The sequence below is a fragment of the Bacillus sp. NMCC4 genome (assembly GCF_002998555.1).
Lineage (GTDB): Bacteria > Bacillota > Bacilli > Bacillales > Bacillaceae > Bacillus.
Map to the genome: position 1 here is coordinate 1 of NZ_PVRA01000005.1, position 115343 is coordinate 115343.

At 41.2% G+C, this 115343-nt stretch carries 115 protein-coding genes, 1 rRNA gene, 2 pseudogenes and 2 other annotated features (1 of these 120 running past the window's edge); of the genes and pseudogenes, 43 read left to right on the forward strand and 75 right to left on the reverse strand.

The annotated features are described in order from the left end of the window. Both C6Y02_RS11675 and C6Y02_RS11680 read right to left on the reverse strand, forming a co-directional pair. Positions 1-196, reverse strand: a 16S ribosomal RNA gene (locus C6Y02_RS11675); the annotation flags it as partial. A gap of 315 nt (positions 197-511) precedes the next feature. Next, entirely contained in the window at positions 512-1390 is an 879-nt protein-coding gene (locus C6Y02_RS11680) for a nucleotidyltransferase-like protein (RefSeq protein ID WP_034664951.1), read from the reverse strand. Positions 1391-1579: 189 nt separating this feature from the next. Here C6Y02_RS11680 and C6Y02_RS11685 point away from each other — a divergent pair, with 189 nt between their 5' ends. After that, positions 1580-1927 (forward strand): YgzB family protein, encoded by a 348-nt coding sequence (locus C6Y02_RS11685; protein ID WP_024425201.1) that lies wholly within the window; start codon positions 1580-1582, stop codon positions 1925-1927. 34 nt (positions 1928-1961) lie between these two features. Here C6Y02_RS11685 and perR read toward each other — a convergent pair whose 3' ends face one another. Together perR and bcp are read right to left on the reverse strand one after the other, a co-directional pair. Beyond that, a complete protein-coding gene (perR, locus tag C6Y02_RS11690; protein WP_012009347.1) occupies positions 1962-2399 on the reverse strand; it encodes a peroxide-responsive transcriptional repressor PerR in 438 nt (145 codons plus the stop codon). Positions 2400-2556: 157 nt separating this feature from the next. Continuing rightward, positions 2557-3024, reverse strand: a complete 468-nt coding sequence (bcp, locus tag C6Y02_RS11695) for a thioredoxin-dependent thiol peroxidase (RefSeq protein ID WP_034664955.1) — start codon at positions 3022-3024, stop codon at positions 2557-2559. A 129-nt stretch (positions 3025-3153) separates the two neighbouring features. On the opposite strand from bcp, the gene C6Y02_RS11700 reads away from it, so the two are divergent. Next, positions 3154-4449: a glutamate-1-semialdehyde 2,1-aminomutase gene (locus tag C6Y02_RS11700; protein ID WP_066031127.1), complete on the forward strand. Its 1296-nt coding sequence runs from the start codon at positions 3154-3156 to the stop codon at positions 4447-4449. A 246-nt stretch (positions 4450-4695) separates the two neighbouring features. Further along, positions 4696-5769 (forward strand): FUSC family protein, encoded by a 1074-nt coding sequence (locus C6Y02_RS11705; protein ID WP_066031775.1) that lies wholly within the window; start codon positions 4696-4698, stop codon positions 5767-5769. A gap of 229 nt (positions 5770-5998) precedes the next feature. On the opposite strand, the gene C6Y02_RS11710 is transcribed toward C6Y02_RS11705, so the two are convergent. From C6Y02_RS11710 to fabL, 10 genes and pseudogenes are all read right to left on the reverse strand, one after another. Then, on the reverse strand, positions 5999-6895 hold the full coding sequence (locus tag C6Y02_RS11710; RefSeq protein WP_106031305.1) for an ABC transporter permease: 897 nt from the start codon (positions 6893-6895) through the stop codon (positions 5999-6001). Positions 6896-6912: 17 nt separating this feature from the next. Beyond that, complete coding sequence (locus tag C6Y02_RS11715) at positions 6913-7914, reverse strand: ABC transporter permease (RefSeq protein ID WP_106031306.1); 1002 nt, start codon at positions 7912-7914, stop codon at positions 6913-6915. 184 nt (positions 7915-8098) lie between these two features. After that, positions 8099-9685: an ABC transporter substrate-binding protein gene (locus C6Y02_RS11720; protein ID WP_106031307.1), complete on the reverse strand. Its 1587-nt coding sequence runs from the start codon at positions 9683-9685 to the stop codon at positions 8099-8101. Then, the gene (locus C6Y02_RS11725) at positions 9660-10637 is read right to left on the reverse strand and encodes an ABC transporter ATP-binding protein (protein ID WP_106031308.1); all 978 of its coding nucleotides are present in this window, start codon (positions 10635-10637) and stop codon (positions 9660-9662) included. The genes C6Y02_RS11720 and C6Y02_RS11725 overlap by 26 nt, the downstream gene beginning before the upstream one ends. Then, positions 10606-11628, reverse strand: a complete 1023-nt coding sequence (locus C6Y02_RS11730; RefSeq protein ID WP_106031309.1) for an ABC transporter ATP-binding protein — start codon at positions 11626-11628, stop codon at positions 10606-10608. Before C6Y02_RS11730 ends, C6Y02_RS11725 begins: the two co-directional genes overlap by 32 nt. A 112-nt stretch (positions 11629-11740) precedes the next feature. Then, positions 11741-13483 (reverse strand): ABC transporter ATP-binding protein, encoded by a 1743-nt coding sequence (locus C6Y02_RS11735; RefSeq protein ID WP_060595817.1) that lies wholly within the window; start codon positions 13481-13483, stop codon positions 11741-11743. Positions 13484-13577: 94 nt separating this feature from the next. After that, positions 13578-14108, reverse strand: a complete 531-nt coding sequence (gene ntdP, locus C6Y02_RS11740) for a nucleoside tri-diphosphate phosphatase (protein ID WP_012009337.1) — start codon at positions 14106-14108, stop codon at positions 13578-13580. 147 nt (positions 14109-14255) lie between these two features. After that, positions 14256-14516 (reverse strand): YgaB family protein, encoded by a 261-nt coding sequence (locus tag C6Y02_RS11745; protein ID WP_106031310.1) that lies wholly within the window; start codon positions 14514-14516, stop codon positions 14256-14258. 174 nt (positions 14517-14690) lie between these two features. After that, positions 14691-14840, reverse strand: a pseudogene (locus C6Y02_RS11750) (gamma-type small acid-soluble spore protein); the annotation flags it as partial. A 75-nt stretch (positions 14841-14915) separates the two neighbouring features. Further along, a complete protein-coding gene (fabL, locus tag C6Y02_RS11755; protein WP_024425211.1) occupies positions 14916-15668 on the reverse strand; it encodes an enoyl-[acyl-carrier-protein] reductase FabL in 753 nt (250 codons plus the stop codon). Between the two features lie 81 nt (positions 15669-15749). Here fabL and C6Y02_RS11760 point away from each other — a divergent pair, with 81 nt between their 5' ends. Further along, positions 15750-15974 carry a hypothetical protein gene (locus C6Y02_RS11760; RefSeq protein ID WP_060595815.1) on the forward strand — a complete coding sequence of 75 codons (225 nt, stop codon included), beginning with the start codon at positions 15750-15752 and terminating at the stop codon, positions 15972-15974. On the opposite strand, the gene mutY is transcribed toward C6Y02_RS11760, so the two are convergent. Further along, the gene (mutY, locus tag C6Y02_RS11765) at positions 15961-17061 is read right to left on the reverse strand and encodes an A/G-specific adenine glycosylase (protein ID WP_106031311.1); all 1101 of its coding nucleotides are present in this window, start codon (positions 17059-17061) and stop codon (positions 15961-15963) included. The two genes, C6Y02_RS11760 and mutY, sit on opposite strands and share 14 nt — an antisense overlap. Positions 17062-17252: 191 nt before the next feature. Between mutY and C6Y02_RS11770 the strand changes: the two genes are divergently transcribed. After that, positions 17253-18233 (forward strand): metal-dependent hydrolase, encoded by a 981-nt coding sequence (locus C6Y02_RS11770; protein WP_060595813.1) that lies wholly within the window; start codon positions 17253-17255, stop codon positions 18231-18233. 27 nt (positions 18234-18260) lie between these two features. Here the strand turns inward: C6Y02_RS11770 and rsoA are convergent, their stop codons facing one another. Together rsoA and C6Y02_RS11780 are read right to left on the reverse strand one after the other, a co-directional pair. Continuing rightward, on the reverse strand, positions 18261-18482 hold the full coding sequence (gene rsoA / locus C6Y02_RS11775; protein ID WP_148666398.1) for a sigma-O factor regulator RsoA: 222 nt from the start codon (positions 18480-18482) through the stop codon (positions 18261-18263). Continuing rightward, entirely contained in the window at positions 18430-19032 is a 603-nt protein-coding gene (locus C6Y02_RS11780) for a sigma-70 family RNA polymerase sigma factor (protein ID WP_106031313.1), read from the reverse strand. The genes rsoA and C6Y02_RS11780 overlap by 53 nt, the downstream gene beginning before the upstream one ends. Positions 19033-19198: 166 nt before the next feature. Here C6Y02_RS11780 and C6Y02_RS11785 point away from each other — a divergent pair, with 166 nt between their 5' ends. From C6Y02_RS11785 to C6Y02_RS11795, 3 genes are all read left to right on the forward strand, one after another. Then, on the forward strand, positions 19199-19363 hold the full coding sequence (locus C6Y02_RS11785) for a YvrJ family protein (protein ID WP_073204399.1): 165 nt from the start codon (positions 19199-19201) through the stop codon (positions 19361-19363). A gap of 94 nt (positions 19364-19457) precedes the next feature. Beyond that, on the forward strand, positions 19458-20621 hold the full coding sequence (locus tag C6Y02_RS11790) for an oxalate decarboxylase family bicupin (protein ID WP_106030251.1): 1164 nt from the start codon (positions 19458-19460) through the stop codon (positions 20619-20621). Positions 20622-20688: 67 nt separating this feature from the next. Then, on the forward strand, positions 20689-21111 hold the full coding sequence (locus C6Y02_RS11795) for a regulatory YrvL family protein (RefSeq protein WP_106031314.1): 423 nt from the start codon (positions 20689-20691) through the stop codon (positions 21109-21111). A 4-nt stretch (positions 21112-21115) separates the two neighbouring features. Here C6Y02_RS11795 and C6Y02_RS11800 read toward each other — a convergent pair whose 3' ends face one another. From C6Y02_RS11800 to C6Y02_RS11815, 4 genes are all read right to left on the reverse strand, one after another. Then, positions 21116-21610, reverse strand: a complete 495-nt coding sequence (locus tag C6Y02_RS11800; protein ID WP_106031315.1) for a DinB family protein — start codon at positions 21608-21610, stop codon at positions 21116-21118. A 48-nt stretch (positions 21611-21658) separates the two neighbouring features. Continuing rightward, positions 21659-24250: a YfhO family protein gene (locus C6Y02_RS11805; RefSeq protein ID WP_106031316.1), complete on the reverse strand. Its 2592-nt coding sequence runs from the start codon at positions 24248-24250 to the stop codon at positions 21659-21661. Between the two features lie 87 nt (positions 24251-24337). Then, a complete protein-coding gene (locus C6Y02_RS11810) occupies positions 24338-25321 on the reverse strand; it encodes a glycosyltransferase family 2 protein (RefSeq protein WP_034665005.1) in 984 nt (327 codons plus the stop codon). A 290-nt stretch (positions 25322-25611) separates the two neighbouring features. Continuing rightward, positions 25612-25884 (reverse strand): YfhJ family protein, encoded by a 273-nt coding sequence (locus C6Y02_RS11815; protein ID WP_034665009.1) that lies wholly within the window; start codon positions 25882-25884, stop codon positions 25612-25614. Positions 25885-26000: 116 nt separating this feature from the next. Here C6Y02_RS11815 and C6Y02_RS11820 point away from each other — a divergent pair, with 116 nt between their 5' ends. Beyond that, positions 26001-26150 (forward strand): small, acid-soluble spore protein K, encoded by a 150-nt coding sequence (locus C6Y02_RS11820; protein ID WP_003217849.1) that lies wholly within the window; start codon positions 26001-26003, stop codon positions 26148-26150. Between the two features lie 25 nt (positions 26151-26175). Next, entirely contained in the window at positions 26176-26349 is a 174-nt protein-coding gene (locus tag C6Y02_RS11825) for a YpzG family protein (RefSeq protein ID WP_003217811.1), read from the forward strand. A gap of 208 nt (positions 26350-26557) precedes the next feature. On the opposite strand, the gene C6Y02_RS11830 is transcribed toward C6Y02_RS11825, so the two are convergent. Both C6Y02_RS11830 and recX read right to left on the reverse strand, forming a co-directional pair. After that, the gene (locus C6Y02_RS11830) at positions 26558-26872 is read right to left on the reverse strand and encodes a YfhH family protein (protein WP_106031317.1); all 315 of its coding nucleotides are present in this window, start codon (positions 26870-26872) and stop codon (positions 26558-26560) included. A gap of 3 nt (positions 26873-26875) precedes the next feature. Beyond that, a complete protein-coding gene (gene recX / locus C6Y02_RS11835; RefSeq protein WP_060595806.1) occupies positions 26876-27667 on the reverse strand; it encodes a recombination regulator RecX in 792 nt (263 codons plus the stop codon). Positions 27668-27761: 94 nt separating this feature from the next. On the opposite strand from recX, the gene C6Y02_RS11840 reads away from it, so the two are divergent. The 3 genes from C6Y02_RS11840 (at position 27762) to C6Y02_RS11850 (ending at position 29041) form a co-directional block, all read left to right on the forward strand. Beyond that, the gene (locus tag C6Y02_RS11840) at positions 27762-28658 is read left to right on the forward strand and encodes a TIGR01777 family oxidoreductase (protein ID WP_106031318.1); all 897 of its coding nucleotides are present in this window, start codon (positions 27762-27764) and stop codon (positions 28656-28658) included. Between the two features lie 52 nt (positions 28659-28710). After that, positions 28711-28824 (forward strand): YfhE family protein, encoded by a 114-nt coding sequence (locus C6Y02_RS11845; protein WP_080869592.1) that lies wholly within the window; start codon positions 28711-28713, stop codon positions 28822-28824. 61 nt (positions 28825-28885) lie between these two features. Next, positions 28886-29041 (forward strand): YfhD family protein, encoded by a 156-nt coding sequence (locus C6Y02_RS11850; RefSeq protein WP_034665021.1) that lies wholly within the window; start codon positions 28886-28888, stop codon positions 29039-29041. Between the two features lie 36 nt (positions 29042-29077). Here C6Y02_RS11850 and C6Y02_RS11855 read toward each other — a convergent pair whose 3' ends face one another. Then, positions 29078-29665 carry a nitroreductase family protein gene (locus C6Y02_RS11855; RefSeq protein ID WP_223256567.1) on the reverse strand — a complete coding sequence of 196 codons (588 nt, stop codon included), beginning with the start codon at positions 29663-29665 and terminating at the stop codon, positions 29078-29080. Between the two features lie 273 nt (positions 29666-29938). Here C6Y02_RS11855 and C6Y02_RS11860 point away from each other — a divergent pair, with 273 nt between their 5' ends. Further along, on the forward strand, positions 29939-31195 hold the full coding sequence (locus C6Y02_RS11860) for a transcriptional regulator (protein ID WP_034665024.1): 1257 nt from the start codon (positions 29939-29941) through the stop codon (positions 31193-31195). A gap of 36 nt (positions 31196-31231) precedes the next feature. Here C6Y02_RS11860 and C6Y02_RS11865 read toward each other — a convergent pair whose 3' ends face one another. The 3 genes from C6Y02_RS11865 to mprF form a co-directional block, all read right to left on the reverse strand. Continuing rightward, on the reverse strand, positions 31232-31699 hold the full coding sequence (locus C6Y02_RS11865) for a thiol-disulfide oxidoreductase DCC family protein (protein WP_066031146.1): 468 nt from the start codon (positions 31697-31699) through the stop codon (positions 31232-31234). 336 nt (positions 31700-32035) lie between these two features. Then, a complete protein-coding gene (locus C6Y02_RS11870) occupies positions 32036-32584 on the reverse strand; it encodes a thioredoxin family protein (RefSeq protein ID WP_034665029.1) in 549 nt (182 codons plus the stop codon). 91 nt (positions 32585-32675) lie between these two features. Next, positions 32676-35246 carry a bifunctional lysylphosphatidylglycerol flippase/synthetase MprF gene (gene mprF, locus C6Y02_RS11875; RefSeq protein WP_034665032.1) on the reverse strand — a complete coding sequence of 857 codons (2571 nt, stop codon included), beginning with the start codon at positions 35244-35246 and terminating at the stop codon, positions 32676-32678. A 168-nt stretch (positions 35247-35414) separates the two neighbouring features. Here mprF and C6Y02_RS11880 point away from each other — a divergent pair, with 168 nt between their 5' ends. Together C6Y02_RS11880 and C6Y02_RS11885 are read left to right on the forward strand one after the other, a co-directional pair. Further along, complete coding sequence (locus C6Y02_RS11880) at positions 35415-35894, forward strand: MarR family transcriptional regulator (RefSeq protein WP_003217817.1); 480 nt, start codon at positions 35415-35417, stop codon at positions 35892-35894. A gap of 313 nt (positions 35895-36207) precedes the next feature. Continuing rightward, positions 36208-36510 (forward strand): hypothetical protein, encoded by a 303-nt coding sequence (locus C6Y02_RS11885; protein ID WP_095286102.1) that lies wholly within the window; start codon positions 36208-36210, stop codon positions 36508-36510. A 391-nt stretch (positions 36511-36901) separates the two neighbouring features. Here C6Y02_RS11885 and C6Y02_RS11890 read toward each other — a convergent pair whose 3' ends face one another. After that, positions 36902-37180, reverse strand: a complete 279-nt coding sequence (locus tag C6Y02_RS11890; protein WP_075611049.1) for a DUF1648 domain-containing protein — start codon at positions 37178-37180, stop codon at positions 36902-36904. Between the two features lie 454 nt (positions 37181-37634). Next, the gene (locus tag C6Y02_RS11895; protein ID WP_075611048.1) at positions 37635-38645 is read right to left on the reverse strand and encodes a ketoacyl-ACP synthase III; all 1011 of its coding nucleotides are present in this window, start codon (positions 38643-38645) and stop codon (positions 37635-37637) included. Positions 38646-38786: 141 nt separating this feature from the next. Between C6Y02_RS11895 and fabZ the strand changes: the two are divergent. Then, positions 38787-39077 (forward strand): annotated as a pseudogene (fabZ, locus tag C6Y02_RS11900) (3-hydroxyacyl-ACP dehydratase FabZ); the annotation flags it as partial. Between the two features lie 76 nt (positions 39078-39153). Here the strand turns inward: fabZ and C6Y02_RS11905 are convergent. Continuing rightward, positions 39154-39681, reverse strand: a complete 528-nt coding sequence (locus C6Y02_RS11905) for a YfiT family bacillithiol transferase (RefSeq protein ID WP_075611047.1) — start codon at positions 39679-39681, stop codon at positions 39154-39156. After that, positions 39678-40703, reverse strand: coding sequence for a zinc-binding alcohol dehydrogenase family protein (locus C6Y02_RS11910; protein WP_075611046.1), 1026 nt, complete (start codon positions 40701-40703; stop codon positions 39678-39680). Before C6Y02_RS11910 ends, C6Y02_RS11905 begins: the two co-directional genes overlap by 4 nt. A gap of 200 nt (positions 40704-40903) precedes the next feature. On the opposite strand from C6Y02_RS11910, the gene C6Y02_RS11915 reads away from it, so the two are divergent. Continuing rightward, entirely contained in the window at positions 40904-41233 is a 330-nt protein-coding gene (locus C6Y02_RS11915) for a YnfA family protein (protein ID WP_106031320.1), read from the forward strand. Between the two features lie 59 nt (positions 41234-41292). Here the strand turns inward: C6Y02_RS11915 and C6Y02_RS11920 are convergent, their stop codons facing one another. The 4 genes from C6Y02_RS11920 to C6Y02_RS11935 form a co-directional block, all read right to left on the reverse strand. Continuing rightward, positions 41293-42333, reverse strand: a complete 1041-nt coding sequence (locus C6Y02_RS11920) for an NAD(P)/FAD-dependent oxidoreductase (RefSeq protein WP_106031321.1) — start codon at positions 42331-42333, stop codon at positions 41293-41295. A 152-nt stretch (positions 42334-42485) separates the two neighbouring features. Beyond that, entirely contained in the window at positions 42486-43115 is a 630-nt protein-coding gene (locus C6Y02_RS11925) for a rhamnogalacturonan acetylesterase (protein ID WP_106031322.1), read from the reverse strand. A 151-nt stretch (positions 43116-43266) separates the two neighbouring features. Continuing rightward, positions 43267-43731 (reverse strand): DUF6884 domain-containing protein, encoded by a 465-nt coding sequence (locus tag C6Y02_RS11930; RefSeq protein ID WP_095286097.1) that lies wholly within the window; start codon positions 43729-43731, stop codon positions 43267-43269. Beyond that, the gene (locus C6Y02_RS11935) at positions 43728-44276 is read right to left on the reverse strand and encodes a VanZ family protein (RefSeq protein WP_106031323.1); all 549 of its coding nucleotides are present in this window, start codon (positions 44274-44276) and stop codon (positions 43728-43730) included. The genes C6Y02_RS11930 and C6Y02_RS11935 overlap by 4 nt, the downstream gene beginning before the upstream one ends. A gap of 173 nt (positions 44277-44449) precedes the next feature. Here C6Y02_RS11935 and C6Y02_RS11940 point away from each other — a divergent pair, with 173 nt between their 5' ends. The 3 genes from C6Y02_RS11940 (at position 44450) to C6Y02_RS11950 (ending at position 45768) form a co-directional block, all read left to right on the forward strand. Beyond that, the gene (locus tag C6Y02_RS11940) at positions 44450-45028 is read left to right on the forward strand and encodes a TetR/AcrR family transcriptional regulator (protein ID WP_106031434.1); all 579 of its coding nucleotides are present in this window, start codon (positions 44450-44452) and stop codon (positions 45026-45028) included. 80 nt (positions 45029-45108) lie between these two features. Beyond that, positions 45109-45453 (forward strand): DMT family transporter, encoded by a 345-nt coding sequence (locus tag C6Y02_RS11945; RefSeq protein WP_017358819.1) that lies wholly within the window; start codon positions 45109-45111, stop codon positions 45451-45453. Next, entirely contained in the window at positions 45454-45768 is a 315-nt protein-coding gene (locus C6Y02_RS11950) for a DMT family transporter (RefSeq protein ID WP_034665057.1), read from the forward strand. Positions 45769-45821: 53 nt separating this feature from the next. On the opposite strand, the gene C6Y02_RS11955 is transcribed toward C6Y02_RS11950, so the two are convergent. Genes C6Y02_RS11955 through C6Y02_RS11965 form a run of 3 tightly spaced genes read right to left on the reverse strand, consistent with a single transcriptional unit; the run spans position 45822 to position 52908 of the window. Next, the gene (locus C6Y02_RS11955) at positions 45822-46148 is read right to left on the reverse strand and encodes a hypothetical protein (protein ID WP_034665060.1); all 327 of its coding nucleotides are present in this window, start codon (positions 46146-46148) and stop codon (positions 45822-45824) included. Continuing rightward, the gene (locus C6Y02_RS11960) at positions 46141-46743 is read right to left on the reverse strand and encodes a class D sortase (RefSeq protein WP_106031435.1); all 603 of its coding nucleotides are present in this window, start codon (positions 46741-46743) and stop codon (positions 46141-46143) included. The genes C6Y02_RS11955 and C6Y02_RS11960 overlap by 8 nt, the downstream gene beginning before the upstream one ends. 21 nt (positions 46744-46764) lie before the next feature. Further along, positions 46765-52908 (reverse strand): SpaA isopeptide-forming pilin-related protein, encoded by a 6144-nt coding sequence (locus C6Y02_RS11965; RefSeq protein WP_106031324.1) that lies wholly within the window; start codon positions 52906-52908, stop codon positions 46765-46767. 717 nt (positions 52909-53625) lie between these two features. Here C6Y02_RS11965 and C6Y02_RS11970 point away from each other — a divergent pair. Continuing rightward, positions 53626-55134: an AcpB/EbpR/MafR family transcriptional regulator gene (locus C6Y02_RS11970; protein WP_106031325.1), complete on the forward strand. Its 1509-nt coding sequence runs from the start codon at positions 53626-53628 to the stop codon at positions 55132-55134. Positions 55135-55188: 54 nt separating this feature from the next. On the opposite strand, the gene C6Y02_RS11975 is transcribed toward C6Y02_RS11970, so the two are convergent. The 11 genes from C6Y02_RS11975 to C6Y02_RS12025 all read right to left on the reverse strand — a co-directional run bounded on the left by C6Y02_RS11975 (position 55189) and on the right by C6Y02_RS12025 (position 68003). Then, positions 55189-55470: a hypothetical protein gene (locus C6Y02_RS11975; RefSeq protein WP_003217864.1), complete on the reverse strand. Its 282-nt coding sequence runs from the start codon at positions 55468-55470 to the stop codon at positions 55189-55191. Positions 55471-55801: 331 nt separating this feature from the next. Beyond that, the gene (locus C6Y02_RS11980) at positions 55802-57085 is read right to left on the reverse strand and encodes a hypothetical protein (protein ID WP_106031326.1); all 1284 of its coding nucleotides are present in this window, start codon (positions 57083-57085) and stop codon (positions 55802-55804) included. A gap of 26 nt (positions 57086-57111) precedes the next feature. Next, positions 57112-57678: a hypothetical protein gene (locus tag C6Y02_RS11985; RefSeq protein ID WP_106031327.1), complete on the reverse strand. Its 567-nt coding sequence runs from the start codon at positions 57676-57678 to the stop codon at positions 57112-57114. Between the two features lie 173 nt (positions 57679-57851). Beyond that, positions 57852-59774 (reverse strand): threonine--tRNA ligase, encoded by a 1923-nt coding sequence (gene thrS, locus C6Y02_RS11990; protein WP_106031436.1) that lies wholly within the window; start codon positions 59772-59774, stop codon positions 57852-57854. A gap of 50 nt (positions 59775-59824) precedes the next feature. Continuing rightward, positions 59825-60049 (reverse strand) — a binding site (T-box leader). Positions 60050-60085: 36 nt separating this feature from the next. Next, positions 60086-60309, reverse strand: a binding site (T-box leader). A gap of 74 nt (positions 60310-60383) precedes the next feature. Continuing rightward, positions 60384-61568 (reverse strand): DUF1835 domain-containing protein, encoded by a 1185-nt coding sequence (locus C6Y02_RS11995; RefSeq protein WP_106031328.1) that lies wholly within the window; start codon positions 61566-61568, stop codon positions 60384-60386. A gap of 234 nt (positions 61569-61802) precedes the next feature. Beyond that, on the reverse strand, positions 61803-62651 hold the full coding sequence (locus C6Y02_RS12000; protein WP_106031329.1) for a DNA alkylation repair protein: 849 nt from the start codon (positions 62649-62651) through the stop codon (positions 61803-61805). Between the two features lie 191 nt (positions 62652-62842). After that, entirely contained in the window at positions 62843-64030 is a 1188-nt protein-coding gene (locus C6Y02_RS12005; RefSeq protein ID WP_066031157.1) for an MFS transporter, read from the reverse strand. Between the two features lie 26 nt (positions 64031-64056). Beyond that, positions 64057-64884, reverse strand: coding sequence for a MerR family transcriptional regulator (locus C6Y02_RS12010; RefSeq protein WP_060595790.1), 828 nt, complete (start codon positions 64882-64884; stop codon positions 64057-64059). A gap of 216 nt (positions 64885-65100) precedes the next feature. Further along, positions 65101-65511, reverse strand: coding sequence for a DUF6508 domain-containing protein (locus tag C6Y02_RS12015; RefSeq protein ID WP_106031330.1), 411 nt, complete (start codon positions 65509-65511; stop codon positions 65101-65103). Positions 65512-65645: 134 nt separating this feature from the next. Then, a complete protein-coding gene (rlmD, locus tag C6Y02_RS12020) occupies positions 65646-67031 on the reverse strand; it encodes a 23S rRNA (uracil(1939)-C(5))-methyltransferase RlmD (protein WP_060595788.1) in 1386 nt (461 codons plus the stop codon). A gap of 102 nt (positions 67032-67133) precedes the next feature. After that, positions 67134-68003, reverse strand: coding sequence for a DNA-3-methyladenine glycosylase family protein (locus tag C6Y02_RS12025; RefSeq protein ID WP_106031331.1), 870 nt, complete (start codon positions 68001-68003; stop codon positions 67134-67136). 432 nt (positions 68004-68435) lie between these two features. On the opposite strand from C6Y02_RS12025, the gene C6Y02_RS12030 reads away from it, so the two are divergent. The 3 genes from C6Y02_RS12030 to C6Y02_RS12040 all read left to right on the forward strand — a co-directional run bounded on the left by C6Y02_RS12030 (position 68436) and on the right by C6Y02_RS12040 (position 70558). After that, positions 68436-68942, forward strand: coding sequence for a hypothetical protein (locus C6Y02_RS12030; RefSeq protein WP_060595786.1), 507 nt, complete (start codon positions 68436-68438; stop codon positions 68940-68942). Positions 68943-69074: 132 nt separating this feature from the next. Then, entirely contained in the window at positions 69075-70034 is a 960-nt protein-coding gene (gene corA, locus C6Y02_RS12035; RefSeq protein WP_060595785.1) for a magnesium/cobalt transporter CorA, read from the forward strand. A gap of 32 nt (positions 70035-70066) precedes the next feature. Further along, positions 70067-70558: a DUF2716 domain-containing protein gene (locus C6Y02_RS12040; RefSeq protein WP_106031332.1), complete on the forward strand. Its 492-nt coding sequence runs from the start codon at positions 70067-70069 to the stop codon at positions 70556-70558. 34 nt (positions 70559-70592) lie between these two features. Here C6Y02_RS12040 and pdaA read toward each other — a convergent pair whose 3' ends face one another. Both pdaA and C6Y02_RS12050 read right to left on the reverse strand, forming a co-directional pair. Next, complete coding sequence (gene pdaA / locus C6Y02_RS12045; RefSeq protein ID WP_106031333.1) at positions 70593-71384, reverse strand: delta-lactam-biosynthetic de-N-acetylase; 792 nt, start codon at positions 71382-71384, stop codon at positions 70593-70595. Between the two features lie 100 nt (positions 71385-71484). Next, on the reverse strand, positions 71485-71676 hold the full coding sequence (locus C6Y02_RS12050; protein WP_044139757.1) for an SE1561 family protein: 192 nt from the start codon (positions 71674-71676) through the stop codon (positions 71485-71487). Positions 71677-71822: 146 nt separating this feature from the next. Here C6Y02_RS12050 and yfkAB point away from each other — a divergent pair, with 146 nt between their 5' ends. The 4 genes from yfkAB (at position 71823) to C6Y02_RS12070 (ending at position 75142) form a co-directional block, all read left to right on the forward strand. Beyond that, complete coding sequence (gene yfkAB, locus C6Y02_RS12055) at positions 71823-72944, forward strand: radical SAM/CxCxxxxC motif protein YfkAB (protein ID WP_106031334.1); 1122 nt, start codon at positions 71823-71825, stop codon at positions 72942-72944. Between the two features lie 7 nt (positions 72945-72951). Further along, a complete protein-coding gene (locus C6Y02_RS12060) occupies positions 72952-73788 on the forward strand; it encodes a mechanosensitive ion channel family protein (protein WP_060595782.1) in 837 nt (278 codons plus the stop codon). Between the two features lie 101 nt (positions 73789-73889). Beyond that, a complete protein-coding gene (locus C6Y02_RS12065; protein ID WP_106031335.1) occupies positions 73890-74291 on the forward strand; it encodes a nuclear transport factor 2 family protein in 402 nt (133 codons plus the stop codon). Positions 74292-74422: 131 nt separating this feature from the next. Further along, positions 74423-75142, forward strand: coding sequence for a YebC/PmpR family DNA-binding transcriptional regulator (locus tag C6Y02_RS12070; protein WP_034665120.1), 720 nt, complete (start codon positions 74423-74425; stop codon positions 75140-75142). Between the two features lie 357 nt (positions 75143-75499). Here the strand turns inward: C6Y02_RS12070 and C6Y02_RS12075 are convergent, their stop codons facing one another. The 3 genes from C6Y02_RS12075 to C6Y02_RS12085 form a co-directional block, all read right to left on the reverse strand. Then, a complete protein-coding gene (locus tag C6Y02_RS12075; RefSeq protein ID WP_050944786.1) occupies positions 75500-76282 on the reverse strand; it encodes a YfkD famly protein in 783 nt (260 codons plus the stop codon). A 67-nt stretch (positions 76283-76349) separates the two neighbouring features. Continuing rightward, positions 76350-77417 (reverse strand): calcium/proton exchanger, encoded by a 1068-nt coding sequence (cax, locus tag C6Y02_RS12080; protein ID WP_060595776.1) that lies wholly within the window; start codon positions 77415-77417, stop codon positions 76350-76352. Positions 77418-77481: 64 nt separating this feature from the next. Continuing rightward, positions 77482-77859 carry an OsmC family protein gene (locus C6Y02_RS12085; protein ID WP_106031336.1) on the reverse strand — a complete coding sequence of 126 codons (378 nt, stop codon included), beginning with the start codon at positions 77857-77859 and terminating at the stop codon, positions 77482-77484. A gap of 75 nt (positions 77860-77934) precedes the next feature. On the opposite strand from C6Y02_RS12085, the gene C6Y02_RS12090 reads away from it, so the two are divergent. Further along, positions 77935-79098 carry an MFS transporter gene (locus tag C6Y02_RS12090; RefSeq protein WP_003218010.1) on the forward strand — a complete coding sequence of 388 codons (1164 nt, stop codon included), beginning with the start codon at positions 77935-77937 and terminating at the stop codon, positions 79096-79098. 16 nt (positions 79099-79114) lie between these two features. Further along, positions 79115-79615: a GNAT family N-acetyltransferase gene (locus C6Y02_RS12095; RefSeq protein ID WP_060595774.1), complete on the forward strand. Its 501-nt coding sequence runs from the start codon at positions 79115-79117 to the stop codon at positions 79613-79615. A gap of 212 nt (positions 79616-79827) precedes the next feature. Here the strand turns inward: C6Y02_RS12095 and C6Y02_RS12100 are convergent, their stop codons facing one another. From C6Y02_RS12100 to C6Y02_RS12110, 3 genes are read right to left on the reverse strand one after another with little or no spacing between them, the layout of a single operon-like run. Next, the gene (locus C6Y02_RS12100) at positions 79828-80646 is read right to left on the reverse strand and encodes a YihY/virulence factor BrkB family protein (protein ID WP_034665141.1); all 819 of its coding nucleotides are present in this window, start codon (positions 80644-80646) and stop codon (positions 79828-79830) included. Between the two features lie 18 nt (positions 80647-80664). Beyond that, a complete protein-coding gene (locus tag C6Y02_RS12105; RefSeq protein WP_106031337.1) occupies positions 80665-80997 on the reverse strand; it encodes a YtxH domain-containing protein in 333 nt (110 codons plus the stop codon). A 20-nt stretch (positions 80998-81017) separates the two neighbouring features. Then, positions 81018-81488, reverse strand: coding sequence for a low molecular weight protein-tyrosine-phosphatase (locus C6Y02_RS12110; protein ID WP_034665148.1), 471 nt, complete (start codon positions 81486-81488; stop codon positions 81018-81020). A gap of 174 nt (positions 81489-81662) precedes the next feature. Here C6Y02_RS12110 and C6Y02_RS12120 point away from each other — a divergent pair, with 174 nt between their 5' ends. Beyond that, the gene (locus tag C6Y02_RS12120) at positions 81663-83018 is read left to right on the forward strand and encodes an alanine/glycine:cation symporter family protein (protein ID WP_060595772.1); all 1356 of its coding nucleotides are present in this window, start codon (positions 81663-81665) and stop codon (positions 83016-83018) included. A gap of 77 nt (positions 83019-83095) precedes the next feature. Next, on the forward strand, positions 83096-83311 hold the full coding sequence (locus tag C6Y02_RS12125; protein ID WP_003214000.1) for a DUF1128 domain-containing protein: 216 nt from the start codon (positions 83096-83098) through the stop codon (positions 83309-83311). Positions 83312-83423: 112 nt separating this feature from the next. Here the strand turns inward: C6Y02_RS12125 and C6Y02_RS12130 are convergent, their stop codons facing one another. Continuing rightward, a complete protein-coding gene (locus tag C6Y02_RS12130; protein WP_106031338.1) occupies positions 83424-83942 on the reverse strand; it encodes a type 1 glutamine amidotransferase domain-containing protein in 519 nt (172 codons plus the stop codon). Positions 83943-84196: 254 nt separating this feature from the next. Between C6Y02_RS12130 and C6Y02_RS12135 the strand changes: the two genes are divergently transcribed. Continuing rightward, a complete protein-coding gene (locus C6Y02_RS12135) occupies positions 84197-88486 on the forward strand; it encodes a multifunctional 2',3'-cyclic-nucleotide 2'-phosphodiesterase/3'-nucleotidase/5'-nucleotidase (protein ID WP_106031339.1) in 4290 nt (1429 codons plus the stop codon). 49 nt (positions 88487-88535) lie between these two features. Here C6Y02_RS12135 and C6Y02_RS12140 read toward each other — a convergent pair whose 3' ends face one another. The 7 genes from C6Y02_RS12140 to C6Y02_RS12170 form a co-directional block, all read right to left on the reverse strand. Beyond that, complete coding sequence (locus C6Y02_RS12140; protein WP_106031340.1) at positions 88536-88970, reverse strand: terpene synthase; 435 nt, start codon at positions 88968-88970, stop codon at positions 88536-88538. 73 nt (positions 88971-89043) lie between these two features. Continuing rightward, a complete protein-coding gene (gene treR / locus C6Y02_RS12145) occupies positions 89044-89772 on the reverse strand; it encodes a trehalose operon repressor (protein ID WP_060595768.1) in 729 nt (242 codons plus the stop codon). Between the two features lie 19 nt (positions 89773-89791). Beyond that, positions 89792-91492 carry an alpha,alpha-phosphotrehalase gene (gene treC / locus C6Y02_RS12150; protein ID WP_106031341.1) on the reverse strand — a complete coding sequence of 567 codons (1701 nt, stop codon included), beginning with the start codon at positions 91490-91492 and terminating at the stop codon, positions 89792-89794. A 15-nt stretch (positions 91493-91507) separates the two neighbouring features. Then, positions 91508-92944: a PTS system trehalose-specific EIIBC component gene (gene treP / locus C6Y02_RS12155; protein ID WP_034665169.1), complete on the reverse strand. Its 1437-nt coding sequence runs from the start codon at positions 92942-92944 to the stop codon at positions 91508-91510. Positions 92945-93108: 164 nt separating this feature from the next. Continuing rightward, the gene (locus C6Y02_RS12160; protein WP_106031342.1) at positions 93109-93495 is read right to left on the reverse strand and encodes a DnaJ family domain-containing protein; all 387 of its coding nucleotides are present in this window, start codon (positions 93493-93495) and stop codon (positions 93109-93111) included. 79 nt (positions 93496-93574) lie between these two features. Further along, positions 93575-95299 (reverse strand): methyl-accepting chemotaxis protein, encoded by a 1725-nt coding sequence (locus tag C6Y02_RS12165; RefSeq protein WP_034665174.1) that lies wholly within the window; start codon positions 95297-95299, stop codon positions 93575-93577. Positions 95300-95330: 31 nt separating this feature from the next. Beyond that, positions 95331-96989, reverse strand: a complete 1659-nt coding sequence (locus C6Y02_RS12170; protein ID WP_060595765.1) for a pyridoxal phosphate-dependent decarboxylase family protein — start codon at positions 96987-96989, stop codon at positions 95331-95333. Positions 96990-97567: 578 nt separating this feature from the next. On the opposite strand from C6Y02_RS12170, the gene ltaS reads away from it, so the two are divergent. Continuing rightward, on the forward strand, positions 97568-99550 hold the full coding sequence (gene ltaS / locus C6Y02_RS12180; RefSeq protein ID WP_106031344.1) for a lipoteichoic acid synthase: 1983 nt from the start codon (positions 97568-97570) through the stop codon (positions 99548-99550). 99 nt (positions 99551-99649) lie between these two features. Then, positions 99650-100237 carry a YjgB family protein gene (locus C6Y02_RS12185; protein WP_106031345.1) on the forward strand — a complete coding sequence of 196 codons (588 nt, stop codon included), beginning with the start codon at positions 99650-99652 and terminating at the stop codon, positions 100235-100237. 44 nt (positions 100238-100281) lie between these two features. Here the strand turns inward: C6Y02_RS12185 and C6Y02_RS12190 are convergent, their stop codons facing one another. Further along, on the reverse strand, positions 100282-100785 hold the full coding sequence (locus tag C6Y02_RS12190; RefSeq protein ID WP_060595762.1) for a DoxX family protein: 504 nt from the start codon (positions 100783-100785) through the stop codon (positions 100282-100284). 195 nt (positions 100786-100980) lie between these two features. Between C6Y02_RS12190 and C6Y02_RS12195 the strand changes: the two genes are divergently transcribed. Further along, a complete protein-coding gene (locus C6Y02_RS12195) occupies positions 100981-101739 on the forward strand; it encodes a DUF817 domain-containing protein (RefSeq protein WP_095286073.1) in 759 nt (252 codons plus the stop codon). Between the two features lie 18 nt (positions 101740-101757). Here C6Y02_RS12195 and nagE read toward each other — a convergent pair whose 3' ends face one another. Continuing rightward, entirely contained in the window at positions 101758-103119 is a 1362-nt protein-coding gene (nagE, locus tag C6Y02_RS12200) for an N-acetylglucosamine-specific PTS transporter subunit IIBC (RefSeq protein WP_223250510.1), read from the reverse strand. A 191-nt stretch (positions 103120-103310) separates the two neighbouring features. On the opposite strand from nagE, the gene map reads away from it, so the two are divergent. From map to C6Y02_RS12210, 3 genes are all read left to right on the forward strand, one after another. Further along, complete coding sequence (map, locus tag C6Y02_RS12205; protein WP_044139748.1) at positions 103311-104060, forward strand: type I methionyl aminopeptidase; 750 nt, start codon at positions 103311-103313, stop codon at positions 104058-104060. Between the two features lie 123 nt (positions 104061-104183). After that, positions 104184-104345, forward strand: coding sequence for a hypothetical protein (locus tag C6Y02_RS19500; RefSeq protein ID WP_003214360.1), 162 nt, complete (start codon positions 104184-104186; stop codon positions 104343-104345). Between the two features lie 134 nt (positions 104346-104479). Continuing rightward, positions 104480-104617 carry a YflJ family protein gene (locus C6Y02_RS12210; protein WP_003214303.1) on the forward strand — a complete coding sequence of 46 codons (138 nt, stop codon included), beginning with the start codon at positions 104480-104482 and terminating at the stop codon, positions 104615-104617. Between the two features lie 41 nt (positions 104618-104658). Here C6Y02_RS12210 and C6Y02_RS12215 read toward each other — a convergent pair whose 3' ends face one another. Beyond that, positions 104659-104790, reverse strand: a complete 132-nt coding sequence (locus C6Y02_RS12215) for a 3-alpha domain-containing protein (RefSeq protein WP_262982271.1) — start codon at positions 104788-104790, stop codon at positions 104659-104661. Positions 104791-105334: 544 nt separating this feature from the next. On the opposite strand from C6Y02_RS12215, the gene C6Y02_RS12220 reads away from it, so the two are divergent. Both C6Y02_RS12220 and C6Y02_RS12225 read left to right on the forward strand, forming a co-directional pair. Next, complete coding sequence (locus C6Y02_RS12220) at positions 105335-106027, forward strand: hypothetical protein (RefSeq protein ID WP_034665205.1); 693 nt, start codon at positions 105335-105337, stop codon at positions 106025-106027. A gap of 356 nt (positions 106028-106383) precedes the next feature. Next, positions 106384-106653 (forward strand): acylphosphatase, encoded by a 270-nt coding sequence (locus tag C6Y02_RS12225; RefSeq protein ID WP_034665208.1) that lies wholly within the window; start codon positions 106384-106386, stop codon positions 106651-106653. Positions 106654-106672: 19 nt separating this feature from the next. Here C6Y02_RS12225 and C6Y02_RS12230 read toward each other — a convergent pair whose 3' ends face one another. Both C6Y02_RS12230 and C6Y02_RS12235 read right to left on the reverse strand, forming a co-directional pair. After that, positions 106673-107779, reverse strand: coding sequence for a nitric oxide synthase oxygenase (locus C6Y02_RS12230; RefSeq protein ID WP_066031173.1), 1107 nt, complete (start codon positions 107777-107779; stop codon positions 106673-106675). Between the two features lie 104 nt (positions 107780-107883). Next, entirely contained in the window at positions 107884-108441 is a 558-nt protein-coding gene (locus C6Y02_RS12235) for a PadR family transcriptional regulator (RefSeq protein WP_034665213.1), read from the reverse strand. A gap of 112 nt (positions 108442-108553) precedes the next feature. Between C6Y02_RS12235 and C6Y02_RS12240 the strand changes: the two genes are divergently transcribed. Continuing rightward, positions 108554-109039 carry a phenolic acid decarboxylase gene (locus C6Y02_RS12240; protein WP_106031346.1) on the forward strand — a complete coding sequence of 162 codons (486 nt, stop codon included), beginning with the start codon at positions 108554-108556 and terminating at the stop codon, positions 109037-109039. 72 nt (positions 109040-109111) lie between these two features. Here the strand turns inward: C6Y02_RS12240 and C6Y02_RS12245 are convergent, their stop codons facing one another. From C6Y02_RS12245 to C6Y02_RS12265, 5 genes are all read right to left on the reverse strand, one after another. Beyond that, a complete protein-coding gene (locus C6Y02_RS12245) occupies positions 109112-110743 on the reverse strand; it encodes a M14 family metallopeptidase (RefSeq protein ID WP_106031347.1) in 1632 nt (543 codons plus the stop codon). A gap of 179 nt (positions 110744-110922) precedes the next feature. Further along, complete coding sequence (citM, locus tag C6Y02_RS12250) at positions 110923-112221, reverse strand: Mg(2+)/citrate complex secondary transporter CitM (RefSeq protein WP_106031348.1); 1299 nt, start codon at positions 112219-112221, stop codon at positions 110923-110925. 191 nt (positions 112222-112412) lie between these two features. Beyond that, entirely contained in the window at positions 112413-113390 is a 978-nt protein-coding gene (locus C6Y02_RS12255; protein ID WP_106031349.1) for a tripartite tricarboxylate transporter substrate-binding protein, read from the reverse strand. A gap of 3 nt (positions 113391-113393) precedes the next feature. Then, positions 113394-114092: a response regulator gene (locus C6Y02_RS12260; protein WP_034665245.1), complete on the reverse strand. Its 699-nt coding sequence runs from the start codon at positions 114090-114092 to the stop codon at positions 113394-113396. A 3-nt stretch (positions 114093-114095) separates the two neighbouring features. Further along, on the reverse strand, positions 114096-115343 hold the 3' portion of the coding sequence (locus tag C6Y02_RS12265; RefSeq protein ID WP_106031350.1) for a sensor histidine kinase. The gene runs 351 nt beyond the window's last position; the window shows 1248 of its 1599 coding nt (coding positions 352-1599); its start codon lies beyond the right edge, outside the window; it ends in the stop codon at positions 114096-114098.

The following is a 115343-nucleotide window of genomic DNA, read 5'->3' on the forward strand; positions in this document are numbered from 1 at the left end:
CCATGCGGTTCAAGGAACTATCCGGTATTAGCTCCGGTTTCCCGGAGTTATCCCAGTCTTACAGGCAGGTTACCCACGTGTTACTCACCCGTCCGCCGCTAACATCCGGGAGCAAGCTCCCTTCTGTCCGCTCGACTTGCATGTATTAGGCACGCCGCCAGCGTTCGTCCTGAGCCAGGATCAAACTCTCCGAGGTATGCAGGATGCATATCACACATGCGTTGCTACACGAAGTAGCGAACTTAGCATGTGATCATTTCCTGCCTCGCCAGTTTGACTGACTACCTATGATGTATCATAGGATTTTTTATAAAAACTCGAATTAACAGGTACGTTTTGTCTTGTTTAGTTTTCAAAGATCATCTTCATTGTCGCTCAGAGGCGACTTTCTCAATATAACATTTCGGCGCTGTGTGCGTCAAGTGTTTTTTACAATTTCTTTTTGTCAGCTTTTCTTTCGAAGCAACTTGGTTGCTCGTTAGCGACGTATAATAATATACCATCATAATATTCATGCGTCAATATCTTTTTTCACAAAATATCCTCGATGATAGATTTTTTGTCCCTTTGTCTCAATCGGCTCCACCTGAACAATTCCTTTTTCCACAAAGAAATCAATCATGACGCTAAGGTCAGGCGTGAAATACTTGAGATCAGGATGCGCGAGAAGCTCGCCAAAAAGCCATATATCTTGCTGTTCCATGACATGACGCAAATGAGCGGCACCAATTTCTGCTTTTGAATGGATCAAAAAATCATTTGCTAAAAATAAAAGTTCCAAACGCTTATGCAGACTTTCGTGGCTTTCAATGAGTTCTGAATAAAGTTTATATACTTCCGGTTCCATATGACGCACCTGATTCCAAACCGTCACTTCTGGGTGGAAGCCTTTATCGATCACTTCAATACGTGCCAAATGATGCAGAGCATGCACAATTGAATTATATGCATCAAGGAATTGATTTGACTCAAAAAATGCTTTTCCTTCTATATATCTGCGAATGAGCTTGCCGTATTCTAAACCGATTTTAAGTTTGCGGTTTGAAAACGGGAATGTACTCAGTTCATCAATCAAGTTGAAAATATATTCATTTCGATCAAATAGGACTTTCCCATTTAAAATCCAATCAATGATTCGGCGGTTAGTGCCGAGGGTAATCCATTCCTTCAGCTGATCATCTGTGACAACATTTAAAGAAGCTGTTTGGTGATCGGATTCATAGTGCTTGATAAATAACGGCTCTTCCGCTTCTTTTACGATGACTAAAAGTGCTGCATCAAAGTTATCCGTCTCAGAAGATACTTTATGTCTTCTTTCTACTATAATCACAGCTAATGTGTCTGGATGGCTTGCTCTCTCTTGATAAATAGGACGGAGAAGATTTTCCATAGTGATTCCTCCAATACTCGGGTGTAAAGTTCTTCTCTAATGCTATGTATTTCTCCTCATAGAATCAAAATTCCTTCAATACAAGAAAAAAGATCATTGAATCATTATAAGCAATTTATTCACAAAACTCTATAACTAATTCAAACGGAAAGGTAAAATGTGCTATATTGGAGACAAGGGGGACTAGGGATGGCGAAATACTCCAGTAAAATTAATAAAATCAGAACATTTGCACTTAGTTTGGTTTTTGTTGGCTTTCTGATCATGTATATCGGTGTGTTCTTCAAGGAATCGATCTGGCTGTCGACTTTCTTTATGCTGCTCGGCGTCTTATCGATCGGATTAAGTACAGCCGTTTACTTTTGGATTGGTATGCTTTCTACGAAGGCAGTACGTGTCGTTTGTCCAGGCTGTGAGAAAGAAACAAAAGTGCTTGGGCGGGTGGATATGTGCATGCATTGCAGAGAGCCGCTTACACTCGATCCAGCATTAGAAGGCAAAGAGTTTGATGAATCCTACAATCGAAAAAAGTCATAAAAAAAGCTGACCATTTAACCGGTCAGCTTTTTCATTAATGATTTTCTTTTTTCGCACATTCTTGACAAGTTCCATAGATCTCCAAGCGATGATGACTGACCTTAAAGCCCGTCACATGGGATGCAAGCTGTTCAACTTCATCAAGGCCAGGATAATGAAAGTCCACTATTTTTCCGCAGTTTTCACAAATCGCATGGTAATGGTCAGATGTCGCAAAATCAAATCGGCTTGAGGAATCACCGTACGTTAATTCCTTTACTAATCCAGATTCCCGGAAGACTCGTAAATTGTTGTAAACCGTTGCGACACTCATGTTTGGAAATTTTCCTTCAAGTGCTTTATATATATCGTCCGCGGTTGGGTGAGTCATAGAATTTACGAGAAACTCCAAGATGGCATGGCGCTGCGGAGTAATTCGAACACCGGTTTCTTTTAAAGCATCTAAAGCGTCTTTTAGTTCGTGAGCAGCCATTTCATCATGCACCTCTCTTCAAAAATATTCTTATATTATAATCTTTATAAATAGTGTACCCCCAGAGCCGAATCTTTGTCAATTACAATCCTCTTTTTTACCTATTCTTCTTCACAAAAAAGACCGGCATGTCTGCCGATCTCATCCTGTGATGATATTAAGCGTGAGCTTTCAGTTCCTCAAGCGCTTCTTCTACGTGGTCTTTCACCTTGACTTTTCGCCATTCTTTCACAAGCGTTCCTTCTTTATTAATAAGAAACGTTGAACGTTCAATGCCCATGTATTCTTTGCCAAAGTTCTTTTTCAGCTTCCATACCCCAAAGGCTTCAGATAATTTCTGTTCATCGTCTACAAGAAGCAGGAACGGTAAATCATGTTTTTCTTTAAACTTTTGGTGCTTGTCCTGACTGTCTGGGCTTACGCCGATAATGACAGCATCTAATTCTGCAAAGCTTTGATGGCGGTCGCGGAAATCACATGCTTCTGTTGTACAGCCTGGTGTCATATCTTTTGGATAGAAATAAAGGACAATATGTTTTCCTTTAAAGTCAGAAAGCTTTACTTTCTCCCCATTGTCACCGGTTAATTCGATTTCAGGTACTTGCTGGCCTATTTCGATTGTCATGACACAATCCCTCCAACCTATTTTTTAATTAGCCTATCCAATTTTGAGAGGATATTCAACTAAGGACGCTTGCATCGGCATGTTAAAATAATGATAGACGACGTGATACGTTGAGATAGGAGGCTATTTATGAAATTCACAGAATCAGAAAAATTACATCAAGAGGCGCTGGAGCATATTGTTGGAGGTGTCAACAGTCCGTCTCGTTCATATAAGGCAGTAGGCGGCGGTTCACCCGTGGCTATGGAAAGAGGAGAAGGCGCTTATTTTTGGGATGTTGATGGAAACCGCTATATCGATTATCTAGCAGCATACGGTCCAATTATTACAGGACATGCTCACCCGCATATTACAAAAGCTATTACAAAAGCGGCTGAAACAGGTGTCCTTTACGGAACGCCAACGAAGCATGAAGTCACTTTTGCTAAAATGCTGAAGGAAGCCATGCCTGCTTTGGACAAAGTTCGTTTTGTCAATTCAGGAACAGAAGCGGTGATGACAACGATTCGTGTCGCGCGCGCATATACAGGCAGAACAAAGATCATTAAGTTTGCCGGATGCTATCATGGCCACTCTGATCTTGTGCTTGTGGCAGCTGGCTCTGGTCCTTCCACTTTAGGAACCCCTGATTCAGCAGGCGTACCAAAGAGCATCGCCAATGAAGTCATTACCGTTCCATTTAATGATATTGACAGCTACAAAGAAGCATTGGATCGATGGGGTGATGAAGTCGCAGCTGTCCTTGTCGAGCCAATTGTCGGGAACTTCGGCATCGTGGAGCCTAAGGACGGCTTCTTGCAGCAGGTCAATGACCTCACTCATGAAAAGGGCGCACTTGTGATCTATGATGAAGTGATTACAGCTTTCCGCTTTATGTACGGAGGAGCACAGGACTTGCTTCAAGTAAAACCTGACCTCACTGCATTAGGAAAAATCATTGGCGGCGGACTTCCGATCGGTGCTTACGGCGGTAAAAAAGAAATTATGGAGCAAGTCGCTCCTCTTGGACCAGCCTATCAAGCTGGCACGATGGCAGGAAATCCTGCATCCATTCTTTCTGGTATTGCATGCTTGGAAGTGTTAAAACAAGATGGTGTTTACGAGCGCCTTGATCAGCTTGGCGCTATGCTAGAAAAAGGCATTTTAGCCCATGCAAAAAAACATCAAGTAGATATTACGGTGAACCGCTTAAAAGGGGCTCTCACGATTTATTTCACAACAGAAATCATTGTAAACTATGAACAGGCGGAAAATACGGATGGCGAAATGTTCGCCCGCTTCTTCAAATTAATGCTTTCTCAAGGGATTAACCTCGCTCCTTCTAAATATGAAGCTTGGTTCTTAACGATCGCACATACTGAAAAAGATATTTCTGAGACGCTGCAAGCAGTAGATCATGCGTTTGAACAGTTAAAACAATCATAATAGGGTCAAAAACAGGCGAAAAAAAATGCGCCTGTTTTTTTATTTATCAGCTCTTGTTTGTCAAAAGCGTGCGAATCTGTTACATTTCTTCTCAATACCTTCTTTTGATGTTTTCATGAACTTTCAAAAATCACTTGAATATTTCGGAAGACCGCTGTATATTACTTAGTTGTTCATCAAAATATTGATGATAAATGACGAGTGATCATCTATTATCAAAAAGAAAGGAATGCAGGGACAAAACCAATGAAACTTGGAGCCCGTATTTTAAAAACTGGTATTGCCATTGTACTCGCGCTTTACCTGGCAACATGGCTTGGGTTGCCAACGCCCGTCTTCGCGGGAATTGCAGCTGTATTTGCTATCCAGCCATCTATTTATCGATCTTTTTTAACGATTGTTGATCAAGTGCAAGCCAATATTATTGGAGCAGCACTTGCCATTACGTTCGGCCTGCTTTTTGGCACTGGGCCAGTCATTATCGGTTTAACCGCCGTCATGGTCATCGCCATTAATTTAAAGCTGAAGATTGAACACACGATTCCAATTGCACTTGTAACCGTCATTGCGATTTTAGAAAGTGCTGGGGATCATTTCCTTTCCTTTGCCTTAATTCGAACAGCTACTGTGGTGTTAGGAGTTCTTTCTTCATTTTTAGTGAATTTAATCTTCCTGCCGCCAAAGTATGAAACAAAGCTTGTTCATCACATTATGGAAAATACGGAGGAGATTTTAAAATGGATCCGTCTGAGCTCCAGACAGTCTACTGATCATTCCACTTTAAAGGATGACATCGATCAAATAAAAGAACGCATGATCAAATTAGATCACATTTACTTGTTATACAAAGAGGAACGAAGCTATTTAAAGAAAACAACCTATGTAAAATCAAGAAAGCTCGTTTTGTTTAGACAGGCCATTATGGCATCGAATCGCGCTCTTTACTTGCTGAAAAAGCTTCATAAATTAGAAAATGAAATTCATTTGATGCCAGAGCATTTCAGGGAAAGCTTAACAGATGAAATTGATTACTTACTGTATTGGCATGAGCGTACCTTGATGAAATTCGTCGGTAAAATGAAACCGCAGGACGATGAATTTCAAAATGAATGCTCTCTTCGTCTTGAAACGTTAACGAAATCATTTATCCAGCATCAGCAAAACCAAGAAAACGACTTGCTCGATTACAATATGCTGAATGTCATGTCCAGCATCATCGAATACCGTGATGAACTAGAGCATTTAGATACATTGATTACAAGCTTCCAGACGTATCACCCAAAAGACAGTGAAATTGAGACAGATGAAAAAGAAGCATAAAATGAGAAAAGACCGATTCCTAGAATCGGTCTTAGATTGTTGACAAAGGGCTAAAATGATCTTGATTTTAGCCCTTTGTCTTCTTTTCAGCGTGATAGAAAACCTTTGCAGTCTAGGAAGGACGAGTACCGGAGTGGAGCGAATTGAACATTCGTGAGCACCGGCACGCAGGACTGACACCGAATGCGAGGGTTTGTCTGCGCGCTGAGACCGATTCCTAGAATCGGTCTTATTTTATTTTCTTCATTTTAGGATCCAGTGTGTCTCTTAATCCATCTCCCATCAAGTTAAAGCCCAAAACTGTCAGCATGATCGCTACACCTGGGAAAATTAATGTCCAGGGGGCTTGCACGAGATAAGGTCTCGCATCGGCGAGCATTTTCCCCCACTCTGGGCTTGGTGCCTGTGCACCCAATCCTAAGAAGCCTAAAGCGGCTGCCTCGATAATCGCCGTTCCGATCGCAAGCGTCGCCTGTACGATGACCGGCACCATACTATTTGGCAGTATGTGACGCAGCACGATGCGGCGGTGTGACATCCCAACCGCCTTTGCTGCCAGCACGTATTCTTCTTGTTTAATACTCAGCACTTTTGAACGAACGAGCCGTCCAAAGGTTGGGACATTAATGATCGCAATGGCAATAAGGGCATTTTGTAAGGAGGGGCCTAAAATGGAGACGATCGCAATCGCTAGTAGAATACTAGGAAAAGCGAGTAAAATATCAAACAATCTCGAGATCACAGCATCTAGCACTCTTCTGCCATAGCCTGCTATCAATCCAAGCAGTGTGCCTAAAATGACAGACCCGAGAACCGAGAAGAAACCAACCCATAAGGAAATCCGCGCGCCATGCACAACTCTTGAAAATATATCTCTGCCGAAATCATCTGTACCAAACCAGTGCGCAGCTGATGGCGCACTAAATCGCTCACCGAGAGATTGTTCATTGATTCCAAAAGGAGCAATGAGCGGTGCGAATATTGCTAAGATAAGAAATAAAAAGACAATCACACTGCCAATGACCGCCAGCTTGTGCTGAAAGAACAGTTTCATCGATTCAAGAACCAATGATTGAGAGCGTTCTTCTTTTGGTTGAGGTGGTTCAAGCTCTTTTTGCGCTTCCATGTTATCACTCTCCCTCCCTAATATTTAATCCTTGGATCAATGACCGCATACAAGATGTCCACAATGAAATTGATCAGGACAAATATGAGCGCAACGATGAGAATGCCAGTTTGAATGACTGGGTAATCCCGATAGCTGATGGCATCATATATATATCGCCCAATGCCCGGCCATGCAAAAATGGTCTCTGTTAAAATGGCTCCGCCTAGCAAGAGGCCTGTTTGAAGACCAATAATCGTTAAGATCGGAATAAGCGCATTTTTCAGGCCATGCTGATAAATGATGAAAAATGAACGTACCCCTTTTGCTTTTGCGGTTCGAATAAAGTCTGAATGAAGTACTTCTAGCATACTTGCCCTTGTAATCCTTGCAATAATCGCAGCAGGAATTGTCGCAAGAGCTGTACTTGGTAATATCAAATGCTTGATGCTGTCAGTGAATTGATCAAACCGGCCTTGCAAAAGCGTGTCCAGCGTATGAATATACGTGATCGACTCCACTGGATTCCTTACGTTTTCTCGGCCCGTCGTCGGCAAAATACCTAATTCGATCGAGAACAGCCACTGCCCCATTAAGCCTAACCAGAAAATCGGCATAGACACTCCAATGAGTGCAATAAACATTGCGACATAATCAAAGATGGAATGCTTAAACCAAGCACTAATGATTCCGGCATTCACTCCCACAACAATCGCCAGCACCATGGCAAAAAAGGTCAATTCTAACGTTGCAAATAAGTAAGGCTTCATTTCCTGGGCAATAGCCGCTCCTGTTCGTATCGAAGTCCCTAAGTCCCCTTTTAAAAGCCCCAGCATGTAATGTCCGTATTGAACATACCAAGGCTGGTTTAAACCGAGCTGGATGGTTAATTGTTCTACTGCCTCTTTCGTTGCCCGCTGTCCTAAGATGACCTGTGCTGGATTCCCTGGAATAAACCGAATAATTGAAAACACGACCAATGTCATTCCAATCAGTACTGGGATGAGCATTCCTGCCCGCTTCATACAATAAGCAAACAAACAGCTTTCACCGCCTTTTTCTTTGTCTTCTTTTCAGCGTGATAGAAAACCTTTGCAGTCTAGGAAGGACGAGTACTGGCGCGAAGCGAATTTGACATTCGTGAGCACCGGAACGCAGGACTGACACCGAATGCGAGGGTTTGTCTACACGCTGTAAGGGAGAGACAAGATCTCCCTTATTTGCTTATTCGAAATACACGTCAGTTAAAGCTTCTGAACCAGTTGGATGCGGTTGATAGCTTTTTAAATCACTAGATGCTGCAAGCATTGGGATCGAATGCACCAATGGAATCCAAGGTGCTTCATCATGAATGATTTCTTGCGCTTTTTTATACAGGTCATTTCGTTTCTTTTGATCTGTATTTGTTTGCGCTTCAATGAGGATGTCGTGCATTTTATCGTTTTCGAAGAATGTATAGTTGTTGCCGCCAATGCTGTCTTTGTCCAGCAGTGTGTAGATGAAATTATCAGGATCACCATTGTCCCCTGTCCAGCCTAATAAGAACACATCTGCTTCCCCTTTACTTGCCTTATCTAAATAGGTCGCCCAGTCATATGTCACAATTTCTGCTTTGACGCCGACCTTTTCAAAGTTTGATTGAATGACTTCTGCTACCTTCATCCCATCTGGCATATATGGACGCGGTACAGGCATCGCCCAAAGCTTGATGCGAAAGCCGTCAGGAAAACCCGCTTCTTTCAAAAGTTCCTTCGCTTTTTCTGGATCATACGGATATGGATCAATGTCGTCATTGTAGCCTTCTAAAGCTGGGGGAAGAGGATTTTTTGCTGGCTCGGCAAGTCCGCCATAAAATGACTCAATGATGGATTCTTTATCGACCGCGTAATTGAGTGCCTGACGAACGAGCTTGTTATCAAGCGGCTTTCTTGTGACGGTCAGTCCGATATAGCCTACGTTCATTGATGGTCTTTCAATAAGCTGGAGTGCTTTATCAGTTTTAATGCCATCTAAATCTGACGGATTCACGCCATCCATCAAATCGATCTCACCTGTTTTCAGGGCATTTAAACGAGCCGAGTTTTCTGGAATAGAGCGGAAGATGATTTGATTCAGTTTTGGTTTATCCTTCTGCCAGTAATCTTCGTTCTTTTCTAACACAATACGGTCGTTTTGCTTCCACTCTTTAAACTTGAATGGTCCTGTTCCCACTGGATTCTCACGAAAAGAATCACCGCTTTTTTCAACAGCCGCAGGACTTGCGATGCCAAACGGTGACATAGCAATGTTTTTAAGGAATGTCGCCTGCGGGCGCTTTAGCTGAAATTCAACTTCATGCTCTCCTTTGACGATGATGTCTTTAATCACATGTCCTTTATCTTTTTTATAGCCGCCAAACATGCCATAGTAAGGAAATTTTTCTGCATCACCATTCATCCAGCGGTCAAAGTTGAATTTCACTGCTTCTGCGTTAAAGTCTGTGCCATCGTGAAATTTCACACCTTCTCTCAAGTAGAACGTGTACGATTTTCCGTCCTTTGCAACATCCCAGTCTGTTGCGAGACCAGGATGGATGGTCGTGTCTTTCTCACCATAATTCAGTAGCTTTTCAAACATATTCTCTGTGACCTTGAAGGTTTCGCCTTCTGTCGTTGTGATCGGATCTAGTGAAGTGGAGTCTCCTCCTCTGCCAAATACGAGGGTGTCTTTTGTTGCTTTTTCTTCTGATGACGGTGCGGACGAGCATCCCCCCAAAAACAGTGCAAGTGCCAGCACAAAAATGAAACTACTGAACAACCATGTCTTCTTCATTGTGTTCCTCCTTTTGATATAAGTAACACGCCGCTGCGTGCCCCGGTTCCTCCTCATACAAAGCAGGGACTGCTTTTAGGCATTTCTCCCAGCTTTTTGGACACCTTTTGTAGAAAGGACAGCCGCCTTCTATCGTCATTGTGGACTCTTCTGCTGACACATCTTGCGTCTCCAGCACGTGGTCCATATGTGGAATGGATTTCAGAAGCAGCGACGTATAAGGATGAAGCGGGCTGTGAAACACGTCTTCGGCAGGCCCCATCTCAACAATGCGGCCAGCATACATGACGGCGATTCGGTCGCTCATATACCTGACAACGCCAAGATCGTGAGAAATAAACAGATACGTCAGAGAAAGCGTCTTTTGCAATTCAAGCATCAAATTCAAAATTTGGGCTTGAACGGATACATCTAAAGCCGAAACGGGTTCATCCGCAATGACAAGACTTGGATGGGTAATGAGTGCTCTAGCGATACCAATGCGCTGCCTTTGTCCGCCGCTGAATTGGTGCGCATAACGCTCCCCGTAGGAAGGGTCAAATCCGACAATATGCAGCATCTCTTTGACCCGCTTCCATCTTTCTTCTTTCGTCCCATGCCAGTGAACAATGAGCGGTTCCTCTAAAATATCTTTGATTTTCATTCGTGGATTTAATGAAGCGTATGGATCTTGGAAAATCATTTGAATATCTTTTCTTAAAGAACGCATATCTCGTTCTTTCAGAAGGGTGACCTCTTGCCCTTTCAGTTGAATAGAGCCTGACGTCGGTTCAGTCAATCTCATTAAGCTTTTGCCAAGTGTTGATTTCCCGCAGCCCGATTCACCAACAATGCCAAGCGTTTCCCCCTCCTTCACGTGAAAGGACACTTGATTTAAAGCCAAAGTCGAATGTTTATGTTTAGAAAAAAAAGCGGCTGTGTCATACCGTTTTGTCAGCTGATTCACTTGCAAGAGTGGGCGACTCAGTGTCTTCTCCTCCTTCCATTAGAAAACATGCGACGCGGTGATCCTGTTCAATGGATTGCAAAACTGGATCTTCTTCAAGACATTGCGCCATTTGATAAGGACAGCGCGCGGCAAATTGACAGCCGGATCGAATGGTTCCCGGCTTAGGTACATGACCTGTAATAGAGATGAGCTTTTCTTTTTTCTCTTTAAACGATGGAACTGAGGCGAAAAGACCTTTTGTGTAGGGATGCAGAGGTTTTTGAAAAATACGGTCAACGGTTCCTTCTTCTACAATTCGACCGGCATACATAATCATGACTCGCTGGCATATTTGCCGCACGACGCCTAGATCATGGGTTATAAATAAAATAGCGGTGTCCATCTCTTCGTTTAGCTTTTTGAGCAGGCGAAGGATTTGCGCTTGGATGGTCACATCAAGTGCAGTTGTCGGTTCATCTGCGATCATGAGCTTTGGGTGACAAAGCATCGCCATCGCAATCATGACACGCTGGCGCATGCCGCCTGATAATTCATGCGGGTATTTTTTAAGCAACGATTCGGCTTGCTTCAATCCAACTGTCTGAAGCAGATCAACCGCCTTTGCTTTTGCTTCTTTTTGACCGATTGCTTGATGTGTGAAAAGGGCTTCCGTCATTTGTTTGCCGATGGTCATTAATGGGTTCAGAGAGGTCATTGGCTCTTGAAAAATCATCGAAATGTCATTCCCTCTTATCTCTCGCCACTGTTTTTCTGAAAGCGACAGCAGGTTTTGCCCTTCGAATTGAACCTCACCCGTTGTGTCTGTTTGCTGGTTCAGGCCCATTAATGACATAGATGTGATACTTTTCCCGCAGCCAGATTCGCCAACAATCCCTAAGGTTTCCCCTTTTTGAATCGAGAACGATATGTGATGGACGATGGGTACTTTTTGCTTTTTTTGCTGAAACGCAATGGACAGCTGTTTGACATCTAGCAGCACGTCTTGTTCTTTCACATATTCACCACCCCGTCATACTTTTTAAAATTGTATTGAGACAAGCTGGGAAATATGTCATGTTTTTGACAAGCATAAAAAAGCCTATCCGCTAGAATCGGATAGGCTTCTACTAATTTAATGTTTGAATGGTAAATAGATGGCGATAGTGGCTGTCTCTGTTCATTAATTCTTCGTGTGTTCCTTTTTCCACAATCTCGCCTTGTTCCATGACGACAATGAGGTCAGCATGAGTAATCGTCGATAAGCGGTGCGCGACAATAAAGGTTGTACGGTCCTTCGCTAGCTTTTGCATCGCTTCTTGAATGTAATGTTCACTTTCTAAATCAAGTGCAGACGTCGCTTCATCTAAAATCAAAAGCGGTGGATTTTTAAGAAAGACCCTTGCAATTGAAATACGCTGTTTTTGACCGCCTGACAGCTTCACGCCCCGTTCTCCTACCTTCGTGTCATATCCTTCAGGAAGAGACATAATAAAATCATGGGCATTTGCCGCTTTTGCAGCCGAAACGATTTTTTCAAAAGATGCTTCTGGGTCTCCCACCGCAATATTTTCTTTAATCGTGTCACTGAATAAGAATGTATCCTGCAGCACCATTCCGACTTGATTTCGAAGGCTTCTTGCTTTGTACTCTTTGATATCGATGCCGTCAATTTCAAGTGACCCGTTTGTGACATCATAAAACCTTGGAATTAAGCTGACGAGTGTCGACTTCCCTCCACCGCTCATTCCTACAAGCGCAACCGTTTGTCCTTTTTCTACTTTCAAGGAGATATTGTGCAGAATCTCTTCCTGTGTGTGTTCATAACGAAACGACACATTTTTAAATTCGACCTCACCTTTTAAATGATCAGCTTCTTTTGCATTCGGCCGATCTGTTACCTCATATGGCTCATCAATAAATTCAAAAATACGATCCATTGACGCCACTGACTGGGTTAAAGTCGTGGATGAGTTAATGAGACGGCGAATCGGGTTGTACATCCGGTCAATATAGCCGACAAAGGCAATCATGGTCCCGATCGAAAGTGATCCATTAATTACGGTGTAGCCAGCAAATGCAATGATTAATAGCGGTGCAATGTCAGTGATGGTATTGACGACGGCAAATGTTTTGGCGTTCCAATTCGTATGGTTGATCGCTTTGTTTAAGAAATTTTTGTTTTCATCATGAAAATGTTCTTGTTCATATTCTTCAATGGCAAAGCTCCGAATGACTGGCATACCTTGTACCCGCTCATGCAGATGCCCTTGCACTTCAGCCAGCGCCTGCGACCGCTCTTTTGTCAGCTTGCGAAGCCTGCCGTAAAAATACTTCACTGCAAACGCATATAGCGGAAAAATAATGACAGACACGATGGTGAGCTTGATGTCCAGTGTACACATAATGGCGATCACGATCAGCACGGTCATCAAATCAAGCCAAATGTTCATAAGACCTGTGATGACAAACTCCTTTGTCTGCTCCACATCGTTGATGACTCTTGAAATGATTTCTCCTGTTCTCGTGTTGGCATAATAACGAAGGCTGAGCTTTTGAATATGCGAAAACAGCTTTTCCCGAATATCAAATAATACCTTACTGCCTGTCCACTGCGCATAGTATTGTCTATAGTATTCAACAGGCGGCCTCATCACTAAAAATAAGACGAGCATGATTCCCATAATGATCAATAGAGATGATGTCTTTTCTTCAGCCGACCCCGAGCCTTGAATGACATCATCAATGACATACTTTAAAAGCAGAGGCAATGTTAAGGGAATCGAGAACTTGATCATCCCGATGACCATTGTCAATGCAATCTGTTTTTTATACGGTGTAACAAAAGCCATGTAGCGTTTAATGACCCCCATGTAAATCTCCTTCCCAATCTATCAGTGCCTCTTATCCGTACGCAGTCAAAAACCTGTTAGCCTAAAAAGCCAAACAGGTTTTTGCTGCTCTTGCTTATTTTGTATAATGTAAAAAACGTTCATACCACATATCCACAAATTCAGGAGCAAACGGACCTTTCCGCTGGTGAATCCAATGCAATAATGTATTCAGATGCTCTCTTAAGATACTATCGATTTCCTTTGGATAATTCATCTGCCTCTTATGATCTGCATATTCATCCTCATCCAAAATATTGTACGTCATGTCTGGAAAGACTTTGACATCTAAATCGTAATCAATATACTTAATTGCTTCTTCATCTGTCGCAAAAGGAGAGCTGATGTTGCAGTAATAATATACCCCATCATCTCTAAGCATCCCAATCACATTAAACCATTGTTTTGCATGGAAATAGCAAATAGCCGGTTCTCTCGTCATCCAAGTACGGCCGTCGGATTCAGTCACCATTGTACGGTCGTTTGCACCAATGATACACAATTCCGTTGCTTTCAGAATGGTGGTTTCATTCCAAATCCTGTGGATCAAGCCATTGTGTTTATAGCTTTGAATTTGGATGGTTTCTCCTTCCTTGGGATAGCCCATATTTTCTCCCCTACTTTCTATAACAAACAAACCTAACAGTCCAAAGACCTAATTTCCCAACTAAACATGTCTCTATTATATTATACCGTTACATCATTAAAAAATGAAATGAAAAAGCCATTCAACCCAATTGAACGGCACACTGTCTTACATCACGGTTGAACTCTTTTCCATCTGCTTGTATGAATTGATGACCTCTTCTGTCTGTTTTGTAAATAAGGTTTGGACTTTTTGCAGTTCCTCCCGTTTCTGTTTGATTTGATCACAAAGCCTATGCCACTCTTCTTTTTTTTCATCCTGCAGCAATTGTTTTTCTGTTTCTAAGCATAGATCGAGTTCCCCCTGTACATCGAGCAGCTGATCCATGAGCTGCATTTGTTCTTTGACAAGCTGATCGAAATCAGACATCTAACTCCTCCCTTTTATTCGAATCCATTTTTTGTCTGTATACCATTTCTTGAAAGAACGAGGAAATCCTTTGACTGTTTATGTAGAGGTTTTACAGGTTTTGTCGGATGGTGGTGAGAGGCAAAAAGAAAAGCACTTCATTCGTATATGAAGTGCTTTCCTCTGTTTCAGTGATTAGCTGTTTTGTTGTTTGTTTTGCTCAGCTTTTTGGTTGTATTTTTTTACTTGCTGTACGTCAGTCTCGCTAGCAAATTCAGTACCAAATTGACCGCCTTGTGCAGAAGCTTGGTTTTGTTTCTTCACTTGTTGTGCGTTTGTTTTGTTTTGTTGTTGATCCATCATTATCACCTCCACGCACATTAATTTGTGCAGAAGGTGTACATCCTATTCATGATTTTTTTAAACTAGCAAAGAACGTCCGCCATCCACAATAATGGTCTGTCCTCTAATCATGTCTGCCTTGCCTGATACAAGGAACTCCACGCTGTCGACCATGTCTTTAATTTCTACCATTCGGCCAGCAGGTGTATTTTTCTTCGCATCTTCTAAAAGTTCTTCCCGGTTCGGGAAATGTTTTAGTGCATCTGTATCGATCGCGCCGCCTGATACGGCGTTCACGACAATATTTTTTTGTGACAGCTCAACGGATAGGTAACGCGTTAAAGCTTCTAGTGCCGCTTTTGATACGCCGACCACTGTGTAATTTTCAAGGTAGCGGATGGAGCCTAGTGAGCTAATGCTGACGATATGTCCGCCGCCATTTTTCTCCATTAATTTCGCCGCTTCTTGTCCGCAGAATAACAAAGCCTTCGCATTGATATTCATCGTCCAGTCCCAATGATTTTCTTCAAGGTCCATGATTGGACGCTGAACACCTGATGCCGCATTGTTCACAAATACATCTAAACGGCCAAAGGTTTCATCGATTTGCTGAAACATGTCTTTGATTTTCTCAGGCTGGCCTACATTGGCTTTCACGACCAATGTTTTCACGCCCATCGCTTCAATTTCTTCCGCTGTTTCAAGTGCGGCTTTTTTGCTTCTCGCATAGTTAATGACAATGTCATATCCTTTTTCAGCCAGGCGAAGGGCTACTTCTTTCCCTACTCCTCTGCTGCTGCCTGTAATTAATGCACATTTACGTTGACTCATTATGGTTCATCTCCTGATTTGAATAGTTTTCGTTCATTCGCTTCACACTAATAGGAAAATTCCTATTAGGAGGTTACATTCATGTATGTCGGACGCGATTTAAGCCAGCTTGGCATGATGTCCAAGGATCAATGGAAAGATACTGAGCTTGCTTTCTTTCATCATGCTTTCCAACAAATTTTACCTTATTTGAACGAAGAAGGGCAATCTAAGTATCGAGAAATCATTTCTGAAATTGAAGACCGCGGGGGTCTGCACAGAAATGAAGCCGATTATACTCATGGTACAACGGTTAAATACGACTAGGCTCTTCAAGTGCCATCTTCCAGATTTTTTGGTGTGAGACTGGCAAAGCATATGCCTCAAATTCCTCTGTTGTGACTTTTTTCAGCATCGTGTCATCAGATACAGAGGTAACTCGTCCAAAGAAAACAGAAATATTCCAGATGAGGTGGGTAAATACGTGCTGAATGGTGCCTTCTAAATCACCAAGCTCCGCTTGTACACCCGCCTCCTCTTTTAAGAAATCAACCAGCTGCTCTTTTTCCGTTTTTCTTCCCTTCATGGTTTCCATGTTAGGGAATTCCCATAAATTCGCAAGAAGACCTGTACTTTGCCTCTTATGAATATATAGGTTGCCTGCATCATCAAATAACACCGCTGCTGCCATTGATTTTGCAGTCGGCTTTTTCTTTTTGCTTTTCACTGGGAGCTCATGCTGAACGCCCTCCTCGAGTGCCGAGCAATGCATGTTCACAGGGCAAATGAGGCATGCAGGGGATGTTGGGGTGCAAATGAGCGCACCTAGCTCCATCAGCCCTTGATTGAATTCTGACGGCTTTTCCCGGGAAATGAGCTGATCGACCGCAAACTCGAAAATATTTCTCGTTTTTGGTTTTGCTATATCATCCCATACAGACAAAATACGGGAAATGACCCTCATGACGTTGCCGTCTACCGCAGGGTACGGCTTGTTATAGGCGATACTCAGCACTGCACCGCTCGTATACGGACCTACACCTTTAAGCTTTGAAAACTGCTCTTTCGAATCAGGGACAACGCCCCCGTAGGATTCATATACTTCTTTCACAGCTGCCTGTAAATTACGCACTCTTGAGTAGTAGCCAAGACCTTCCCATGCTTTCATGACCTTTTCTTCATCAGCTAAAGCAAGATCTTTCACCGTAGGGAATTGCTCCATAAACCGGTTGAAGTACGGAATGACCGTATCCACCCTCGTTTGCTGGAGCATTACTTCTGATACCCATACGCGGTATGGATCTTGATTTTCACGCCACGGTAGTGTTCGTTGTTCTTTTTCATACCAATCAATTAAATCATGCTGAAATCCCGCAATATCTTTGCGGTCCAGCTTTTCTTGAATGTCTTTCATATCTATACTCCTTCTCATTGAACCGAGGGCTAACGTTCTGAAAAGAACCTTATTTGTTGTATACTGTTTGTAGATACGTTAACATGTTACATTAAATCAAGACAAAGCAAAAGTGCTTTTGCACATAGTCTTGAAAGAAGGCGTATACTTTGTATGATTGTTCCTAAGCATGACAACTAGGAGGTAATCAATTGGATACTGGTACTCATGTAGTAATGGGCATTTCTCTTGGGGGACTTGCACTTTTAGATCCAGCCGTCAGCGCAGATCCACACATGGCACACGCCGTGATGATCGCGACCATCGCCGGCTCCCAAGCACCAGACATTGATACTGTGCTAAAACTAAAAAATAATGCGGTTTATATAAGAAATCACCGAGGATTTACACATTCCATTCCTGCTGTACTGTTTTGGTCATTGCTGATTCCGGCTGTGATTTTCCCATTTGTGCCGGGGGCAGATTTACTTCACCTTTGGTTATGGACACTATTAGCCGTTGTGCTCCATGTGTTTGTGGATATATTCAATGCATACGGCACGCAGGCCATTCGTCCATTTTCAAAGAAATGGGTAGCGCTTGGGATCATTAACACGTTTGATCCTTTCATCTTTTTTACACACCTTGTCGCCATTGTCGTTTGGGCCATTGGCGGACATCCCGGCTATACGTTCATTACGCTGTACGCCGTGATTTTCTGTTACTATATCGTCAGGGTGATCATGCAGCTTCAGATTAAACATCAGCTGCGTGCACAATTCGATGAAATTGAAGAGATTATTATTTCGCCTACAATGAAGTTCAGACAATGGCGCATTGCCGTGAAATGTAAATCTTCTTTCCATGTTGGGCGCAGCATGAATGGGGAAATCGTCATTTTAGACACCTTTAACCGTGTGCCGGTCCCTGATACAGAGATTATGAAAATTGCCAAACAAGACGAAAACATCTCAGCCTTTCTCTCCTTCTCCCCTGTCTACCGGTGGGAAGTGGATAAATACAAGGATCATTACGAGGTACGGTTCATTGATTTGCGCTACCGCAGCAAAGGTCACTACCCTTTTGTCGCGATCTGCCATATCGACATGGACCACCAAATCAAAAATTCCTATACCGGCTGGATTTTCAGTGAAGAAAAACTGCAAAAAAAATTAAGACTCGGCTCTGTGTGAGCGAGTCTTTTTTTGTGTTTAACTATCTTACAACTTCGTCATATATACCACAATAAACTCCCAAAAGCCAGGTCCCTCTTGGTAAATCAGCCGGTCTACTTTTTCGATGAGTTTGATATAGAGTTCTTGTTCGAGGTCTTCTCTTTCTTGATATGCCGTGTTTTGTAGTTTCTTTTTGATCATGGGTGTGAAAGTTTCAATGAGTTCTTCCATTTCTCCATTGGTCATTTTTTCTTCGTTCACGGACATCTCCCCCTGTTTCTTCTTTTAGTTTGTTGAGCGCTTTTTTGTGGATGTTTGAGATGTTTTGTCTTGATTCACCCAGCCGATCGGCTATTTCTTTCATTGTTTGACCTTCAACATAAATATGGGTTAAGACCATTTTTTGTTTGTCTGTGAGCTGCTGGTAGGCCTTGTACAATGTTTGGTCTTGCAGGTGCTCCCCCAAGTCTTGCTGGTTGAAGAGCACAGCTTCATACGTATCTGTTTGAACAGGGTCTTTCACTTCTTGATGATCAGGATGGTCGAGTATGAGCGGAAAACGCTGCTGCTTTTTTTTGACTCGTTTATCAAAGTCGACTGAAAAGATGCGGATCATTGTGGAAATATACTTGATGATGCGGATTTTTTGATAAAATTGCTTGAACTCAGAATCTAGTTTTTTCGCATTTTCTTCGTTTGGCTCTTCCATGACTTGCCGGAGCAGCTGCTGGTTTTTAGGGTTGCTTAAAAATTGCTGAATGAGCGGGTGATCAACGATTTCATTCCATTTTTCTTTCAATAACAGCCGATAATCCATGTGCATCCTCCCCTTTGTTCTCTCTACTTGCATTAAGTGGACAAAAGTTAAAAAAAGTAAACTTTGTGAGACGGGTCTAATGGTTCATTTTCTCCCCCTTTGATTTCCTATTTCTTCTTTCATACCACTTATAGAGAAGACGAGCATCCGCTGGGAGGTGAGACAAATGGAGACCTTTTTTTCGGAGGAATGGCTGAAGCAGCTCGGCCAGGCTGGCTTTCCTGCCATTTTGACGGTTTATTTGCTGACACGCTTTGAACGAAAGTTTGATGAATTAAGCAAGCTCATCCAACGATTAGTCGCTGCTCAAAAAAATGATGAATCAGATTGACATCTGCTTGATTGGTTTCACCTTATGAAAACGAGGGCGAAATGAAAGGCCTTTTGTCACCTCACACAATACGATGTTGAAAGGGGATTTTATCATGAGTGAAAAGCAAAATGGGGTACCACAGCCGATTCGAGGAGAAAAAGGAGCAACGGTCAAAATTCCACGTAATCTCGAGCGAGACAGACAAAACCCAGATATGCTCACGCCACCAGAAACCGATCATGGAACGGTTCCCAACATGAAATATTCTTTTTCTGATACGCACAACCGTTTAGAAAAAGGCGGCTATGCCCGCGAGGTAACGGTGCGTGAACTGCCAATTTCTAAAAGTCTTGCCTCTGTAAACATGCGGCTAAAACCTGGTGCGATTCGCGAGCTGCACTGGCATAAGGAAGCGGAATGGGCGTACATGATTTATGGGGAAGCCCGAATTACATCGGTTGATGCAGAGGGGCGCAATTTTACAGAGGATGTGACCGAGGGTGATTTGTGGTACTTCCCTTCAGGCTTGCCTCATTCTATTCAAGCACTTGAACCGGGAGCTGAATTCTTGCTTGTGTTTGATGATGGTTCCTTCTCTGAAAATAGTACGTTCCAAGTGACTGATTGGCTTGCCCATACGCCGGAGGAAGTTGTGCTCCAAAACTTTGGAATGACAAAGGAGCAATTTAACAAACTGCCAGAGAAAGAGAAGTATATTTTCCAAAAAGGAATTCCTGGTTCCCTTGAGTGTGACAAGGTGAAAACAGAGCAAGGAGAGGTCCCGAATTCCTTTAAATATGAGCTGTTAAAACAAGAGCCGATTACGTCAAGCGGTGGACAAGTGTGGATTGCGGATTCTACCAATTTTAAAGCATCTAAAACAATTGCCTCTGCTCTTGTGAAAGTCGATCCAGGCGCCATTCGTGAGCTGCACTGGCATCCAAATACGGATGAATGGCAATATTTCATTTCTGGAAAGGCACGAATGACCGTATTTGCTTCTGATGGACATGCGAGAACCTTCAACTATCAGGCGGGAGACGTTGGATATGTGCCATTTGCAATGGGGCATTATGTAGAGAATACAGGCGACGAACCGCTTTATTTCTTAGAAATCTTTAAAAGCGATCATTATGCAGACATTTCACTCAATCAGTGGCTTGCGGTCACACCGAAACAGCTTGTTCTTGATCATTTAGATCAAGGTGAAGATTTCTTAAAACTGCTTGATACAGAAAAACATCCTGTCATCGCTGCACCTAAAAAAGAGGATTAATTCCACCTTCCTGCAAAAAGGCTGTCCTTTTTGCAGGTATCTTCATGTAAAGGAGTGTTGTTTATCCATGCAGCAATCTGTTCACGCTTTTTGGCAAGGGCTGAAATGGCTCATGGCGGCGTCGGCTGTCTGTTACATATTTTTGTTGTTTTGTGTGCTGTTCTTTCATTTGACGGGTGCTTTTTATCAATCAATTTTATCGCTGCTACTGTTTATGGGCATCTATGTTGTACTCGGGATCTCTTTTGAACATCTGGAGCACGTGCTCATGCAGTTTGTTCGAAAGTGCCGGTCTAAAAAACGATCCATCGTTTTCTATGCCATTTTATTTCACCTTTTGTTTATTTGGGGTGCTGTTTATTTATCAGACGAATTGGTTGACGGCATTTGGCTGTCTACTTCTGAGGAAATTCTTTTTGCCCTTAGTCTTTGGTTGTTTCATTTTTTGTTTGATTATGCGACGTTTCCGTTTGAGAAAGAAGCTTCATGACTCTCTATCGTCTTTCTGGAGAGAGCGCTTCTTTGATCTGCTTCATATGATGGATGTCGTGATCAATCAGTCCTTGAACATAACTTGATAACGTCAGCTCGGATTGACCGATCAAAAAGGATGTATTCCAGCGAGATGCTTCGATTTTCTTCATTTCTTGAAGCAATTCTGTTCTGACAGCAATAAATCGTCCAATCGTCTCGCTTCTCTCTTCGTGTCTCGCCCTTTCGGCTGACTGTCGATTCATTTCATGCACATCAGGTGCCTGCGGTAACGCTTGATTGTTCCAAAATTCCTTTAGACGATCGTGTAAAATAAATTCATCCCATAGAACGAAATGTGCGATGATCTCAGCAATGCTCCACTTTCCATCAGCAATGGCTCTGCGCCATTCTTCGTCTGTTATTTCCGCTAGTGACTGTACCCATTCAAGGGTGTGTTCATAATGATCAGTAATGGATTCTTTGTTTAACGTCAAATGGTTTTCCCCCATTCTCATGCTTTTATGTTGATTGTATCAATTTTGAGAAAGATAAAAAAACACCACTTATGATGAAAAGTGGTGTTTCTTGTGTTTTCTCCGTGCATATAGGATCGCACCAATCAAACTGAACAATGAAATCAACGCAAGAATTCTAATATAAGGCGGATAGTAGGTTAGCACAATCTCGTTTTTGCCTTTTTCTATTGGAAAACCAATAAAAGTGTAATTGGCTTTTTCAATATCGGTTTGATGTCCATTCACCGTGAGCTCCCAGCCTTTTTCATATGGAACAGGCAGAACCATGTAATCATCGCCGCGCTTGTTATCATATGAAATCGTAAAGCGGTTATTTTTAAGCTTTACCTGCTGGCTGCCATCATCCTGTTTTTCTTTTTCATATGCTTTCTCTAGGACGCGGTAAGGCTCTTGATACAGCTTCAGTTGATTGAGCTCATATGTCCCTTTTGGTACTCGAATGGAGAGGATCTTTTCCGCAGGGACTCGAATCGTCACTTCATTTACGCCTGTTTTGTAGATGGATGTATTGCTTTTTCGTGAGGTGACGTAGTCGTCAACGGATAACTGAAACCCTGCGTTACGGTCGGTCCGCTTCACATAAAAGCTCACATACACATCCCCTGAACGGGCCATATCATCTGGCAGTGTGATATTCAGGCCGCCTGTTTCTCCGTATACATCAAGCACGCCATGTTCGTATACAGCTTGTTCCGTATGAATATTCGTATCTTTGACTCGATCTGCTGCACGCTCGATTTCAGCGTTTCCTTTTTTGTCTAAAATGACGCCTTGCAACATCGCATGTTCTTTATCAAGTGCTGAGGCATCCTTTAAGGATTGTTCTGAATAAATGGTGCTCGTTGTTCTTGCAAATGGCAGCGGCCGAGTATTTTCATATACCTCATAATGCTCACTTTTCAAAATTGGCTTAAAATAAGCTGGCGGTGAGTAAGGCATCATGTTGTTTCTCATATAATACTTTCCGTAGGTCAGGCTGTATAAATTCGCCCTGTCCCCCATTGTTGCATAACGGCTGACACTTTCCCTTCCCATATCGATTTGCAGGTCATTCCAGTAGAAATTGAGCAAATGCTGATTCAATATACTTGAATACACGCTCATGCCTTGGAAGCCTTCAAATAATGGGGTATTGTTTCGCACGCCATTCATCCAATCAATCCGGGCGAGCGGATCTTTTGAGCGGCTTTGAATCTGCTGAATGAGCTTCATTTGCTCATGTCCAGCATATGCCTCACTATTCAGATACGTATCTGATACGCTCTTTATATTGCTTCTTTCAGATAAGTATTCCTGCTGATACACGCCTGCTGTCAGTAGGCTAATGGCAAGAAGCACAGCTGAAAAGAGACGAAGGTGCTGACGTTTTTCCGCATGCATCCATAGGAAGAACAAGCTGATCACAAGCAGTCCTATGCCTGTAAACACAACGACATCCATGTTTCCCTTTGCTCGTTCTGAAAGAGCGACTGCGAGAAGGAACACGATCCAAGCGCCTAAGACCGCACGCTTTTTCCACTTCCACTCGATTTGTGAGAAATGCTTGATCATGATGGCAACAACCGCTCCAACTGTAAAGGCAAGAATGTATTCAAATCTGTACTGCGGTGCCGAAAAACCATTAAACACGCTCGCCATCTTTGGGCTAAAGTGAAAAATAATGAGCAGGATACTGATGGATGTGAACATGAAAAACCATCTGTTCCGGTAAAGCGGAACGAGGAACAGACAAATCAGAAAAATCACGGGTAATAAATATACCCTGCTCATAAACAGCAGATGATCATGCAGATCAAACCAAGGTATAGATTGATCATATGGTGGTCTTACATTATTGAGAAAGCCATAAACAGACGGGATAAAAAAAGCGGCACTGATCCCAAAGGATAACAGCGTAGAGATCGCAAGCGTCCAGAACACCTTCCACCCGCGCTCCTCACTTCGCAGCTTGATCATATATCTGAAAACAAGATAGATCGCTAAAAAGATAAAATGAATATAAGCAAAGTAAAAGTTGTTGATGAGCATCAGGCTGCACGCCAAAATAAACCAAGCCGGCTTACCCGTTTTGAATATCCGTTCAACCCCAAGCACAAGCAACGGAAGCCACATCATGCTGTCGGTAAAAAACTCCCAAAATGTTTGATGCCGAAAATACACAATAGACAGTCCGTAAATTGCGGCACCTGTCAATGCACTTAGTCTATTTTGAACCATTGAAAGAAGCACACGGTAAGCGATGATTAGAATGAGCGTCAGCTTGATCACGCTCACCCAAATCACAGCATGTGCCCAGAAATGAATGTCCGTTGACTGTATGAAATGAAGCGTATTCATCAGCCAGACGACAGCGACTGTCACCATAAAGACCGTCGACGTTGTGAAATAATACCCTAATTGCGTGTATGTACCGCCGCCTAGACCGAATTGATAGGAATAAAAGAAATTCCCTTTGACATATTCGTCGTAAAGCAGCTTTTTAAATGGGAGCATTTGCGAGATGCCGTCCCCATCTCCTGTCATGTACCGGTCTTGCGTATATTCATATAAGAAAAAGGAGTGTCCTAATAAAGCAAGAATGAGGCACATTCCAATGATTATCCATCTACGTTTCATCATCTAAATCCTTTCCACAAAAGATCCACTGTTCTTTGAAACAAAACAACCCAGCAAGCGATTCGTGCTTGCCGGTTATTTGACTCCACGTTATTTAAATAACTGTGTTAACACTCGGTCTTGTTCCTTTGAGCTTGTCTCTTGCTGCATGACATTTGATTCTTGGATCAAATAATGCGGCCTCTTTTTCGTTTCATAATAAATACGGCCAATATATTCTCCAATCACACCTAGACTCAAAAGCTGGACACCTCCGAGGAAAAGCACAGCCGATATTAAAGTGAAATAACCCGGTACCATCACGCCCGTTCTAACAATTTGAATAAAGGTGGCCACGATGTAAATCAAAGAGAGGAATAAGATCAGTATGCCAGTATAAAAACAAATACGCAGCGGGCGGTTGTTAAAAGAAATGACGCCATCTATGCCATAGTTAAATAACTTCTTCAGTGACCATTTTGTATCACCATGCTGTCTTTCTACATTTTCATAATAGATGACCTTTTCTTCAAACCCAATCCAGCAAAAAAGCCCTTTTGAAAAACGATTTCCCTCTTTCAGCTGAAGCAATGCATCGATTGCTTGGCGTGAAATTAAACGGAAATCCCCGACGCCATCACGCAAGTCCACTTCTACTACCTTGTTCATCACTTTATAGTACATGGATGCTAAGTAAGAGCGAAGCTTGCTGTCTCCTTTACGGTTCCGTTTGGCAATGACTTGATGATAGCCTTCTTCATACCCTCTGACAAAATCCTGAATCAAATACGTTGGGTGCTGCAGGTCGGCGTCCATGATGATCGCAGCTACTCCCTTCGCATATTCAAGTCCTGCCAGAATAGCGGCTTCCTTCCCAAAGTTACGCGAGAAGGAAATGTATTTGACCTTTGCACTTTTGCGAGAGAGCTCTCTCATGTATTGAAGTGTGTTGTCCTTGCTTCCATCATTCACAAAGATGATTTCAAAGTTATAATGAAAATCGCGAAACTCTTCCTCGAGTGCCTCAAAGATTCGTCTGATGTTTTCACCTTCATTGTAAGAAGGAATTATAACAGAGAGCAATTCTCGTTCCATATCGCACCTTCTCTTCACTTTTTTCACATAGTCTGTTATGTTCATTATTCCTTTTTTGTCAGAAAACGAAACCCTTTTTTATTATCCATAAATTACATGTCTCTTTAATCGTTCCATTATATCAAAGTTTTATTTCCAGTGATTTTCAGTAAGATGAATTTAATGTAATTTTAAGTTTAACCATTGTAAAAAGCCTGTAATTTCGATCACAGACTGGGTATTGTATCATAAAATTGTTTGCTTATTTATATATTTTCCTATTTATTGAAAAAGATGAGCGGGCACTTCTTTTAATGAAGCAGCCCTTTGTTCTGCCCTTGCAGATGCTCGTTTGCCTTTGATTGTTTATTTTGAAATAAATGCAGCTGTGCACCGTAGCTCTCAATCCATTCTTGGACAATCCGTTCTGTTGTTTCCTGTCCTTTATACTTGCGGCCAGCCTTTGCATAGGTCGTTTCAAAATCACTCCAAAGCAGCTCTACCCATGTACGTGCTTCTTCATATGTCAGCATATTGTTTTTTTCCATGAGTTGTTCTGTTAGTCGCTCAAAGTATTGTTCCATGTCGGTTCCTCCTTCATCTAGCAGAAAGTGCCTTTTTAAAAAAACCTCTTTTTTCATATACTACCCTTACGTCTTCAAAAGACGCAAATGATTTGTATTGTTTGGAGGGAATCGATATGCGTAATAAAGCAAAAGGCTTTCCAAATCAAGTGAATCACAAATTTGAAGGCGAACCAGGCGCCACAGATGCTTATGCGTCTAAAAGGCCGAATGGTGAGACGAATACACGTCCACAGGAACGTATGAGGGCATCAGGGAAACGCTAATTTTTCCAAAGGGAGTGCTTGAGATATGAGTTCAAATGGGAAATCGTATATGGAAGACTTTGTTCAATTAAGGACAACCGCTTACCCTCAACCATGGGCGAATGCAAAGCATTCTGCCTCTCAGGTCAACGGAGAAACGCAGCAAACGCAGCACGACATCGTACTTCAGAACAACGTCCGTAAACAGCGTTCGAAGTAAAGAAAAGGACTGATCTTAGGATCAGTCCTTTAGATTGTTGACAAAGGGCTAAAATGATTTTTATTTTAACCCTTTGTCTTCTTTTCAGCGTGATAGAAAACCTTTGCAGCCCTAGGAAGGGCGAGCACCGGAGCGGAGCGAATTTGACATTCGTGAGCACCGGCGTACAGACCTGACACCGAATGCGAGGGTTTGCCTACACGCCGGATCAGTTCTTTTGCGTAAGCATTGAAATCGGCAGGGCATCTTCCTTATTTGGAGCCGATACTCTGTATCCCCACGCAAATACGCCATTTAAATATTCCACGTAAAATTGCTCGTCTGTATCTTTGATTTGATAAGTCGTTTTGGTTTGAATGAGGGCGGGATCTAATAAGTAGGCTTTGGCCATATCGATTTTCCGTTCTAAGACGGCATATTCATTGACAATGCCAAGCTGCTCAGCCTTTCGTGCTTTTTCAGAAAGAGAGGCAATTTCCTGCTTCAATTCGTATTCCGTCATCTCACTATAACGTTTTTCCATCTGTCATTCCCCTTTGTCTAAAACGTGATCAATTGTATCGAGATCAAAGCCTTTTCTGAATAAAAACTGCTTCACTTTCATCTTCTTTTCAAATGATCCGTCATATCCTACCTTGCGTTTTGCCTTCTCCAGCATATAGAGGAGGGCTTCTTCTTCCTTTTCCTCTTCTTGTCCATCATAGGCTTCTTGAAGGGCTTTATCAATGATCGCAAACGAAAATCCCTTTCGCTGAAGCTGAAGCTTGATGCGCTGCTCGATCTCTTTTGCAGAACGATTCTTTTCTTTTCTCACAAGCTTGAGAACCTGATTGACGGCTTCCTCCAGCTGTAAGTCATCAGGATATTGCGATAGCGCTTGTTCAATGGTGTCATCGTCTATGCCTTTAAGCTTTAACTCTTTTTTCAGGACGGACGGCCCTTTGCTGTTCGTTTTACGGTGGGTACTTACATAGGCTTCCGCAAATTCAAGATCATTTACATACTTGTAATGCTTTAATTTGTGTATAATTTCACTAATAGCAGGCGCTGGAATTTCTTTTTTCGTCAAATAATCGGTCACTTCTTTCACCGATCTCATTCGGTAGGATAAATAATCGACGGCCTGCTGAAATCCTTTTTTCACAGCATCACCGAATTGAATTTCAATGATATCTGCTTCGTCCAGCTCTTTCCCTTTTTTCAAATCGTGCTGGACGAGCACATCTAGATCAACGCTAAAGGCGTACTTTTCATCAAGAAAGATGTTCACCCGCTCCGTATTGTTTTTCTGAGCGGAGATTTTTGTAATATAGGGCATCCTGTGATCACTCCTTTTTTAAAACAATCAGGATGTTTCTTCTGATTCAAAATCGTGAAAAATATAGGTATGTATATGAGAGGAGAGATGTCAATTGAATATCGCCATCACCGGAGGAACCGGTTTTATCGGCCAGCACGTCACTAAAGTGCTCGCTGCTGAAGGACATCATCTATATATTTTAACAAGAAATCCAAAGGAATCCGAACAAAATCATTTACACTATGTGCAGTGGCTGACAGAAGGTGCTGCGCCTGAGCATGAACTGCCTGCCATTGATGTCTGGATTAACCTTGCTGGAAAATCCATTTTCACCCGCTGGACAGACAAGGCAAAAGAAGGCATCCTCTCTAGCCGTATTCAATCCACACAAGAAGTGAGACGCATTATAGAGGCGCAGGAATCGAAACCATCTGTGCTCATTCAAGCTAGTGCTGTCGGAATTTATGGCATGTCTCAAACAGGAGATTTTACGGAGGAATCACCTCCTGCGGATACTGATTTCTTAAGTCATACCTCAAAGCTTTGGGAAGCTGAGGGGCAAAAGATTGAAGCACTCGGCATTCGTACCGTCTACACACGGTTTGGTGTCGTGTTAGGAGAAAAAGGTACACTGCCACTGATGACTCTGCCATATAAGCTGTTTGCCGGCGGGACGATCGGCTCTGGTTCGCAATGGGTTTCATGGGTTCATGTCGAAGATGTGGCACACCTCATTGCTTATGCGATACACCATGACGACTTCTCAGGTCCACTCAATGTCACATCACCGAATCCTGTGCAAATGAAGCAGCTCGGACAAACGATTGCGTCTGCCCTTCACCGCCCTCACTGGCTGAAGGTCCCATCCTTTGTCATTCAAACGGCACTTGGTGAAATGTCATTACTTGTTTTAGAAGGCCAGCGTGCGCTGCCGAAAAAGGCACTGCTTTCTTCTTATGACTTTTTGCATCCTGAACTAAAAGAAGCGATTTTGCATTCAGAGGAATAAATTTTGTCAAAAACACCCATCCTATTAGAAATGAGATGAGGGGGCGATTTTGATGAAGAAAAAAGAACACCAGCCAACTTCAAAGCTGAAGAAAACCCAGGAAGTCCTGTATCAGCAGGAATTCAAAAAAGCAGAAAGAGCAGCAGCAGAAAAAAGAAACAAATAAGATGGATATTCCACTCCAACAAGCACATAACTAAAGTGATCTTGTAAAGGAGGGAAAGGCTTTGAAAAAAGACCAACACCAAAAATCCAACCACGAGCTTGCAGCACAAGAGACGGATGGCGAATATGTTGAATTTTCCAAAGAACTTGCAGATCCAAATGACGTAAAAGCAATGGCACGTATGAAAGCAGCCGACCAGCGCGCCAAAAAACAATAAGTAAAAAAGCAGACACTTTAGCGGTCTGCTTTTCTTTTATTGAATTTCAGTTAAAAGACTTGATGCTTTCTGACGTGATTTTTCCTCAGGCACCTCTTCTGGATAACCAATGTGAAGGATCGCAGCAAAACGCTCGTTTTCCTTTAAGCCCATGTCTTGTTGAAAGCCTTTGTCATATAAAATGCGGCCGCTCTTCCAGACCATACCGATCCCTTGATCCCAAGCAAGCAGCTGGAAGTTTTGAATGAGCGCGCTCACAGCGGCAAAATCATCATTTCTCACCACTGGATTCTCGTCTTCCTTTAACACTACTAGTAAAAGCGCTGGGACCTTAGAAAAGTAATCTCTATATTGATTGATCTTTTCTTCCTTTGCATCTGGGTTGTTGCGCTGAAAGAACGCAATGAAGCGATCAACAAAAGTTGCTTTGGCCTCATCCGTCACCGCATATAGAAAGCGCCATGGCTCCGTGATTTTATGGTTCGGTGCATAGACCGCATCCTCTAATAGCGGCTGAAGCTGCTCAATGGTCACCGGCGTCTCTTTGAATTTTCGAATGGATCGTCTATATCTGACAGCGTCTCGAATCGTTAACGCTTCTGTTTGTTGTTTGATTTCTGGCATATCTGTCATCCTTTCAATCAATCTTAATTGAAATTGATTCTCATTCACATTATAAACATCATTTAGGGCAATTTGCAAATGGTGTTTCCCTTCCTGTCTGCTAAAAAGTTGTTTGACTTTTTCAAGTAATGTTACAATCATATTACGTTTTAAACAAATTTTGATAAAAAAACCATGATGATGAAATGGTTTCAGGTATTCCCATTTTGTCTGATTCGGTTATTTTGTCAAAAGGCTTTCAACCCATGATTGGAAGGGAGGCTTCTGGATGGAATGAAAATCAATATCGGGCAAATCATCAAGCTCTACCGTTATAAACAAAATATGACCCAATCTGAATTGGCAGAAGGAATTTGTTCTGTCTCTCATTTAAGTAAAATCGAAAATGGCTCAAAGGAGGCCAATCAAGATACCATCAATTTACTGCTTGAACGGCTGGGCATCAGTCAAGAAACGCTGTCACAAAAGGCGCGTCACCTGCTGTCACTCTTGGACGAGTTTCAAATGAATATGTATTTCTATGCACTCGATCAGGCAGAACAAAATGCAGAAATGATCATTCAGCACGAGGAGCAGTTCTTTTCGCTGGATTTAGGCATTCAGTATCATCTGTCCTTATTTCAATTTTATTTATTAACGGACAAACAGCCGCTTGCCTTAAAAACACACCGCGTGCTTAAAAAGTTTGAAAAAACCTTTATTGAAACAGAAAAAGAAATTTTCGAATATTTAGATGGCATTCATCTAATAAAAAATGGTCAGCTTGAAGAAGGCTTAAAAAAACTTGAGAGCTGCTTTTCTTACGCGTCTGTTGAACAAAGTGACCTATATTATCACTATGCAAAAGCACTCGGAAATATGGGACATCTTGGTGATGCGCTTGAAGCGACACATCAAGCGATGGATTTATATAGACAAAAGAACAATTTCAAGCGGATTATTCACTGTACACTCATTCATGGCGTGATCTCACTGGAACTAAAAGCCTTTCAAACGGCGAAGAAATATTTAAAAGAAGTGATTATGCACACGTCCCTTCACCCTGATGCCTATATTAAAATGACGGCTTATTTTTATTATGGGGTGCTCTTAAAACGTGAAGGCGATTTCTCTTCAGCTGTGCCTTATTTACTAGATTCACTCAATTACTTTAATCAAGAACAGATAGAAGACCGTTACTGTGAAACATTGTATGAAATTGCGACATTATATGCTGAATACGACCGCAAAAAGGCACTTCCCTACATACACGAGCTCTTAAAACAGCCTCGTATTCAGCCAAATTGTTTATATATGATCAAAATCTATAAATTGATGATTGAGGAAAACCCTCTTGATTTGAAAACCTATTTGATCGAAGCAGCCCTTCCTTACTTTAAACAAAATGAGCTGCACAGTGAGTACTTGTTTGCTCTTAGAACCTTGCTTTCCTATGCGGCTTCTGAGCTTGACGAACGTGCATATATGTCCTATACGAGAACGCTGCTTGATCACTTAGCATCATATGTTCCCTATTACAAAAAAGCATGACCTTCTGCCGATCGAAGGTCATGCTTTTCCTATTCATTAAATGGTCTTCTGTTGATCTGTACCAGGACGAGTGACTTGTTTGACAGAATGAATGTACCGTTTTCTCGCAAAATAATCATACGCATGCTGTCCAAAGCCTAACCAAATGCTGAGCACGATGAATGGGACCGTTCCCCATAATGCAGGGATATTGCAGGCAATTCGCAGCCACGTATAGATCCCCGAATTTTTTTGGTTTTTGGCTAAGGAAATAGACACGATTCGTTTTTCTGCCTTCTCTTCACTTATTTTGTTGAGCTTGAGCAGTTGCGAATGCCTAAAGGATTCAAAATGAATACGGTTCTTCCAATCGAGAGCTTTCAACAAGTCAATCGCTTTTGCACATGAAGGACTTTGCCCGTCATAAAACACAAGCAGCCTCAGTGATTTGATGGAACGCTGTTCTCTTTTTTTCGATTCAGCGAGCTTCTTTTTTTCTTGATCGAGATAAATGATTTTTTTCATAGATTGATCGCCAGCCCTTTTCCGTCATTTGTTTTTTAGTTCGTTCAAAGGAGATTACAACTAGATTACTATAGTTGCTGGGCCTCTTGTATTGGGAAAAAGCAAACCAACGTGCGTTATATGAGCCTTTAGATAAGGGCAAAATTGAGGTTTTCATGGCACATATGAGGTTTTTCAACTAAAAATGGTTGGGAAAATCGTGATGCTTTGCGGTTTTCTGCGGTTTTTTGTAGAATTCTGCGGTTTTTCTACATCTTTATGCGGTGTTTTGTAGGTGAGACGCAAAAACAAGATAAAAAAAGACTACTTCCCGTTGCGGCGAAGTAGTCTTTTGGTTTATATTTTTTCCAAAACTTCTACTATTTCTTTCTCAATATCTTTCCATAAGTAACGATCTGTCGTATAGTGATGTGCGGCTTCTTTCGCAAATACTTGAAAAGCTTCTTCAAAATCAGGTGCATCCTTGTCTGGTTTTTTCTCATCAACAAAGCGCTGTGCTTCTGTTGAGCGTGGCCCCCATTTTCCTACTTCATTCCCGTCCTGATCAATGATCACGATAATCGGAATCGATCTTGCGGTCCCGTTCGTTAAATACTGATCCATCAGGTCTAGATGCTCGTCCCGAATGAAATAGCGCGCATCAATGAGTGCTTCACTCGCGATACGCATGAAAATTGGTACATTGACCATCGCATCCCCGCACCAATCCGCTGTGATGACAAGCGCTCTGAGCTTTTTCTTTTGCAGCTTTTGAAGCAGCTCTTTTTCTTTTTGATGAATTGCGTACTGATTGTACACCGTGAGCAGATTTTCTCGGTTTTTCTCCATGTTGTGTACATATGTACGTTCAGTTAATCCCTTTGTAAACCATTCATTTAATGTCATATTTACATCCCCCTTACCCTTCAACTTTACCACTTTTGCTATTCTTTTGTCTAAAAAAACCTTCACCTAGTGAAAGGTAAAGGTTTTTGATCTATGGACGCCGGTTGCGATTTGGGTCCATCCCAATCAGCTTGGTGACAAGCACCATTGTGACAGGTAATGAAGTATTCTTTTTATACGCTAAATATTTTCCGCGCCACTCGGGTTTATATTTCTGTTTAAACGACCTTAATCCACTGAAGCTGTACATAAATCTGACGTTGTTGAAAATGACACTCGCCAAACGCTCCGTGAGGAAGGACTGATGAAACGTCCCTACATTTGATAAAGGCGCCATTCCCATGTTAAAGGATTTGTAGCCTTTTTCTTTCGCCCATTGAAAAAGGTGGATAAACAGCGCATCCATCATCCCGTTCGGTGCATCATGCATATGACGCATTAAGTCGATGGAAATCTCCCCTTCTTGATACATCGGCATTAGTGACACAAAAGAAATGATCTCCCCTTGTTCATCCTTCAGAATCGCAACCGGTGCTTTTTGAAGATAATCTTCTTGAAAATAGCCGAGCGAAAATCCTTTTTCTTTTTTCTTTCCGAGCCAGCTGTCAGAAATCTGTTTTAAGGTTGAAATGAACTCATCTGAAAAAGGCGGTTCCAGCATTTCAAACGTATAGCCTTCTCGTTCAAACTTATTGGCCACAGCCCGTAAATTTGATTTTTTCTTACCGGAGAGAGAGAACGTTTCTAAATCGACCATGGCTTCTTCTCCAAGCTTAAAGAAATGAAAGCCTAAGTCATGATAAAGCGCCATCCCTTCCCGTTCTACTTGATAAAAAGCGACACGATAGCCTGCTTTTTCGGTCTGCTGTAAAAACTCCTCAAGCACAAGTGGATAGGACGCTTTACGTCCAGAGGGATCTCCGAGCACAATGACGCAGCGGCCAATTCGTCCAAATTGAAGCATCGCCTCTCCATCACTTGAGAAAAATAATTTTTTATCGCCTAAAAAGCCAAGATGACTGAGGGCATTTCCGCCCTTTTCCTCTAAAAACGTTTTTAATTTTTCCTCATCTGCTATTTCTCCAATAGGAAATGCTTTTTTATTAAAAATCAATTTACTAATGAAAAAGAAAAGTGGTACACCGATGAGAGCAATCATGCTCGTCATCGTGATATGCCGTTCATTATGCACCAGGTAATCCTTACTCAAGAAATGCCCAATTTTTGTCCAAATAAAGTTGCCGATGACATTATAGTTAAACAGCACGAGTAAATATCCAGCGGCGGCCGCCACAAACTGATACAACGAATAAGGGGCCTGCTGCTTCACAAATTGATTTCGAAGAGAGAAAAATACAGCCATGATGACTGGCAGAATAAAGATGAGACTCAGGTTAAATCCTTTTAACAAAGTAAACACAAAGCCGCCTGCTAGGGCGATCATCGTCAGCACGTACGATCTTTTTGTTCGTTTATACACTTCAATGGACAATATCATCAGAATGATTCCGAACATTAAAGAAAGACCATTAAATCCTGATAACAGAAAGCGTGGAATGCTGGTAATCACGCCTAATCGATCGACAGGAAGCACAACAGACGCCATGATGAGCAAGCCGCTTCCGAAGGTTAAAATTGATAATGATCCGTACAATAAACGGATTAATAAAGCACGGTGCAACACAATTAAGACGTTCGTTGTTTCTATGGCAGGTGCCATTCTCGGATTGCCTTCAAGACGTCTAAGCGTCGTTCCCGTTAAATCGTAAGCAGCTAGACAAAGCCCAAGGATAAACGGGAAAATCGAGTACACGAAGCGGTACAAAACGAGCGCCGTCAGCACCATCTCTTTATCAAACCCAATGTACTGCATGCTGAGTAAAAAGATGAGATCAAACGAACCAAATCCGCCCGGAACCATACTGATTAAACCACCGATTGACGCAATCGCAAATACGCCTAATACAATCCGGACATCGACATTCATCCCCATAGAGACGACAGCCATGTACATGACAAGACCAGCTGCCAGCCATTCTAAAAACGATGCACCGATATAAGCGTAAATTGGATGCTTCAGTCCATTTTCACCGCTCTCAATCGAGCTTTTTCGAATTGATGCCATGATGATATATATCGGTACAATACAGGCAAAGATGATAACAAAGGCCCATAGCCACGGCTCTTGGCTGATAATACTTTCTACAGGAAGCACCCTCACCAAGATCAGATCACTGAAAATAGATAAGCCCAAAAGGACCGAGGAAGTCAAAAGGGCAATGCCTTTCAGCAGTTTTTTCGTATCGGTTATGTACTCCTTGTATAGAAGCGTTCTAAGCCCTGCTCCTGATAGACCGCCGAACCCAAGGACACTGTTAAAGGAGTTCGCAATCCAGGAAATGCGAATCGTTTTCCAGCCGCTGATGGGCATATTAAGGCTTCTTCGTAAAATAAAATCATATAAGGACATCGATAACACTGCGACAAGTCCAAGAAAGACAAGAATAAACAAGTCCATTCGATTCAAGCTGTCAATAATATAAAACGTCTTTTTAATGGAAAGGCCGCTCAGCTCCTGCTTGGCGACAAAAATTAAGACAAGGATGATCACGATCGGAAAAAGCATTTTTAAGATCGTCATACCCGTTTTTTTGTTCCACATGTTTTCCCCAACTTTCTAGGTTGCTTCATTTATTTAGACTGAACATTATTATACAACAAATACCACTTGATTCATGCAGTTTAACATTCAAAAGCTTGACGAACCTTTCAATTAGAAGTAAAAATCAGTAGTATAGAGAAAAGAGCCGCTTAAAGGAAGTGAACAAGCGTGGAATATAATATTCATGACACCACTGTATTAAAAGAAGAGATTCTATCTCCAGAGGAAAAAAAGACATGGGTGCTTTATATGAAAGTACTCACAGCTGCAGGTCTTGGAGATGTTTCAGAATGGATGAAGCTCGATATGAGTATGCCTCAAATGAAGGTGCTCATGCTGCTCAATAACCATGGCTCTCTCAAAGTATCCGAAATCGCTGAAAAAATGGGCGCTTCTCTATCCAATATGACAGGTCTGCTTGACCGGTTAGAACAGTCTCACTTTGTCGAGCGAAAACACTCTGAGCGTGACCGGAGAATCATTGTCGTAGAACTAACGGAGGAAGCGAAAAATATTTTCAGAAGCATTTATCAAAAAGGACACGAAAAAATCAAAAATTCCCTGCAACGGCTCAATGACGAGGAAAAAGAAAAAGTCAACGAAGGGCTGGCTATTTTAGAAAAAGCACTGCGTCCTGAACGCGGCTAAACATGAAAAGGAAAAAAGACGGTCACTTGAGGTCCGTCTTTTTTATTTCTTCTTCTACTAGTTTATCTGAGAGGATAAACGTTTTTTGAATAACTCCCCTGTCATCCCATAAAAGGTAGTTGGTGGAGGGCATGATTTAAGTTGTAAGGTCTGTAAAAGTACTGATGAGATACAGAAGAAGTATTCCAAACATTTAAGAGTAAGTTAGATCGTTATAAGAAGTCATATAAAAACGAATAAAAGAATTGAGTTTTCCAGGCAGAAGAAATGTTATTCATCTTGCTAATTCCCTATTTATTAGTGAGGTGTATTTATGGCAGAAAGAGATCATTATAAAAATTTGTTGATAAAACTCTGTGAAGATCAGGGAATATCAACTCGTAAACCTAAATTTGAACAAGTTGAAAGTTTGATTCTTATTAATCTTAAGAATCAATTAAAAGAAGGAGTTGACTTGGAATGTTTTAAGGTTTTAAACCTGATCCATCAAACAGTCTCACCCTTTGGAATAAAATTTGACCAACAGCTTACTTTGTATCCTGGTGGAAATCGTTTGGACAGAGTGACAGTTTCTTTTGATAAAGATGATTACGAGCTGACCGGTGACACGAAATGAACTTTGAAGGTGGTGTGTGCAATAGTTTTGATTTTTACGGAAGTTCAAAAAATAAACTTCCGGGCAATACCAGGAATGGGGTCCCGCCAACCAAATGACATAAAACCCACGCTAAGGGGTACCGCCAGAATTTCGGAAAAAAACCACGCTAAGAGTATGCAAGATTTTATACAACTTTTAAGATAATCCAGTAACAAACAAGGACCCTAAAACCGCGCCAGATAGGAATGTATAAAAAAATGCATAGATTTATAGAACAAAAAAAGGGGGGTCCATTGTGAGAGTAGGGTTCCTCCTCTATATTTGCTACCGTTAAATGAGACGTTATGTTAATTAGGTTTGTATAAAGTATTCATGTTTTCCTTAGAATAAGATCAAATAATAATTTAAATTAATATATAGCCATATAAATTATTACCATTTGAAGAATCGCAAATAAATATATTGCATAGAAAGCTTGAATTGAAATTTTATTCATATAATAGGCAATAATCATACATACTGGAGAAATAAAAAGTCCGATATATTTTTTTACAATTAAGTCAGACTCATTCCATCCATTAAAATGTATTGGAATTTCGTTATAACTAAACGGATAAGCTAAGATAGAAATTAAAAATGTTAATACAATAACTGCTAAAAGAACTTTATTGTTAAATAACCAATACATATCTCTCCTTACCCACCAAAAATTCATTATAATTAATTATAGAATGTTAATATATCATTTATAAAATATGTATTTGAATTTATAACCCTCAAAGTAATTAATGACAAAAATGCACTTCCAATAACGAATTTTATGTAAATAAGCTGTCCATATGGACGGCTTATTGTATGTTTTTGCTTAACGTGGTTTTTTTCCGAAATGCTGGCGGTACCCTATCACTATTAAGTAAGGTGTCATCTAAATCAAATAGCATTGCTTTATAATCTCTTAATTAACTTCACAGCCTTTCTTATATAAATAATCCCTAGTTCGCACCTTCAAACTTTCAGTTTACTAAAAAATGTAATCTTTAACTATCGCACCCAATAATTGAAGATAAGCAAACTGAGTTGTCAATTGGCAACCAATTCTTAAAATCAAATTCATTTCTTTGTTAATCATTATGTAAAATCTATTACAACGGGGTTGGAGCATTAATTAGTTGGTCAAAATTTATTTCTAAAAGTTGTCCTGCGTGAACCAAACCACTCCCAAAACCGTACATAAGAACTCGGTCTCCATTTTTGACTTTTCCTTCACGGATTCCAAGGTCAAGAGCTAAAGGAATTGTAGCAGCAGAGGTATTTCCATAATTGACTAAGCTATAAAGTGTCTTTTCCAATGAGTATTCTAATTTTTCACAAATTGGTTCTATCAATCTTAAGTTAGCACTATGGGGTATAAACCAATCAACTTGATCTAAACTCGTTTGTGTTTTTTCTAAAATCTTTCGTATGCTGTCTGGAATATTTCTTACAACCCATCGAAAAACTTCTCTACCATTTTGTACAAGACATTGAGTATCGATTAACTCAATATCATTGACCTTTTTTGATAGTCCAGAACGATATACATGTTGCGCTCCTCTTCCATCACTTCCTAGATGGAATCCAATGAAGTCGTTGGATTGTTCATCTCTTTCAACTAATACTGCACCAGCACCATCACCAAATAGAATGCATGTACTTCTATCGGCATAATCCGTAATTTTTGAGATTGTGTCTGCTCCAATAACTAATACCTTTTTGTGGAGTCCAGAAGAAATTAAACCGTTTGCTGTATGCAATGCATAAACAAATCCTGCACACGCTGCACTTAAATCTATAGCACCTGCTTGGTTTATATTTAATTGATCCTGTATTATGCTGGAAACAGATGGGAATGGGAAATCTGGTGTACTAGTTGCTACAATAATCATATCTACATCTTCAACTTTTTTATTATATCTGTGCATTAAATCTTTTACAGCAGACACACATAAATCACTGGTAAATTCATCAGAACGAGTTATTCTACGTTCATGAATTCCTGTTCTTTGGATAATCCAATCATTACTTGTTTCGACCATTTGCTCAAGCTCAAAATTTGTTAATTTCTTTTCAGGTACATAGGTACCAATAGCTGTAATTCTTGCTTTTGACATCATTTGTTTCTCCCCCTTTACTATAATTACACTTAGTTTTATAATCTAATATTAGTACCAGATACTAATATTGTCAAAAATTAAAAATGAAAATACTGATAATTGAAAATCCGCTTGTGAAAATATAAAAAGGGAGAGGGAGTCATGTTCAATACTCAACAAATTAAAGAAATTATTCCACATCGTTATCCGTTTTTATTAGTTGATTGTATTCTTGAAATAGAGGAGGGAAAACGCGCAGTTTGAATTAAAAATGTTACTACTAATGAAGAGTGCTTTAATGGTCACTTTCCAGAATATCCAGTATTGCCAGGTGTTCTAATTGTAGAAGCGTTGGCACAAGTAAGTGCAGTTATTATGTTAATGAAAGATGAAAATCGAGGGAAAATTGGATTATTAAGCTGTTACTATAACGTATCTCCAAAAGAACATATTTCGCTATATAAAACAATGCCGCCATGCAAATAAACATGGCGCCAACAATTTTTCTACCAGACATATGATGTCTCCTTTAATTCCACTGATTTTTTTTGATTAACTCCGTGATATGGGCAAGGTGATGCTTTGAATGCCAGACGTACATTCCTGTTGCATCATATAAGGACACCGTTTGTTGATCGGCTGGGTGATAATAGGACGCAGTGAAGTCTTCCTCTGACATCCCTCGAAGTAATGTAACCCACCTGCGATGCAGACTGCTGATTAAGGGCAGTGATAGGCTGATGGGCGCTTTGGTGTCTGGAAGCTCGGCGAATCCCGCCTGATCATATGGACGTATGTGCGGTGTTTCTTCTGTGAGCGCAAGCTTGAATCGTAAGTATGCATTCAGATGACTGTCTGCTACGTGATGAATGAGCTGACGGACGGTCCATCCTCCAGGCCGATAGGGTGTATCTAGCTGAGCATCTGTCAACTGATAGGTCACCGCTTCATACTCTTGTGGAATCGCAGCCAACTGATCAATCCATGCCTCAAGCTGTTCTTTCGTTTTTTCTTCAACCGGTTCATATAAGCCAATCGGATATTGTAATGACGTCATACGCTCTCTCCTCTCTCAAATCCTTCCAGCACAAATTTACCAATCATTTTTCCTTGCTCAAGCGTTTGATGTGCCTGCTTCAAATGAGCGGCATTGATCGGACTGAGAACCTTTGTTAAGGTATGCGTTAATGTTCCCTGTTCAAATAACTCAGCTACCTCTGTTAAAAGCTCATGCTGTTTGATCATGTCCGCTGTTTTGTACATAGGGCGTGTGAACATGAACTCCCATACAAATGCAGCACTTTTATTTTTGAGTAATTGAATGTCTAGGTTGTGTTGGTTCTCGACAATGGTACAGATCGTGCCTTGAGGTTTTATGGCTTCTGCCATGCCTTTGAAATGTCCATCTGTGTCATTTAAGCATAAAATAAAATCCACTTCGCCTATTCCTTTTTCCTGAAGCTGCGCGAGAAGCGGCTCATGATGATCAATGATATGATCGGCACCTAATGACAGACACCACTCTTTTGTTTCAGGTCTTGATGCGGTAGCGATCACAGTGGCATTCGCTAATTTGGCTAGTTGAATGGCGATAGAACCTACTCCGCCTGCACCACCGATGATTAGCAATGTTGCCCCTTCTGCATTTCGCTTCATATGCATCCGGTCAAATAACGCTTCATATGCCGTAATCGTCGTAAGAGGCATCGCGGCTGCTTCTGCAAAGGAGAGATTGGCAGGCTTTTTCGCCACAATACGTTCATCCACAAGCTGATACTCACTATTTGAGCCTTGACGCGTGATATCTCCCGCATAGTACACGTGGTCACCAGGCTGAAATAATGTACACGCTTCACCGACTTCAACAACCGTGCCGCTTGCATCGTAGCCAAGAATTTTCAGTTCTTCTTCCTTCTGATCCTTCGGTGATCTCACCTTTGTATCAACTGGATTCACTGAGACTGCCTCTACCTTCACCAGTATATCCCTGCCCGTTGCTTTAGGCTTTTCTACTTCCTGATCCATCAGGCTTTGCTCATGCTCAATCGGTAAGTACTCCAATAGTCCAACGGCTTTCACTCGCTCGCACTCCCTTTCTCCATGCTTCTTTTCCACATTTTATCATAATTTTCTGATGTTTTTGGATAGGTTGCACATTTAGGATCTCTTCAAAGCCTTTCGCTCCCTCGCTATATCTCCCTCACAATGTAAATGAAGTAGAACTCATTTTTTCAACATGTCATAATAGAAGGTAACGAAACGAATTGGAGTGTCCTTCAATGATCTTGACGATCGTTCTTTTTTTATTAGCAGGAATAGCAGAAATTGGCGGCGGCTACCTTGTGTGGCTTTGGCTGCGTGAAGCCAAACCCGTCAGCTACGGGATTGCTGGGAGCCTCATCCTCGTCGCTTATGGGATCATCCCTACCTTCCAGCAGTTTCCTACCTTTGGACGAGTTTATGCGGCCTATGGCGGTGTGTTTGTGGTTCTTGCTGTGTTTTGGGGCTGGTGGGTCGATCGTAAAACACCTGATCTCTATGACTGGATAGGTGCTTTGATCTGTTTGGCTGGGGTCAGTGTGATGTTATTTGCGCCCCGCAGTTCATAGCCCCACATAAAAAGTGCTGCCACATGCGGGCAGCACTTTTATGATGTGATTTGAATGATTTAACGAGCTCCAGCCGTTTGCAATTCTTTGTTTTTCTCTTTAAAGCGTTCATTATGTGAGGACACGTACGCCACTTTTTCGGCTTCTGGTTCGATATAAAGCTTTGCGCTATTGAGCGCATTGACTCCGTCAACAAATGTCCCAGCTATTAAGCGGACCTTGCTTTTATGTGTACATAAATCACCTACCGCATAGACGCCTGGTAAATTGGTTTCCATTTTTTCATTGACCTCGATCAGTCCCCATTCACCCTGCTTGAGTCCCCATTCTGATAGAACACTTAAATCGCCTTTCATGCCGTGATTGACGATGACAGCGTCTGTTTCCATTCGTTCGATTTCACCTGTCTCTATGTTTTGGATGGTGACAGCATCAATTTTATCGCCTTGACCATGAAGTTCTGTCAGTTCATGCGGGGTTAAAATTCGTGTGCAAGATGCCTTCATGTTGGCGACGTTTTTCTCATGTCCGCCAAACATGTCACGGCGATGCACGACGGTCACACTTTCAGCAATTGGAACAAGGGCATTTGCCCAGTCAACCGCTGAGTCGCCGCCTCCAGAGATAACAACCCGCTTTCCTGCAAATGTCTTAAGCTCCTGCACTGTGTAATAAAGGTTTGTCACTTCATAGCGGTCTGCATGCTCGATTTCAAGTTTCCGCTGGACAGGAATGCCGTGGCCCATCGCTAAAATGAGGGTCTTCGTCAAATGGCGATCACCATTTTCAGCCGTCAGTAAAATATTATGATGTTCATCGCGCTCAAATGTTGTGATTTTTTGATTCAGTGCGATCTCTGGTTCAAATGTTTTCGCCTGCGTTTTCAGCTGCTGAATCAGCTGTTCGCCTCTTGTTGGCGGCAAACCCCCTACATCCCAAATGACTTTTTCAGGATACAGTAGGATTTTTCCGCCAAGGCTTTCGTTATATTCAAGTACCTTGGTCTTTAAGTCTCGCATCCCACTATAAAAGGCGGTGTACATTCCTGCTGGACCGCCGCCAATAATGGTGACGTCAAACAATTCAAGCTGCTCTGTCATTTGAGTCCCTCCAGTTTTTCATCGATTGATCTATTTGTCAGTGATATTGATTCTCATTATCATATGTATCTATTGTAGTCTACTCTGGTGAAAGGAATCAATAGCTTTCTACAAAAAAGAACAGGACGAGCGCTTACTCGTCCTGTCATCCATCACACAATCGTTAATCCAAGGTCTTTTAATTCAAGCGAAACAAGTCGTGCGATCGCATCTGCTCCTTCTTTTGTAAAGTGCGTGCGATCCTCTATGCCTGTTGACAGCATAAAGTAAGAGGTCGTTTTCTCTATGCCGGAAATTTGATAAAACTGAAGGCTTGCCGTATTCAAATCAACGAGCAGGACCTCTTCTTCATCGGCTAGTTCTTTCATAGCGGCACAGTAATCAGGGAAATCATTGATATATTCACCGTCTTTTTCATGAAAGCGGCCGACTGGCGTTAATAAAAGCGGTGTTGCTCCTTTCGCTCTTGCTCCATGAATATATTGAGACAAATAGCTTTTATACGTCGTGAAAGGATCTGTATGCCGCTCGGGCTTCTCCTTTGAAGCATCATTGTGCCCCATTTGTGTGAACAGCCAATCCCCTGGCTGAATGTCAGCCAATATGTCATCAAGCCGTCCTTCTTCAATGAATGTTTTTGAGCTTCTTCCACCGATTGCACGGTTTTCGACGCTCACGCCTTGCGCTGTATAGCGATGTAAAAACTCTCCCCATCCTCCTTGAACAGGACGGTCTGGGTAAGATGAAACGGTTGAATCACCAGCTAAATAGATGGTTGTCATGTTCATACGCCCCCTTTTTCAAATAGCCACCTCTTCTAAGCGATGCGGACATCCTAGTGGCTGCTGAAAAGATATGAAACAATCAGCATCGCTACTTCATTCATTCTCTTTTTGATGATCAAAACCCTGCCTACCAGTAGATGTGAATGGTTTAAATATGCGGCGGAAGTTCTACTTTTGTCTCAACGGCTTGCTTTAACGCCTGAAGCATGTAGCCAATTCCTTTATATGGAGCCAGCGGATAAATCGCTGTTTGATGAGGAAGTAACAAAGGATCGATCACCTTTCGATATTTCTTTCCACCTAGAATCACTAGTTCATCATATGCAGTGAGATGTTTTTCATGAAATTGCTGCCTTAGTGCTTCTCGTGTCATTTGATCAGCATGCGGTGTACCAAAAGCCACATCATAATTTTCATGGATGATCTCATCTGCCTTTAAGAATCCATGCTTCGCTGATAAAATCAGCCAGTCTGAAAAGAACGTTTGGGCATAGCTTTTCGTACGCTGATGCAGCGGACTTAAATAAACAAGATTCGCCGGCTGGCTCCCTGCCTCTGGATGGACGTCCCAAATTTTCTTAGCCCCACATGGAATGATACAAACTCGCTTCACTTGATTTTCTCCTTCCTTTGTCGATACATCCGATACAAAATACAACCTAGCGCTGTGCCAAGTGTATTTAAGAGGATATCATCAATATCGCTGCTTCTTGTAATAATACCAGATTGCGAGAACATCCATTGAAGCACTTCAATCATTGTTGACAAGAAAAAGCCAGCAAGAATCGCCTTTTGCCAGCGCATGGTACGAAATGCTTGATATAGAAAAAAACCAAGTGGCACAAATAACAAAATGTTCCCTGCCAGATTTAAAAAAACAAGATTGGGATAGCCGTGATGGTAGGCGTGAAGATTTTGATAAATGGACTGCAAAGGCATGAGGTTGACACTCACCTGATCCCTTGGTGCGGAAAAACGATTTGGAAAGACCGTCAAATATAATAAAACATTCGTATAAATAAATAGACAGGCAAGAACTAATTCTGTACGTAAATAGATAAATCGTTTTTGCTTTTTCGCCTGTCTGTATCTCATATGTAGATAGAGCGGGACGAGCAGGAGAAAATAAGCAATGGAAACTATAGCACTGGATGTCATACGGAGAGCTGCCCCTTTCTCACATGATGCTTGACCATATTTACAGCTTATTCAGGCCTGCCCGCATCTATTCATCACTTATTCTCATATTCAATGACGAGAATACCATATTGACAAATCGTCATTTTTCCGCTAAACTGACTGACATTCAGTCATTTAAGGTCGGTGAAGATGTGTCGAAACGAGAAAAGATTATGCTTGCTGCCATTGACGCGTTTAAAGAAAAAGGAATTGAAAAGACGACCATTTCGAATATTGTGAAAGCAGCAGGAGTGGCGCAAGGGACGTATTATTTATATTTTCCTTCAAAGCTGTCTGTCATGCCTGCTATCGCAGAATATCTGATCTCACAGATGGTCCCCGCTATTGAAAAAGAATTAACACAGCATGCGGATGTCCTCGATCAAGCAGATGCCCTTGTTGAATTCATCTTCTCTTTTACAAGACAATACCGTGACGTCCTTGCTCTGACCTACTCAGGTTTAGCTGCCACGGAGCATTTAAAGGAATGGGAAGATATTTATGAGCCGATTTACAAATGGGTCGCTGCTTTTTTAGAAAAAGCTAAGCAGGACAAAAGAGTCCGTGCGAATTTGAACTGTCAATATGCAGCTAAATTCATTATCGGTTTACTGGAATCGTCTGCTGAGCAAATGTACTTATTTACAGAAACAGATACAGAAGAGGTTCTGATTCAAAAGCGAGAGGTGAAGCAATTTCTCCTTTACGCACTTGGCATAGAGACACCTTAACTTAGTACAGCACTTGCTGTACGCTCTTTTTTGGTTTCAAAATGACGAATCGTCAGTTTTTAGTTTTAGGAGGAAATACGATGAAAAAAAGCTGGATGTATGTCGCACTCACTTGTTTATTCGAATTACTTTGGGTGTTTGGTTTAAATAAAGCTGATGCTGTGTGGGAGTGGGCGATCATTATCTGCCTGATCCCGGTTGATTTTTATTTTTTAATGAAAGCCTGCGAGAAGCTGCCGACAGGCACCGTGTACGCCGTGTTTGCCGGAGTTGGAACGATTGGTACGTCTTTGATGGATTATGCGCTGTTTGGCGGTTCGTTTTCATTAGAAAAGCTCTTATTTATGGGCATTTTAATTCTCGGCATTATTGGACTGAAAGTGTCTGATGGGGATGCACATGAGCAGAAAGGAGAAGCGGTATAAATGGGCTGGTTTTTTGTGCTGTTAGCCTCTGCCTTTGAAATTGGCGGAACCATTGGTCTCAATATGTTCAGTAAGAAAAAGCAAATCACGACAGGCATTTTATTTGTTGGCGGATTTGCCTTATCCTTTTTGTTTTTATACGCCTCGTTCTCTTCCGTTCAAGTATCCGTTGCCTATACGGTCTGGATTGGACTTGGAACGGCGGGCTCTGTCTTGTTTAATATGATTCTATTTAAAGAGCCGAAAAACATGATTCGTATCCTCAGCTTGCTGCTGATTGTGATTGGCGTCGTTGGGCTGAAGTTGTTTGCGTAATTGAATAACAAAAAAGGAAGGGAGTCAAAGCCCCTTCCTTTTTTGTTTCTCGTTTAATGGGTATCTTGCTGCTCGAGCAAGAGATCCATTGCGTAAATCGATTCGACTTTTTCATCTAATAAAAAGTACACAATCAAAGGCTCTCCAAAAACGGCTGTTTGCTGCGTGAACAAGACACAGGTGAATTTTTCGATACCAATTGGTAGCTTTCTTTTTAATATAGGATGAAGAATAGGCGAAGTCCGAATTGTATCTACATCAACATCCCAACGTTCGTTTTTTAAAGTTGGATAATGCTCTGATAACAATTGGTGTAACATGTCGGTCGTCAACGCTGCTCTTCGATTGTACCCATCATCTATTATGTTGGTGTTATACATCCGACGGTTGCTCACCCTTTGAAGCATTGATTCGTATTCCTTTTAAGACAAATCGTTTCTGACCATCAAGAGTACAAGTGATCAATGTCAGTTCATTTTTTCCGCGATCCTTTAGTACATCAATATCCGTCGGTTCAATCGTAGCTGAGCTGACAATTTTATATTCGTATGTTTCCGCTTGATAATGTAAGACGACTTTTTCTCCTTTCGGCACCTCTGGCAGCTGCCTGAAAAGCCGATCGCCTCTATACCCTCTATGGCCTGCAATCGTGAAATTCCCTTCACCTGGCATTTGATGAGATTTGATCTGAGTCAGTGCAATACCTAAATTTTCTTTTGATGTAACTGGAAGCACTTTTTCGTTTAAATCAATTGACGGGATCTCTAGCTCCATCACATCTCGTAGGTCTTCCTCTGACACAGTTAAATGTGGAATAGAAGAAAGGGCTTCACTGTCATTTTCTTCAATCATCTTTAATGCCTGTTCCATTGCTGCTGTCTCTTGAGAAGTTCGCCACTCATATATAAAAGGAATGGAGATGAGCATCAGCCCTGTGAACACCAAAAAGCTGCCTAATAAGGTTCTTTTTTTCATCAATACACTCGTTCCTTCCTTTTACTGAATGGTTCTTCTTCTGACAACAAGAAGAACAGTTCCAGAAGCTACTAGTAAAATCCCTGCATACATCAAATAACGCAGCCATTCTTCTCCAGTCTTTGGCAGCTCACCGTTTGAGTCATGAGGCGGATGTTGATCACCTTTAGGTGAGGCTGGAGGATTCGTGTGGTCCTCTTCATTCTCTACTGGTGCATTTTTCACAATCATTGTCTTGATCTCCACTTCGCCCATTTGAATTGTAAAGATGAGCGGTTTCTTTAAAGCTACATAACCATTTGGAGCTTTCGTCTCTGTGAGTATATACTCACCAGGTTTAAGCCCTTTGACAATGGCTTCTCCGTCTTTTCCTGTTGTCACAGATTTTATGGTTTTCCCGGCTTTTGTACGAATGTCAAAGGCTGCACCTTTTAAGGTTCTATCTGTCTGCTGATCTACTTTTATGATACGCAGACTTCCTAACATCAAGTGATTCTTCGCTGTTAATTGAAGTGGCTTCTGCTGATTTTTCTCAATTGTAAACAGGATCGGCTGATCATCCAATTGATAGCCGTGAGGTGCTTTCGTTTCAACGAATTGATATTCTCCCGGTTTTAGATCGTTGATGTGGAGCTTTCCTTTTTGATCCGTTACAAGTGATTTCTTCAACGTTTTCCCTTCTTTACTTAGAAGAACAAACTCTGCATTTTCCAGCGTATGTCCCTCATCATCCACTTTGGTCAGTTCCACTGCTCCCGGCGTCAGTTTGTTGATCATTTCTACTTTTGCTGGTTTGTCTTGACCTAAACGAATCGTAAATGAGACAGGTGTCTGATCCAATTCATAGCCGGCAATGCTTGCTGTTTCGACAAATCGATAGGTTCCTGGTTTCAGTTGATCGACTGTCAGTTGACCGTTTTTGTCTGTCTTTAAGTTTTTCTGAATACGCTGATCATGCTCATCAATCAGGTCAAAGGTCACCCCAGCGAGCAACTGTCCATCCTCCCCTTTTTTCTGAAGCTTCACAGCACTTGTCGTCCGAATATTTTCTTTCGTTACTTTCACCAGTTGATTTGGGTTGAAATCAATCTTAAAGTCTACTGGTTCTGCATCTAGTTTATGTCCAAAAGGAGCCTTCGTTTCAACCAATTGGTAAGCGCCTGGTTTCAAATCGTTTACAGTGATGATGCCTTTCTCGTTGGTTGTTAAACCTGACATCAATTCTTTACCATCGTCATTGAAAAGTGTAAATTCTGCGCCTTTCAATCTTTCTTTTTCTTCCCCTATTTTTGTTAGTTCTACAGAACCTTTCTTGAGCTGATTGATTGCCTCCACTTGAATCAACTTTTTTTGACCTAATTCAACTTGAAAGACAAGTGGTTTCGCACTCAATTCATAGCCTTCAAGACTCTTTCTTTCAACAAATTGATAGGTTCCAGGTTTTAGACCTGTGAAGGTGATCTTTCCATCCTGATTGGTTGTAATCCCTTCTCCTCCTGCCACTATCTTTCCTTTGGCATCAGATAGATCAAAGACAACCCCTTCTAATGATTTCCCATCTTCGCCTTTTTTGTGTAACAGCACTCCGCCTGTTGTGCGGCTATTTTCTTTTGTGACACTGACCAGCTTCTGTGGGTTAAATGGAATAGCAAAAGTGACAGGTGTTTCGTCAAGCTCATGACCGAATGGAGCCTTCGTTTCAACAAACTGATAGGTTCCAGGTTTAAGATCGCTGATTGTGATCTGCCCGTTCTGATCTGAGACGAGACCCGTTTCAATCTCTTTTCCATTTGCATCTAAAAGCTTAAATTCTGCTCCTTTAAGCACATCATTCTTTTCACCGAGCTTCGTGAGCTGGACAGCTCCAGTTTTAAGATCATTGATTACTTTGATCTCTGCCTGAGTTTTTTGTGCGACTTCGATGGTAAAAGGATAAGGTTTATTTTTCTTTTGGTAACCATCAATACTCTCTGTCTCCACGAGCTGATATTTGCCCGGTTTGAGGTTGTCGACCAAAAGCTTCCCATCTTCATCTGTTGTCAAATCTTTACGCACAACTTCATCATTTTGATCCATGATTTCAAATCGAACACCTTGAAGCTTCTTGCCATCTTCCCCTTCTTTCATCACTTCTAATGCACTTGTTTCATAGAGGTTCTTTTTCGAAATGATGACTGGTTCCTTTGGATCGAGTGGTACTTCAAATTTGATTGGCGTTTCATCTAATACATAACCATCAGGTGCTTTTGTTTCAATGAGCTGATACGTACCCGGTCTTAGTTCGTTTATCGTGATCTTGCCATTTTCTCCTGTGACAATCGAATCATTTAGCTCATGCCCATCTTGATCTAAGAGCTTGAATTGTGCACCTTCTAGTCTCTCTCCGCCTTCGCCTATTTTGCTCAATTCTGCAGAGCCTTTTATCATGTCATTTACTGCGGTTACAGTCGTTGTTTCTGTTTGATTCTCTTTAATTGTGAACGGCCATTTTTGCTGATTTAATTGATAGCCTTTCGGTGCGTTTGTCTCAACGAAATAATAGGAACCTGGCTCAAGATGTTTGAAAAGAATTTCTCCTTTTTCATCCGTTTTCAAATGGGTTTGGACGGTATCTCCAGATTCATTTCTTAGTTCAAATTCTGCATTTTCTAATGCTGCACCCGTCTCTTTGTCTTTTTTTGTTAACTTGACATGCTGGCGGATTTCTTGGTTCTGCACCGTCATGCTATTTCCTGTTTTCGCTTGATCTCCTGATTCGTAAGGCTGATCAATCGTTACATGGATCGGTTCTTTGGTCTTCATATAACCATCAGGTGCTTTCACCTCTGTCACTATATAGTCACCATACAAGAGACGATCAAATCGAAGAGCTCCTTCTTCATCTGTTGCCTTTGTTCCAATGACGATACCGCTCGCAGCATCTGTCAGAGAAAAGCTTGCTCCTTTTAGCACTTTTCCACTACTCGCATCTACCTTTTTAATGGTTAAAGCGCCAATCGCTCCCGTGCCATCTCCCATGCCAGCGGTGCGTTTTACCACAATTGAGGCTTCGGATTCCTTTTTTATTTCTTTTACATTTTCACCTCTAAACGTTACTTCGTTTTGAAGTGTACTTCCCACCTTATCTAAAATGAGAGATTGATATTCTAAAATATATGGTCTGGTGATGTCTTCTTTAAATTTGATTTGAAAAGAGTCTGGATCGAATTCAAGGTCTAGCTCATAATCCTTCCCTTTTTCCAGCTCTTCCTTTTTGGTCACTTGCCCCTTTTCATCTATTGTCGTCGAATAGAGATGAAATGAGTTTTCTATTATTGCTTGGTTACTGCTCGGATGGTCTATAATCGTCGCATCTTGGACTGTTGATTGACCAAAATTGATATTCAGTTTCCAATCAATGACCTTCCCTTGTTGATTTCCTGATTTGCTCGTGTATTTCCCTCCATTTGGAATGGACACTACAGCGTTCACGTCTGATTCTTTCGTCTTTCGATCATAAAGGGTCGCTTTATTTTCGTAGGTTTTCTGTACTAAATCCATTCCTTCAACACTTGTTTGATACGTGATTTTGTATGGGGAATCAATGGCATTTTTGAAAATGACTTCGAAGCCTGATTCTCCCTTTTCATTTTCAAGGAATTTGATGTCATAATGTTCTTTCGCTAATACCTCTTTTTCTTCTGCTCCATTTTCCCCGCCATGTAAATCAAGCGAGTAGATGGTGATTGAATCTTTAAGCAAACGCTGATTTCCTTGAATGAAATCCTCGATTTTCGCCTCTTCTAAATGTTTCAAGTTATAGTTCACACCGATATTCCAGGTGATCTCTTTTTTCTTTGCATCATATGTTCCGTTCTTGAACCCATTTGACTGCGTGTATGTGTCAGGCGTGAAGACAGACTGATTTTCCTTCGTCAATTCCTTGCCATCTTCATTTACCCATTCAAGCTTTACATGATTACGCAAGTTCTTTTGATCTTTATCTGCTCTTTTTTCATAATCAAAAGACGTTGTATATGTGACTACATGTTCTGTCTTTATTTCTTTCGTAAATTGAATATCAAATCCATTTGCATGTTCAACTATTTGATAATCTGTGCCTTCTTCAAGCACTGTATTTCCTGTCGTCACTTTTAAACTATCTTTTTGCAGCGTCAATCCTTCGTTTGTAAACGTATCTTTTAATATCAGGTTGTTCATGGTTTGTTGATCTTTGTTGAAGATGATACGCCATGGAATGGTCTTGTTTTTGTAATTCGGTGTTCCATGATTTTTCGTTAGGATTTGTTGGTCAATTCTTTGCTTCCCTTGTTTGCTCTCTTTGCCAGCTGTTACAGTATTGATAATCTCTTCAGCTTCAAAAATCCGCTCGGTTGCTTTTGTTTGATATGTGATGAGATAAGCCGATTGAATATCTTGACTGAATTGCAAGGTAAACCCGTTCTGTTCATCCTTTTTTTGAGGTTGAACCACATAATTTCCAAACGCTTTTGTTCCTGATTCTTTGCCATCCTGATCAATTGTGACTTCCTTGACTTGAAATGAATCGGATATCAGCGCCTGTGTGCCATTAAAGAAGTCTTCTAACAAAGCATCCTTTTTAGCAATTGTTTTTTCGTTATAGTTATAACGAATTTCCCAGGTAATCGTCTGTGTGACTGGGTCGTAGTGGGCGGCTTTTTTATTTAAAGGGCTGCCTCTAGTCACATTCACTGTTCCTTCTGCTGAACTAATCACTTTATCAGCAGAGACAAGGGACGCTTTATTACGAAACGCAGACTGATCTTGATTCGTAATGTCCGTTTCATACATTAAACGGTAAGCTAGATGCACGTCATCTTTAAATTCAATCGTGAAATCTTGACCATCTGCTGTTTGGCCGATGGTGTAGTGGTTTTCGTCAAGCAGCTGACCAAGCGAGGTTTCACCATTTAGCTTTGTATCAACACGGTAAAGCTTGATTGAATCTTTTTTTAACGCTTGACCTTCTTGAATCGGATCTAACAGTCTCGCTTGTTTCACATCGTCTAAGTCCATATTAAAATCGACTGTCCATTGAATGGTTTCAGCATTGTAAGATCGATTGGGTTTCCCCTTTTTAGAGACATTTGGGCCATTTGGAATGTATTGAATCGGGATCGATATCGTATCTTTGCCTTCAATTGGAGTAATGACCACTTCTTTTTCTTCAGTAATGACAGTTTTTTGATCTAATTGCGTCCACACTTGAAGTGTTCCATGGATATTTGAATATTGTTTGATAAAGTCAGTGAATTCGATGGAGGCATTTCCACTTTCATCTACAGAAAAATAACCAATGGTTGCTTGATTAAATTTCATCTCGAGACGATCGATTTTTTCGTAAATCACTAATTCCTCTGGAACCTTGAAATGGAATTCATCACCGCCATTATAGCTATGCCCATTCGGGATGGCCCACTTATAGTTAATGGAAATCAGCGAGTTGATATCAGGCCTATCAACTGAATTTCCTTCCTGATCTTCAAATATCAATTTCGCATCAGTGAGGAGATTTTCTTGTATCAGCATTTGTTTTGAAACACTTTGCAGCCCTACACGCTTAGATACGTTCACTTTGTTTTTTAGTAATTCATCCTTATCGCTTTGTTTCGTTTGAGCGGCTTCTTGATTCTTAGCTGCTTTGTCTTCCTCAGATGAGGTTGAGTCATCTTTTGATAGGCTTTCTTCACGCTCGTTTTGCTTTGTTTTCTCTTTTTGCTCAGATATACTAGTGACATCGATGTCTATTGCTCCTTCTAAATTTGGATCAAGCTCAACATCTTCTTTAAATATGACCGTCACTTCATTTTGTTTTGAAACGGTATACTCTCCAACAGATACTTCATTGACAATAATTGGTTCATTCTGCTCCTTCTCTACCTGAATGGCTGAAGGAAGAGAGAGAACATACGGATATTGCTTTTTTAGATCAATTCCTTTTATAGACCAATGGACAGTGGCCTTTCTTACTTGCTGATCTTCCATGTTTGATAACTTGTTTCCTTCGCTATCAGCAAACTCAATATCCCCATAAATGTTTTCTTGGCTTTCTTTGGCTTGTGCCCCTGCCAGAGGCAAGATTCCTAATATACTAGACTGTATGACTAACACCGCGATGAGAGCCAATGACAATATTCTTTTCAATACATCCACCCTTTTCTAAAATTAATTTTCAACAACGATAAAAAACCATTTGTATCTTGTCTGATAAACCACTCCGTTTCTAATCAAATATTTTCTAAAAATTGCACCTTAAGACCCTATGAATAAAATGAGATGATCAATCATGAGCTTGAAAGGTAATCATGAGTAGTGGATATAGTAACTGGATAGGGGTCTATAGAAATGGGGAATAGTGAGAGGGATCATGAAAAAATAAATGTTAATTTTCTATTTATACTGGAATGAACAATAAATGATGTTTACATGCTTATATAATCATGTATTCACATATGGTTCGTTCATATGAAACAAGCATGTATCATATGGTATGTATGGTGAGTCAGTTCAGCATCATATAGATCGCATTCCTTTCTACTCCCTTTCATATGGTAATCAAAAAGCTTCTGCTTTTTATTCTTACATTTACCGTTTCAACAGCAAAAAAATAAACAAAATATCTAAAATGATCCATTTTTATAGGATTCATGGCTTACTTATCACCTTTTAAAAGAAAAATATGGAGAATCAGCGCATAACATTTGTTTTCGTCTAATTTTTTTCTCTTTTATCATCAAAAGTGAAGACAAAACGATTTAGCCTAAACATTACAATCATTTCATGCCTATTTTGAGAATCATATGTTCTTTATCTGAACTTCATAATATATAAGGCAAGCGAGGGGAAGGAGTTAGTTGTTTGATGGAGCTCATTGATAATAAATCAAAGAGATGGATAAAAATTTTAAAACTGCTTGTATCCAAAAATAAGTGGTGGAGCCTTCAAGAAATATCGAATGAACATATCGGTTCGGTTCGTGCCATTCAAAGCGATTTAGAACAAATGAAATCGTTCAAAACAGAGAATGGAGAGCCGTTAATCCACATAAAGCCAAGACAAGGCATATCCATTTGTTATACACAGACGATACGAGTAGACTACTATATCAAAGAAATTTTAAAAGATACGATTGAAATTCGATTGATTGACGGCATTTTTTTCGAACAAAACAGGTCTTTCTATGAATGGATGGACACGCTTAATATTAGTAGATCCACATTGTATAACACCATTCATAAAATCAATTCGATCCTTACATCCTATGACATCGAGTTACGCCCAGATAGTATGCAGTTCCATGGGAATGAGAAGGAGATTCGTCAATTCTTTGTTGAGTTTTTGTTTGAAGTGTATGGAAGCCGGCTTTGGCCATTCGATGATATTCAAAAGCAAGACGCAGTTGATTTATTACAAGAGCTATTTCAGGTGCTCGAAGTCCATGTACCAGATGTGGCTATAGATAAATACTGCCTGTGGCTCGGTGTTTCCATTCACCGAGTGAGGAAAAATTTTACCATACGACGCAATTATACGTACTCGATGAATGAAGAAAAACAGACCTCTACAGCCAAAGGTATCTATAATCAAATCAAAAACTGGGAAGAGCACATTTGCCAAATGACAAAGGACATTTTTGGTATTACACTGGATCATCACGAATTTGTCTTTTTACTATTGATCGAACCAGCTATTGGCCACTTTAAATCAATTGAATCTGTCGAAGAAAAGTTGACGTTCTTTCAATCGCATACACCACACCTCTTTGAAGCCATTCATTCATTTATCAATCAATTGGAGTTGATTTATCATCAAGAGGTGGCTAATCGCAAGGTGATGACACTGATTCTTCTCCAATATTATGTGTATTCTAAGGAAATTACCGTGAGAGATGGATTCCTTTTCAAAAAGAAATCGAGTTATTTATCAGAGGTGAAAGAGCAGCTTCCTTACTTCTATTCGAGGATTACTCATATCATCCAAGAGTTAAAAACAGACGATATACTCGCTTCTTTTGTGAAAAATGAACGGGAATTGATCCGTATCATTACGTCTACCTGGAGAGGGCTTGTTCAATTTGAAATGGAGCGAAGAAACGTGTTGAACATATTTGTTATTTCAACATTAGGCTATTATCATAGTTTGTTTATAGCAGATTTAATTAAATTAAGCGTGCCTCCTCTCATTCACACTTTTACAAGTCCAGAAAATACATTAAATGATGTAACGATGGATCAACTTGGGATTGATATGATCGTGACCGATACCGAGCTCCCTATTCAATTTGGACGATATACACTGCTGATCAGCTCTTTTCCAACAAAGAAAGAATTGGACAACTTGAACCGAAGATTGGTTGATATGATCGACTAATGTTCATCAAAAAAAGCTGCTTGAGAGCTTCTCAAGCAGCTTTTTGCTTCTGTATTAATGAAGCACGATTTGTTCATTCATCAAATCAATGGCGTAAAGTGATTGCTCATATTCATCTAATAGAAGGTATACTTTGAGCGGTGCAGCGGTTTGATCTGTCTGCTGCGTGAATAGTACACAAGTGAATTTTTCGATCCCCTCTGGCAGCTTGCTTTTCAGAAAAGGATGAAGAATAGGAGAGATTCGAAGGGTATCAACATCTTTCAGCCAAAGTTCATCTTGTAACGCAGGATAATGGTCAACCAAAAACTGACGAAACACTTCCAATGTACTCAAGGTAGATATCCTCACTTTCTTCTATCATGGCTTCAAGCTTACCTAAAACAAACATATTCAAAGTCATCCTAAGATGTCAGTCCACCAAATGTCGTATACTACTAGAGACACGATTTCATTTTTCTTCAAAAAGCATTGTAGATCATGTTTACTGTCATGAGTGTTTCATATGTATGACGTCTACTATATTCCAACCGATGGACCTATGATCATATTCTTATCTGTTTCTTTCGTGATGAAACGACAACTTCCTGCTACAAAATTCCAAATTTCTTCAAAAAATTGGTGCAATGAGACAAATAAGAACAGCTCCTCACTGTTCTTTCAGACATTATGAGAGGTCTTTCAAAGAAAACACTTCGCCGCTCTCTGCATCAATACCATCATGGCAATCGAGCTTTCCGCATAGAACATATTGTTTTTGCACTTCGTCATAGACGTAGATAGGTGTAAGTTCAAGACGTTCTCTCAATTTTTCAAAGGCTTCTTTCTGAGATACAGTAATTTCACTTGCCGATTGAGAGGGACTCAGTATCCCGCACACTTGAAACATTTCTTTTTTATCTATGTAATTAACGGCTTCAAACGAGCTGGCGTCAATGAAGACCTTGATCTTGTCCATAAATCCACTGCCTTCTTGCCCGTTCGTTTTTAATATCGCATGGATGTATCCATGATCACGATGGAGTGTTTTCAGAACCCACTTTCCTGTATCCTTTGAATATTTTTGCGCCAAAAAGGTTCGGACTGCTTTTATACACTCAGTTTGCTCTTCTTTTGATATCGGGATGGTATCCGGTGAAGGCTCCAATGAGAAAGCTTGTTCAGCTGAAATGTCCTCATGGATATTCATTTCCTTTTTTTCAAAGGCTTTGTTTAACGGTTCATTCCATTCAATGATCTCATTCATGTGTATACAAAGTGTTTCTTCACGCCCAATTTCAAACGGTATAGTTCCTGTTCCATCGTTCTTGACATAGATTTCTTCTAATGCATAAATTGTTCGAATTCGATTGTGCTCGAAGGAAGGCCATTGAAACTGCTGCACTTGCTGCTCGGCTAAGTTCTCCAGCTTATCAATAGAAAGCACATATTCCTCAGCTCTCAGTAATGTTTTGGCTAAAAATGGTCCGTGGTGTGTAAAGTACATGAGCTGTCCATGTTCATCCCATTTCACCTCAATTCTGCCTGAAGGCGTCACTTTCACACCATCTATTGCTTCTTCGAAAAAAAGTCCCCCTTTCTCCTTCTGATGCATGTGAAAATGCTCACCATAGATTAACCCTGTTTCTTGTTCGATCCATTGAATGACATGAGCTGGATATGGTCTCTTAAATGTGACACCATGCTGCGCATAGGTTTTGTCCATGACAAAAATAACTGTTTCCACCTGTCCCGTATTCAAATTCACTTCAATAATGGCTGTGCCGTCTGGGTTTAAATCGTCGTCCTCAGGTTCCGTTTCATGAGAGGGGAACCATTCCATATTGAATGTATAAATCGTTTCATTAAACATGTTGACGTAACGATGAAAGCTGTGTCTTTTTAGATGATAAAGATCTAAGCCAAATTTCGCCTTTGTCTGATCAATCAATTGTTGTATGTTTGCATTCAATGGTTTCACCTCAAATTGGTTAAGTTTTATGGAAGAACAAAAATAACGATAAAGATGAAGATGATGATTACTGACAAGAATCCTAAAGCAATTCCCATTATGTTTGACTCTTTTGTATAGCCTGTTAATTCTCCATCAGTCGATCGGTCGATTTTTCTAAAGCGAAAAAGCATGCTTATATTGATAAGAGCTAGAGCCATAATCAATAAGAAAAGTAGAAATAAAGGTTGGATATCAAAGAATGGGTTCGATACATCTTGGAAGCTAAAAGACTGAAAGAACATAAGCCCACTCAATATCAGTTTCCAAACATTATCCATCTTCTGTTCTTTCTCCCACTCTTTCCCCAATTTTTCTTTTTCATAAATAGCTATCTGCTCGAAAATTGGAATGAAAGACTTTGTTGATCCTTTTTTAATAAAACCATAAATGCTTTGAAGGAGCATTAAAATTCCTAAACAAAGAAAGAAATGTGTAAATCGAATTTCAACAATTTGAATCAACATTAAAAAAGCGACGATTATGATAACGGCTATTAAATTAGAGACAGCTATTTGTTTCGTCCTCATCTTTTTCAGTGCAGCTTGTTCCATGTAATACTCCTCTCCGTTTTAAATGTTTCTGTTGAACGCTCTATCTTTATTACGATTTTACCGAAAAAATGTTTCAATATTTTCCCTTTCTACTGTCAATTCGGCTTTTTTCGCAAATGAAAAGACGCCCATCATTCAATGAACGTCTTATCTTTCTTCATGAAATCAGCACATCATATTTGAACAGCTGATCTGTTTTTTATTTGGTGGGCTGCCAGGTGTTTAAAGTCATCAACAGACAGCTGTCTAGATGTCTTTTCTCCATGCTGTCTGATGTTCAGTGTTTTTTCTTCCATTTCTGTATCGCCAATGACAGCGATATAAGGGATTTTTTGCATTTGTGCTTCTCTCATTTTATAGCCGAGTTTTTCATCCCGTTCATCGATTGTCACTCTTATTCTGATCTTTCTTAATTGCTGCTGCATCTCAAGGCAGTGATCAAGGTGAACCGTTGAGACAGGGATGATTTGTACTTGTACTGGTGCCAGCCATAACGGGAAGGCGCCTGCAAAATGCTCGATGAGAATGCCAAGGAAACGATCCAGAGAACCGAAAATGGCACTATGAATGACAACTGGCCGTACCTTTTCATTCTTTTCATTGATATATGTTAAATCAAATTTCTCAGGCATTTGAAAATCTAACTGAATTGTGGCGCACTGATGGCTCCGCTGCAAGGCATCTTTTATATGAAAATCGATTTTCGGGCCATAAAATGCCCCATCTCCTTCATTTAGCTGATAATCGACTTTTAGCCGATCAAGCACATTCTTTAGCGCTGATTCAGAGATATCCCAAATGGCATCATCGCCTAACGCTTTTTCAGGACGAGTGGATAGTTCCCCAGAGTACTCAAACCCAAATGTCCGATACACATGATCAACTAATTGGAAAATCCGTTTGATTTCAGCTTCAATTTGATCTTCTCTCAAAAAAATATGGGCATCATCTTGGCAAAATGTTCTGACCCTGAACAATCCATTTAATGCTCCGCTAAATTCATGACGATGCACCTGACCAAACTCAGCCATCCTGATCGGAAGGTCTCTGTATGAAAATAAGCTGTTTTTAAACATGAGCATATGTCCTGGACAATTCATAGGCTTTAAAGCAAAGCTTGTATGGTCTACTTCTGAGAAATACATATTTTCATGATAATGATCCCAATGTCCCGACTTTTCCCAAAGCTCTTGGTTCATCATAAACGGTGTGCTCACTTCTTCATATTGCGCTTTGCCTCGCACTTCTCTAGAAAAAGCCATTAATTCATTTTTGACAAGCTGACCTTTTGGTAAATAAAACGGCATACCTGGCGCTTCTTCCGAAAACATGAACAGAGATAATTGTTTCCCTAATTTCCGGTGATCACGCTTGTTTGCTTCTTCCATGAAATGAAGATACTCAGCTAGATGTTTTGGAAGTTGAAACGCTACACCATACACTCGCTGCAATACATCTTGATGACTGTCACCCCGCCAATAAGCACCTGCAACACGTGTTAGTTTAAATGACTTTACGAACCCAGTAGAAGGTAAATGAGGCCCGCGGCATAAGTCGATAAATTCACCCTGCTGATACACTGTGATGGCTTCTTCAGATGGGAGTCGTTTTAAAATCTCCAGCTTATATGGATCATGTGCAAACAACGATTCAGCTTCTTTGTAAGAGACCTCCTTTCTTTGGATGAGATGATTCTCGTTTATGATCTTTTCCATCTCTTTTTCAATCTCTGCCAAATCCTCTACGCTTAATGTTTGATTTAGCTTCATATCATAGTAAAATCCATTTTCGATGACAGGTCCGATTCCAAGTGTGACATTGTCATATAACCTTTTCACCGCTTGGGCTAATACGTGTGCAGATGTATGGCGCAGCACTTCAAGCCCTTCTTTTGAATCGAGTGTGACAATAGACAGCCCAGCATCGCTGTCCAGCTGGTGACTTAAATCGACCAATTGATCATTGATCTTTCCTGCCACTGCTTTTTTCCTTAAACTCGGGCTAATATGGGAGGCAACACCTGCGACAGTCGTACCTGCAGAAAACTCCTTTATCTTTCCATCTGGAAATTGAATCTTCACCATGTTTTCTTTCATGACTGACACACCTTTCATTTTTTGATATAAAAAAACACACCCATCCCTCATAAAGGGACGAATGTGTAATCCGTGGTTCCACCCAAATTCCCATAACGCATTTTCGCTTTATGGCTCTGGTGCCGTAACGTGGCATAGTCGGTATTGGATACTTCAATTTTCCCCAATACAGCTCAAAGGTGGTAAGACAACTTTTCTGCGTTAGGAAGATTTCAGCGTGACTTCCCTCTCTAGTAACCGATAAAAGCTGCTCATGTCCTTTTCAAAGCCTGATGATAGTTGAGTGAACAAAAAAACACACCCATCCCTCATAAAGGGACGAATGTGTGATCCGTGGTTCCACCCAAATTCCCATAACGCGTATTCGCTTTATGGCTCTGGTGCCGTAACGTGGCGTAGACGGTATTGGATACTTCAATTTTCCCCAATACAGCTCAAAGGTGGTAAGACCATTTCCTGCGTTAGGAAGATTTCAGCGTGACTTCCCTCTCTGGTAACCAGTAAAAATGGCTCATGTCCTTTTCTTCGCTTTTAATTTCTCCATATCTTACATGATGATGATAGAACATGTAAAGCTTTATTTTGTGCAGAGCAATTGAAATTCATTCTTTAAATGATGTGTTGCGTGTATTTACTTGGGCTGTATTCAATTTGAAACGCAGGGGATAAGGCTCGTTTCACTTCTTCAGTGATACGCTCTCCTTCTTGATTGAATTTCTTTTCCATGTCTGCGCCATTTGGCACCAAATCATCTGTCTCTTCGTCAAACCAGCGGCCATACTGTATGTTCCAATTCCAAATCTTTGAGAAAAGTGTATCGCTCATTGGTATATCATCTCTTTCTAGATGACATTGACAATACCCACAATGAAAAGGTTCACCACCGTAATCTCCTTCAATTTTCACAAAAGGATGATCCTCAAATTCACGGCAGCACACCCATTTTTTGAAGTGCTGACCGAATTCTGTCAGTTTAATTGAGTAATAACGCATGGAAGTTCGTCGTCCTATCATGTCAAAAATGCCTTGATCAATTAATCTCTTTATCCGATACTCGATAAAATCATCACCGATATACTGATCTAAATGACCAATGACTTCTCCTATTAAGCGTGGAGTTACGATGTACTCCTCTTCTGGCTCGGACTGATGAAGCCGCTTAGCCATTTTCACTAAATAAGCATCAAATTCATCTTCTGGTACACTGATCGTTTTTCCTTTTTGCCATATCCGCAGCGTATGATTTTCTTTAGCAAATGAAAGCCATTCGTTTTGTAATTTCTCTCTTTCTTCTTTTGATACTGCGTGAATGTGCTCTTTACATCTGTACAAAACCTTCAATTTTTCAGTTGTAATTTCCCCGGCATGGCGAATATCCATTCGTCTTGTATTTGTATTGAACAGCTGATCAAATGCAGTCGTTGTATTGAGTAGAGTCAATTCAATGTTTTTCTCTTTTAATAAATAGATGGCATATCGTAAACCAATTTGCTCATGTGCATTACTGCCTGTCCAGATGAGGATACGCGTACCATCTTTTATATCTTTTATTTGTTGAAGCATTCTATGCTGATCGTTGACCATGTCATCAAAATAGCCAAATTCATTTGATATCACGTTACGCAGCCACTCTATACGCTTCTCCTGTCCTTCATGTTCATGCAAATGCAAAAGGGGTCCAATCGAATAAATGTCATCAAAGGCGATAATATTATTTACTTGATCTTGCTTCATTTCACGTAATGCTTGTTTTAAACTACCGGCAGGTGCTGCCCCAAATACGATATGTATCATCATTTGTCTCCCTTTATCTTACAGTTTATTTCATCTTCACCTATTCATGGCTCTTGCGTCAATTCTATTGAGTCAATTTCATTCAAAAGTATGACAATGAGAGGATAAGATATATATAGAATGCAGAATTGAAGAGACTATATCCCACGAAATGGGGCAATCTGTTTACTGAGCTCGCTTTGAGACTTTTCTTTCTGAATGATTTATAGATAGAAATCCCCTCAAAAAAGGATTTCAGTTCAAGCTCTTATTCACAGATTCCCCTTCACAAATCGTTCTCTTCGCTTTCTTGATAATTCTGCTAGTCGCTTTTGTATCAGATTCCTTAGACCACTGTTCGCAAAGGTTCATGACCCAATTTGGCTGTGTTTTACTAGCGTCATTGAGCCAGTTTCCTACAGAATCTTGAACATATGTTGATGGATCGGATTTGAGTAAATTTAGAATAGGCAGCGCCCTCTCTGGCTCTTGTTTTAATAACTCAATATGCTTTGTCCATACCCCTCTAGGACGGATCGCCTCTACAGAGAACCGGCGAAGATTTTCATCCCCGCTTTTTGCCCATTCTGTTAAATATTCTATTCTTTGATCAAGCTGATGACTGAGGCTTTCTCTCACGGACATCCACGCAATTTCTCGAACACCAAAATGATGATCAGCTGCAAATGGCTGAATGTACGCAAGTTTCTCTTTCAGAGTTGATAAACGTTGTTTGTTCATATAAGCAGCCCAACAGCGAACGCTATCAGATACGTGGTGAGCAAATGCCTGTAGTACTTCCGCTTGTTTTTCCTCATTCTCTTTGTGTAGCACTTCATCTAACAATTGACCGATGAGACGAATTGCTTTCATTCCTGATTCAGCTTTTTGTTTAGTGATCTCAGATGAAATATCGTCTATATAATGGTCTAAACCAACGGACGGCAAAACATGCTGTATTAGCGTCATATGATTGACAGCCAGCCATTCAGTTAAATTCACACTTTCGATCTCTCCCTGATTCAAAAGGGTCCAGACGTCACGAGGGATATCAGTCCCCTTTCGAGCGCCTTTTCGATTGATGATATCCTCACTTATTTGCATTCTATTTTCTCTCCTCGTCTAGCAGTTCTTTTGTTAGACATTCATCGTTTTTAAAAGAAATTTGTTGATGCCTTCATTCTTTGGATATTGACTCCTATTGTAGCAAATAAACAACTTCACTGGTTCATTCTTCAAATCAAAAAGGAACTACCCGAAATAAGTAGTTCCTTCTATACAAAATTGAATTTAAGTTAGCTTCCTTGTTCGATCACCTTCAAACTCTTATGCTGAGAAAATCGGTCAAACGCCACCATTAGAATGGTCATGAGTAAAGCGAGAAAAACGGTTCCAGCACTGATCCAGCTTAGGTTTAATATAGATGTTTCGCTTAACACAATCCCTCCTACACCAGAGCCTAAGGCAAATCCGAATTGAATAAATGATGTATTGACACTTAATGCGATATCAGGAGATTTTGGTACAAGTGTGACAAGATATAGCTGCTGAGCTGGTGATGTGCTCCATGTAGCGATCATCCATATCATGATGACAGCCACCATGACCACGAGATTCCCTGTGACAAATGCTAGCAGCATGAGCATGATGATTTGCAGAATGATTCCAGAGAAAATCGTGAATATTGGGCCCTTTTTATCTGCTGCAATCCCTCCAAGGCTGGAGCCCAAAAAGCTGCATATTCCAGCTAGTAATAAAATGCCACTGATTTCTGTGATACTAAGGTTTGCTGATGCTTGCAGGAAGGGCGTTAAATAGGTAAATAACGTGGAATATCCACCTACATAGAATAGCGTCACTGCCACCGCAAGTAATATTCGCTTATCTTTTAAGATCGATAATTGCATACCAAGTGTCACCGGTTCTTGTTCTTTCATAGACGGAATTCGCCTATACACAACAATCAGCGGAATAAGCGTGATCAATCCAATGGTTGCGAATAATGCTTTCCATCCGATCATACTGCTTAGAAATGTCCCGATTGGAACACCTAAAACCAAGGAGCTGCTTAATCCCATTAAAATGATGCCAATGGCTGTTCCTCTTTTTTCACGTTCTACAAGACGAGTCGCAACAGCCATTGCCACTACAATAGCAGTCCCCCCACTGATTCCTTGTAAAATCCTTGTCATCATCACCATTTCAAACGAATGGCTGACACTTGTGATGAAATTACTTAAAATAAAAATGATCAGCATCCATGATAATATTTTTCTGCGGTCCATATTGATTGTGAGTGCAATGACAATCGGTGCGCCGATTGCTGCTGAGAGAGCTAAAGACGTGACCAATAATCCAGCAGCAGACGTCGTGACATGTAAATCATCTGCGACCATCTGGATAATGCCTGTAATGATATATTCGATCGTTCCAATTAAAAAGGCTGCTAATGCAAGTAAATAGACAACGGTTTTATTTTTCATCGTGACGTTTCTCCTTTGGGCAAAGTTTACGATTTGATCTCATCTTTAATAGGAATTTGAATTTCAATGAGTCTGCCTTCTTCATTTTCAGACAAAGGGTAATAAATCTCTCGGCCCGGCTGGTCTTCTTTCACGCGGTATCCATTATTTTCGATCCATGTCGCCAGGTCAATACAAGCAGTTTGTGCGGATGGAGAATGTGAATGAAATAACAGTGTCGCCATGGTTTCTTCTGCAGGTAACGTACGTATCTTGATTCCTTGAGGAAGAGTGCCCCTTAACGATTTGACGGAATACCCCACCTCAAATTCGAACTCACTTTCTTTTTCCATTGATTCCCTCCACAGCACCACTTGTGGTCCCGAGATCGATTCTTGTTGATTTTTAAGTAATAAATGATGAAACGTTTGAAAGAATGAAGGAATTTCGTCAACAGTTCCGTTGGATTGAAAAGACATGATGCTTTTGCTTTCAACAGATTTGATAATGACCTCCTGTTCTTTTTCAACACACCCCTCTCGTTTAATGAGGTGCATCCGCTCCTTAATACGCGCTAATTTCTGTTGTTCTCTCTCGATCAATTGCTGAATCTCACTTTCTTTCAGCAGAAACATGCCCTGAATCTGCTCTACCGAAATATCTTCCCGAAGAAGCTGAGCCATTTGCTTTAACGTAAAGCCCAATTCCTTGTACAGAAAAATTCGATTGACTTCGAGCAGCTGCTCAGCTGAGTAATAACGGTATCCCGAATCTTGATCAATCTGCTTAGGCTTTAATAAATCAATTTGGTCATAATATCTTAAGGTTTTAACAGGCACTTTACTCAACATAGAAAAATCGCCGATCTTGAACATCCTGCATCTCCTCCGTTTTGTTGATCTGATCAAAGTATAAACCTTTCAGTTAAGGGGAAGGTCAACTGAAGAATTTAAAAATGTCGATTCGCTTCAGTAGAAACAAAAAAGCACTATTTTCAAATAGTGCCTAAAACGAAGGTTTTCGATTCACTTTTAAAAGAATGCTTTCTGATAAGAGCGGAGCACATGCCATCACCCCTTGAATTTATTCATTTACCCCAAACAATCCAATCTTTTCAGGCACTTTACAATATCTCCACTTTTAAAGAAATTGAATATGGCACCCTCGCTAAACCGTTCGGCTCTTACAACCCCCATCATGAGAGCAAGCACACACTGCGCATTTAAATTTGAAATGTCCACATTCTCCATATCGTTCGGTCCACCTTCAATCCCATTTTCTTTGAGGATCTCTCTGTAGCGGGTAAGCTCCAGCTCTTGATGTTGTTTTGCAAAGGTATAAACATCTTCGATCAAGTGACGAACCGTTTCGGAATAATTCACAAAGGGCATCTGAATTGGGCGTTCAGCTGTTCCATCATTTTCTTGATCGATTACCCATTCTCCAATATGATCTTCCTGAAGCAGCGGTATGTATTTTGTTAGAATATCGAATTGACTCATTTTCATCCTCCTCTATCTCCTTTATATGGTTTACTCTGATCGACACCTATGGATCAGTATAAAAAAATCCGTGATCATCCTACCAGCTAGACACCAGTATTCAAATCACGGACAGTCTTTATTCACTTCACTTTTTATACTCTAACCATTGATACAACTGTCTCCACATGCGCCGTTTGCGGAAACATATCAACTGGCTGCATGTATTCGATTTTGTAGTCTTTTGACATGTATTCGAGGTCTTTTGCTAATGTTGATGGGTTGCAAGAGACGTAGACAAGGCGTTTTGGTTTGACTTGTTTGACAGTGTCTAAGAAGGTGCGCTCGCAGCCTGTTCTTGGCGGGTCCACGACGATGACGTCAGGACGGAAGCCTTCTTTGACCCATTTTGGCAGCCAGTGTTCAGCTGTTCCTGTCACATAGGTCGCGTTTTTCATGCCGTGTTTTTTGGCATTTTTCTTGGCATCATCAATCGATTCTTTGATGACATCCATTCCTCTTACTTCTTTTGCACCATCTGAGAGCCACATACCAATGGTTCCAACGCCGCAATATGCATCGACAACCTTTTCTTTGCCAGTCAGTTTGGCCGCTTTTTTCGCTTCGTCGTAAAGCTTTAGCGTTTGCTTCGGATTCAATTGGAAGAAAGCACGTGCACTCAGTTCAAAGGAGACGTCTCCTAAAAATTCTTGAATGACCATGTTGCCAGCTAGGTGAGATGTCTTATGGCCAAAGATGACCGACGTTTTTTCACCGTTGACATTGTGCATAATGGACGTCACTTCTGGCAGACGTTTTTGAATGGCTTCGGCGATTTCTTTTTTCTTTGGAAATTCAGGTTTTGATGTGACTAGAACGACCTGTACTTCACCTGTTTCAAAACCGACACGCACAACAATTGAGCGTACGTCGCCTTTTCTCGTCCGTTCATTGTAGACCGATACACCGAATTTCTCTAAGATTTTGCGGACAACGCCCGTTGTTTTGTTCGTATTTGGATGCTGCACGATACATTCCTTGATCGGTACAAGCTTATGAGAGTTCAGTCCGTAAAGTCCAGCAATGATGTCACCGCTGTGAGAACGCCCTACTTGGAACTGGCTTTTGTTCCGGTAGTGCCACGGATCTTCCATACCGATCGTTGGTCGAATATCTAGTTTTTCAACTGATAGCTTCGTATGTCGTTCTATTGATTGAATGACAATATCTCGTTTTTCCTTTAGCTGCTGCTCGTATGCCAAATGCTGTAGCTGACAGCCTCCGCACTGCTCGTATACTGGGCATGGCGGTTTCACTCGATGCTCGGAGCGCTTTCGGACTTTCCTGACCGTACCTTCTGCATATTTTGCTTGGACATTCGTTGCTTCCACAACCACTTCTTCGCCTGGAAGCGCACCCGGGACAAAGACCACTTGCTTTTTAAAATAACCGACCCCTTCCCCATTAATGCCAAGGCGTTTAATGGTAAGCGGGAACTGCTGTCCCTTTTGTAAAAGGGCACCTTGCTGTTTTTCCTTCACTTCATTCTCTCCGTTCTATCTGAACCCTTGATAGGTTGTCTTCATTTTATTCCATCTCATTAGTATATCATGACTTGGACAAAGAGAGAAAATCCCTTTCATTTATTTATCTGTCTCAATGCTTCTCCATAAATATAAAGAAGCGTAGCTTAAATACGGGGTCCACTCCTTGCTTAATGCTGCCATTTCTTCTTTTGTCGGCTTTTCAGGCAGGTCAAAATGCCGCTTGATGGCGTTTTGAATACCGATATCTGCCATCGGAAAGAGATTTGGTCTTCCAAGTCCATTCATGAGCACATTTTGAACTGTCCAAGGTCCAATCCCTCTAATCGGAAGCAGACGTTCTTCCACCTCCAGATCAGTTAAATCGTGTAATTCTTCTAAACAAAGAGAGCCGCTCACAATTCGCTTCGATACATCGATGACATATTCCGCTTTCCGCTGACTAAATTGGAGCTTTCTCAAATCCTCTGTTTCAAGTGAGGCGATGGCTTCCGGTAAAGGATCAAACCAAACACCTTCTATTTGCTCACCGTACGTATGAACAAACCGTTTCGTGAGCTCATAAGCAAACGCCAGATTGAGCTGCTGATGAATGATGCATTTCATCAAACAATGATATAAATGAAAATCCAGCATGAGCGGTGTCCCGACATGACGCTCAAATATGGACGCTAAATTCGTTTGAGAAAAATGCTCATGCACAGCGTGTAATTGATGCTTCATGCCAAATATCCGCTTCACCTCACATATGAGAGGTTCCTCAGGACCTTTTCCTTGCACCCGAAACGTGGGCGCTTCTTTTGTTCCGGTGGCTTGAACGACGACAACGTATGGTTTTTGTTCTAACCTAATTGGTACTTTGATTTCTCGTTTATTCAAATCGACTGCTTTTAATGGATCACTTGATAAGCGTCTGAGCACTTGATCGAAATGATACGGCGGCTCCACCACCAGCTCTTTTTCCCACATGTTTTACTCTTCCTTTCTGCAAACACGCAGATGCGATTGTTTCACTTTGCATGAATGATTCTCCATATTGAATACTTTTAAACATAAAGAGTACAAGAATTTATCAGTTATATCTTCCTTATTTACGGTCATTTTCCTTTTGGATGAAGAAACATTTTTAGTCGAATTCAGCTAAAATTCGACAGCATCCTTCAATATTTTAGGATTATTTACCTTAAATTAGAAATAGAACCTCTGGGTGATATCTTCTATTCCGAAAACATTTGTATAATTATGACATATCAAGGAGGTGAACAAAGGAATTAGCTGATTAGGCAATCATTTGTTTTATCTTGCAGGACCATATTTTACCTCATTGATAACCGGCTTCACCTAGTTTCACTTTTTACGAAAAGAAAGACCCAAAATTTAAAAACAAAGGAGATCCGACCAATGAAAAAAACCATTCTTTCTGTTGCCCTTGCCACTGCTGTTTCTTCGACACTACCAGTATTCGCTGACGCTGCTGAACAAAAAACTACTCCAGTTTCAACTACTGTTCAGCAAACTGTTTTAAACAAAGCTGTTGAAAGTAAAGCATCTACAACCGCAGGAAACGTTAATATTAACTTTGACGTACTTGGTATAGCTAATGCATTAATCAATGCTGCAAATGCTAACACAAACCGTGAAGGCTTTGTCAAAGGACTAATGGAGTCTGCTTTCTATGCTGCGGGCTCAAAATACAATGTCATGGTATTTAACTTAAGCCAAGGTTATGAGACTCGTTTCAACGGAGTCAAAACGTTTGCTACTGTGAAATACGGAAGCATTACTTACGGAGTTTGGGTATTTGAAAATGGATCTTTCACAAACAAAGGTGACGGCGGCTACATCAACTGGGCATTTAGAGGCTGGTTCGACCGTAACGGTGGTTTCGTCAACTTCCGTCGTCCTTAATTCTCGGTTTTATCCATCAATCATACACGCACATTGGACCGATCTCAGTAATGAGATCGGCTTTTTTATGCAGAACACGTATAAGTTCACCGGTGCTGCTTCATGATATAATGCAAGTCTGGAGGGGTGCACATGCTGAAAAAAATTGCAGTGACAAAAAACGGCGACTTGATTGAACATGCAACATTACAGCAGCTTTCAAGCCCCGATATCGCCTGGTACTGGATTGATTTCCATGCGCCAACGGAAAAGGAAGCAGCGCTTTTGAAGGAATACTTTCAGTTCCATCCGCTTGCGATTGAGGATTGCTTCCATTATTTACAGCGGCCGAAGCTTGATTTTTATGAAGGGTATTTATTTTTCGTGCTTCATGCCCTGAATCAAAAGACGCTTCGATCTGAGGAAATCGATCTGTTTGTCGGTGACAATTATATCGTGACCTTTCATTTGAAGGAAGCACCATACATTGATCGTGTCATTCGAAAGCTCAAAGAATCTGACAAAACCCGAAATAGCGGACCTGAGCATATTGCTTATATGCTGATTGATCAGCTTACCGATGATTATTTCCCAATCATTTATCAAATTGAGGACAGGCTGAATGAAATTGAGGATGAAGAAGGTCATAAAACATATGGAACGCTGATGAACGAAGTATTCGGAATTCGATCCGATTTGCTCAAGCTGCGAAGAACGATTATCCCGATGAGGGACCTTTTATATCGTATTGTCAACACAAATACGATGAGAAGCGATACGAACCGGCAAGCATATTTCAATGATATTTATGATCACCTTTTGAAACTAACCGAGATCGTCGAGTCAAACCGTGATATGACGGCCGATTTACGAGACAGCTATCAGACGCTGAATTCCAATCGAATGAATGCGATCATGATGACATTGACCATTGTGTCGACCATTTTTATCCCACTGACCTTTATTGTTGGGGTGTACGGAATGAACTTTGATAACATGCCTGAATTACACTGGAAGTATGGCTATTTTGGGGTGCTGATTTTCATGGGTCTGCTCGTCTCGGGTATGCTTTTGTGGTTTAAGCATAAAGGGTGGTTCCGCATTTTCAAATAATTTGTTGAGAGAATAGCTTGGGGGCGGTTAAGGTGGAAAACTGGATTCCATTGACTCATCAAGAACTAAAGCTGGTATGGAAGACGTTCTATCGAGATTTCAAATTTAATCCAAGCATCTCTCGTTTTCCCTCATTCCACGTACCATCTCCTTATATTACATATGATATCTCTGTTTATTTTGAGGACCCTTCCCTTCTACATGCGGAGGAAGACCTTGAAGAGAAAGCATTACTTGCTTTTCAGGAGCATATGAGAACAGACGAATATATGCTGGCACTCGATTGGCAGCACGAATGCTACTGGATCACACCATACGGCTCATTTGAAAAAGATGTATTTGGAGAATGGACAGTGCCTGTGCTTCCTAACGGGGATTATGATTTCTTTTTATCAAAGGAGATGCATTGGGGCTTGCTAGGACATCCTTGGGAGCAAAGTATCACGATTTTCGGTGAGGGCTTGATTGACTCTTTCACGCGCCATCATCCGATTTTGTTTCAGTGTAAAATAAGAGAAGGATAAAGAAAAAGCTCGCAGGTCTTCTGCAAGCTTTTTTCTATAGCTGAGGCAGATGCCATACTTTTTCAAGCATGAGATCGTCTAGGCTTTTAAAGGAATAACCTTGTTTTTTCAGGGCCGTGATGGCATCATCCAATGCCTCTGCATTGTCTCTTGAGACGGTATGAAGTAAGTAAATGGCACCTGGGTGCGCCTGCTTCATCATTTGATCGTAGGCATACTGTTTTCCTTTTTGATGATGAATATGCCAGTCCACAAACGCTACTGACCAGAAAACGGTTTGGTAGCCGAGCTCTTTTGTTTCCTTCAGCACTCTTTCACTGAATACACCGCGCGGCGGACGAAGATAGAGGTTGTCTTGTTTTCCAGTGATTTTGTACACGGCTTCATTGACACGGTCCAGCTCTTCTTTGATTTCTTTCGTACTCTTTGTTGTTAAATCTGGATGGTGATAGGAGTGGTTGCCAATGATATGACCTTCCTCTGCCATACGTTTGACGAGCTCAGGCTGATCCTTTACAAAGTGCCCTGTCACAAAAAAGGTGCCTGATACTTGATGTTTTTTCAGCACATCTAAGATCTTCGGCGTGTACCCATTTTCATAGCCATTGTCGAAGGTAAAATAAATCTCTTTCTTTTTCGTGTTTCCTAAATAAAAGGCATCATACTTTTTTAAAAGGACGTTCAATTCTTTACCCGCATCTGCTGGCTTGTGTTCTTTGCTTTTCGCAAATCCCCAATGGACGGGCTTATTAGACACGGCTTCCGCTTCTGAGAGAGGCATGGATACAAAAAGCGCACATAAACAGATGAGCATGTATTTTTTCATTTACGTCACTTCCCGGTTTTTCTTCTATTGTGCAGAATAAGACCGAGACTCATACACTGATTCACCTGCCAAATTAAAGAAAAAGCCCGCACTGCGCGAGCTATTCTTCCTTCCAATCGCTTTTAAACCGTTCATATTTCGCTTCTAGGTCGTCAATCATCTGGATCAGTCTGTCTATATCCTCAACATCTGTTGATTCAGGATCTAATGAATCAATCACATTCATAAACATATCTAATCGGTTCTTTAAATAATCAACCTGCTGCTCTTTGCTGTCTGCTGCCTTGCCCATAGATACACTCCCTTTAGCATTTGTTTCTAGCTTATCTTTTTTCCCCTTGTAAATCAATGATGCCCCACTTGCGTATAACGGTGATGGGGCTTAAAATTAACTGTTGGCGGGTCTACGTTTGCCCGAATGAAAAGGAGATAGATACCATGAACCAAAAAACAGCACTTCGTCCGATTACACCTGCATACGACCCTTGGGAAGCCTATCTCGATGTGCAGGATTACGGAGAGATGAAGCTGACAAATATCGAATTTACAACAACGACGTTGTGTAACATGAGATGTGAGCACTGTGCGGTCGGCTATACCTTACAGCCTAAGGACCCGAATGCACTGCCGCTTGATTTACTGCTTCGCCGTTTAGATGAAGTTCCGCTTCTGCGCTCAATCAGTATTACAGGCGGAGAGCCTATGCTTTCTCTCAAATCTGTGCGGGAATATGTCGTCCCTTTATTAAAGTATGCCCATGAACGCGGCGTCCGTACACAGATCAATTCAAACTTAACACTTGATTTGGCGCGATATGAGGAAATTATTCCATACTTAGATGTCCTTCACATCTCACATAACTGGGGAACTGTCGAAGAGTTTGCAACGGTCGGTTTTGCGATGATGGACAGAAAACCAACCTTTGAGCAGCGCGAGAAATTATTTAACCGCATGATTGAAAATAGCCGGGCACTTGTCAAAGCGGGTGTTACCGTATCTGCTGAAACCATGCTCAATAAGCGCACGCTTCCATATATTGAACACATCCACCGGCAAATCGTGGAGGAAATGAAATGCCAGCGCCACGAAGTTCACCCAATGTACCCAAGTGATTTTGCCAGCGCCCTTGAATCATTGACGCTTCCGCAAATGCGTGATGCGATTCATCAGCTGCTTGATATTCGTGATCAAGACACATGGATGCTGTTTGGCACCTTGCCATTTTATTCTTGCAGCACAGATGAAGAAGATCAGCGCCTCCTCAAGCGATTGCGTCAGGAGAAACATGTCACGGTACGAAATGACCCTGACGGCCGCTCACGTTTGAATGTGAATATTTTTGATGGGAATATTATTGTGACAGACTTTGGCGATACACCGCCGCTTGGAAACATTGCTACTGATACATTGCAATCTGCTTATTCACGCTGGATGGACACAAAATTAGCAAAAGAGCTGAATTGCCATTGTCCAAGCGTACAATGCCTCGGTCCGAATGTTCTTGTGAAAAACAGCTATTATCAAGATGTTGATTTTACTTCTCGTACAGCCAGGGGGTAACCGATAGATGGACGATACTTTTCTGACAATAGTCAAGAACAAATACATTGAAATTCTCCTTGTTGGACTCGTTCTTTGGCTTGCCGTCTTTATGATTAACAAAGCGCTTCAAATTTTCTTTAAACGAACGGAGTTTATAGAGGACAAGAAGAAAAAAACGATCGAGAGCTTGGTCAAATCTGTTACGAAATACACCGCTTCGATTTGCTTTGTAATGTATGTCATTTCTCTCTTCTTTCATGATTTTGGGAAAATTCTTGCAGGTGCTGGTGTTGCTGGGATCGTCATCGGTTTTGGCGCCCAGACGCTGATTCGCGATATTTTAGCAGGCATTTTTCTGATCTATGAACGTCAGATTCATAAAGGGGATTATGTGACAGTGAATAACCTCTTTAATGGAACGATTGAAGAGATTGGTCTCCGCTCTCTGCAAATTAGAGAATGGAGCGGCAAGCTGTTAACCATTTCTAACGGAGACATCCGGCAAATTCAAAACTATAACATGCACTACATGCGGATTACGGAGTCTGTATTAATTAGTGCGAATCAAAACCCAGACACAGCCTTTCAAGCACTCGAAACGGCCTGTGACAATTTAAATCAGATGCATCATGATTTTCTCAAAAAAGATGAATTTCAACATGCCATTGAACCGTTTCAAGTCCATGGCATTATGGGCCTGAACAAGCTGAACCGCGGGATTGAGATCACAGTGAAAGGAATGGTCGAAGACGAAAAATACTTCGATGCTGCCCTCGCTGTCCGAAAAGAAATGATCAAACAACTTCATCAGCATGATGTCAAATTGCTTGAAGATCTCGTTTATCCCCAGCCTGCAAAATAACCTCATTTATGATGGGGTTATTTTTTTGATTGTTTTTTGTTAACTAGTTAATTATAATTGATTATAGTTAACTGGTTAACATAAAGAGAGGATGTTGATTCATGACAAAAAAAGAAGCGATATCATTTATTAAAGAGATGTATGAAGAGGTATTAATCAAATTCAATATAGAAAAAGTGGAGGCTTATTTTTCACCTGATTATCAGCAAGTGACTGATGGAAAGGTTTCGACACTTGATGAGTTTAAAATGCATCTATCCACATTAAAAGGATTGACAAAACAGCTTGAGATCCCCGCTTTTCATGATGTGTTATTTGATGAAGATACGCAGCAAGGGTGTTTTCGTTACACTGTACATGTGGAACTCGCAAGCGGGGACCGGGGTTTAATTGATGTCATGGCTCTTTTCACGTTATTAGATGGCAGGTTCATTCGGTGCGACGAGCTGACGAGATCTCACAAGCAGCATGAAACGCTTGAACAGCTTGGACACATCAGCTAAGAAATCTCTTCATTTCAGCCCTCTTACTTCTATCCTCTTGACTGATTCATGTATAATAGAAGGCAGAATGATTTCATGCAGCATGGGGACCCTCATACTGTGTATTTACTAAGTGAAAGAGAGTGAATAAGATGGGTCGTAAGTGGAACAACATTAAAGAAAAGAAAGCATCAAAGGATGCCAATACAAGTCGTATTTACGCAAAATTCGGGCGTGAAATTTATGTGGCTGCCAAACAAGGTGAGCCAAACCCAGAATCAAACCAAGCACTTCGCTTTGTTCTAGAACGTGCCAAAACATATAGTGTCCCAAAACACATTGTAGACCGTGCCATTGAAAAAGCAAAAGGCGGTGCGGAAGAGAATTTCGATGAGCTGCGCTACGAAGGATTTGGTCCAAACGGATCAATGGTGATCGTTGATGCCCTCACCAATAACGTCAACCGCACAGCTTCAGATGTTCGAGCAGCATTTGGGAAAAACGGTGGAAACATGGGCGTAAGCGGCTCTGTTGCTTATATGTTTGACCAAACAGCTGTCATCGGTGTCGAAGGAAAAAGTGAAGAAGAAACGCTTGAGCTTTTAATGGAAGCAGACGTTGATGTACGTGACATCATGGAAGAAGATGAAACAGTGATTGTATACGCTGAACCAGATCAATTCCATCAAGTACAAGAAGCATTCAAACAAGCCGGCGTTGAAGAATTTACTGTCGCTGAAATCACAATGCTTCCTCAAAATGAAGTGACATTAGATGATGAATCTAAAGCACAATTCGAGAAACTTATCGATGTATTAGAAGAGCTTGAAGATGTGCAGCAGGTTTATCATAATGTGGATTTAGGGGAATAAAAATTTAAGCCATAGTAGTGGTTGGGTTCATTCAACTTCTACTATGGCTTTTTTATTTTCTCAAAAAAATGTACCATATGAATATCATGTTAATTTCTACAAACTTTTAAGGAGCTGAGTTCCATCTTTAGAACATGGTGGTTTTCTTATTATGGATTTATGATCATCCCGTTTCTTGGTCTATGTTTTATTTTTAACAATTTAACGATATTGACCAAAGTGATCTTCTTTCTTTTCATCTTATGGTTTTTCTATAACCTCTTTGATTTTTACAAGAGTGAACTGAAACGGGAAAAAGAGAAATCCAATTAGCAAAAAAACAGTCATCTCCTCTCTTGATAAGAGGAGACGACTGTTTTAATTCATCCCTTGAAACCCAAACGTCAGGTGATCCTGCACAGGAATCCAAGCGCCGATTCCTTGTGAGGTCACGTTTTTTACGACGAGTTTGCGTTTATTTCCTTTGAGCACAAGGTACACTTCTCCGTATGTCACCTTTCCTTTTTCGTTAATCGCTGGTGCATAGGCATGAAGCGAAGCTGCTTTTTTCGGAGATACATGGTACGACTGATCTCGTTTTGTTCCTGCGCCAATCACTGTGTCAAAAGCGAGGGGCAGCTTTGTTTTTTGAATGGCTTTTTGCATCATCAATGTTTTCACATCTTCCGGGTTTGGCACCTTTGCTGTGAGCCCGCCGCTCACTTTCACTTGCTGCTTTTGAACGTATTTTCCAATGGCAGTTTTGTTGCCGCCTCTATTATCAATGTGGTTCGTATTCACTTTTTTGTATTCCCAGTTGGCAACCGTTTCGTTTGAATCGTAGCTCAGTGCCCATCTTCCAAGGAAAATGGTCGCGCGGTATCCAACCGCTAATGGCGTCCCTGAAATGCTGGATTCATTCAGCATTTTGATCAAATGGGTATTTTCAATCGGTACATTCGTTGTTTTGAACAATTCAGCTGTCAGCTCGCTCGGCTGGAGCAGGGGCTGATCCTGTGACGCGTTCGGATACGTATTCTCCTTTGAGATACTAGCGACAGACGATGGCACCTTAAATGGCTTCGCCGCCTCCGCTGGAAAGCTGTATAGAAAACTTAAGGATAAGAGAACAACAAACATGATGCGGGGCATCTTTTTCATATCATCACTCTTTCTCATTCATTTTTCCATAGTATTTTCCGCAAAGACGTCCCTTATCCACAAAAGATTATAAAAGGAAAAATCCAATCGCCATAATGAAATAGGCAGCAAGTAATGTGGCGCCTTCAAACCAGTTTGTATCACCATCATTTGATAAAATGACCGTGAGTAACACAGCGGATGCCATCGCAATGAGCTCTGGTAAAGAGAAAATGAGCGGCATCTGCTTATTGAAAAAAAGAGAGCTGATGACAAGGATTGGCGCGACCATCATGGCAACCTGAAGCGTTGAGCCAAAAGCAATTTCCACCGCGACATCCATTTTGTTTTTATACGCCATGATGACAGCTGAGGCATGTTCTGCGGCATTTCCGACGATGGCCACAATAATGACTCCGATAAACAGCTCACTCCAGCCAAATTGTTCTCCCACCGTATCAAATGTATGGACGAGGCGCTCTGAAATGTACGCAACGGCAATCGTCGCAAGCAGCAAAATCACAGTGGCAAACTTACCAGACCATTCAGGTGTTTCTTCTTCCGTCTCCGCTTCCCCGTCCATGCTCTCCAGCTTGGCAACATAGACTCCGCGGTGGCTGACCAGTTTGAAATAGAGCGCTGCGACATAAAGCAAAATCATCACAATGCTAATTCCAATGCTTAAAACAAATTGTTTATCCTCAGCCATCTCCACCGAAAACACTTCTGGAATGACAAACGCCACAATAATGGCAAACATGAGCAAGCCCGAGTTGTGCCTTGCATCGTGGACATTGAACACTTGGCGCTTATATTTTAATCCGCCAACGAAAAAAGACAGCCCCGCCACAAGCAGTAAGTTTCCGATAACTGATCCAGTTAATGAAGCAAGTACAATAGCTGTCAGTCCTTGCTTTAATGCAAAAAATGAAATAATTAACTCTACCGCATTTCCAAATGTGGCGTTTAAAAGCCCGCCAATTCTTGGGCCCGCTATGATGGCAAGACTTTCTGTGGCTCTTCCCATAAAACTAGCAAGACCAATAATGGCGATACAATACACAGCAAACATGATGACCTGCGGAAAATGAAGAAAACTCCCAATGACCGATAGCGGCACACCAATTGCGACAATCACAAGAAACAAACGATTCATACAGCCATTCTCCTTTACATATGTCTGATTGTTATTCTTTCGTGAGTGCCGGCATCATATACATTTAGATTCGCTCGTGTGAGAAGGTGACCTCAATACTTCCTTTCACAGACTGCACCATCGAACAATGCTTCAAAGCAATTGTGATGACTTTATCTATTGGTTCTTCAGATGTATTGATGTGTTCAAAAATGATATGTAAATGAATACGGGAGATTTTGTTTACAGCTCCTGCTCTTGTCGTTTCAGGCGTGATCGTCAGCCCTTCACAGGATATTCGCTTTTTCCGGCATACATGAATGAGCATTTCTCCAAAGCAGCCTGCAATAGCTGAGGAGAACAATTGAGATGGCCTGTACCCCATTTCTTCTTTTCCTGAGATATACAGCTGCTTTTCATTTGTTCCCGCAATCCACCGGTCCGTTTCGTATATCAGTTTCATTCCTTTTCCACCTTTCTATTGAAACCCCTATGGTTCCATTGTACGATGAAAATATGAACTTGTAAGGAGCTTCTTATGTCGAGAATTCACTTTATGATTTTAATTTTACTTGTATCTGTATCTGGTTTTTCGCAGGGAGCGTTATTGCCTGTCATTTCGATTATTTTTGAACATGCCGGCACTTCTCCTACGTTAAACGGTCTGCATGCCACAGGCTTATATCTTGGCGTGCTGCTAGCATCTCCCTTTATGGAAGCGCCGCTTCGCCGGTTTGGGTTTAAGCCGTTAATTGTCATTGGGGGCGCTGCTGTCTTTTTAAGCTTGTTTAGCTTTGTGTTTTTTGAATCTTATGTCGTCTGGTTCTTCCTGCGGCTCATGATCGGGATTGGTGATCATATGCTGCATTTCTCTACACAGACGTGGGTGACCTATGCGTCGTCATCGAGAAATCGCGGGCGAAATATTTCATTGTATGGGTTATCCTTTGGACTCGGTTTTGCCGCTGGACCTTTTTTAACACCACTCATTGAAATCAACCCATCTTTACCTTTCATTGTTTCTGGTGCCGTTAGTTTATGTATTTGGCTGCTTGTTTTTGTTTTGAAAAATACATATCCAGATACGGGCGAAGTGCAGACGTCAGAGCAGACAAACAGTTTGAAGCGCTTTAAGAAAGCCTTTCAATTTGGCTGGGTCGCCTTTATGATGCCGTTTTGCTATGGCTTTTTAGAAACGACACTCAATAGCAACTTCCCTGTGTATGCACTTAGAAGCGGGGTAACAGTGGATGCAGTGGCGTTTATTTTACCTGCGTTTGCCATTGGAAGTATTGTCTTTCAGCTACCTCTCGGGATGCTCAGCGACCGGTTTGGCAGGCGCCGCATCATTTTATGTGTCACACTCGTCGGGTCTTTCTTTTTCCTACTAGCAGGAATTTTCATTCAATCGGTTTTGGCTGTTGCGATTTGTTTCTTTATTGCCGGAATGGCTGTAGGCTCTACCTTCTCACTTGGCATCAGTTATATGACCGACTTATTGCCAAAGCATCTGCTTCCTGCTGGAAATTTGATGTGCGGGATGGCGTTTAGTGCGGGGAGTATTCTCGGGCCTGTTCTCGGTGGAATCTTTGTGCAAACGTTTGAAGGAATGAATTTACTTTACCTTGTCAGCATCGTGATATTATTCGTGTTTTTCTGCGTTCGATTTGGGCGAACGGCAGCAGTGGTTGAAAGTCATTAAAATGGAGGGACGATCTTTGTTTACATACGACATCACAAATGAATTGACTTTGACATCTCTACAATTTGATGATGCGGACACATTATTGAAACTTATTCAAGAGAATCAGGCTCATTTAGAGGAATGGCTTCCGTGGGTCCATCACTGCAAAAGCATAGAGGATGTCAGAACATTTATTCAATCGACTCAAACTACCTACAATGAACAAAAAGGGTTGGAAGCTGGCATTAAGCTGAACGATCAACTTATCGGGGTGTTCCGTCTGACGTTTGATCAGAAAATAGGCAATATTGGTTATTGGATTGGTCAAGACGCACAAGGTCAGGGTATTGTGACAACGATCGTGAAATATATGACAGAAATATTTTCTACAAAAGTCGATGGATTTGAAATTTTTTGTCCTGTAGGTCATGTTCGAAGTGAACGTGTAGCGATGAATGCTGGATTCCAGCTCGATCCTCACTATCAGTCAAAGCCTGATGCCGCTTTTAACCTTAAGCGATATATACGATCGTGAAATAGAAACTCCCCTGCGCTATGCAGAGGAGTTTTTTCATTTAGTGATATCCATTTTGCCCGTTCGCACTGCCGCTTGTTTTGTGCTTAGGCTGATGACCTTTGTTTTGTTTCGTATTGCTTCCGCCTTTTTTCGATTGTTTGGACATATGTGATTTCCCCCATCCATTCAGATTGAACTTGTTCGTTCTTCTTTAGGATGCCCGGATTTCTTTATAGCTTGCCTGGTACGATTTTACGTTTATGTAAAAGCGCATTGAGCTCGCCGCCAAGGATAATCATGATGCCGGTTAAATAAAACCAGATCATTAAAATAATGATTCCCCCAATGCTTCCGTACATCGCACTGTAGTTGGCAAACTCGCCTACGTAAAATGAAAACAGCATGCTGACCAAAATCCATCCAATCGATGCAAAAATGGCACCTGGCAGAACAAATTTCAATTTCAGCCTAATGTTTGGAGCAAAATAGTACAAGGATGTAAAAACAATCAACAAAATCAGCGGGCTAATGATCCATCTCATCGCAGTCCATACGGTGAGAAAGGCATCTGACTGCCCGACTAATTTAGCGACAAATAAACCAAGTTCTTTTCCAAAGACAGGCAGCATCAAGGCAAAAATAATGGTCAAAACCATCGCGATCGTTAAGATAATCGATGTTAAACGTACGAGAATGAAGGAACGATTCTCCTCAACTTCGTAAGCATGGTTAAAAGCTCTGACGACGGCATTAATGCCGTTAGATGCTGACCAAAGGGCGGCAATAATCCCGAACGATAATAACCCGCCGTTACGATTATTCAGCGTCTGATCGGCAATGGATTCAATCATCGAAAGCGCTCCTTCTGGCGCATAACCAGAAATGACGCTCAGGACATCCTTTGACGTCAGCGGCAAATACCCAACCAGTGTCAGCACGAAGATGAGAAACGGAAATAATGAAAGCAAAAAGAAATACGCAAGCTCAGCAGATTTTGCCGGTCCTTCATGCAGCAAAAAGCGTTCAATTAACGCTTTAATAAAACCCATACGCCTCATCTCCAATGATCAATCTGTCTGTTTCGATTGAAAGTGATCCTTTGTTTCTTCAATAATTTCTAATACCCTTGGGGTTGTTTCCTTTAACTGATTGACCTGTTCATTTAAAAATGACAAATCATCTGAGACTGTTCGCATCAGCTGCTTCGTTTCTTCCATTTTTTCTTTCATGCAAGCCGATATTCTGCCTGGCTCCTGGCGGTATTCATCCAGCTTTTGCTGGCAGTCATTCCATTTGTCTTTGAGTGCAATTCTCGTTGGCCGATGAAATAAAGTCAGCAATGCGCCGCAAGCTGCTCCTATGACAGCTCCTCGGAGCACGATTTGATTTTTTTTTTCCATCTCGTCTGATCTCCTTTCAGTTAAAGGTGGTTCTCTTTCTTTACATACGTCAAAAAACGGTCAATTCCTGTTTCAATTAATTCATGGACTTCCTCAAAGTTCCCAGTGTAATAAGGATCTGGCACATCATCTCGATCGTCGTCTTCTACAAAATCAAGAAGACGGCCAATAAAGTGATGTTTCCCATAGCCGGCTATACTGCGAAGTGCCCCTACATTTTCTGCATCCATCGCCATGATATAGTCGTATGTGGTGATATCCTTCTCCATGATTTGTCTTGCAGTCATTCCTTCATAGCTGATGCCTTTTTCATCAAGCAGTTTTCGCGTTCCTTCATGCGGAGGACTTCCTTGATGCCAGCCGCCAATCCCTGCTGAATCAATCACAAAGTGCTCGCTAAGCCCCTCATCTTCTACTCTTTTTCTAAACATGGCCTCTGCCATCGGTGACCTGCAAATATTGCCAAGACACACGAATAACACATGAATCATTCTTCATTCTCCTCCTATCTTTTCCCTAAGAGTTCTTTTCGAAAACCTTTTCTCTATCATATCAAGCCCTTTTTCTTTTGGAAACTTTGCAAGAAAAGCTCTCATCGCCATTGACAAATTACACAAAAACAGGAGAAACTTTAGGAGAATTACACAAACAAAGGGGGATATTAGATGGGAATAATTGAGCAGTTTGTCACGACGATGAACAATTTTTTGTGGGGGCCTCCCCTATTGATTTTAATTGTTGGTACTGGAATATACCTCACCTTTCGCGTTCTCTTCATTCAAATTAGATTACTTCCTTATTCTTTAAAGCTCGCTTTTTCTAAACAAGACAAAATGTCAGAAGGAGATATTTCTCATTTCCAAGCGTTAATGACGGCTCTTGCTGCAACTGTCGGTACAGGGAATATCGTAGGTGTGGCCTCGGCAGTTATAGCGGGTGGTCCGGGTGCGGTATTCTGGATGTGGTTTGCTGCATTTTTCGGAATGGCCACTAAGTTTGCAGAAGCTGTTCTTGCAGTTAAATACAGGATCAAAAACGAAAAAGGCGAAATGTCTGGCGGACCTATGTATTATTTAGAGCATGGATTGAAACAGAAATGGCTAGGGGTTCTATTTGCTGTTTTCGGCGCCAGTGCTGCCTTTGGGATCGGCAACCTGGTACAGTCTAATTCCATCTCAGGAGTCATGAATTCTACTTTTCAAATTCCAACATGGGTAACAGGTATCATCATTACGGCTTTTACGGCACTCGTGATTTTAGGCGGAATTAAAAGCATTGGCCGGGTCACATCTATTTTTGTACCAGTCATGGCTTTATTTTACGTCATTTGCGGTCTGATCATTCTTGTCATGAATGCTGATCTCGTTCCAGGCGCAGTCGGTCTTATTTTCTCAGATGCCTTTACGGGTCAAGCCGTGGCAGGTGGTGCAATTGGAACTGTCATTCGCTGGGGTGTGGCACGAGGAGTATTTTCCAATGAAGCAGGTCTTGGGTCAGCACCAATTGCTGCTGCGGCTGCGAAAACGGATATGCCTGCCCGTCAAGCTCTCGTATCTATGACGCAAGTGTTTATCGATACAATCATTGTTTGTTCTATCACTGGCATTACCATTGTCATGGCAGATATGTATTTAACAGTGAAAAGTGATGCGCTGACCTCGTTATCCTTTGCTCATTTCCTCGGTCCAGTTGGCTCAACCATTGTGGCAATCGGTCTGCTCTTGTTTGCCTATTCCACCATCATTGGCTGGTCCTATTATGGCGAAAAATGCTTTACATATTTGGCGAAGGATTCGTACGTCATGTATTATCGCATCGTGTTTGTCATTGCTGTCTTTTTCGGTGCCGTGTTTAAAAATGACTTCGTTTGGGGTGTGGCAGATATGCTCAATGGGCTGATGGCGATTCCAAACTTAATCGGGCTCATCGGTTTATCAGGGGTTGTCGTATTTGAATCCAAACGAATCATTGATAAGATTAAGCAGGAGAAAAAGGAGAAAAACATCTCCGTGTCATCTTAATAGCCCTTTTATTCTTTTGCATTTCTGTTAAAATAGACATATTATTCGACATATATGCAGGAAAGGACGTGCCGCCCTTGTCAGAGCAAAAAGCGGCTGAAGTCAATCAGCTGATTGAAGACATTTCGCAAAAGTTAAATATGCTGAACATTGGAGTCATCAAAGCCGAGGACTTCAGTCCAGACAAGTACGAAGATATCGAATTTCTTCACCAAATGGTGATGAAAAAATCTTCATTCAGCCCAAGTGAAATGCAAGCCATCGCAAGCGAGCTAAAAAACTTAAGAAAATAATGGTGCATCAGGAAGCTGCTTTGCGGTCTGCACGCAGTTTCCTTACATCATGCGCAGAAAAAGCCAGCACCCCTTAAGGTGCTGGCTTTTTTTATCCTGTCATAACTGCGGTTTATTTCTCAAGCAGTTTTAATGATTCACGGTTAAATGCTGGAATGTCATCAGGTGTACGGCTTGTCACAAGCTGATCCTGACAAACGACAACTTCTTCGTCTTTAAATTTAGCGCCTGCGTTTTCCATATCTACTTGAATGGATGTATAGCCAGTTGCGCCTCTTCCTTCCAGCGTCTTCGCTGTAATAAGCAATTGCGGTCCGTGACAGATCGCAAATACTGGTTTTTTCTCATCCATAAATGTTTTAGTGAATTGGACGTAACGATCATCTGCACGCAGAATGTCTGGTGAGAAACCGCCAGGAATGAGAACTGCATCGAAGTCTTCAGGCTTCACGTGATCAATGGACGCATCCACTCTCACTTCTGCATCTCCTTGCTTCCCTTTCACTGTTTTTCCTTTTTCGTTTTCAATCACTGTGATTTCATGACCTGCATCTTTAAAGGCTTTTGCAGGCTCGGTGAATTCAACATCCTCAAAGTAATCTGTTAATACAACTGCAATTTTCTTACCCATGTAGAAACCCTCCTGCTTGATTATCGTTTACACTACACACTATACCCGGGCATGTTGAAATGAAACATCCTATCCCTATCAGAAAACCCCTTATGATAAAAATAAGCAATTCGACTCATTCGCATTCCCTTAACAAGGTAATTCGTATGATTTATGTTATCTTTACAATAATCTGCAAAAAATAACTACAAAAGTTAACGAAACATTTCTACAATAGGTATTGTGGTCAAAAAAATTAGAAAGGCGGAGATCAGGTGAAGAAGCAAACACATAGGTCTAAACGAAGGAAAAACCTGTCTATTCTGCTCACTTCCATTATGATGATTAGTCTCATTCTCCCAGCAGTACCTACTCATGCAGAAACAGAAAACGGCAAAGCCGTAAAGGTCAGCATCTTAGCCACAACCGATGTTCATGCGAACATGATGAATTATGATTATTACAGCGACAAAGAAACAAATGAATTTGGCTTGGCAAAAACAGCCGAGCTGATTGACAAGCACCGTTCACAAAATCCAAATACACTCCTTGTTGATAACGGAGACCTGATTCAAGGAACCCCTCTTGGAGAATACGTTTACAAACATGAGAAAGACAGCATCATCAATCAAACAAAGGTTCACCCCATTATTCATACACTCAACAAACTAAAATACGATGCAGGAACACTTGGCAATCATGAATTTAACTACGGATTATCTTTCCTTGACGGTACCATTGCGGGCGCCAACTTCCCGATTGTCAATGCGAACGTCAAAAAGCTAAATGGAGAACACCGTTTTACACCTTACGTGATCCAAGATAAAACCTTTAAAGATGCAAACGGAGCCTCACAAACTGTGAAAGTTGGTTACATAGGATTTGTTCCACCACAAATTATGACGTGGGATAAGAAGCATTTAGATGGACAAGTCCAAGTGCAGGACATCGTCGAATCTGCCAATGAAACCATTCCTGAAATGAAGGCGAAAGGCGCAGATGTCATTGTCGCTCTTGCCCATACAGGAATTGAAAAAACAGCTTCACCTAAAGGATCAGAAAATATGATCTTTGACCTTGCCACGAAAACAAAAGGCATCAATGCCATTGTATCTGGGCACCAGCATGGCACATTCCCGAGCGCTGAATATAACGGCGTCGACAAATTCAATGTCTCAAAAGGAACCATCAACGGCATCCCAGTCGTCATGTCAAAAAACTGGGGCAGCTACCTCGGAGTCATTGATTTAACACTAGAGCCTGACGGCAGCAGCTGGAAGGTCACAGACGGAACAGGCAAGATCGAATCTGTTGCCGGAGTATCATCTCAGAAAAGCACAGTAAAAGATGCCATTCAAACAACGCATCAAAACACACTTGATTACGTGAGAAAGCCTGTTGGCAAAACAGAAGCAGACATTAATAGCTTTTTCGCTCAAGTGATGGATGACCCTTCGATTCAAATTGTGACAGATGCCCAAAAATGGTATGCACAAGAAAAAATGAAGGACACTGCGTATCAAAATTTACCGATTTTATCTGCAGGTGCCCCGTTTAAAGCAGGCGGACGAAACGGTGTGAATTATTATACAAATATCGCAAAAGGAGATTTAGCAATTAAGAACATCGGCGATCTCTACCTTTACGATAACACTGTGCAGATTGTGAAACTGAGAGGCAGTGAAGTGAAAGACTGGTTAGAGATGTCTGCCGGACAGTTTAATCAGATCAAACCGAACGTTTCAAAAGAACAGCCGATTTTAAACGAGGAATACCGCTCGTATAACTTTGATGTAATAGATGGTGTGACATACCAAGTCGATGTGACGCAGCCTGCTAAATACAGCACAACAGGCACACTGGTCAACGCCAATGCAAACCGCATCAAAAACCTGTCTTACAACGGGAAACCCGTCTCTGATAATCAAGAATTTTTAGTCGTAACAAATAACTATCGTGCTTCTGGCGGCGGAGGCTTTCCGCATCTGACCCAAGATAAAGTAGTGCTTGCCTCAGCAGATGAGAACCGCCAAGTACTGATGGATTATATTATCGAACAAAAAACCATCAACCCAAGTGCTGATCAAAACTGGGCCATTGCACCGGTGAAAGGCGCAACTTTAACATTTGAATCTTCTCTTTTAGCCAAACCGTTTGCTGAGAAATCAAGCAGCGTAGACTTTGTTCGTAACGCAAGCACAGATGGTCTTGGTGTGTACAAGCTAGCCTTTAAAGACGATGGCACAACAGAACCACCTACATCAGACAACTGGAATTTAACAGTGATGCATACGAACGATACACACGCACACCTTGATGATGCGGCAAGACGCGCAACAAAGATCAAAGAAGTCCGTGCTGAAAGCAAGAACAACATTTTATTGGACGCTGGAGATGTCTTCTCTGGTGACCTATACTTCACAAAATGGCAAGGACTTGCCGATCTGAAATTGATGAACTTAATGAAATACGATGCCATGACGTTTGGTAATCATGAATTTGACAAAGGTCCTTCTGTACTACGTCAATTTCTGACAGGTGATGCATCAGATGTCGATCCGAAAAACCGTCATCAATTTGAAAAGCCTCAATTCCCGATTGTGTCATCAAACGTGGATGTCTCGAAGGAAAAACAATTGAGCGACTTAGTGAAAAAACCAGCCTCATTTAGAGCTGGTGAGAAAAAAGAAGCCGGGATCTACCCTTACATCCTGCTTGATGTTAATGGTGAAAAGGTGGCCGTATTCGGTTTAACGACTGAAGACACAGCCATTACATCCAGCAGCGGTCCTAACATTCAATTTAAAGATGCGTACAAGAAAGCAAAAGAAACAGTCAACACCATTCAAACAGAAGAAAAAATCAATAAAATCATTGCGTTAACACACATTGGCTACAATCGTGATCTTGAGCTGGCTCAAAAAGTTGACGGTATTGATTTAATCATTGGCGGTCACACGCACACACTTGTTGAAAAATTAAAGGTCATCAATAAAAAAGAACCTACAATTGTCGCTCAGGTGAAAGACTACGGACAATTTTTAGGGAAAGTAGACGTAGCCTTTGACAAAAAAGGCGTCGTACAGCCAAAAGAATCTTCTTTTGACCTGATCTCTATTGATGACTCTGTCAAAGAAGATGCAGATGCAAAAGCGATCCTTGATGGGTACAAAGCAGATATTCAAGATTTAAAAACAGAAAAAGTCGGCTATACAGATGTCCTATTAGACGGACAACGCGAGCACGTCCGTGCGAAGGAAACAAATCTTGGGAACTTTATTGCCGACGGCATGCTGCAGAAAGCGCAAGAATCTGCCGGTGCTGACCTTGCCATCACAAACGGCGGCGGTATTCGTGGAAGCATTGAAAAAGGAGATATCACTTTAGGTGATATTTTAACGGTGATGCCTTTCGGAAATACACTTTATGTCGCAGATTTAAAAGGCAGTCAAATTAAAAAAGCACTCGAACAGGGGCTGTCAGGCATTGAGGAAGGCGGAGGCGCATTCCCTCATGCAGCTGGCATTGAATATACGTTTACACTCAGTAAACCAGCTGGCAGCAGACTGATTGATGTGAAATTGAAAGACCAAAAAGGTCAACTGACAGACATTGATGATGAGAAAACATACCGCGTAGCCACAAATGCCTTTGTTGGCACAGGCGGCGACGGCTACAGCGTCTTTACAGAAGCCTCTCACGGCGAAGACTTAGGTTATGTCGACTATGAAATCTTCAAAGAGCAAATTGAAAAGGCAGACGGGCAGATTTCGCCTGTTATCGATCACAGGGTGAAAGAAGTGTTCCTTCCTCGCGTGAAAGGGAAAGGCGCTTATGACATTCAAGATGATAAGAAATTCCAAACATATGTGCAGCATACAAACAAAGCATTGCTTTATCTAGACAAAGCAAACGAAGCGAAAAACGTTCAATTGTCTCTATCAAAAGCGCAAGTAGCCGAGCTGAAGAAAAGAGAGCAAGATCCAAACGTCACCATCTATCATGACAAAGTGGGACTCGCATTACCGCTCTCCAATTTGTCCGAGAAAAGCGCAGATATATGGATGACAAAGACGGATAAAGTGAAAAACGCATTAACGGATACGTATGATTTCCAAATCAAACAAGACAAGAAAAAGGTTTCGACCTTTAAAGACCCTGTCACACTATCCTTTACACTAGACGAGCCTCAAAAGGCGAAAAAACCTAGTGTGTATTATGTGGATCGCGAGAAGAATCGTTACGCCAAAACAAGTAACGGATCGTTCGAAAATGGAGTCGTATCAGGTCAAACTGAGCACTTTAGCGAATACACCGTCCTCAATCAAAATGCAGCAGCTGGAACAACCCCAGATCAAAATGGTGGAGACGGCGAAACATCAGCACCAGGCGGAGGTACAGGCACAGATCCAAACCAAGAAGGAACCGGCCTCCCAGGCGGCACACTGCCGAATACAGCCACGATGATGTATACAGCTGTACTGATTGGCGTGCTCATGCTCGCTGCTGGCGGTATCCTTTATTACTACCAGCGCAAGCGTACAAGAAAAAATGTATCATCCTAAAGGAAAAGGACAGAGCCTATGCTCTGTCCACTTTTCATGGAATAAGACATCAATCTTGAGATAAATAGATCCAATTGCGGTCGTCAAATTCTTTCACATCATCTGACCCTATATGACGAAGCATTCTATTAAAGAACATGATGTCATTTTCATCATCTACATCATATAAATCCTTTAAAACATAATCTCTTATAATAAAATTCGTTAAGTTCGTATTATTTACAAAATCAGCAAAATAATCTTCTACAAGAGTTAAATCCTCTTTACTTAATTTTTCATCATTGATAATGGAAATATGAAAAACATTCAAAATCGCTTGTATATCTTCTTCATCCATATAACATAATGGGCCTAGCTTTCTGTCTTCTTCCGTAAACGGTTTTCGCGTATCTTCAATGATGACGTAGCATAAAATCTGATGATCTTTCATCACGCTGAATATTTCTAAATCTCTTAATTTTAGTGGTCTATTTAATCTAATCATCTTTCCTCCTAAAAAGGGTGATCTATTCGTCGTCTATCTCTCTCCTTCTCCCAAAACTTGAAATGGACAGAGCCTATGCTCTGTCCACTTTTTCTCTTCTTGCAAAATCGACGAATCTGAAGCGGTCTAATCGGTGACGGCTTTCCGTGTATTGAAATAAACTTGTATCCTCTAAGAACACGTAATTTTTCACGACGACGACATGGTCAAATCCGTTCAAATCAAGATACTTGGCGTCTTCTTCTGTACATGGCTCTACCACAAATTCCTTTTGGGCATAGCTGATTGATACACCGAGCTCTCCTTCAATATACTCGTAGATTGATCCTTCACATATGTCCTTCGACAAGACCGACACATGCTTTTGCAAAAAGTAATCCTTGTCTAAAATCACTTCTTCTCCGCTAATATTGCGAGAGCGGATGACTTCCCAGACATCCTCCTGCCCACTAATTTTCAGCTGAGACTGAATATACTGATCCGGTTTGATTAAACCAAATTCGTGAACCGTCGTAACTGTCTTTCGGCCAAGTGTTTGGGAAAGCTCTTTAAAGCTGACGAGACCTGAGACTGGGAATTGCATTTTTTCACGATTCAGCAAGACAGAGCCTTTCCCGCGGATTTTTTGGATATAGCCATTTTGCACAAGGATATTTAATGCCTTTCTCACCGTCTCACGGGACGTATCGTACATCAAGGATAGCTCATGCTCTGATGGCAGAATGCCTTTATCCTGCCAATCACCTTGTTCAATTCGTCTTGCGAGCTGATCATAAATCACTCGAAACTTATTCTCTTTCATTTTCCCTCCGCCCCATTTTCTAGCGTTTGGTTAAATGATAAACGATTGACTCATATGGACGCAACGTAAATCCCTTCATATCTGCCGGTACATCCTCATAATTGGATAACAGCACTTGCCCCTCCATCTCATCTATAGCCTGCACAAGCTCATCAGGAAGCGTAAAGTCCGTCTCTCCTGCGTAAAAGTGATTGATCACAAGAAGCTTCTCCTCATCACTTTCTCTCACATAAGCAAAAACCTTCGGGTCATCTGCTAAGAGTAAGGTGAAGCTTCCATATGTGATCACGTCAAGTTCTTTACGTAGCCTGCAAAGGGCTTGATAGTGGTAGAAAATAGATGTCTTATCTTTTAATGAAGCTTCGACCGAAATGTCGTTATTGGCTGGCTCAATCCAAGGTGTTCCTTTTGAGAAACCTGCGTTCTTTTCTGAGGTCCACTGCATCGGTGTTCTCGCATTATCTCTTGACTTGACCTGTAAAATGGCGAGTGCTTCTTCCTTTGATTTCCCTTTTTCAAGCATGGCTTCATACATATTGAGTGATTCGATATCGCGGTAAGATGAGATGTCCTCAAACTGAGGATTCTTCATGCCGATCTCTTCACCTTGATAAATATACGGAGTCCCTTGCATGAGATGAATCGTGGTCGCCAGCATCTTCGCTGATTGCTGATGATACGTGTCATCATCACCATACCTTGAGACGATACGCGGCTGATCATGATTGCACCAGAAGAGCGCATTCCAGCCGCCGCCCTCATGCATTTTCGTCTGCCACTCAGACAGAATCGACTTCAATTCCTGAAAATCAAATGGTGCGAGGGCCCATTTTTCTCCGTTTGGATAATCGACCTTTAAATGATGGAAATTAAACGTCATATCCAGCTCCTGCCGATCCGGTCTTGTATACCGAATACAGTCTGCGATATTCGTTGAAGACATTTCCCCGACTGTCATGCTGTCATATTTCGAAAAAACCTCTTGATTCATTTCATGCAGAAACTCATGAATTCTTGGGCCATCCGTATAATACATCCGGCCGTCTCCTTGCACAGACTGTCCGGCGTCATCTAAGAAGCGTTGATCTTTCGAGATGTTGTTGATGACATCCAGCCTGAATCCATCAATTCCTTTATCAAACCAAAAATGCATGATGTCATATACTTGCCTGCGCACCTCATCCTTTTCCCAATTGAGATCCGCCTGTGTGACATCGTATAAATGAAGATAATACTCTCCCGTTGCTTTATCTAGCTCCCAGGCTGGACCGCCAAATTTTGACTGCCAATCATTCGGCGGTGATCCGTCTGCTTTAGGCTCCTTCCAAATATAATAATCTCGATAAGGATGATCCTTTGACTCGCGTGAGGCTTGAAACCACTCATGGAAAATGGATGTATGATTGACGGCTAAATCCATGATGACTCGTATGCCTCGATCATGGGCTTCTTTCAGCATGTGTTCAAAATCCGCCATTGTGCCGTACATGTCATGGATTTTTGTATAGTCACTAATATCATAGCCGTTGTCATGCTGCGGGGACTCATACATTGGCGTGAGCCAAATACAATCCGCCCCCAGCTGTTTGATATAATCGAGCTTTTTTGTCACACCATTGATATCGCCTGTACCTGAGCCCGTTGTATCTAAAAAGCTCTTCGGGTAAATTTGATAGACCACCGCTTTTTTCCACCACGGTTCGTTTGTTTGTTGTTTCAATTTCCTTCACCACCACTAGTTAAGTTCTTGTGAAACATCTTTCTTCTTTTTTAGCTTTGCATACAAAAGGGTTCCAATGAACGGGACGATGAGTACAATGACCATCCCTATCGCAAATGCGCCCCAATATTTCGGGATAATGGAGAAGATTCCTGGAATGCCTCCAACACCAACTGAGCTTGCCAGCACCCCTTGAGAGGCGATAAACATACCAGCTAAACCAGAGCTAATGAGTGCAAAAATAAATGGGAATCGATAGCGCAGGTTGACGCCAAACATCGCTGGCTCGGTAATTCCTAAGTAAGCGGAAATACTTGATGTCAGTGAGAGCCCCTTTTGCTTTTCATCTTTTAAAACAAACATCATCGCGAGTGCGGCTGATCCTTGTGCGATATTAGACAGTGCGAGCATCGGCCATAGAAACGTGCCATGCAGTTTGGAATTAATCAATTGAATATCGACAGCGAGGAACGTATGGTGCATCCCTGTAATCACTAATGCAGCGTACAATCCGCCGTATAATAGACCGCCAAGTGCTGCGAACTGCTGGAATACAGCCACAAGTCCAGATGTTAAAACGTTACCGATTGCAAATGTAACAGGTCCAATGACGATAAAGGATAAAAAGCCAATGACTAATAACGTAATCGGTGCAACCACTAACAGCTGAATACTTTCAGGTGTCCGTTTTGTGATGAATAATTCGAGCTTCGCTAGTAAATACGAGGCAACGAGTATCGGAAGAACCTGCCCTTGATAGCCTACCTTTTGCACTTCAAGTCCAAACAAATTCCAGACAGGAATCTCACCAGACTTTTCAGCCGCTCCATAGCCCCACGCATTTAATAAGTCTGGGTGTACAAGCATCAGCCCAAGGACCATCCCTAAGAGCGGATTTCCTCCAAACCGCTTCACTGCTGACCAGCCGATTAATGCGGGCAGGAATGTGAAGGCAGTGCCTGCAATCAAGTTGATCATATTCGCTAAATCAGCCCATGCCGGATACACATCCACAATCGATTTTTGATCAAAGAAAATATCTGGAGCTGTTAAAATATTATTAATCCCCATTAATAAACCGGCTGTGACGATGGCAGGAAGAATTGGAATAAAGATATCCGCAAGCGTTTTCACAGCACGCTGCAATGGATTTAATTTTTGATCAGAGGCACGCTTAACGTCCTCTTTTGTGGCTTCCCCAATGCCTGTCTGTTTCACCATTTCAGCATATACTCGATTGACGACCCCTTGGCCGATCACAACTTGGTATTGACCGTTCGCTGAGAAAGATCCCTTCACTTCTTCTATTTGTTCAAGTGCTTTCTCATCAACCTTTCCTTCATCCTTCAGCACAAAGCGCAGCCTTGTCACACAATGTGTTGCTTGATCAATATTTTCTTTGCCGCCGATGGCTTTCACAATCTGATCTGCTGCTGCCTGATAATCAGCCATGCTATCCCCTCCGAGATCGTTTTTTATAAGAAAAAAGAACCAAAAAACTTGTATATACATGTTTGTTTCTTATTTTATATTTGTATATACATGTAGTCAACAACAAAATGCAGCGCTTTCATAAAAAAAGCTCCCTCAATGTGCTCAGGAGAGGCAGCGTATCATCATCTTTTTTTATGCTCCGTTAATTTTTCGTAGACCCTGTTTTTATAAAAGGAGGAGGCTGGACGGGCAAAAGTTTGTCGCTTAGATGTGAGTTCATCCAGGCGTTTTTGTTTTTCTTCACACATGAGAGAAAGTTTTTTTCTTTCCTCTCCGTCTATACTGGAGTGAAGCAGCTCTTTGACGGTCATGAGTTCTTTTTTCAGTGCTGTTTCTTCCCCAGCAAAGCCAGCATTTTTCATCATCCTGTAGCCCATTCTGAGTTCTTCAGGTACATGAGCAGCGTCATCTTTAGGCAGGGGTTTCCCAAAGACAGATAATCCTTCAAAAGCCCCGTGATCCATCGCTTTTTTAATCCGTTCTTCTGATAATCTCTGCGCAAAATCCATGGCGTTTCTCCTTTCGTCTGAAACGATTTGATTAAGCATAGCAAAAAAGCTGACTCTCTCACAAGAGTCAGCTTTCTCGTTATTTATTGTCAATTTTGAAGGTAGAAACCATCTGTGCTAAGTCCTCTGACATATCAGAGAGCTGTTCAATCGCACTTGAAATTTGCTGCATGCCAGCACTTTGCTGTTCTGTTGCTGCCGCTACTTCTTGAGAGCTGGCGGCGTGTTCTTCCGATACAACCGAAATTTGTTCAATCGATGTAGAAATCGTTTGATATGCTTGCTCTACTTGCTTAATAGAAGCAAGCAAATTGTTCGTTCTTCTTGAAAACTGAGATACGCCGTCGTAAATCACAGCGAAGTTTTGTGACGTGCCTTCCATTTGTTCACGTCCTTCTTCCACTGCTTTACTGCTTTCCTCTACGCTTTCAAGAACACGCTGACTGTTTTCCTGTGTGCCGATGACGAGGTCTGAAACGGTTTTAGCCGCATCCGCTGATTGCTCAGCTAACTTACGCACCTCATCTGCCACAACAGCAAACCCTTTTCCTTCTTCTCCAACACGTGCCGCTTCAATTGAAGCATTCAGTGCAAGCAGATTCGTTTGCGCTGAAATGTCCGTAATAATTGAGATGACACTTTCAATCTCCGTTGAATGAGATTGTAATTCTTCTGCTGCCTGCTTTGAGTTGGTCATCTTGTCATGTAACATATTCAGATGCTCAAGCACATGATTCACTAGTTTTTGACCAGATTCTGACTGCTCTTGTACGTCAGATGAAACAGATTTCATTTCATCGACTTCTTTTGTGACACCTTCGATTTGAGTATCGATCTCTGCAACGGATGTTGTACAATCCGTAATATTTGCGACAGAATCATTGATTCCTTCACTCATATTCGTCATGGCTTCTGACACTTGCTGCGCACTTTGACTCGATTCATTCGTTACGGTGCGAAGCTGTGAGGACATTTTCGACACTTCACTAGATGAGTTTGAGATCTTCGCAATGAGCTCTTTGATCCGCCCCTGCATCTTTTGGAAGGATGCGGCAAGTTGACCGATCTCATCTTTACTTTCAACCTCTACCATTCCAGTTAAATCACCGTCAGCAATTCGGTTCGCTGATTCCATCAATGAACGTGCTGGTTTCGCAATTCTTCTGCCCATGATAAAGGAGAAAAACAACCCACCGATGAGCACAATAGCAGATGCAACCGTGATATAGATCGTCAGCTTCTTCGTTGTTTCAGGCACAACAGACGCATCTAAATCAATTCCTAAAATCCCTGTCAGCTCACCGCCTGAATCCTTGATTGGCAAAAAGACTGATTTATGTGTACCAAATGAGTCTTTGTAAATATCACTTTTGATCATTTTATCTTCAGAAAGTGCTTGTTTCATCTCATCTGAAAAGGCATAATCTTGATCAAAATCATTTTCTTCCCCAGTTAATATAATAATTCTTTCTTTGCCGCCTTTATTAGATAGCACGTATAAGTTCTCAAGCGTATGATCTTCTTGAAGCTCCTTGAATTTCTTTTTGACCTCCACATAAAGGGGATCATCCTTCCCGCTAATGCCAAGAACGTTTCCATCCAAATTATCGATTTCTTTCTTTGCAGTATCAATATCTGTTGTTAATCGATAATCAAATTGCTTTAATAACTGGGATGATAAATCCTGGCTGACTAGATAAAATGTTAAAACGAATAGTGCAACGGTTGCAAGTAATGTTACGACAACGACTGACATGATTTTAGAGGATATCGTGTACCCTCCAAATTTCCTTTGTTTCGCCATTTTTTCCTACATCTCCACTCTCAGATTTGATTTAAGCATGTACATGTTCAAATTGTCCACAAACAGATGCGATCACATCTTTTAAATAAGATACGATATGTGGGATATGCTCTGGTAACGTATAAGGTGAGATGACAAAAAACTTACTAACACTTAGATAGAATTCTTGTCCTTCTTTTGCATTTACAAGTAAAAACTTCGTTGTATCGCCAAAGAACATTTCGTCTCTTTTCTCTCCAAGCTTTTCAAACAGCATTTTGTTCAATTCATTGTTCCGCTCAATTTCCATTGCAGTCGCTTCGCCTGAAATTTCTTCTTGAAAGCGCGGTGAGCCGTCTAGGTAAATTCTAAATAATGTAGCCATTCCGACGTTGTCATCATTCACGACTTCTGCTTGCGGAATTTCTTGACTGAGTGCTTCTCTGAAGGCAAGGTTCACCTCTAGGAATTGACCGAGCAAGCGCTGGTAGCCTTCAATTCCAAACGTTAACAGCACACTCAGCATACTGATAGAGCTTCCCATTCTTGAGCATTCCAGTGTATAACCCGTATGGTATTCGCCGTAGCCTCTATGACCAACATATGGTGTCTCTTGTTCTTCCAGATCTAAACGCTTTAGGTCAGCAGCATTTTTCACTAAGAATAAACTAGATGTGTAAGGTGTTTGGCCGAGCTTTTGAAAGTCAAAGCACATCGTGTCAGCAAGAGAAAGATGCTGGAATTTCGCTTTGATTTCTTTTAGCATACGAAGAACACCGTCTGAGAATTGCAGCGGGTTTTCAGCTACATCATACTCATTAAAGAAAGCAAAGAATCCGCCGAGCGCTGAATCCGCATGAATATGCGGCACCTGTAGACCATACTCCTCAGCAATGGCTTCTGCTGTTTCACGTACCCCTTTTACATCATCAATTGCAATGGCATCTGTTGTTCCGGTTGTTGCGACAATATAAACGGGAATTCCGCCATTTTGTGCAACACGTTCCATTTGACAACGCAAATCTTCCATATCCATCGAATGATCTTTATTCGTCTTAATTCTGATCAAGTTGTCTGTGCCAAGTCCTGTTGCTTCCATTGACTTAAATAAGCTGTAATGTGCAGCATCAGAACAAAACGCATAAAGATTTTGCGGGACACCTTTTCGCAGTGACTCCGGCGCAACTTTTGCAATCGCTAAACGTAGTCCTGAGAAAATGGCTCCCTGACCTCCCCATGTTGTATATCCCCCGCTCACACTTGGATCATATCCGATGAGCTTAGACATCATTGAGACCACTCTGACCTCAGCTTCCGCTCCTGCTGGTCCATAAACATCCCATAGGTTGTTTCCATTTACCAGCATGGCCGTCAGCATGCCTAGAATTCCTGGTGTACTTGCCATTGGCAAAATGTTCGTGAAGAAATACTTTGTGTGGTATGGATGGTTATGTAAAAGCTTCAGTAATTCTTCATTCACAAGTTCCGCTTGTTGGCCGTTCACCGGAATTTGACTTGTTTCAGTGAGCTTTTGGTAAAAATCTTCTCCACGATTCTTTTCACCCTTTAGGTGTGCACGGTTCGGATCTTTCAGGTGATCGACCCCTGAAACAATCTGCTCCATCAATTTGATGAGTTCTTTACGCTCTGCTGCATTTCCGTCCTCACTCGGAAACCAGTTCTGAACGAGGTTCTCTGCTCGTACAGTCATATACTATCAATCCTTTCAATGGAAGATTTCCTGTCAAAGTCTATATCGACCCCAATTTAAAAGTTTATAGTCTCGAAATGTTCACTTAAGTATATTTAGATAATTTGTTCATTCATTAAAATAAATAAAACCCTTACAAAACACATCGAAAACATTATGTTGATGAAACAAAAAAATATATTGATATATCTCATCGCAGGAAATTTCATCCATGTTCCTCCTCCATTCTTTTTCTCATTTTTTTTACTTAACCTGCATAAACATTAAGAAACACTGGAAATACTCTCTAAACCATCATTGTAGAAACCAAATTAATTCTTTAGACTTGTGTCTTTTTACCCGTTTTATTGATATAACAACTGGAAAATGGCTGAATTTTCTGTTAATAATAGGATGAATTTCATAAAAAGTTTTTCGAAGAGCGAATAATTTCGTTTTCTTCCCTTTTATTGCTCGGACAGGCTGCTGACGCTCTTCTCCGGTTAACACTTTTCTATTTGAGCATTTCATGGTATATTCTAATGGTTCGTTTTCTTTCGTTCCGCCTCTTCCGTGTATCGGAGAAAAGGAGTGTTTTTATGAAAACATTTATTCAAAAACGAGGCCTCGGCTTCTTTGTTATTGCAGCCATCTTACTTTGGCTCAAAACGTATTCAGCGTATTTAATTGAATTTAAACTTGGTATATCAAATGTGCTTCAGCATATTTTGCTTTTCGTGAATCCTATTAGCTCCAGCTTGTTCTTTCTTGGCTTTGCTTTATTGTTCAAGAAAAAATGGCAGCCTGCCGCTATCATTGTGATTCATTTTTTCATGTCTTTTTTACTATACGCAAACATCGTGTACTATCGATTCTTCAATGACTTTATCACGCTGCCTACCGTGATGCAGGCAGGAACGAATGGCGGACAATTAGGTGATAGTGCATTTTCACTCATGCGTTGGACTGATATGTTTTACTTTATGGATACAATCATTTTGATCGTACTCGCAGTCCGCATGAAAAAGCAGCAGCAAACAAGTACAGCTACTGTACCTGTTCAAAAGTCAAAATCGTTTAGACTCGTCCTTGTGTCCTCTGTTGTGATCTTTGTGATGAACTTAGTCGCCGCAGAGATTGATCGACCAGAGCTTTTATCAAGATCGTTTGACCGCAATTATTTAGTTAAATATTTAGGTGCTTATAACTTTACTGTGTTTGATGCCATTCAAAATGTGAAATCAAACAGCCAGCGTGCTCTGGCAAATTCAAATGACGTGACAGATGTAGAGAACTATTTAAAAGCGAACAGCGCTGATCCTAACCCGGCGTATTACGGGAAAGCGAAAGGCATGAACGTGATCACCATTTCTCTTGAATCTCTGCAAAACTTTGTCATTGATTACAAAGTAAACGGAAAAGAAGTGACGCCATTCCTTAATTCATTGGCACACGACAACCAAACGTTTTACTTTGATAACTTCTTCCATCAAACAGGACAAGGAAAGACGTCTGATGCTGAATTTATGATGGATACTGGGCTATTCCCATTATCACAGGGCTCTGTTTTTATTAACAAAGCGCAAAACACGTATCAAGCACTTCCTGGCATCTTGAAGAAGGATCAATACACGTCAGCAGAATTCCACGGCAATACGAAAACCTTCTGGAACCGTAATGAAATGTTTAAGTCGTTTGGATATGACAGATTTTACGATTCTGAGTACTACGATATGAATGAGCAAGATACGAAGAACTATGGGCTGAAAGACAAACCTTTCTTCAAAGAATCCATGCCAATGCTCGAAAATTTGAAGCAGCCGTTTTATTCGAAATTCATTACGTTATCGAACCATTTCCCATTTGGAATGGATGAAGGTGATACCGATTTCGAACCTGGTGACTTCGGAGACTCTGTCGTCAATAACTATTTCCAATCGGCTCATTATTTAGATGAAGCCATTGAACAGTTCTTCAACGACTTGAAAAAATCAGGTCTCTATGACAATACAGTCGTCATTATGTACGGAGACCATTACGGCATTTCTGAAAATCACAATGAAGCGATGGAAAAAGTGACAGGACAAAAAATCGGAGATTATGAAAATGCGCAGCTCATGCGTGTGCCGCTCTTTATTCATGTACCAGGGGTAAAAGGCGGACAGATTCATAAATACTCTGGAGAAGTCGATATCGCACCAACCCTTCTGCACCTGCTCGGCGATGATACGAAGAACTATTTAATGTCTGGTTCTGATATCTTATCGAAGAACTTCAAAGAGCTTGTGCCATTTAGAAACGGTGACTTCGTCTCTAAGGACTACACAAAAGTAGGCAATAACTATTACAGCAACAAAACAGGCGAGAAAATTGAGCCGACTGATAAAACATCACAAGAAAATGAAACGGTGAAAAAGATGCTGGAGACATCTGATAAGATCGTCACCGAAGATTTACTCCGTTTCTACAAGCCTAAAGGCTTTACACCGATTGACCGCAATCAATATGACTATACAAAGAAAGTACAGGATGAAGAAGATTCCTCTTCCGCCAAAGATGAATCCAGCTCTTCATCAAAATAACTTTCTCATTTTAAGAACCAGCCGATCCCTGATCAGCTGGTTCTTTTCACGTTTGACCGCTATTGCACCGGGTATAGAAAGAAGAAGGAGGGATTTATCTTGAAAAAAACAACCGCTTTTGTCGTGACTGCTTCACTCGCTTCTTCCGCCCTAATTGGTTTCAGCCCTGCGGTCTCAGCACACGCCATGACCAAAACAGCAGTAGAACAATCCGTTCCTCAAGGTCCGAAAACCACATTAAACAACGTGTATGAGCTGGCACATAAAGGACAAATGCCGTACTATGCAGAAGGACTAAAAATTGGTGTTCAAACAAAAAAAGACGTTCATCATAAACTAGGAAATCCATATCCAGAAACAGGTCACAGCAGCTTTGATTTGTATCATGCTGAAATGGGGAATCCGGGATTTGCTTTTCATTATGATGCAAAAGGCAAAATTGACGAAATCCGTTATTTCGGTACAAATGTAGAAAAAGAAACGAATATCGGCGGGATGACCCCTTCCCTATTAAAGAAACAACTTGGACCAGCGGATTCGGTCAGCACCATCCCTCAGACAAAAGAGAAAAAATACGTGTATCGAACTGGAGATTATGAGCTTGAATTTATCGTCGGCCATGACCCAGATATAAATCAGCATAAACTCAGCGTCCTGCATATTAACCTGATGAAAGCCAATTCCTAAATAAAAAAGCATCCTGAGCAGAAGCTGAGGATGCTTTTTCTTTATTATGAAGCCACTTCTAAATGCGGCTTTCTTTTCATTGTTCGTTTCAAGACTGGACCTGCGACATAATCAAGTCCAAATTTGCCTGCATTCCCTTTCGCTGCCATGATGACGATGGCAATGAGCAAGAGAAGCGGGTTGACAGAGACGGTACCAGCTAGTAAGAAAGAGACATTCATCACGCTTCCGAAAAAGGCTGCGGTTGTTGTGAACAATCCAACGATTAATCCTAGACCTACTAGGATTTCTCCCCACATGACCATGACACTGAATAGTCCCGCATTCGGCAAAGCGACATTTTCTAAAAACCATACATAGAACGGATACACTAGATGGCCATCTTTGACAACAGGTTCAGCTATCGCAAATTGTAAATATCCTGATGCATCGAATCCGCCTGTTAGTTTTCCTATACCAGATGTCAGCCAAGTCCATCCGATATAAAGTCTTGCTGCCAAAAGGATAACCGCTGCCCATACATTTGTTTGTAAGAATTTTGTAAACATGATGATGCCTCCTTTTAATTTATGTGAAATATTTCACATTCTATTTATGATCTTATTATACTATGCCGTTTCTAATTTGTGATCTTTTTCACATAGATATTCACAAATTGTTCATGAATATCTATGTGAGGTAAACTTTTCCCTTGCTAAAACCGTCTAAGTCATTTCAGACAATAAGAAGGGGTTTAACTTTGTATGAAAACATTATTCCATTTTGCTTACTTACAGGCGATGTCGTGTCTATTCCCTGTCATGATCTTTGCGGCGCTTGCCCTATCAAAGATGGTGGCTATTCCTTTTCTTCACCGGTATGATTTCATTCTACTGCTTTGCCTCCTGGCACAGATTCTCATGCTGACGCTTCGGCTGGAGACATTGAATGAACTGAAGGTGATTTGTCTATTTCACCTCATTGGAATTGGCTTAGAAATGTATAAAGTACATATGGGTTCTTGGTCCTATCCTGAAGAAGCTTATACGAAGGTCTTTGGGGTTCCGCTCTATAGCGGGTTTATGTATGCGAGTGTAGCAAGCTATATTTATCAGGCACTGTCCCGGCTTCAAGTGCAGATGGCTTCATGGCCCCATCCGTTTTTTTCAATCGGGATCAGTTTGTGCATTTATCTCAATTTCTTTACGCATCATTGGCTCTATGATCTCAGGTGGTGGCTGACATTGCTGCTTGTTGTCGTGTTTCGAAAAACGTCCGTCTCGTTTCAGGTTGGCTCTTCTACCTTTCGAATGCCGCTTGTCGTCTCATTTCTGCTGATTGGTTTCTTCATTTGGATTGCCGAAAATGTCACCACCTTTTTAGGAGCATGGCAATATCCAAATCAACAGCACGCTTGGTCTCTCGTACATCTTGGGAAAATCAGTTCTTGGTTTTTACTTGTTGTCATCAGTATTGTGCTGGTGATCGAACAGCGCAAACAAAAAAACGTTCAGCCCATTTGACCTGGCTGAACGCTTTTTTCAATCTCGATCGACTTCCTTGCGGAGATCATCTGCGACAAATTCTACATTCGTTCCAATGATGATTTGTACGGAGGTTTTCCCTGAAGTCAGTACCCCTTTGGCACCTGCTTTTTTCAATGTGCCTTCATTTAATAAATGTGTATCTTCTACTGTTAAACGTAGACGAGTGGCACAATGATCAATCGTGGTGATATTGTCTTTGCCGCCAAGTCCCTCTACAAGCATACTCGCACCTGCCGTCTTCGTATCATCGGCTGCAATATCTTCAATGTCATCATCTTCCCTGCCTGGTGTTTTGAGCTTTAACAGTTTAATGAGGAAATAGAAAACGACAAAGTACACAATGCCATAAAGCACCCCAACTCCGAGCAGCATGAGTGGTTTTTGTGCGATGCCAAAGCTTAAAACGTAATCAATCGCTCCTGCTGAAAAGGCGAAGCCGCTATGAATTCCAATGGTGTTCACAATAAAGAGCGAAAGACCTGTTAGCACAGCATGGACACCATATAAGAGTGGAGATAAAAACATAAATGAAAATTCAATTGGTTCAGTGATCCCTGTAATAAATGACGTAAGCGCCATCCCAATCATCAAGCCAGCTGTAGCTTTTCGCTTTTCAGGCTTTGCGGTCACAACCATGGCTAGACATGCCGCTGGCAGACCGAACATCATCACTGGGAAGAACCCGGTCATAAAGACACCCGCACTTGGATCTCCTTTAAAGAATCGCGCTAAATCCCCTGTTGCCCCGCTGAATTCCCCGAATTGAAACCAAAATAAGTTATTCAGCACATGATGAAGCCCTAATGGAATGAGCAATCGGTTAAAGAAACCAAACAGCCCTGCACCCGTCGCACCAAGACTTAAAATCCATTCCCCTAAACCATTGATCCCGCTTTGAATCGGAGGCCAGACATATCCGAAAACGGCTGCTAATAGAATGGTGAAAAGTGCGGTCATAATCGGCACAAGCCGTCTTCCGCTAAAGAACCCTAAGTATTCCGGCAGTTTTGTATCCTTGAAGCGATTGTACACATACCCTGCCAATAGCCCGCATAAAATACCGCCCAATACCCCCATATTGTTCGTTGAGTTAATCGACGTTGTACCAGCTGATAAAATAAAATAAGAGATCGCACCTGATAATGCCGCTGCCCCATTACCATCCTTTGCAATGCCGATCGCTATACCCATTGCAAAAATTAAAGCCAAGTTTGCAAAAATAGCATTCCCTGCCGCATGAATAAACGGGATATCGAATACATCCTCCCGCCCAATAGCCAAAATAATCCCTGCTGCCGGAAGCACAGCGATTGGAAGCATAAATGATTTGCCTAGCTTTTGAAAAAACTGAAACACCATTTGCCTTCTCCCCCTTTGTCTTCATCATGACCAAACGTTCATGATGTTCATAAAAAATATATCATATGCACATCTAGTTATCTATACCAATTTGTCCACATTCATTTGACATTCCGCTCTTTACTCTTTTCGCGTAAAATGTGGTAAGCTATTGAATAGAATGAAGTTATAGAAAGCGGGAATGAACAGTGATTGTCAAACATGATCATGAGTTAGAAGCCTTAAAAAAAGTCGGTCGAATTGTCGCTTTGGCAAGAGAAGAAATGAAAAGCCAAGCGAAACCAGGCATGTCTACAAAAGAATTAGATTTGATTGGAAAAAAAATATTAGAAGAGCATGGGGCCAATTCGGCGCCTGAAAAGGAATATGACTTCCCTGGAACGACTTGTATCAGCGTGAACGATGAAGTTGCACACGGTATTCCAAGTGAAAAAACCATTTTACAAGAGGGCGACCTCATCAATATTGATATCTCAGCAGAGCTGGACGGCTATTATTCTGATACCGGCATTTCATTCGTATTAGGTACAGGTGATGCTCGTCTTGAAGCATTATGCCAGTGTGCAGAGGATGCGTTCCTCGAAGGATTAAAGCATGCAAAGGCCGGTAAAAGACAAAATCAAATTGGCCGTGCAGTCTACAATACAGCCAAAGAACAAGGATTTACCGTCATTAAAAACCTAACAGGACATGGCATCGGGAAAAGTCTGCATGAAGCACCCAACCATATTTTGAACTATTATGATCCATTCGATAATGCTTTGTTTAAGAATGGCACAGTGATCGCCTTCGAACCTTTTATTTCAACAAATGCTGAATCGATTTATCAGACTGATGACGGCTGGACATTTAAAACACCAGATAAAAGCCTAGTGGCACAGATTGAACATACTATTGTGATCACAAAAGACGAACCCATTATTTTAACGAAGCTGTAAGCCAGCAGGTCCCCTTCTTCACTGGAGGGGTTTTTTTCGTTTCCCTTTCACGAATCTGTCACGACTAAACAAAAATGCCTGTGGTAAAATAGGCAAAGATATGCGAAAGGGGTCTTATTTGATATGTGGTTCATCATCATAGGAGTTATCTTTTTGATAGAAAGTATCATCTTAACGGTTGTAGGTATTAAGAAAAAACAATCCATGATGACTTATCTTGGTATTGTCATCATGATTATGACGGTCGGCATGATCATCGTTACCCTCAACCCGCCAAATTCATAAATGATTATTTCCAGCATATACATGGATCATAGGCAGATAGAATCAGTTTTCATTTCTTAACCCCTGCACACTTTTCACGTCCTTTTTTGAGATGTTACAATGCAGGCAGTTTCAATTGAAAGGAGTTTTCTATCATGCATTATGGTAGCAAAGGCTGGTATGTCGAAGAATTAAAGAAGCTTGGTGTGACCAAGCATGAAGGAAGAAAGCTTCAAAGCTTAAAAACATATTTCCTTGCAAATCTTCTTGAGCAAAAGAAACCTAGCTCATAAACGCTTAAAGCCGTACATCAGTATAAGATGTACGGCTTTTTTTAAATGTGCTGAACTCGTTTTTCTAAAGACTTCCTCACCACATCTGCTAAGGCATCTACTTCAAGAACGGCTTTCAGCCTCTCTGGACTTGTTTGACGATATTTGACTTCGTTCACTTCATGGACTGTAATGTGATGAAGTGCTTTTTCTAAAAAGAAAAATTAGATTAATTGGCAAATATCTTTTACTATTAGAAATTTTAGCTAAGTTCTGAAGCAAGTATATTTCTTTCGCCATAAAGACATGCTGGGCTGTTTAGATATCAATTCCTTATCGATCTGAATTATTTTAAAAAGAGTCAATTAGCTTTATATTGCTTCCTGAGCCTAAACAAAAAAGGTTAGTTTCAGAAAAAAACTAGATTCATTACAAATTTAAAGAATGAAGTTTTTAAATCAAAGTTAAATCATTACTAGTTAATTGTACATTTATAAATAGAGTTTAATTTTTAAGCAGACTAATAATAGAAATCTTAAATCATTATCAAAAATAGTATTAATAAATTTTAACATAAAATGATTAAGTTTAGGTGAGATAACAGTAAAAAAAATAATACTCAAACGTATTTATATAGGAAATTTATTATTTTTTGTTTTTTATTACCACAGGGCTGTTTTTTTGTGTTACTATTTTATATGATAAAAAAAGATTCTATACTATAGGAGGATTTTGAAATTGAAAAAATTAGTTGTCTCAATTATTATTGCTCTATTTGCTGTAACTAGTTTAGTAAATTCAGCATCTGCTTCAACAGAAAAAGGAACATCTTCTACAGAGGTATTATCTAAATTAAAAGGTGTGGTTGAAAATTCTAATCAGCTCGAAATAATAGATCTAGATAAATTACCAGAAGGAACTCCCATTGTTCAATTTGATACAGTAGAAGATTTTGAAAAAGCATTAAAAGATTCCAAATTACAAAATACATATAATGATGTTAACAATTTAACCGAAGAAACAAAACCTTTAAATCAATTTACAACACTTGCTTCAAAAGCTAAAACAAAAACAAAGACAGATGTACTTAAAATCATGCGAAAAGGTAAAATTTCTAGAGTTCTTAACCCACTATCAGACTCATCAAGAATTACTGTTGATCTAAAATATAGTTACTCTGGTAGTGGTTCAAAAAGAAAATTCACGAAAATTAATAAAGTTTCATCTTATTCCTCTGGTATACCAACAAATTGGAAACAAACTTCTTACAATAAAAGTATTAGTAGTACAAAGAAAAGCGTTACAATTACTTTAAATGGTTATCACCTATTCGGAGTTTCTATTGGTGGTCAGACAATAGGTACAAGATCACCTGATCAAATCAAATTTAAGTATAATATGGGTGGAAAAAAAGACTTGGTAGAAATTTAATACAATAAATAAACATAGAAAAGCTGTTGAGAGAAACTCAACAGCTTTTCTATGTTTTTAGATAAAAATAAATAAGTTTAAAAATTCTATATTCCAGTGGACCAACACTTAAAAATTATTTCTTAATTCTCCTTTTAACCATTTTTATTCTTACTTAGAATACTATGGTATTTAAAATTAACGCCTGAAAACGTCTCTTAGATATTGTTTAAAAGTTGAATTATTTGTACTATCTTTATGCAAGCTAAATCTTACTATATTGTATATTAACTGTTTTAAATAAGCTTCATTTAGTATTTAATTTTCTGGAGGAAAAGAAACAGCTTTGATACGATGAGAAAAAAGGAGAGATGACATTGATTCATTATCATGCCATTGTCGCAGGACGGGTGCAGGGAGTCGGTTTTCGCTATTTTGTTCAAGGAGAAGCCGTCAATCGCGGGATGAAAGGCTGGGTACGCAACACAGATGAAGGTCATGTCGAGTTAAAGGTAGAGGGTGAGCAACAAAAGGTGCTTGATTTCTTAAAGACCGTTCGAAAAGGAAGCCCTTTTTCAAAGGTCACAGATATGCAGATGGAGCCGCTCACTGAATTAGCTCATTATAAGGATTTTCGAATAAGGTAATCAAAAAACCTAGCTCTCGCTAGGCTTTTTCTGTCCCATGGTAGGGCTTTTCCTGATAAAAATAATTCGGCTTCACAATGGTATTGTCGTAATGCTTGTGGAAGATGTGGGTAGCAGCTGGTGATACTGGCGGAATCAGCCATGTCCAGTCCCCAGTCAGCTTGCGGTCAGCCTTTTCTTCCTGCTTTTCAAACTGTTTGAATTGATGTGCTGCTGTATGGTGATCAACAATGGTCACCCCTGCTTCTCGGTAAGAATGGAGAACCGCCACATTCAACTCAACAATGGCTTTGTCCTTCCAAAGCGACGCATTCTTTGTCGTGTCCATTCCTAAAATAGAAGCAACTTTTTTCAACATATTGTAGCGATTTTCATCGGCTAGGTTACGTGCGCCAATTTCTGTACCCATATACCATCCGTTAAACGGTGCCGCATTGTAATGAATACCGCCAATCTCTAATTTCATATCAGCAATAATCGGAACGGCGTACCATTTCAATCCTAAATCACGAAATCCTTCATATTCAGGATGGGTAATCTCGACTTCTTGGACGATTTCTTTCGGAAGCTCATACAGAACTGGCGGCTGATCCTTTAGCTGAAACATGAGAGGCAGTATATCAAAATGCGTGCCTTCCCCTTTCCAGCCATGGGCTTCACACAACGTTGTTAATTCAAGAGATGCCTCGTCGCCGATGATGCCATACTCCGTCTCATAGCCTGCATAACGAACGAGCTGATGATTATAAATGACGACTTCCTTTTGCGAATGATTTTCTGGAGGAAAGATCGTAATGGATGGTTTGATTTTCCCACCATTTGTCGCATACTCAATATGATGAAAGAGTGCCTCTTTCACCTCTTCTTCTGTCTTCACATGCCGGCAGTCGTGAACTTGCAGGGTTGACCAAAACAAACGGCCAATGCAGCGGTTGCTGTTGCGCCACGCCATTTTCGCCCCGTGCGCCAATTCCTCTTGTGTGTGAGTATACATCCCTTCAGAGTCAATTTCTTGTTTTATTTCATGCAGACGTGCTGCTTTCTCTTCATTTGACTTGCTTAATTCTTCATAGCATAAAGAAATAAAAGCTTCTGCTTCATTCCACAACGCTTCTTGATTACTCAAACATACTCGCCTCACTTTAATACGAATATATCCATTGTAGCGGTTTCTATTAATAAATTCACTGGTTTCAAACCATTTTTTATCATATCATCCGACCATTGTCCTTAGAGCGCGGATGAATCAATCCGTTTAAGGGTCTGCTCGAGCCAGCGGACATAGCCTTTTTCTCTTTCAATTGCCCTTGTCAGCACTAAGTAATGCCCAAATTGCGCTGAATGAAGCGATTCAGCGGCAGGGTCTTCCTCCGTTAAAGCGTGCAGCTTCTGTTCTAGCATGTCTATTTTTTTGGTGCGCTCTAGCAGTTGATGTGTAAACAAGTCAGCCGCTTCTTTGTTGTCCATGGAAGAGATGAAAAATGTTTTGAGCATGAATTCATCCTTTGTTGTTTCTGGTATCGGGTCTTTTGTCCTTAACCACTGATGCAATTCTGCTTTCCCTGCCTCTGTGATTTGATAGACCTTCTTCTCCAGCTTCTTTCCTTGTATACGAATATCAAATTCAATAAACCCTTCTTCTGTGAGACGCTTCAGCTCAGGGTAAATTTGGCTGTGCTTCGCGCTCCAAAACTGTCCAAGGGAATCCTTAAAATGTTTGGTTATATCGTATCCCGTCAGCTCACACTGATCTAGTAAGCCAAGAATGGCATATTTTAAAACTCTCATAATGTGCCTCCAACGCTTATTCTTTGACAATAGTATACCATAGACTTTAAAATAAACATGTAAATCATGACATGTTTGAAATAATATCATTCTAATGAAAGAAGGAATAAACATGGATCAATTCGTTGGACTTCATATGATTTATACGTATGAAAATGGCTGGGAATATGAGATTTACATTAAAAACGATCACACCATTGATTACCGCATTCATAGCGGAATGGTTGGAGGCCGCTGGGTCCGTGATCAAGAAGTGAATATTGTGAAGCTGACAAAAGGCGTTTACAAAGTTTCTTGGACAGAACCAACTGGGACAGACGTCTCTCTGAACTTTATGCCTGAAGAAAAACGCATGCATGGCGTCATCTTCTTCCCAAAATGGGTGCATGAACGTCCAGATATCACAGTTTGCTATCAAAATGACTATATCGATCTCATGAAAGAATCTCGTGAAAAATACGACACCTATCCAAAATATGTTGTTCCAGAATTTGCGGACATTACGTATATCCATCATGCAGGTGTAAATGACGAAACCATTATCGCCGAAGCACCATATGAAGGCATGACTGATGAAATACGAGCTGGACGAAAATAAAAAAGCAGCACGCACTGTGCCGCTTCTAGATTGTAGACAAAGGGCTAAAATGATGTTTATTTTAGCCCTTTTTTATTTAATGCCTAACGTCTTTTGAGATAGCAAGAACCGGTACACTGGCAGTTCATCGCCCACTTTTGAAGCAATAAACCCAGATGACATATAGCTGTCTTTTGATTCTGGTTCAAGGGCAAGTGACAATAAATTCGTTTGCGGCTGCGCCGTGATATATACCTTTGTCCCTTTTGGCAGCTGACGTTTCTTTTGGGTGAGTTTTGTTTCAAGCTGAATATCTGTTTTGCTCTTTTCGTCTCGTTTTGTTACTTGATAGGCTTGTACCGGTACTTTGACGCCGACAGGCAATGTGACACTTTTTAACCCTAAAGTTTGTAGCTTCCGTTCTACCCCTTCATGCCCAGGTAAAACGAGATAAGCTGTCGGTCGTTCTCTCGACATGACAGGAACAGCATCGCTCGCACTGTGAAAGCGTACAGGGATATTGATGGTCTGTCCTTTTTCAATATCCACCATTTCAAGCGAATCATCCATCGGCGCTTTGAAATCATCTTGAATAACCACTTGATCGTCATCATTTGATTGAAGTCCTTTTTTCACCAGCTTCAGTCGCTCCGTCACCATTTGCTGCTTCACCTGCTTAGCATGCTTCACCGTTGTTTCAATGATTTTTTCATGTGTGGTGACTTGTGCTGCGACGCGGCGGGTAAAATCCTCTCTTCCAATTCCAATCCCTCTGCTTTCTACAAGAAAGGATAGCGCTGGCGAGAGCGCCAAGGCATTTCGGCCAATTCGTGCATCCGTTCCACCTTCATAGAGATCGATCTTTCCATCCTTTCCTCTTGTGCTTGTATAATATAAATCATTCGAAAATCCTTGATTTGTCAGCGTTTCACGGACGCCGCTCACATATAATTCATTTGACGTGAGCCGGATGCTTTCTGGAATATTCAAGTTCTTGCCTGATAATATCAGTAAATCGTGATATTTGAGGGCACCCGCTGAGCCGATATCATCAAACTGCTTTTGTCCCACATCGTATTCATGGGCATCAATGACTACTTCTGGTGCATACCGATTAAATTCTTGATGCAGGGCTGTGAGCTCTGGAGATTCTAATGTCATATGATCACGGTTTCCATCCGTTCCGTTTGCAAGCCTGCGGTCAAACGCATAAGAACCATCAGGATTGATTCTCGGGACAATGATCATATTCACATGATTGAGTATACGCTCTCCTTGTTCACCTGCTAATCGTTTTGCGATGACGAGAGCAGATTCACCGGAGGCTGGTTCATTTCCGTGTATTTGTGCTTGAAGCCAGATCGTTGGCTTTTTTGAAAGTGGAGAGATATGACGATCCTTTGTAAAGTAGAGAGCTGAAATGGACCGTCCTTCAATGGATGTTCCAATCTGTTTCTGCGTAGCGTAAGGACTTTTGCGGACAATATCACGTAAGAATTCTTGAAGCTCTTCTTGTGTTGTAAAGGCTTCTCCTTTTTTCTGAAAGGCAGGGGTGTCGAACGTCTTGTCAGGTTCAGGGTATAGCTTCTTCACTGAGGCCGGCTGTTCATAACTCTTTCCAAAATAAGGGGTATCTGCATGAGCTGAAGCTGGGCTCACCATCGACAAACTTCCTGCTATGAGGCATACAGCAGTAAAAAGAATCGTGCCTTTTCGGTTGGACATGCTATCCTCTCCCTTCGTTGATTTGCATTATAAAGAAAAAAACAGTAAAAGTGTCAGTATTTTTCAAAAATATATCTTTTGGAGGAACAAGAGTGTCTTTGTATAGGGCAAATGAATCGAGCCTGCTCGGCAATATGACCTAAAAAAAGTGCCTGCTCAAGTAGCAGACACTCTTTTATTTACCAAATGGAGATGGCCCCAATAAGTATCGACATGACCGTCATGGCGACGACTGCAAGTACAGCCCATTTCATGCCAAACTTCTGATGCTGATCCAGTGATACCCCAACAAGTCCAACAAGTAAATGAGTCGATGGAACAAGTGGGCTTAGCATATGAATCGGCTGACCAATAATAGAAGCTCTCGCGATTTCGATTTTATCAACACCGTATGCTGCCGCTGTTTCTGATAGGATCGGCAGGACCCCATAAAAGTATGCATCATTCGGCATAAAGAACGTAAATATCCCGCTTGTTAACGCAACAATGACTGGAATGAAGCCGCCAAGCTGCTCTGGAATGGCAGATACAATCGAAATCGCCATTTCATCGACCATTTTCGTTCCAGTTAAGATGCCTGTAAAAACCCCTGCCGCAAAAATCATGGAAGCAATGGCTAAGACGTTGGTTGAATGAGCCGCAATCCGTTCACGCTGCTGTTCAAGGTTCGGATAGTTCACGATAATCGCCACACAGAAAGCAAGAACAAATAGAACCGTTAAGCTGACTTTTCCTGAGACAAGAAGGAGCACCAATAACAACGTAAGCGTCAAGTTAAACCACCAAAGTTTCGGCCGCTTGATGTCATCCTGAAGTGCCGCTGCCATTTCATTTGCATGAATCGGCTGGTCGAGCTCAATGACACCAAGACGTTTTCTTTCAGACTTCCCAAGAAAGTATGCCACCACAATCATGCTCAAAACCCCTGCACCAATGACTGGAATCATCGGGCCAAATAAAAGTGAAGGATCAACGCCAAGTGCACTCGCCGCTCTAGGTGTGGCACCTCCCCATGGAATCGTATTCATAATCCCCATGCCAACTCCGGCAATCCCCGCTAAAATAATCGGACGGATGCCAAGCAGCGTAAATAACGGAAGCATCGCTGTTGTTGTAATCATGTACGTTGTTGTCCCGTCACCATCAAGTGCAACAAGCATGGTCAGGACAGCTGTTCCGACGACAATTTTTAATGGATCACCTTTGACAATGTTTAAAATTTTCGCCACCATTGGATCAAATAAACCAGCATCAATCATAATGCCAAAGTACAAAATCGCAAACATAATCATGACCGCTGTCGGCGCGACTTGCTGCACACCTTTGACAATTATGTCTGAAATTTCAGTAAAATGAAAACCTGCAATAAGAGCAAATGCAATTGGTGTTAACACCAATGCCGTTAAAACAGACATACGTTTCGTCATAATCAAAACCATAAATACAACCATCATAAGAAATCCTAAGATTGCTAACACTTTGTTCACCCCTTATGTTGTATACGCTTTCATTAAATGTTGGTATCCCATTTCCAACCCTTTCTGTCATGATATCTGACGTTGAAATTGAAGTAAATATTATGAATTTTAATTCTTTTTCGGTCGATAAATGCTTTTTGTTCATTTTGTTCAAACTTTGATTTTGATGGATTCCATGAAAAAAAGCGGTCTCACTCAACCGCTTGTTCTCCTTGGATAAACTGCTCATATCGCCTTAATTGCTCCTCCATAAAGATCTTTGCCTCTTTGCTGTTCATATAACGACTTGTCCAGCCCTTTTGCTTTAATTGCTTTTTCCAGGACTTCGTTTGTGTCATTTTTTGAAGAAGCTGATCCCATTCACGAATATCATGCTGATTCATTTGCTTTTGGCCCATCACACCACGCCAATGAGAGAAGATGAGCGGGATGCCTTGCTCTATCCAAGTCGGCACATCTTCAAATCCCGCTAAACGCTGATTCGTTGTGGTTGCTACAAGCTTTAGCCTCTTCTTTTCATAATCATGACGAACTTCTGTAATCGTGGTCGTTGCTGCATCTACCTCATGGTCAATCAGCGCTTGAAATAAATCATCTGCACTGTCAAATTTCAAAAATTGGATGCGGTATGGATCAATTCCTGCCATTTCTGCCGCTCGTGCGAACGAGATTTGATCATCATTACCGAAGTCTGGGGCAAATCCAATTTTTAAGGAATCTGGTTTCTTCTTTAGTGTGTTTAATAGCTCCTTCCCATTTGAAAAGGGAGAATCCACTGGGACTGCGACGACCTGCCACTCTTCTGCCAAAATGGCGAGCGGTGTGACATCGTTCATTGTCATGTTACTGCTGCCAAGCAAATTACGGCTTAACAATAAGCTTGAATTCAAACTAACATAGTTGGTATCTCGCTCCATCATATATGTCCATCCTTTATCCACCGTTCCGCCTCTTTGATAAAGGATATTCACCGGCCGCTTCACCAGCTTTTCTTTCTCGAGCACTGATTTCATCACTTGAGCTGTTTGGTCAAAGCCGCCGTCAGGGACACCAGACACCACAATATATAATGGGCTGTGCTGCAGGAAAGAGTCGCCTCCCTTTTTTTCATTAAAGGTGAGCGTCATACAAAGACAGATCATAATGACAAGGCATATTCCTTTTTTCATCTTTTATGACTCCGCTTGCTTTATGGCAGGATAATATTTCCGTTCTGGTCTGCCAATGATTCCGTACGCAAGCTCTGCCCGGCATTCTCCTGTTGTCACGAGATACTCGACGTACCGTCTCGCTGTTGTGCGTGAAGCCCCCATCTTTTCTCCGAGTTCTTCCGCTGTAATCCCATTATTCTCTGATGCCATCAATGTTTTCACCTTGTCCAAAGTCAGCGAATTGATCCCTGTAGGCAGGTCCCTGCCATCCTTTTCTTTTGGCTCTTCTTGCATCTGTCCAAAAAACAAATCAATCATCGTTTGATTGACTTCATCCTTAGAATTGATGATGTCTTTTTTCTCTTTATATTCGGTTAAAACTTGCGCAAACTTTTGTGCGGTCACTGGTTTGATTAAATAATGAACCACTCCGTAATGAAGTGCATCTCTTAAAAGTGTCGTTTCCGTTGCAGCCGTGATAATAATCACATCTATTTCTGGATAGTGTTCTCTTAAAAGCGGCAACAGGTTTGTACCGAGCTCATCGGGCATATATACATCAAGCAAGATGAGGTCGACTTGTTCCTTTTGGAGCGCCTCCCACATATCTTTTGCACTCTTTGCCTTTCCGGCGACTTGAAATCCTTCTATTTGTTGTATATAAGATTCATGAATGGCTGCGATTCGAAAATCATCCTCCGCAATGAGTACCTTCATCACCATTTATTCCCCCTTTGTGCCTTTCGGTATGTATGCAGTGAAGATGGCACCGCCTTCTTTTTGGTTCGTCACTTCAATCCAGCCCCCAAGTTCGTCCAACACTTCTTTCACATTCGCTAGCCCGTAGCCTCGTCCTTCCCCCTTTGACGAATGGCCTCTTGTGAAAATATGTGAAAGTTCTTCCTCGTTTACTCCATCACCTGAATCAGATACTTCTATGATAATATCAAACCCAATATCTGTAATGAACAGACTTACCTCGCGCGTCTCCTTATTTAGTACGGCCTCAAAGGCGTTATCTACAAGATTACCAATGATGGTAATAAAGTGAGATAGACTTAAATGTGGTGGAAGCGGCTCCAATGAACTATTTTCATCGATGTGGAAATGAACCTTCTTCTCAGATGCTTTCCCTAACTTGCCGAGTAAGATGGCTTGTATTTTAGGAGATCGAATTTGCTTCATGAGTAAATCGTGCTGACGGTTTTGCAGCGTATATTCTTCCTTTATTAAGTCGATGGCCTCATCCATTTGCTTCAGCTCAAGCAAACCTAAAATGGCGTACAGCTTATTTGAGAATTCATGCGTTTGTGCCCTCAGGTCTTCTGAATATTGGCTGACCTCTGTTAATGTATCCAGCAGCTTCGTCAGCTCTGTTTTCTCTCGGAAGCTCACAATTCCCCCAAAAACTCGATTGTCCTGGACCACTTTTTTCACATTTAAGACATAGGTTTTATCATTGACGACGGTTTCGATGTTCGGTTCAATCGTTTCTGCCTTTAAATAGAAAAGGAGATTGGCTTTTGGCAAGACTTGGTCAATATGAAGCGGCAGCTCGGATGAAACGCGCAGCATGTGTTCAGCAGATGTATTCATCATCGTTATCGCGCCTTTGCGGTCAAATGCAATAATCCCTTCTTTTATAGCAAGCAGCATCGCTTCTCTTTCTCGAAATAATGAAGCAATTTCGTGCGGTTCAAGCCCTAATGTATCTTTGCGAATACTTCTTGTTAAAAAAATCGCTCCGAATATACCAGGCAAGAGCACAAAAAGGGCAATATAGCTAAGCTTGATTAGTTGATGGGCTGTCGCTTGATCAATTTCCTTTTTTAAAAATTCGACGGTGACTGTGCCAATAATTTCTTCATGCTTGCCTGTTTCTTTCATAATCGGGGCACTGCCTCTGACAACGATTTCACCATTAGAATCACCCGTTGATATGGAGGTTCCCCCAAATAGCAGGGTACTTCT

Bases quoted from the DNA above. Each gene is read 5' to 3' on its own strand.
- treR (WP_060595768.1), bottom strand. From the start codon at position 89,772: ATGAAAGAGAATAAGTTTCGAGTGATTTATGATCAGCTCGCAAGACGA.
- C6Y02_RS11710 (WP_106031305.1), bottom strand. From the start codon at position 6,895: ATGGAAGCGCAAAAAGAGCTTGAACCACCTCAACCAAAAGAAGAACGC.
- C6Y02_RS11825 (WP_003217811.1), top strand. From the start codon at position 26,176: ATGAGTTCAAATGGGAAATCGTATATGGAAGACTTTGTTCAATTAAGG.
- C6Y02_RS11805 (WP_106031316.1), bottom strand. From the start codon at position 24,250: ATGATGAAACGTAGATGGATAATCATTGGAATGTGCCTCATTCTTGCT.
- C6Y02_RS12210 (WP_003214303.1), top strand. From the start codon at position 104,480: ATGCATTATGGTAGCAAAGGCTGGTATGTCGAAGAATTAAAGAAGCTT.
- C6Y02_RS11810 (WP_034665005.1), bottom strand. From the start codon at position 25,321: ATGGAACGAGAATTGCTCTCTGTTATAATTCCTTCTTACAATGAAGGT.
- C6Y02_RS19500 (WP_003214360.1), top strand. From the start codon at position 104,184: ATGTGGTTCATCATCATAGGAGTTATCTTTTTGATAGAAAGTATCATC.
- C6Y02_RS11870 (WP_034665029.1), bottom strand. From the start codon at position 32,584: ATGACATTAAATGAATGGTTTACAAAGGGATTAACTGAACGTACATAT.
- cax (WP_060595776.1), bottom strand. From the start codon at position 77,417: ATGAATCGTTTGTTTCTTGTGATTGTCGCAATTGGTGTGCCGCTATCG.
- C6Y02_RS11685 (WP_024425201.1), top strand. From the start codon at position 1,580: ATGGCGAAATACTCCAGTAAAATTAATAAAATCAGAACATTTGCACTT.
- C6Y02_RS11920 (WP_106031321.1), bottom strand. From the start codon at position 42,333: ATGACAGAGCAGCTTGAATTGTTTGACGTCACCATTATTGGCGGCGGT.
- C6Y02_RS11935 (WP_106031323.1), bottom strand. From the start codon at position 44,276: ATGACATCCAGTGCTATAGTTTCCATTGCTTATTTTCTCCTGCTCGTC.
- C6Y02_RS11820 (WP_003217849.1), top strand. From the start codon at position 26,001: ATGCGTAATAAAGCAAAAGGCTTTCCAAATCAAGTGAATCACAAATTT.
- C6Y02_RS11845 (WP_080869592.1), top strand. From the start codon at position 28,711: ATGAAGAAAAAAGAACACCAGCCAACTTCAAAGCTGAAGAAAACCCAG.
- C6Y02_RS11860 (WP_034665024.1), top strand. From the start codon at position 29,939: ATGAAAATCAATATCGGGCAAATCATCAAGCTCTACCGTTATAAACAA.
- treP (WP_034665169.1), bottom strand. From the start codon at position 92,944: ATGGCTGATTATCAGGCAGCAGCAGATCAGATTGTGAAAGCCATCGGC.
- C6Y02_RS11885 (WP_095286102.1), top strand. From the start codon at position 36,208: ATGGCAGAAAGAGATCATTATAAAAATTTGTTGATAAAACTCTGTGAA.
- C6Y02_RS12140 (WP_106031340.1), bottom strand. From the start codon at position 88,970: ATGATTAGATTAAATAGACCACTAAAATTAAGAGATTTAGAAATATTC.
- C6Y02_RS12090 (WP_003218010.1), top strand. From the start codon at position 77,935: ATGTCGAGAATTCACTTTATGATTTTAATTTTACTTGTATCTGTATCT.
- C6Y02_RS12075 (WP_050944786.1), bottom strand. From the start codon at position 76,282: ATGAAAAAGATGCCCCGCATCATGTTTGTTGTTCTCTTATCCTTAAGT.
- C6Y02_RS11700 (WP_066031127.1), top strand. From the start codon at position 3,154: ATGAAATTCACAGAATCAGAAAAATTACATCAAGAGGCGCTGGAGCAT.
- C6Y02_RS12255 (WP_106031349.1), bottom strand. From the start codon at position 113,390: ATGAAAAAAGGAATATGCCTTGTCATTATGATCTGTCTTTGTATGACG.
- C6Y02_RS12130 (WP_106031338.1), bottom strand. From the start codon at position 83,942: ATGGGTAAGAAAATTGCAGTTGTATTAACAGATTACTTTGAGGATGTT.
- C6Y02_RS12065 (WP_106031335.1), top strand. From the start codon at position 73,890: ATGACAAAAAAAGAAGCGATATCATTTATTAAAGAGATGTATGAAGAG.
- C6Y02_RS11795 (WP_106031314.1), top strand. From the start codon at position 20,689: ATGCAGCAATCTGTTCACGCTTTTTGGCAAGGGCTGAAATGGCTCATG.
- C6Y02_RS12100 (WP_034665141.1), bottom strand. From the start codon at position 80,646: ATGGGTTTTATTAAAGCGTTAATTGAACGCTTTTTGCTGCATGAAGGA.
- C6Y02_RS12195 (WP_095286073.1), top strand. From the start codon at position 100,981: ATGAAAACATTATTCCATTTTGCTTACTTACAGGCGATGTCGTGTCTA.
- C6Y02_RS12245 (WP_106031347.1), bottom strand. From the start codon at position 110,743: ATGTCCAACCGAAAAGGCACGATTCTTTTTACTGCTGTATGCCTCATA.
- C6Y02_RS11895 (WP_075611048.1), bottom strand. From the start codon at position 38,645: ATGATGTCAAAAGCAAGAATTACAGCTATTGGTACCTATGTACCTGAA.
- thrS (WP_106031436.1), bottom strand. From the start codon at position 59,774: ATGAAAGAAAACATGGTGAAGATTCAATTTCCAGATGGAAAGATAAAG.
- C6Y02_RS11890 (WP_075611049.1), bottom strand. From the start codon at position 37,180: ATGTATTGGTTATTTAACAATAAAGTTCTTTTAGCAGTTATTGTATTA.
- C6Y02_RS11780 (WP_106031313.1), bottom strand. From the start codon at position 19,032: ATGGATTATCGGCTGTTATTGAAAGAAAAATGGAATGAAATCGTTGAT.
- ltaS (WP_106031344.1), top strand. From the start codon at position 97,568: ATGAAAACATTTATTCAAAAACGAGGCCTCGGCTTCTTTGTTATTGCA.
- mutY (WP_106031311.1), bottom strand. From the start codon at position 17,061: ATGAAAGACATTCAAGAAAAGCTGGACCGCAAAGATATTGCGGGATTT.
- C6Y02_RS11720 (WP_106031307.1), bottom strand. From the start codon at position 9,685: ATGAAGAAGACATGGTTGTTCAGTAGTTTCATTTTTGTGCTGGCACTT.
- C6Y02_RS12050 (WP_044139757.1), bottom strand. From the start codon at position 71,676: ATGGGCAAGGCAGCAGACAGCAAAGAGCAGCAGGTTGATTATTTAAAG.
- C6Y02_RS12190 (WP_060595762.1), bottom strand. From the start codon at position 100,785: ATGTTTACAAAATTCTTACAAACAAATGTATGGGCAGCGGTTATCCTT.
- pdaA (WP_106031333.1), bottom strand. From the start codon at position 71,384: ATGAAAAAATACATGCTCATCTGTTTATGTGCGCTTTTTGTATCCATG.
- C6Y02_RS11745 (WP_106031310.1), bottom strand. From the start codon at position 14,516: ATGTCTGATTTCGATCAGCTTGTCAAAGAACAAATGCAGCTCATGGAT.
- C6Y02_RS11970 (WP_106031325.1), top strand. From the start codon at position 53,626: ATGGAGCTCATTGATAATAAATCAAAGAGATGGATAAAAATTTTAAAA.
- C6Y02_RS12000 (WP_106031329.1), bottom strand. From the start codon at position 62,651: ATGCAAATAAGTGAGGATATCATCAATCGAAAAGGCGCTCGAAAGGGG.
- C6Y02_RS12030 (WP_060595786.1), top strand. From the start codon at position 68,436: ATGAAAAAAACCATTCTTTCTGTTGCCCTTGCCACTGCTGTTTCTTCG.
- C6Y02_RS12105 (WP_106031337.1), bottom strand. From the start codon at position 80,997: ATGGAAAAAAAAAATCAAATCGTGCTCCGAGGAGCTGTCATAGGAGCA.
- C6Y02_RS12015 (WP_106031330.1), bottom strand. From the start codon at position 65,511: ATGAGTCAATTCGATATTCTAACAAAATACATACCGCTGCTTCAGGAA.
- C6Y02_RS12005 (WP_066031157.1), bottom strand. From the start codon at position 64,030: ATGAAAAATAAAACCGTTGTCTATTTACTTGCATTAGCAGCCTTTTTA.
- C6Y02_RS11815 (WP_034665009.1), bottom strand. From the start codon at position 25,884: ATGGAACAATACTTTGAGCGACTAACAGAACAACTCATGGAAAAAAAC.
- rsoA (WP_148666398.1), bottom strand. From the start codon at position 18,482: ATGTCCGTGAACGAAGAAAAAATGACCAATGGAGAAATGGAAGAACTC.
- C6Y02_RS11995 (WP_106031328.1), bottom strand. From the start codon at position 61,568: ATGATACATATCGTATTTGGGGCAGCACCTGCCGGTAGTTTAAAACAA.
- C6Y02_RS11790 (WP_106030251.1), top strand. From the start codon at position 19,458: ATGAGTGAAAAGCAAAATGGGGTACCACAGCCGATTCGAGGAGAAAAA.
- C6Y02_RS12010 (WP_060595790.1), bottom strand. From the start codon at position 64,884: ATGTTCAAGATCGGCGATTTTTCTATGTTGAGTAAAGTGCCTGTTAAA.
- C6Y02_RS11945 (WP_017358819.1), top strand. From the start codon at position 45,109: ATGAAAAAAAGCTGGATGTATGTCGCACTCACTTGTTTATTCGAATTA.
- corA (WP_060595785.1), top strand. From the start codon at position 69,075: ATGCTGAAAAAAATTGCAGTGACAAAAAACGGCGACTTGATTGAACAT.
- C6Y02_RS12170 (WP_060595765.1), bottom strand. From the start codon at position 96,989: ATGACTGTACGAGCAGAGAACCTCGTTCAGAACTGGTTTCCGAGTGAG.
- C6Y02_RS11785 (WP_073204399.1), top strand. From the start codon at position 19,199: ATGGAGACCTTTTTTTCGGAGGAATGGCTGAAGCAGCTCGGCCAGGCT.
- yfkAB (WP_106031334.1), top strand. From the start codon at position 71,823: ATGAACCAAAAAACAGCACTTCGTCCGATTACACCTGCATACGACCCT.
- fabL (WP_024425211.1), bottom strand. From the start codon at position 15,668: ATGAGTCAACGTAAATGTGCATTAATTACAGGCAGCAGCAGAGGAGTA.
- C6Y02_RS11905 (WP_075611047.1), bottom strand. From the start codon at position 39,681: ATGACGTCATTACAATATCCGATTGGCTTATATGAACCGGTTGAAGAA.
- C6Y02_RS12060 (WP_060595782.1), top strand. From the start codon at position 72,952: ATGGACGATACTTTTCTGACAATAGTCAAGAACAAATACATTGAAATT.
- C6Y02_RS11950 (WP_034665057.1), top strand. From the start codon at position 45,454: ATGGGCTGGTTTTTTGTGCTGTTAGCCTCTGCCTTTGAAATTGGCGGA.
- C6Y02_RS12025 (WP_106031331.1), bottom strand. From the start codon at position 68,003: ATGTGGGAAAAAGAGCTGGTGGTGGAGCCGCCGTATCATTTCGATCAA.
- C6Y02_RS12085 (WP_106031336.1), bottom strand. From the start codon at position 77,859: ATGAAACTGATATACGAAACGGACCGGTGGATTGCGGGAACAAATGAA.
- C6Y02_RS11855 (WP_223256567.1), bottom strand. From the start codon at position 29,665: ATGCCAGAAATCAAACAACAAACAGAAGCGTTAACGATTCGAGACGCT.
- ntdP (WP_012009337.1), bottom strand. From the start codon at position 14,108: ATGGGCTATCCCAAGGAAGGAGAAACCATCCAAATTCAAAGCTATAAA.
- C6Y02_RS12120 (WP_060595772.1), top strand. From the start codon at position 81,663: ATGGGAATAATTGAGCAGTTTGTCACGACGATGAACAATTTTTTGTGG.
- C6Y02_RS12235 (WP_034665213.1), bottom strand. From the start codon at position 108,441: ATGAGAGTTTTAAAATATGCCATTCTTGGCTTACTAGATCAGTGTGAG.
- C6Y02_RS12160 (WP_106031342.1), bottom strand. From the start codon at position 93,495: ATGGATTTTGCGCAGAGATTATCAGAAGAACGGATTAAAAAAGCGATG.
- C6Y02_RS11915 (WP_106031320.1), top strand. From the start codon at position 40,904: ATGATCTTGACGATCGTTCTTTTTTTATTAGCAGGAATAGCAGAAATT.
- C6Y02_RS11680 (WP_034664951.1), bottom strand. From the start codon at position 1,390: ATGGAAAATCTTCTCCGTCCTATTTATCAAGAGAGAGCAAGCCATCCA.
- C6Y02_RS11865 (WP_066031146.1), bottom strand. From the start codon at position 31,699: ATGAAAAAAATCATTTATCTCGATCAAGAAAAAAAGAAGCTCGCTGAA.
- bcp (WP_034664955.1), bottom strand. From the start codon at position 3,024: ATGACAATCGAAATAGGCCAGCAAGTACCTGAAATCGAATTAACCGGT.
- C6Y02_RS12110 (WP_034665148.1), bottom strand. From the start codon at position 81,488: ATGATTCATGTGTTATTCGTGTGTCTTGGCAATATTTGCAGGTCACCG.
- C6Y02_RS12070 (WP_034665120.1), top strand. From the start codon at position 74,423: ATGGGTCGTAAGTGGAACAACATTAAAGAAAAGAAAGCATCAAAGGAT.
- C6Y02_RS11985 (WP_106031327.1), bottom strand. From the start codon at position 57,678: ATGGAACAAGCTGCACTGAAAAAGATGAGGACGAAACAAATAGCTGTC.
- C6Y02_RS11925 (WP_106031322.1), bottom strand. From the start codon at position 43,115: ATGACAACCATCTATTTAGCTGGTGATTCAACCGTTTCATCTTACCCA.
- C6Y02_RS12240 (WP_106031346.1), top strand. From the start codon at position 108,554: ATGGATCAATTCGTTGGACTTCATATGATTTATACGTATGAAAATGGC.
- perR (WP_012009347.1), bottom strand. From the start codon at position 2,399: ATGGCTGCTCACGAACTAAAAGACGCTTTAGATGCTTTAAAAGAAACC.
- mprF (WP_034665032.1), bottom strand. From the start codon at position 35,246: ATGTGGAACAAAAAAACGGGTATGACGATCTTAAAAATGCTTTTTCCG.
- C6Y02_RS11955 (WP_034665060.1), bottom strand. From the start codon at position 46,148: ATGTATAACACCAACATAATAGATGATGGGTACAATCGAAGAGCAGCG.
- C6Y02_RS11800 (WP_106031315.1), bottom strand. From the start codon at position 21,610: ATGAGAATGGGGGAAAACCATTTGACGTTAAACAAAGAATCCATTACT.
- C6Y02_RS12165 (WP_034665174.1), bottom strand. From the start codon at position 95,299: ATGGCGAAACAAAGGAAATTTGGAGGGTACACGATATCCTCTAAAATC.
- C6Y02_RS11760 (WP_060595815.1), top strand. From the start codon at position 15,750: ATGTATGTCGGACGCGATTTAAGCCAGCTTGGCATGATGTCCAAGGAT.
- C6Y02_RS11735 (WP_060595817.1), bottom strand. From the start codon at position 13,483: ATGGGGGTCATTAAACGCTACATGGCTTTTGTTACACCGTATAAAAAA.
- C6Y02_RS11705 (WP_066031775.1), top strand. From the start codon at position 4,696: ATGAAACTTGGAGCCCGTATTTTAAAAACTGGTATTGCCATTGTACTC.
- C6Y02_RS11830 (WP_106031317.1), bottom strand. From the start codon at position 26,872: ATGGAAAAACGTTATAGTGAGATGACGGAATACGAATTGAAGCAGGAA.
- C6Y02_RS11960 (WP_106031435.1), bottom strand. From the start codon at position 46,743: ATGAAAAAAAGAACCTTATTAGGCAGCTTTTTGGTGTTCACAGGGCTG.
- recX (WP_060595806.1), bottom strand. From the start codon at position 27,667: ATGCCCTATATTACAAAAATCTCCGCTCAGAAAAACAATACGGAGCGG.